General features: G+C 61.5%; 48 protein-coding genes and 1 tRNA gene (2 of these 49 cut by a window edge). 31 read left to right on the top strand and 18 right to left on the bottom strand.

The window, feature by feature from the left end; genetic code table 11:
- Positions 1-10778: the 5' portion of a tetratricopeptide repeat protein gene (locus ACZ5WW_RS10050; RefSeq protein WP_377164596.1), read on the bottom strand. Its footprint begins 841 nt before the window's first position; the window shows 10778 of its 11619 coding nt (coding positions 1-10778); its start codon is at positions 10776-10778; its stop codon lies beyond the left edge, outside the window.
- A gap of 59 nt (positions 10779-10837) precedes the next feature.
- The gene (locus ACZ5WW_RS10045) at positions 10838-19036 is read right to left on the bottom strand and encodes a tetratricopeptide repeat protein (protein ID WP_377164598.1); all 8199 of its coding nucleotides are present in this window, start codon (positions 19034-19036) and stop codon (positions 10838-10840) included.
- Between the two features lie 81 nt (positions 19037-19117).
- On the opposite strand from ACZ5WW_RS10045, the gene ACZ5WW_RS10040 reads away from it, so the two are divergent.
- A complete protein-coding gene (locus tag ACZ5WW_RS10040; protein WP_377164600.1) occupies positions 19118-19654 on the top strand; it encodes a YkgJ family cysteine cluster protein in 537 nt (178 codons plus the stop codon).
- 19 nt (positions 19655-19673) lie between these two features.
- Positions 19674-21932: a ribonuclease R gene (gene rnr, locus ACZ5WW_RS10035; protein ID WP_464694252.1), complete on the top strand. Its 2259-nt coding sequence runs from the start codon at positions 19674-19676 to the stop codon at positions 21930-21932.
- Here the strand turns inward: rnr and trpS are convergent, their stop codons facing one another.
- The 4 genes from trpS to ACZ5WW_RS10015 are packed head-to-tail and all read right to left on the bottom strand — an operon-like array spanning position 21933 to position 25545.
- The gene (gene trpS, locus ACZ5WW_RS10030; protein ID WP_377164604.1) at positions 21933-22898 is read right to left on the bottom strand and encodes a tryptophan--tRNA ligase; all 966 of its coding nucleotides are present in this window, start codon (positions 22896-22898) and stop codon (positions 21933-21935) included.
- 35 nt (positions 22899-22933) lie between these two features.
- Positions 22934-23368 carry a universal stress protein gene (locus ACZ5WW_RS10025; protein WP_377164606.1) on the bottom strand — a complete coding sequence of 145 codons (435 nt, stop codon included), beginning with the start codon at positions 23366-23368 and terminating at the stop codon, positions 22934-22936.
- 5 nt (positions 23369-23373) lie between these two features.
- The gene (locus tag ACZ5WW_RS10020) at positions 23374-24729 is read right to left on the bottom strand and encodes an Nramp family divalent metal transporter (RefSeq protein ID WP_377164608.1); all 1356 of its coding nucleotides are present in this window, start codon (positions 24727-24729) and stop codon (positions 23374-23376) included.
- A 15-nt stretch (positions 24730-24744) separates the two neighbouring features.
- On the bottom strand, positions 24745-25545 hold the full coding sequence (locus ACZ5WW_RS10015; RefSeq protein WP_377164610.1) for a transporter: 801 nt from the start codon (positions 25543-25545) through the stop codon (positions 24745-24747).
- Positions 25546-25670: 125 nt separating this feature from the next.
- On the opposite strand from ACZ5WW_RS10015, the gene mntR reads away from it, so the two are divergent.
- From mntR to ACZ5WW_RS09970, 9 genes are all read left to right on the top strand, one after another.
- Positions 25671-26120 carry a transcriptional regulator MntR gene (gene mntR, locus ACZ5WW_RS10010; RefSeq protein ID WP_377164612.1) on the top strand — a complete coding sequence of 150 codons (450 nt, stop codon included), beginning with the start codon at positions 25671-25673 and terminating at the stop codon, positions 26118-26120.
- A 90-nt stretch (positions 26121-26210) separates the two neighbouring features.
- Entirely contained in the window at positions 26211-26531 is a 321-nt protein-coding gene (locus tag ACZ5WW_RS10005; RefSeq protein WP_377164614.1) for a hypothetical protein, read from the top strand.
- Positions 26532-26726: 195 nt separating this feature from the next.
- On the top strand, positions 26727-27218 hold the full coding sequence (locus ACZ5WW_RS10000) for a hypothetical protein (protein WP_377164616.1): 492 nt from the start codon (positions 26727-26729) through the stop codon (positions 27216-27218).
- Positions 27219-27415: 197 nt separating this feature from the next.
- Positions 27416-28753 (top strand): TolC family protein, encoded by a 1338-nt coding sequence (locus ACZ5WW_RS09995; RefSeq protein WP_377164618.1) that lies wholly within the window; start codon positions 27416-27418, stop codon positions 28751-28753.
- Between the two features lie 17 nt (positions 28754-28770).
- Positions 28771-29946 (top strand): efflux RND transporter periplasmic adaptor subunit, encoded by a 1176-nt coding sequence (locus tag ACZ5WW_RS09990; protein WP_377164620.1) that lies wholly within the window; start codon positions 28771-28773, stop codon positions 29944-29946.
- Between the two features lie 5 nt (positions 29947-29951).
- Entirely contained in the window at positions 29952-33164 is a 3213-nt protein-coding gene (locus ACZ5WW_RS09985) for an efflux RND transporter permease subunit (protein WP_377164622.1), read from the top strand.
- Between the two features lie 68 nt (positions 33165-33232).
- Entirely contained in the window at positions 33233-33739 is a 507-nt protein-coding gene (locus tag ACZ5WW_RS09980) for a hypothetical protein (RefSeq protein ID WP_377164624.1), read from the top strand.
- A gap of 109 nt (positions 33740-33848) precedes the next feature.
- The gene (locus tag ACZ5WW_RS09975; RefSeq protein ID WP_377164626.1) at positions 33849-35099 is read left to right on the top strand and encodes a TolC family protein; all 1251 of its coding nucleotides are present in this window, start codon (positions 33849-33851) and stop codon (positions 35097-35099) included.
- A gap of 37 nt (positions 35100-35136) precedes the next feature.
- Positions 35137-38289, top strand: a complete 3153-nt coding sequence (locus tag ACZ5WW_RS09970; protein ID WP_377164628.1) for an efflux RND transporter permease subunit — start codon at positions 35137-35139, stop codon at positions 38287-38289.
- Here ACZ5WW_RS09970 and ACZ5WW_RS09965 read toward each other — a convergent pair.
- Positions 38280-38867, bottom strand: coding sequence for a septal ring lytic transglycosylase RlpA family protein (locus ACZ5WW_RS09965; RefSeq protein ID WP_377164630.1), 588 nt, complete (start codon positions 38865-38867; stop codon positions 38280-38282). The genes ACZ5WW_RS09970 and ACZ5WW_RS09965 overlap by 10 nt on opposite strands.
- A gap of 62 nt (positions 38868-38929) precedes the next feature.
- Between ACZ5WW_RS09965 and ACZ5WW_RS09960 the strand changes: the two genes are divergently transcribed.
- Entirely contained in the window at positions 38930-39907 is a 978-nt protein-coding gene (locus ACZ5WW_RS09960) for an alpha/beta hydrolase (RefSeq protein WP_377164632.1), read from the top strand.
- A 6-nt stretch (positions 39908-39913) separates the two neighbouring features.
- On the opposite strand, the gene ACZ5WW_RS09955 is transcribed toward ACZ5WW_RS09960, so the two are convergent.
- Together ACZ5WW_RS09955 and ACZ5WW_RS09950 are read right to left on the bottom strand one after the other, a co-directional pair.
- On the bottom strand, positions 39914-40990 hold the full coding sequence (locus tag ACZ5WW_RS09955) for a hypothetical protein (RefSeq protein WP_377164634.1): 1077 nt from the start codon (positions 40988-40990) through the stop codon (positions 39914-39916).
- Between the two features lie 3 nt (positions 40991-40993).
- Positions 40994-41908: a DUF2167 domain-containing protein gene (locus ACZ5WW_RS09950; RefSeq protein WP_377164636.1), complete on the bottom strand. Its 915-nt coding sequence runs from the start codon at positions 41906-41908 to the stop codon at positions 40994-40996.
- Between the two features lie 121 nt (positions 41909-42029).
- On the opposite strand from ACZ5WW_RS09950, the gene ACZ5WW_RS09945 reads away from it, so the two are divergent.
- Positions 42030-42806 (top strand): hypothetical protein, encoded by a 777-nt coding sequence (locus tag ACZ5WW_RS09945; protein WP_377164638.1) that lies wholly within the window; start codon positions 42030-42032, stop codon positions 42804-42806.
- Between the two features lie 8 nt (positions 42807-42814).
- On the opposite strand, the gene ACZ5WW_RS09940 is transcribed toward ACZ5WW_RS09945, so the two are convergent.
- On the bottom strand, positions 42815-43240 hold the full coding sequence (locus tag ACZ5WW_RS09940; protein ID WP_377164640.1) for a type II secretion system protein: 426 nt from the start codon (positions 43238-43240) through the stop codon (positions 42815-42817).
- 91 nt (positions 43241-43331) lie between these two features.
- Here ACZ5WW_RS09940 and ACZ5WW_RS09935 point away from each other — a divergent pair, with 91 nt between their 5' ends.
- From ACZ5WW_RS09935 to ACZ5WW_RS09920, 4 genes are all read left to right on the top strand, one after another.
- On the top strand, positions 43332-43979 hold the full coding sequence (locus ACZ5WW_RS09935; protein WP_377164642.1) for a hypothetical protein: 648 nt from the start codon (positions 43332-43334) through the stop codon (positions 43977-43979).
- A 44-nt stretch (positions 43980-44023) separates the two neighbouring features.
- A complete protein-coding gene (gene clpX / locus ACZ5WW_RS09930) occupies positions 44024-45316 on the top strand; it encodes an ATP-dependent Clp protease ATP-binding subunit ClpX (protein ID WP_377164644.1) in 1293 nt (430 codons plus the stop codon).
- A 78-nt stretch (positions 45317-45394) separates the two neighbouring features.
- Positions 45395-46348 carry a sugar phosphate isomerase/epimerase family protein gene (locus tag ACZ5WW_RS09925; RefSeq protein ID WP_377164646.1) on the top strand — a complete coding sequence of 318 codons (954 nt, stop codon included), beginning with the start codon at positions 45395-45397 and terminating at the stop codon, positions 46346-46348.
- Positions 46349-46388: 40 nt separating this feature from the next.
- On the top strand, positions 46389-46943 hold the full coding sequence (locus tag ACZ5WW_RS09920) for a PH domain-containing protein (RefSeq protein ID WP_377164648.1): 555 nt from the start codon (positions 46389-46391) through the stop codon (positions 46941-46943).
- Positions 46944-46962: 19 nt separating this feature from the next.
- Here ACZ5WW_RS09920 and ACZ5WW_RS09915 read toward each other — a convergent pair whose 3' ends face one another.
- On the bottom strand, positions 46963-47457 hold the full coding sequence (locus ACZ5WW_RS09915) for a hypothetical protein (protein ID WP_377164650.1): 495 nt from the start codon (positions 47455-47457) through the stop codon (positions 46963-46965).
- Positions 47458-47523: 66 nt separating this feature from the next.
- Between ACZ5WW_RS09915 and hflX the strand changes: the two genes are divergently transcribed.
- From hflX to ACZ5WW_RS09890, 5 genes are all read left to right on the top strand, one after another.
- Complete coding sequence (gene hflX, locus ACZ5WW_RS09910; protein WP_377164652.1) at positions 47524-48855, top strand: GTPase HflX; 1332 nt, start codon at positions 47524-47526, stop codon at positions 48853-48855.
- A gap of 263 nt (positions 48856-49118) precedes the next feature.
- On the top strand, positions 49119-49892 hold the full coding sequence (locus ACZ5WW_RS09905; RefSeq protein ID WP_377164654.1) for an SDR family NAD(P)-dependent oxidoreductase: 774 nt from the start codon (positions 49119-49121) through the stop codon (positions 49890-49892).
- Positions 49893-50115: 223 nt separating this feature from the next.
- Positions 50116-53787: a class I SAM-dependent DNA methyltransferase gene (locus ACZ5WW_RS09900; RefSeq protein WP_377164656.1), complete on the top strand. Its 3672-nt coding sequence runs from the start codon at positions 50116-50118 to the stop codon at positions 53785-53787.
- An 11-nt stretch (positions 53788-53798) separates the two neighbouring features.
- The gene (locus ACZ5WW_RS09895) at positions 53799-54728 is read left to right on the top strand and encodes a restriction endonuclease (protein ID WP_377164657.1); all 930 of its coding nucleotides are present in this window, start codon (positions 53799-53801) and stop codon (positions 54726-54728) included.
- A gap of 9 nt (positions 54729-54737) precedes the next feature.
- Complete coding sequence (locus ACZ5WW_RS09890; protein WP_377164658.1) at positions 54738-55742, top strand: hypothetical protein; 1005 nt, start codon at positions 54738-54740, stop codon at positions 55740-55742.
- Positions 55743-56293: 551 nt separating this feature from the next.
- Here ACZ5WW_RS09890 and ACZ5WW_RS09885 read toward each other — a convergent pair.
- The gene (locus ACZ5WW_RS09885; RefSeq protein WP_377164660.1) at positions 56294-57739 is read right to left on the bottom strand and encodes a Gfo/Idh/MocA family protein; all 1446 of its coding nucleotides are present in this window, start codon (positions 57737-57739) and stop codon (positions 56294-56296) included.
- Positions 57740-57981: 242 nt separating this feature from the next.
- On the opposite strand from ACZ5WW_RS09885, the gene ACZ5WW_RS09880 reads away from it, so the two are divergent.
- Both ACZ5WW_RS09880 and ACZ5WW_RS09875 read left to right on the top strand, forming a co-directional pair.
- Positions 57982-58053: transfer RNA gene (locus tag ACZ5WW_RS09880), tRNA-Arg, on the top strand.
- Between the two features lie 441 nt (positions 58054-58494).
- On the top strand, positions 58495-101370 hold the full coding sequence (locus ACZ5WW_RS09875; RefSeq protein ID WP_377164662.1) for an autotransporter-associated beta strand repeat-containing protein: 42876 nt from the start codon (positions 58495-58497) through the stop codon (positions 101368-101370).
- A 75-nt stretch (positions 101371-101445) separates the two neighbouring features.
- Here the strand turns inward: ACZ5WW_RS09875 and ACZ5WW_RS09870 are convergent, their stop codons facing one another.
- Positions 101446-101883 carry a GAF domain-containing protein gene (locus ACZ5WW_RS09870; RefSeq protein WP_377164664.1) on the bottom strand — a complete coding sequence of 146 codons (438 nt, stop codon included), beginning with the start codon at positions 101881-101883 and terminating at the stop codon, positions 101446-101448.
- An 85-nt stretch (positions 101884-101968) separates the two neighbouring features.
- Between ACZ5WW_RS09870 and ACZ5WW_RS09865 the strand changes: the two genes are divergently transcribed.
- Both ACZ5WW_RS09865 and ACZ5WW_RS09860 read left to right on the top strand, forming a co-directional pair.
- Entirely contained in the window at positions 101969-102544 is a 576-nt protein-coding gene (locus ACZ5WW_RS09865; protein ID WP_377164666.1) for a hypothetical protein, read from the top strand.
- A 5-nt stretch (positions 102545-102549) separates the two neighbouring features.
- Entirely contained in the window at positions 102550-105285 is a 2736-nt protein-coding gene (locus tag ACZ5WW_RS09860) for a helicase-related protein (protein WP_377164668.1), read from the top strand.
- Between the two features lie 725 nt (positions 105286-106010).
- Here the strand turns inward: ACZ5WW_RS09860 and ftsH are convergent.
- Together ftsH and ACZ5WW_RS09850 are read right to left on the bottom strand one after the other, a co-directional pair.
- On the bottom strand, positions 106011-108086 hold the full coding sequence (gene ftsH / locus ACZ5WW_RS09855; protein WP_464694251.1) for an ATP-dependent zinc metalloprotease FtsH: 2076 nt from the start codon (positions 108084-108086) through the stop codon (positions 106011-106013).
- 193 nt (positions 108087-108279) lie between these two features.
- Positions 108280-109143: a phosphoenolpyruvate hydrolase family protein gene (locus ACZ5WW_RS09850; protein ID WP_377164672.1), complete on the bottom strand. Its 864-nt coding sequence runs from the start codon at positions 109141-109143 to the stop codon at positions 108280-108282.
- A 113-nt stretch (positions 109144-109256) separates the two neighbouring features.
- Here ACZ5WW_RS09850 and ACZ5WW_RS09845 point away from each other — a divergent pair, with 113 nt between their 5' ends.
- Positions 109257-110144 (top strand): helix-turn-helix transcriptional regulator, encoded by an 888-nt coding sequence (locus tag ACZ5WW_RS09845; RefSeq protein WP_377164674.1) that lies wholly within the window; start codon positions 109257-109259, stop codon positions 110142-110144.
- 81 nt (positions 110145-110225) lie between these two features.
- Positions 110226-110462, top strand: coding sequence for a hypothetical protein (locus tag ACZ5WW_RS09840; RefSeq protein WP_377164676.1), 237 nt, complete (start codon positions 110226-110228; stop codon positions 110460-110462).
- Positions 110463-110499: 37 nt separating this feature from the next.
- On the opposite strand, the gene ACZ5WW_RS09835 is transcribed toward ACZ5WW_RS09840, so the two are convergent.
- The 3 genes from ACZ5WW_RS09835 to ACZ5WW_RS09825 all read right to left on the bottom strand — a co-directional run bounded on the left by ACZ5WW_RS09835 (position 110500) and on the right by ACZ5WW_RS09825 (position 114054).
- Complete coding sequence (locus ACZ5WW_RS09835; RefSeq protein WP_377164678.1) at positions 110500-111078, bottom strand: SixA phosphatase family protein; 579 nt, start codon at positions 111076-111078, stop codon at positions 110500-110502.
- Between the two features lie 163 nt (positions 111079-111241).
- Positions 111242-112345: an NHL repeat-containing protein gene (locus tag ACZ5WW_RS09830; protein WP_377164680.1), complete on the bottom strand. Its 1104-nt coding sequence runs from the start codon at positions 112343-112345 to the stop codon at positions 111242-111244.
- A gap of 41 nt (positions 112346-112386) precedes the next feature.
- Positions 112387-114054 (bottom strand): hybrid sensor histidine kinase/response regulator, encoded by a 1668-nt coding sequence (locus ACZ5WW_RS09825; RefSeq protein ID WP_377164682.1) that lies wholly within the window; start codon positions 114052-114054, stop codon positions 112387-112389.
- A 187-nt stretch (positions 114055-114241) separates the two neighbouring features.
- Between ACZ5WW_RS09825 and rpmI the strand changes: the two genes are divergently transcribed.
- The 3 genes from rpmI to pheS form a co-directional block, all read left to right on the top strand.
- Positions 114242-114457, top strand: a complete 216-nt coding sequence (gene rpmI, locus ACZ5WW_RS09820; RefSeq protein WP_377164684.1) for a 50S ribosomal protein L35 — start codon at positions 114242-114244, stop codon at positions 114455-114457.
- A gap of 123 nt (positions 114458-114580) precedes the next feature.
- On the top strand, positions 114581-114964 hold the full coding sequence (gene rplT / locus ACZ5WW_RS09815) for a 50S ribosomal protein L20 (protein WP_377164686.1): 384 nt from the start codon (positions 114581-114583) through the stop codon (positions 114962-114964).
- A gap of 92 nt (positions 114965-115056) precedes the next feature.
- A protein-coding gene (pheS, locus tag ACZ5WW_RS09810; protein WP_377164688.1) for a phenylalanine--tRNA ligase subunit alpha crosses the window boundary here: on the top strand, positions 115057-115343 show its start. It continues 739 nt past the right edge of the window; the window shows 287 of its 1026 coding nt (coding positions 1-287); the start codon lies at positions 115057-115059; its stop codon lies beyond the right edge, outside the window.

Genomic DNA, 115343 nt, shown 5'->3' with positions numbered 1-115343 from the left:
CCCTTGGCAGTCTTGAGTGCGGCGTGCACGGCCAGAAAATCCCGCCAGCAATTTTCACTGAAGGAGTCATCACCCAGGGAGCTGGAGGTGAAGACTTTGCCGAGAGCCTCGAACTGCGGGAGCAGGAGCAATGCGGATTCAGGCTGTTCCCTGCCCAGGAGGACAAGGGTCTGAGCACGCTGCACCGGCTGCTGAGGCAGAGGCAAAGAGGCCACTTTTTTGGCAAAGGCCGCGAGGCGTTCAGTGCGTGACGGGATGCGGGAATCCGGATAGAGGATGTGGGTGGCGGTGTCGTCTGCGGTGAGTGCGACGATCTCCGCCAGCAGACCGTCTTCCAGGTTCCCGGCCTGGAGTTCACGGATGGTGGCATCCGTGGGAGGGAGCCACCAGCGCCTCTTCATGCCGGAGGTGAGCGAGATCTGCACCGACCGCAGCTTCAAGCTGCCGACACGCTGCCACTGATTGTTTTCAAGCAGCAGGCCGGTGGACTCGACGACATCGTTTTTGCCATAGAGGTTCAGGATCGGGTTCAGGGCGGAGGTATTCTCTGCCCCCGCCGCCAGGCGAAAAATGGCGGAATTCAAAACGGAATCACGATAGCGAGTGCGGTTGCTGTTCATGATGGCCTCGAGCTGGTCCCAGCGTTCAAGCGCGAGTCCGCTGATTTGCTGCCAGGTCTCAGTGTGGGGAAGCACGGCGGCGGAGTTGAGCAGGAAGCCGAGCTCAAAACGGGTGATGGGCACATTCTCATGCCAGGCGGTGGCGGCGGCGAGGCCCCACGACTGCCGCTCTTCTTGGTCCAGAAGGCCCGGATGAGTGGCGGTGAGCCAGGCGGCCAGGGCGAGGCGGACGTGAGGCCTGACCTGCTCATCTTTCAGCAGCGCTCTCACCTGAGTGGTGGCTGCTGAGAAAGTCTTCACTGCGGCTGGTGATGAGGAAAGCGGCTTGTAGGGCCCGTCCGGCCAGCCGGGCATGAGTTCAGTGCTCTCGAGGAGATCGAGTGCGAGACGGCATTCATGGCGGATGGTTTGGAGGGCGGGTTCTTCTTTTTCAGCCGCCCAATCCGCCACTGCGCGGCGCTCCGTCCTGCCCATCTGGCTGAGGGCGCTGTGCAGCACGGGAAGCCACAGGCCGCGGGTACCTGTGCTGGCATGCGGCGCCACCTGCTGCATAAAGTCTGCCCATACAGCCCGGGGGGCTGCCCATCCGCCACGCTGCTCCCAAATCTGGAACAACAGGCCGGCGCCAGCGACTGCGTTTTGAGTGTAGAGAGTGTCAGCCATGATGCGAACCTCCGGGAGGCTGGACGCAGCCAGCATCTGGCAGGCGAGCAAAACCGGGGTGTCATCTGCATTGATGCGGAGCTGGCTTTGGAGGAAGTAGCTGACTGCGCCGCCCACACGGAAATAAGGCGCCTTGCCGAAGCTGCTGGAGGTGTCTTCGGGCTCCAGGCTGCGTGACAGGGCGCTGATGAGTTTCAATGCGTCTTCCTTTCTGGAGGCCGCCATCAGCCGCACCAGTTCATTCCGAACCACCATGGTGTAGCCGCGGAATGGCGTGGCTGCATTGCGCTGGCCTGCCAGAAGGGCATTGAGATAGCTGCGTTCCTCGGCGGAGCGAAGCTGCAGCAACGGGGCGAAGTGCCGCAGGCCGTCTCCCGCCTGCTCCGTTGTGGCCAGTTCAGGAAACTGCTTTTCAAAGACGTCCAGCACGGCGCCTGCGGTCTCCAGGTTCAGCTTGGTGAAATGCGCGGCACAAAGCTCCAGGCGCCGGTTTCTCTCAGGGGAGTCTTTGGCCGTGAGACAGGCGGCGATTAAATAGTGACCGAATTTTGCCCCCTTTTGGCTGATGAGAAATTGCGCTGTTTTTTCAAGCTGATCCGGACTCAAAGAAGACAGGTGGTTCAGTGTCAGTGCGAGAACGCTGCGCATCCTGAACCCGGGCAGTGGAAACGCGTCGTAGGTGGCGGCATTCGCAAGCAGACCCATCTCTTCGAGTGAAGGGACAAGCTTTTCTGCGCTGGCTACAATCTCTTTGGGCAACGCAACGGAGATCAGCTGGTGCTCATTTAAAGGCATATTGCCTCTGCTGGTGGCCCAAACACCATTTTGACCTCCGAGGTTTTGCGCTCCGAATTGCAGCGCCTTGGGTGCAAGCCGGGGAGAACTGCACAATTTAAGCACGAATTCGTTAAGCGGTGGCATGCGATAGGGGGTGGGACTCTGACTGAATTCGGTGCGATATAGGCTGCCGATGAGCTGCAGCGACTGTGCGACCCTGTTAGCGTCCGTCTTGCCCATCTGCTGCAGCTGGTCTGCGAAGTATCCCAAATAACCAAGCCCTCCAGTGCTGTAGTATTGCATCCCGCCAGGCATGCGGAGATCGTAGCGAGACTGCACAGCTGGGGGGAGAGACTTAATGTAGATCGCTTCGAGTTCCCGCCAAGTTTTGATCTTGAGCAGGTCGTCGATGAAGGTCTGCAATCTGTCCTGCTGCTCTTTGACGAGCGGGGCGAATTCCTCCTGAAGCGCGGGCACGTTTGCCGCAAACGCCTCCGCCCATTTCCGCCGCTGAAAGTAGCCGGCGAGAAGCTTTTTCTGCTCGGTGGAACAGGTCGCGATTTCATCGGCGTGAGCCTGGGCGAAGGCGGCGATTTCGTCCTGCGCATTGTACCGTTTGCTGCAGAGAAGGGTGATCAAATCCGCTCCGAAAGTGCGGGGCTGACGTTTGGCGAGCTCCTCCACAAGGCCGGGCTGGGAACTGCCGCCGGTGAACTCACTGCTCATGAACTCCAGCAGGGTCACCTGCTGCGAGTTTTTGGGAAGAGGCCGGGGATTGAACGTGGCGGCAGGGTCAAGCATGCCCGTGGCTTCCAGCAGAGCGATGACGCGCCGGGGGCTGCCGCGGTGCTTGTAGAGATTGCCTGCGTTGCGAAGGGTGGTTTCAAGCCATGAAGGATCTGTGGCTGCTCCGCTTTGCTCCGCACGCTCCATGACTGCACCAAAGAGCTCCGGGATGGCGGCGGCGTTTTGCAGCCACTGGGCGACTTGGGTCTGATGAGGCTGGCGTTGTCTGCTGCCACGATTGTACAGTGCATCCTGCTGCGCCACCAGCTTGCTGATCTGATCAAGAAGGGCGACGGCCCTTGGCGTTTCAGACTGAGCCAGGCGGTCAAGCAGGCTGACTCCTGTTTTGATGACTCCGTAGATGTCGTTTGCGGAATTTCCCAGGCGGGTCATCTGCATCCAGCTTGAGACAGCATTTTCAAACTCAGCCTTATCCGCGATCACCAGCGGCTGAAGGGCCTGTTTGAGCGCGCTGTCCTGATCCGTTTTCTGATCCAGGTCCGGCATGCGGGCCCTGAGCATGGCCAGGAGACTGGCCGCTGATTCGGGCTGCAGGCTGGCAAAATCTGCCTGACGCTTTTTGATGAAAGCCAGAATGGGGGAGGGGTCCGGGCGATTGCTGTAGTAAAAGCTGCGGGCGTTCGGGTTGTCTGCAGTCGAGCGTTGCAAAAACGCCAGCAGCAGTTCGGTGCCAAAGGTGGCGGGTTGTTTCTTCAGTATGTCCGGGACCAAGGTGCTCAGGCCCGTGTCATTTTCGATGCGGTTGACAAGGCAGGCCAGCAGGGTGGGCGTCTCATCATTTCCGCCTGCCGGATCCATGTATCCCGAGGCCTCGGCCACCCAGGGCGTGCCAGAAAACACAAGCCCGACATTTTTTGGCTGATGCAGCAACTGCTCCATCTGGCTGCGGAGATTGGAGGTCCAGCCAGGCACATGTGAGATGCCCTCCTCCTTTGCAATGGCGGACGTGACATGCAGGAGCTGAGGCACCTCAGCGAGAGAGGTCAGCAAACGATACACCAAGTTTTCGCTGCCATTCCGCACCACCGCCACTTTCTGCTCCGGACTGTCGTGCAGGAGTTTGACGGCATGCCGGACTGCGGCTGCAGCCTTGCCGGCATCCACGGAGGCAAAGTCGCGGAGCAGCGCCGGGAACTGCTGTGTAAACTGCTGCTCCTGCTGCCTGAGATCGCTCCAAGATTTCGCGGCCAGCACCTGGTCGATCTTACGTGTCAGTTCCTGGCTTTCGATTTTGAGAAGCGGGGCCAGGACGCGGGTGAGCTCCTCACCCATGAGCTCGGGATGGGGATAGCCGCTCAATTCGCGGCGCAGGAGGGTGGCGAGCTCGGCCTGGCCAGTTTGGGGCATGGCGGCGATGTCTTTGGGATGACGCAGGAGAACGATGCGCAAAGCCGCGCTGCAGTAGGCGTCGCTGTCATCACCGACAAACTGAGAACTGCTGAATTGCGCGACTTCAAGCGGTGCGGGCCTGCCATCCAGCAGCATGGGAGTGCGGCTGTTTTTCACCAGCAAAGCCTGGGCGAGCTCGTTGCCCAGCGTGGGTTTGCGCTGGCCCAGCCGGGCGAGGGCCTGGTTGACCTTCTCATCATTCCAGCGGTCTCGGTAATGATGCGCCAGAGAGCCAAACCAGGTCGAGTGGTTTTCCCCGTCGTTAAGAGCATAAGTCCGGAAAGATGCCGGCTCTCCCAGAAAGCCGAGGGTGTCGGCCGTCTGCAAGAAGTCATCAATGGTCTGGAATCGGTCGCTCGTGTACCTTCTGGCGATCTGGGCCAGCCAGTTGTCCGAGCTGATGAGATTATCTTCCAGGGCCAGATCGAGCAAAGGGAGAGCGCGCGGGTCCTCCAGCAGGTTCTGCAGCCACTGGATGTAATTCTGAACGGACTGCAGGGCCGGGGAGAATGAAGAGTAAAATCTTCTGCTGTTGCTCTGCTGCTGTTTTTGGTATTCGCGCCAGGCGGTGATGTTTTGAGTGCGGAGCTCCGGAGTGCCGCCAATCCACCGGTCACGAAGGCTGCGTATGAAGCTGCGCAACGCCTCCGGGTTTCTCTCGCCGAGGGCAAAGGCGTAGGAATTGAGCGGCTGCGGCACGCTGTAGGCCTGCGGTGAGGTCTGGGAGAGGAAGAGCTCATTCAGCGGCTCCTTGATCTGCCGTTTCTGCCACAGCCGCACGATCTCCTCCAGCGGCCCGCCCTGCTGCTGGCTGCGGTGGGCATAAATGCCTTTGCCTGCTGGGTTGAGCCAGGCTGATGCCGCAGAGACGAAATGGGCATCATCCGCCATGATCAGGGCGGCATACGCGCGGCAGTACTCCTCGGTGTTCTTTCCCTCAGCTTTGAGGATGGCGGGAAAGATGACCTCATCAAGCAGTCGCTGATCTCCGCGCAGGGCGGCGCTGTAGGTGGCGAAGACGGCCGGCACAGGCATGGCGATCTGTCTTTGGGTGGCAAACATTCCGCCATAGGGGGAGACGGGGTCCGTGCCGCCATAGCCCTGGGAGTAGTTCCACTGTGACATGAGCCGCCGCCTTACCTTGGGCATGGTGCGCAGGCTGAGCAGTTCGAGCGCCATTTTTTCTGTGTCGGCGAGACTTCCGCTTTCGGCCATGGCAAGACCGCCGAGCGGAGCAAAGCCCATGAGGGCAAGTTCGGGGACTCCAGTCATCGCTTTGCAGAGCTGGTCGTGGGCCGCCCTGCGCTCATCCCGTGCCTTCTGGCTCTCCGGGCTGAGCTTGATGGAGCCGTCTTCATTAAGGCTCCACCTGCGGTCATTCTGGGGGCTGCCGCCACCGGGAGGCTGCCACAGCGCCGGGAAGGCCACATTCTCGCTGGAAACGCCGTTCTGAAGGTTGCTCAAAGCCTGGCTAAAGTTCTGGGTGATGCCGGCGGACAGGGGACGTTTGGCTGGCAGGGAGCGCAGCCAGACAGAGAGCAGCCCGGAGAGCGCGGCGGGCCTGGGGGTGGAGATCGAGCTGCTTTCGTTGAACTCGTGGATGAGCGCGGGCAGGTGCGCAGCCTGGGTGACTTCCGGCATCTGCTGCCAATGCTGGAGCGCGGTCTGGAAATCCCCTTCCAGCGCAAACAGTGTGGCCAGCCGCGCATGTGAAGCAAAGGCGCGTGGATTGGCGGCGACCACTGCGCGGTGCGCCTCAATGGCGGGCTTGGTTTCGAGGCCGGTGTGCTCGAGCAGCACGGCATATTCCTGCCGGGGCTTCCAGCCTGCGCTGGCGGCCGTCTCCATGGTCTTCATCACCTGGTCCGTCAGTTTGTACTGACCGAAGCGATTGATGACATCGTGAATCTGATGATGGGCGCTGGAGCTGTTCTGCGGGCTCAGGCAGCCCTGGATGGCCAGACGCAGCTGTCTCACGAGCTCCTTCACGGCGGCCGCCTCGTCTCCTGTTCTCACCATTTCGTCGAGGGACACCTGCTTTTTCTGCTGCCGCTGGCGGTAGGAATAGCTGCGCGAGTAGGGGTTGGCGACCACCGGTGTGTTTTGCGGGCGCGAGGCAGGCTGGCTGCCCTGCGCCGCCTGAGCCAGATTTTCCGCCTCCTCCTCCATGCCCAGTGCATTGAGTGCCTCCGCAAGCATGTACCTTTCATTTTGATTGCTGGCAGTCTGGGTGAGGTGCTCGATCACGGGCTTGATCGTGGCCATGAGTTCTCCGGTCCCGTTGTTGCCGGGCTTCTGGAGCATGCGCTGTGCATGGTGGAGAATGGCAAACTCGAGCTGCAAGATCTGGGCTGAGTCGGTGGCCAGCGCCCTGGCCTGCTGGAAATAGGCCAGCGCCTTTTCAGAGCGGTTCATCTGCTGTGAGAGCCAGCCTGCGAGCAGCAGGTCGTCCAGACTGGGGTTTGCCGTGAGACGGGGGGCCATTTCATCCAGCAGCGCCTGCTGCTGGCCCGTCATGAGACGGAGGGTGAGTTTCAGCTTCGGGTTCTGAGCCTTTTCAACGAAGGGAGTCAGGCCGGCATGAAACTCCTTGATCCATTTTTGCTGGGCCTCGTTGACCGGGGCCTGGTCATAATCCTGCTGCGCACCGGAGCTGGCGATCAGATTCAAAACTACCGTGGGCAGCGAGACCGAGATGGCCGGCATCGGCAGAGCAGCGGGCCGAAAATTACGATAGTACCCCTGCGGGGTTCTGCCGCTGATCGAGAGGCTGCCAGCAGCCTGGGCCTTGTTCTGCGGCTTTTCAGGCTGGTCCAGCTGCTGCTGGATGATTTCCACCATGCCTGCCCAGTCACGCACCGCGCCAAGGGAGTACACGACGTCGGCGACATAGTATGACGGCTGGCTGTCAGCAGAGCTTACCCAGCGTTTCAAAAGGGTGGTGATAGCGCGGATATCCTCCGGCGAGATTTTGGCCGTGTCGGCGTTTTGGGGTTCCTGGGGAAACAGATCCGACTGGCTCCGCAGCAGGCTGGACAGCGAGCGGATCATGTCAGGTGTCACCTTGGACATGGCTGCGTGGAGGTCGAGAATGCGCCGCACCCAGACTGGGGACTGAGCGCCTGCGGCATGCCAGGCCATGGTGGCGGTGCGCATGGCCAGTGATGGGTAGTTGGACTGAAAGAGCTTGTACGCGCGCTCGTAAACCGGCAGGAATTCCTCCGGTGAGTCATTGCGGGCCTGCATGAGCCAAGCGGCATGCAGGGCGACATTCTGCGGCTGTTCAGCCAGCATTTCCGAAGTGATGACAAGCTGCGGCGAGCTCTCCGCCGCTGCGAGCAGCAGGGGGGCATCGCTGACGCCGGCCTGCCTGAGGCTGCGCAGGGTGGGCTCGCGCTCAGCCACATCCCACAGGGACACTATCTGCAGCACATGGGCCAGAGCCAGAACGGGAGACTCGGTGACGCCGGGAGCCTGCTGGACGTAGCCGTTTGAGGGCAGCCCGTTGGAAAAGTTTGAGCCAAAAGTATTGTAGCTGCCGAAGCTGGCGCGCCCTCCCTGCTTCTGACGGTGCACATAGGCCGCCTGCACCATGGCCGGAAGAACCAGCCAGTCCTCCGTGCCCGGAGGCAGGGAAAGCGTGGAATACTGCGCGCGCAGCCCGATGCTGCGCCCTGCCGTGGTCACACCGGGCAGCTCTTCGTGCATGCCCATGATTTCGATGAACGCGCGCACAGCCTCCTTTTCACGCCCGGCCTCCTCCAGTGCCACGGCATTGAGATAGTGCAGCCGGTAGTCTTGCGGGTGCTTTGCCAGCAAAGGGTCGAGGAATGTAATGACGCGGTCCCATTCGCCTTTCTCCGCAATGGTGTCCGCCATCTGCTCGATGGAGCGCGCATCCATCTGGCTGCCGCCGGCGATCTCAAAGAGCATGCGGTAGCCGAGGTCGGGATCGCCGCTTTCGATTTGCAGGCGTGCGATGCTTTCACGGGCCTTGGTGGTTTTGTCGAGCTTGGCGGCGCTTTCGAGGGTGCGCAGAGCCTCGGCCGTGAGTCCGATCTCCTCTTCGCTGCGCGCGATGTCGAGGAGCAGCGCCAGATCCTGCGGCCGCAGGCGTGAGGCCTCATAGAGGCAGCGGCGGCGCTCCTCGTCATTGTTGACGGCACGGTAAATCTCCGCCAGCGCCAGCCAGGGCTGGGCGCTGGCGCGGTTTTGCTTCTGCCGCTGCTGGAAGTTTTCAATAAGACGCGGGACATTGTTGTGCTGCTGGGCTGCGAGCGTCAGCGGGCTGATCAGGCGCAGGCGTGCTGCGGCATCTGCGGTTTTTTCATACAGCGCCAGATAGGTGCGCTCCGCTTCGTCCGGCTGATTGTTTTCAAGGCAGAGGGTGGCATAGCTGGACGCCATCTCGATGGAGTCAGGAAACTTCCGCATGGCATCGCGCAGGAGGCCCAGGGCGTCCTTGGTCCGGTTCAGCCCTAGCAGCAGGCGGGATTCATCCAGCCATGGCTGCACGGCGCTGGGGGAGAGCTTTTTCCATTCGGCGACCCATGTGAGGGCCTGCTCCGGCTTTTCCGCGCGGCGGTAAAAGTCCACCATGCGCTGCACTCGGGCCGTGGTGCGTGCTCCGGGAAGTGCGATCACCTGCTGCAAGGTCTGCGCCGCCTTCTCCCACTCCTGCCGGGTCTGCAGCAGGGTGGCCAGCTGGCTCAGCGCGGTCAGTTGGTCCTCTGCGGGAGCGGAGGTCAGGGCCTTTTCTGCCTCTGCGTGTTTGCCTGCGTTTTCGAGCAGAGCCGCCAGCAGGCAGCGGTTTTGGATGGTGGCTGCAGCCTGGACCTGGAGCTCCTGCAGAACGGGTGGCGTGAGTTTGCCTGACTCGTCGCTGCGCAGCACGAGGAGGAGGTCCTTCACGGCCGTTTCGATGCTCTCGGCATCCTGAGCGAGGCCCAGGCGCGTGCGCGCCCAGGGCAGCGCACGCTCGATTTCCTTGTTGGCAATGCCCAGCTGCACCAGCAGGGCATAAAGGCGTGGCTCACGGGCAAAGTCCTGCTGGCGTGGCGCGAGGAGATCCAGCGCCGTGCGGGACTCCTGCCGCGCCTGCAGCGCCTGCACGATGCGCAGCAGATCTTCCAGCGTGGCGGATTTGGCCAGCCGCGTCCAGATGGCGAGCGCGGCATCACGCTGGCCTGCGCGGTGCAGGTAGTGCGCCTGCGCCTCCTGCGCGGAAAGGCTCTCCGGGAAGCGCTCCACGAGCTGCGCATACGCCTGCGCCGCAGGGCTGCCGGGCTTCACGGGCGGCTCCTCCCAGTTTTCCAGCAGGCGCGCGGCGCGCAGATAGTCCGCTTCTGCGGCTCCCGGCAGCTTGAGAAAGCGCTCCAGCGTGGCCCGCGCGGCGGCATCATCTTTCGCGCGATGCTGCAGGCCTGCCAGCCGCACGAGCATTTCTTTGTCCGCGGCATTCTGCTGCGCCAGAGTCTTCGCCTGCTCGATCGCTTCATGGGTCAAATCGAGCGATTCGAGAAGATCGAGAAATCCTTCCTGAAGATCGCGCCTGCCAGGATTCGACTGCAGCAGCGCGCGTGCCTCCTTCAGTGAGGCGTCTTTCTGCCCGGTCTCACCGAGCAGCAGCGTGTGCTGCCACGCCAGAGCCACGCGCTGCGGGTGCTCTTTCACGAGGCCTGCCATGAATTTTTCGAAGCCCTCCAGGTCGTCGCTCATGCGAAACACACGGCTGATGCGGCCCAGCACATCCCCTTCGATCCAGGAGTCGGAGCCGGTTGACGCCAGGGTCTCCCTGAGGGTTTTCAGGGCGTCATCCCGCCTCTCCGCCAGCAGCAGCACATCCGTGAGGCGGAGCTGGCGCAGCGTCCGCGCCACTGGATCGCGGGAGCGTTTGATCAGAGCCTGCGCTGTTTCCAGCGCCGCTTCATACTGGCCTTCATCCGTCAGCAGGTCGATGAGCTCTTCGGAGAGGTCTTCATCCTCGGCATGGGCTGCAGCCAGTTCCTTCCAGGTGCGCAGAGCCTCTTCATTTTTGCCGAGGCGCAGCAGCGCACGGCCGCGCAGCTTGCTGATCTCCATGGCTGCGGCGGCATCCGGATGCGCCTTGGCGCCTTCATCGAGCGAATGCAGGGCTGAGGCAAAATCTAGCGCTCGCGCCTCCAGCCGGGAGCGTTCAATCCAGGCCGAGGTGTTGGCAGGATCCAGCTTGAGCGCCGTTTCATACGCCTTCAGCGCGGATGGGTCATCGCCACGGTGGGAGTGAAAGACGGCCAGCAGCAGATGATCTGCCGCAGTGGCAGATGGCGCTTTGGCCCGGGCGTCTAAAAAAGCCCCGAGGTCCGCGGTCGTGCCCTCCTCCAGCCACGCGGCATGGAAGCGCTCAAAAAGGGTGCCCGGCTGCGGGCGCTTGAGCAGGATGTCCAGATAGCGCCGGGCCGGTGCCGGAACTTCGGGTGGCGCTGTTTGCGCGAGGGCGCTGGCGCCGAGCAAAAAGAGGCAGAGGGCGGTGCGTGAATGCATGGCAGTTTTTTAGCGGGAAGGAGCAAGTGTTTGCAAGCTCTGAGGTCGAATTCGTAATCTTATCGCTCATCCTGAGGTGGGGGGAGCTTGTCCAGCCCCAGGCGCCGCAGCAGTTCAGAAATGAGCTTTTGCTGTGCCGGGGGGAGGGCGGCGATCTCCGCCTCATGCTTCACGGCAAAGGCCGCAGTTTCTTGGTCTCTGGGCCCAGGAATAAGCAGGAGCCGCAGAAGGTCGGCTCCGAAGCTGTCCGGACGGACCTTGGCGAGAAGCGGCGGCAGATCCGGCCACTGAAGCATGGCGGGCAGCCAGTTTTCCAGCAGCGTGGGCCGCTCTTTCTCCATGGGCATGGGCTGGGGATTGAAGGTGGCTGCCGGGTCCAGCATGTGCGCGGCCTCCAACAGTGACACAAAACGCTGCGGGCTGCCCTGCAGGTGCTGCAAGTCCATCAGGTGTGTCAGCGCACCCTGCATCCAGACGGGATTGCCGGTGGCACCACATTCGTTGGCGCGCTGCATGATCTCCTCAAAGAGCTCAGGCGTGGCCGCCGCACGCTGCAGCCATTGGGCGATGCGCGTCTGGTGCGCAGGGGCCAGCCGGCCCTTGCTGCGGGCGATGATCTCCTCCGTGGCCATCAGCTTGCTCACGTGATCTAGCAATTCGACAGCCCGCGCTTTGTCCATGGGGGCGAGGCGGTCGAGGAAGCGCAGGCCGCGCTGGGTGGCCTCATACTCGCCAAAGCCTGCCTGCTGCAGGCTGGTCAGCTGGAGGAACTGCTGCAGGTCCGACTCAAACTGACGCGCATCTGCATCGATGAGAGGCTGGAGCGAGGCTTTGAGCCGGGGATCGGCCGCACTGCGAGAGCGCAGGTCGGGAATGCGCGCCTGAAACAAGGCAAGGACGGCGGTGGAAGTCTCGGGCGTGAGCCGGGTGAAGTCGTCGCGATGCTGGCGGATGAAGGTGATGATCCTGGAATCATCCGGGCGGTGGGGCTCGTTGTAGAAGCTTCGCCGGGCCTTTGCATCCTTGGGGTCACGGTGCAGCAACGCCAGCAGCAGCTGGGTGCCAAAAGTGGAGGGCTGCCCGGCAAGCCATTGGCGGATTCTTGCACAAGTTTCCTGCTCCTGCTCCAGGCTGTCGATGATGCGAGCCAGCATCGTGGGTTCATAGGCATCATCCACCCGCATGTCCCGAAAGTCCGGGGCGGCGGCGGTGAACGGCGTATTCTGAAACACCCAGCGGGCGCTGTTCGGCTTCTTGAGAGCCTCTTCAAAACGGAAGCATTCGTTGCCGCACCAGCTCAGCGACTGATGCAGCCCATGCTTCTCCGCCAGTGCGAGTGATGTGCCAAGAAGCTGAGGCACATGGGCGAGTGACATGATGTAGCGGCTCGCCGGTGTGTCTGGCAGTCCCTCGCCCATGGTGGAACGCTGTTCCTTGCAGCCGCCCAGCAGTTTCAGCCCATGCTCTGCCACGGCCCTGGCGCGCCCCGGGTCGTCTGCTGCGACAGTCTGCAGAAAGCCGGTCAGATCTTCCGGGGAGCTGCCTGCCGGATTGAATTCCTCCCAGGTCTTGCATGCCAGCCTGGCGTCGGCCTGGTGGCGCAGCTCCTCGGATTTGGCCTTCAGGATGGGGGCCACGGCGTGCTTGAAAGCCGCATCTGCGATGTCGAGATGCGGGAAGTCCGGCAGCTGGACCTTGAGAAAGGCTTCCAGATTCAGACGCTCATCCGTCGGCATGGCGGCGATCTCTGCGGCATGGCGGACCAGCAGGAGGCGGAAGGCAGCGTGGCAAAGGCCTTTTTCGCTGCCGGGATCTGCCGCCTGAAGCTTTACCGGTTTGCCATCCAGCCACAAAGTTGTGATGCCTGCGCGCACCAGCATGGCCTGAAGCCAGTGAGTGGTCAGGCTGGGTGGATGGTCTTTGCCGAGGCGCTCGATGATGGCGTTGATGACGCTGTCCTTCTGTATGTCGCGGCATTGCCAGGCCAGCTTGACCATCAGGTCCTTCTGCTGCTGCCTGGCGCTGGCAAAGGGGTGGGACTTTGCCGCAGGATCAAGAAAACCCAGGGCACGTGTGAGGCGGATGAACTCTTCAGGCGTCTGCACACGGGCGCTCAATCCAGCGGCATCCATTTGCGACAGCCAGAAGCTGGGCTCGGTGGAGTCTTCTTCCAGGGCGGTTGCCACGATGGACAGAGAGCCCTCGCTTTCGTTAATGAAGTGCTGCAGCCAGTCGCGGTACTTCAGGGCGGCGCGTTCCAGCGGTGTGTAGTCAGGCTGGCTGCCATTTTTTTCGGTCTCCCGGATTTTTTCAAAGGCCTTCTGTCGGAGGGCTGCCTCCGGGCTGACCCAAACGGATCGCAAACGGCGGATAAAGCGTGGCAAAGCCTCGGGCTCACGGCTGGTGAGCACTTGGACATAAAAGTCCAGCACAGACGCTTCCGGCCTTGCAGCAAATGGATCCGCCGGCTCGGGGGAGGGCAGGGTGAAATCGCGATGTTCGATGATGAAGTCATCCAGTGGAGTGGTGAACTTGCGAGCCCGCCAGAGGCGCACGATTTCACCGGCCATGCAGCCAAGGGTGGAACGCCCCGTGCTGTGCGAAAAGGGGCGGAGCCATTCCGCCGCAGCTTTTGGGAAGTCCTGATCGCCAGCCATCAGCAGGCCGGCATAGCCACGGCAGAAGTCGAGCATGGGCTGGCCTTCGGTCTTGAGGATGATGGGAAAAAGGGTGCCTTCGAGCATCTGCACATCTCCGCGCGCTGCCGCGCTCCATGTGGCAAAGACAGCCGGAGAAGGCATGGCGATGCGGTTGCGGGTCTGAAAGCAGTTTTCGCTGATGATGGCGGAGGCTGAGCCGTTTCGGCGTCGTCGGCTTGGATCAGAGCGGCCCCGGCGGTCTGCCGGCCTGGAAAGAATCTGCAGGGCCAGCTTTTCAGTTTCCTCGATATTGCGCCCCTCGTGCATGGCCAGGCCCGCCAGCGGGGCAAAGCCTGCTTCCGCCAGCTCTGGCAGCGCAATCATCGCGTGGCACAGGGCATCATGGGCGATGCGGCGTTCATTGCGTGCCCGACGGGCATCTTCGCCGAGCTGTGGCTGGCCGGGGGCATCCGCTCTCAATCCCTGCTGGGAAGGCGCCGGGTGCCAGTCATTGTCGGCTATTTCCCACCAGGAGGGGAAGCTGCTGCCGCCCCGCTGGACTCTGTCGAGAACCTCCCCGATCAGGGCGATGCATCTGGCTGGCAGCCGGTCGGTAGGAGGGCGGTTCTTGATCCACTGCGTGACAAGCCGAGCTGCGGCGAGGCTGCGAGCGTTATCCTGGTCGCTGCCGGAGATCTGCCGTGTGAGCGGCAAAAGCAAAGGGTGCTGCTGGGTGGCGGGAAGCAGGAGCCAGTGCTTCAGGGCCGTGCCGGCATCTGAGGCGGCATGCAGCATGACGAGCCGCTGGCGGGCTGCATGGGCGTGCGGATTGGCCTCCAGAACGGTGATGTATCCCGCGACTGCATGCTCAAACAGCGCCTCGGAGGAAAGGGTCTGGTCTCCATCATTGTTTTGAAAGGGGCGGCCATGCGCGTGCTGCATGTCGAGCAAGGCGGCATGCTCCAGGCGCGGCTTCCAGCCATTGGCGGCAGCGTTCTTGATGCCGAGGAGCAGGGTCTGGCGGAGCTGCTGAACTTCGAGCTTCAGCAGCAGCTGGGTCAGCTTTTCGGCTGTCTCCGCCGACTGACGGGCGGGGTCGAGCCATTCCGCCGTCAGCGCTCGCACCACGCGCCGTGCCTCATTGAGCGCGCCGGAGATGTTGTTTTGTGAGAGGTGGCGGTCGAGCGCTTCACGCCCGTCCACCGTTCCACGCTGGAGCAGGGCCTGGGAGTAGGGATTGAGTATGGCGGTTGTGGACTGGGAGGCTGCCACAGCGTGCAGCGCGGGGAGTGAGCTCCGCAGTTTTTCCGCCTCGGCGTCCATGCCATATTCTTCCATGACGCCGGCGAGGCTTTCCTTTGTCTCCCGGGTGCTGGCATGCTGCAGCGCCAGACGCATCATTTCCTGCACGGCAGCCACGGCCGTCTCTTCTTTGCCAGTCCCGCCAAGCTGCTTCGCATGGTAAAGAACTGCGTTGGCGGCCTGCTGGCGTGCGTCAGGGGTGATGGCGGTTTTATACGCCTTCAGGAAGTGGCCGAGCGCGGCCTCATGCTGCTGCATCTCCTGGCAGATCCAGCCGGCGGTGAAGAAATCTTCCGCAGTGGCTTCAGGGCTGCTGAGGCGGGGTTGCAGCTCCGTCAGCAGTGTCTCCCCTTTTCCGCACAGCATGCTGAGAATGAACTTGAGGCGGGGCTCGGAGATGGCGGCCAGCCGTGTCTTCATGGCCTCAACGAATTCCGCAACCACAGTGTTTCCGCCCTCGCGGCGGTCGGCCTGCTGCCGGGTGAACTCGAGTGCGTTCATCAGCATGCCTGTGACGAAAGGCGGCAGGTGACAGCTGGTGGCCTCAAGACCCAGTGGGCTGACTTCGAATGAACTGGATCGACGGACCGACTGACGAGGCGGTGCATTGGGCAAACCGGGCTCTTCGGCGAGCTGGATCATGCGCTGGAGACATTGGATGACGTCATCCCAGGCCTTCAGCTCAAAGAAGCCATCCAGCAGTGACTCCATGCGATCCAGGTGGCGGTTGTCCATGCCCTGCATCCAGCGCCGCAGCGTGGCGGCGATGGTCTGGGACTGGGCTGGGCTGATGAGCACGAGCGGGGCCTGTTTGGACTCATGGGCATCTCTGCTCTGGCTGGTCAGCAGATTTTGCAGCACGAGGTGTTCGTTGCTCTGCGGCTGAGGCACTGCGGCGCACAGATCAATGACAAGCTGAAGCCATGTGGCGGCGTCTGCCGGCGTTTCAGCGGTGTCATAGGCGGTATCGGCAGCGCAGAGCGCCAGGTAGCCGTGCCTGCCCTTGAACATGTCAAAGCAGCGCTGGCAGGCGGCCAGCTTGTCAGCCGGGTCGTCTTCGCTGGCGGGATCCAGCAGCCAGGCTGCGTGCAGCGCTGCATCCTGAGGATGGGCGGAGAGTATTTCCAAGCACACATGAAAATCCGAGGACTCGCGGGCAAGCTCGAGCAGCAGCTCGGCGTGGGCCACACCTTCCCGCTTTAGCTGCTTTGTCAGCCGCGGCTGGGCATCCTCCTGCCAGACGCTGCTGATCTGGAGGAGATGGACGAGGGCAAAGGTCGGGGACTCCGTGACGTCTGCGGGCAGCGCTATGAGTGAGAACGTGCCATGGCCGCTGCCGGGCGGCAGCAGGGCTGCGTGCCTTCGTTCCTCGCGGTAGGAGTAGGCTGTGCGCGCGATGTTCGGCAGCGCAAGCCAGTCGGCCGTACCTGAGGGCAGATCTTGAGGCAGCGCGTGGAGCTGAAGCTGCTGCGGCTGGGCCTGCCGCGATGAGGGCAGTTCTTCATGCATGGCCAGCACTCGCAGGAATGCCTGCACGGCCTCAGGCTCATGGCCGGCTTCTTCCAAGGCCACGGCTTGGAGGTAGTGCAGCCGGTAGTCGTCCGGGTGCTTTTCGAGCAGCGGGGCCAGAAAGGAGCTGACGTGCTCCCAGTCGCCCTTCATGCCAATGACAAGCGCCATCTGCTCCACGGCGCGCGCATCCATCTTGCTGTCCGCCAGATCAAACAGCATGCGGTAGCCGATGTCGGGATCTCCGTCTTCAATCTGCAGCCGGGCGATGTGTTCTCTCGTCTGCGTGGTTTTGTCGAGCTTTGCGGCTGCTTCGAGCGTGCGCAGGGCTTCGGGAGTGAGTCCCTCCTCTTCTTCGCTCCGGGCTATCTCCAGCAGCAGCGTGAGATCATGCGGGCGCAGGCGGGAGGCTTCATAGAGGCAGCGGCGGCGTTCTTCGTCATTGTCAGTGGCACGGTGGATTTCCGCCAGCGCGAGCCAGGGATAGGCGGAGACGCGGTTCTGCTTCTGCCGCTGAACGAAGTTTTGCAGCAGCTTCGGCAGTCCGTCATGACTTTGGGCGGCCTTTGCCAGGGGGGCAAGCATGCGCAGGCGTGAAGCCGGGTCCGTGGTCTTCTCATACATGGCCAGGTAGATCCTTTCGGCCTCCTCGGCCTGCCCCGCATTGAGGCAGGCGGTCGCACACGCTGCGGCGACATCCGCAGCATCGGGAAATTTGCGCAAGGCCAGGCGCAGAGCTTTCAGGGCCGCTTCCGGATGCAACAGATCTTCATGCACCCGCGCCTCCGTGATCCAGGGAGCGACCGCCCCAGGTGAAACCGTTTTCCATTCGGCGATGTAGGTCAGCGCCTGCTCCGGCTGGAGGGCGCGGCGGGAGAGCTCGACCATGCGCTGAAGATTGCCGCTGCTGCGCCCGCCGGGCAGTTCAAGAACGCGCCGCAGAGTCTCCGCCGCTTTGGCCCAGTCCTGATGAGACTGGAAGACATGGGAGAGCTGGCTGAGCGCGATCAGAGCATCCTGGGCAGGGGCGGCATTCAGCAACGCCTGCGCCTCGGAGGTTTTGCCAGAATGATCAAGCAGTGCGGCGAGCAGGCAGCGATCCTGCAAAGTCAGTGCGGACATCGCTTTCAGTTCATCGATCAGTGGCTGGGCCGGGCTCATTTCCTGGCTGCGGACGATGGCGATGATGTCTCTCAAGGAGCTGTCGATGCCATCGGCGTCCTGCATCAGCCGCAGGTGTGCACATGCGCATGGCAGCGCGCGGCCAAACTCCTTGTTGGCCATGAGCAGGTGCACCATCAGCGCCAGAAAGCGCGGCTGTGCGGAGAAGTCCTTTTCACGCTCCAGCAGGACATCCAAAGCGGGGCGCGACTCGAGCCGTGCCTGCAATGCCTGGGCGATGCGGAGCAGGTCTTCGAGCACGGCGCTTCCGGCCATGCGCCGCCAGATGGCGATGGCCTCTTCGCGGTGGCCGGTGCGGTGCAGGTAGTGCGCATGCGCCTCCTGGGCGCTGAGACTTTGCGGGAAGGTGGCGACGAGCCTGAGGTAGGCCTTCGCCGCCGGGGAGTCCGCCTTCGCGGGCGGTTCCTCCCAGCTTTCCAGCAGGCGGGCGATGCGAAGGTGGGCGGACTCATCGGCAGCTGCGCTGGAGAGAAAGGACTCCAGCGTCAGGCGTGCCGCAGAATCATCGCCCGCACGATGCTGCAGGGTGGCAAGACGAACGAGCAGCTCCTTGTCTCCGGGGTTTTGGGCAACGACGAGCCGTGCCTGCTCAACGGCCTCGCCGGGGAGACCGAGCGAGTCCAGCAGATCGAGAAAGCCATCGCGCAGATCACGGCGGCCAGGGTTGGACTGCAGCAGAGAGCGGGCGCTTTTCAGCGCGGCATCATTCTGGCCTGTGGCCGCGAGCAGCAGCGTGTGCTGCCAGGCCAGAGTGACGCGCTGCGGGTGCGCTTTTGACATGGCGGCCAGATGCTTCTGCAGACCGCTGACATCATCGCCCATGCGGAAAAGGCGGTCGATCCGCGCGAGGATGTCTCCCTCGATCCATGAGTCTGCCCCCGTGGCGGCGAAGGCGGAATCAAGCATGGCCAGGGCTTCGTCTCGCCGTTCTGTCAGCAGCAAAACATCGGCGAGACGAAGCTGACGCATGATCTTGGCTGCCGGATCCCGGCTGCGCTGCACCAGGGCGCGTGCGGATTCCAGAGCCGCCTCAAACTGGCCTTCATCGACAAACAGATCGATGATCTCCTCCTGCAAATCCTCGTCATCCGAATGGACGGAGGCCAGAGCTTTCCAGACGGCCAGCGCCTCGTCACTTTTCCCGAGGCGCAGCAGCGCACGGCCGCGCAGCTTGCCGATCTCCGCCTTCTGCTGGTCCTGTGGTTTTGCCCCTTCCGCCTGGTCGAGCGACTGCAATGCGGCGGCGAAATCAAGCATGCGTGCCTCGATGCGTGAGCATTCGATCCAGGCACCGGCATTTTGAGGGCTGAGCCTGAGGGCTGTCTGGTAGCAGAGCAAAGCCTCCGGGTCATTGCCGCGATGAGCATGAAAAATGGCGAGGATGAGGTGAGCTGTGGCAGGGGCGCCTGTCGCGGCAGCCTGCGCCTCAAGGAAGCGCTGCATTTCCGCCACCGTGCCCTCCTCCAGCCATGCGGCATAGAAGCGCTCAAAGAGAGTCCCCGGCTGCGGGCGCTTGGAGAGAATGTCCAGGTAACGCTGTGCCGGGGCCGGCACTGCCGGAGGCTTGTCCTGTGCCGGGAGAGGAGCGCAAAGCAGCAGCAGGCAGAATGCGGCACGGAAAATCATCCATGGCTTTTAGCGGATCGGCGGTTGATTTGGCAAGAGCAGAGGTTGATTTGGCGGGAGAAAAGCCTTTAAGAATTCAACATGTCCCCCGAAGAGTTTTCCTTGGCCGCTCCCCGCCTGTGCACGGCGTGCGGAATGTGCTGTGACGGGACGATGTTTCAGATCGTGCGCATGCAGCCAGGAGAAGTGCCGGCAGAGCTCGGGAGAATGGGGCTCAAGATCCGCAGTCGTGGCGGCGAGTATTACATGGAGCAGCCCTGCTCGGCATTGAAGGACAACAGGTGCACCGTGTATGAGCGGCGGCCGGTGCGCTGCCGTTTGTTCAACTGCCAGCAGCTCGGGCGTTTGCAAACGGGTGAAACCACGGAGGCTGAGGCGATGGAGCTGATCGTCGAAACGCGCGCACTCGTGGAGCAGGTGAAAAGTCTGATCACGCAATGCGGACTGCGCGAAGATGGCCAGGCGCTCATGGAGCGCTATGAGCGCGTGATGTTCACGCCGGTGGACAAAGCTCTGGAGCCGGAGCTCGCTCGCACGCGTGACGAACTGGATGAAACGATGCGCAAACTGAAGCTGCGACTGAACCGTGAGTTCCGCCTGCCTCCGAATTCTCATTGACGGAATCAATCGACGTGCGATGTACCTCGATCAGATAGGTAAGAATAAGATGGAAAAGAAATTATTGGGGCTGCTTGGCAGTGAGGATTACATACCCTCGAATGTGCCGGAGCTGCTCTCACAACTGGGCATGAAGCCCAATCAACAGCAGGTGCTTCAAAGCCTGCTCAAAAGCCTGGAGAAGCAGGGCAAAATCGTACGCACGAAAGGCAACCGCTACATTGTGGCGAAAGAGGCCGACCTGGTCCCCGGGGTGATCCAGATCACACGTGGCGGCCGCGGCTTTGTGCAGCCGGATGAGGCAGGCCTCGGCGAAATCAGCATTCCGGACAGCAAGACGGAAACGGCCATGCACGGAGACCGCGTGCTCGTGCGCCTGGATGTGAAGCCCGGGCAGCAGGAAAAAAGCGGCAGCGTGGTGAAGGTGCTGGAGCGACGGCGCTCGCAGTTTGTGGGCACTTTGCAGCGCTCCAGGCAGTTCCTGCACGTGACACCGGACGATCCGCGTCTTCCTGGCGCGATCTACGTGCCCGAGCCCCGCGATGTGGGCCGCAAGCCGAACGTGGGGGACAAGGTGGTGGTGGAGATCACGCACTGGGATTCCCGCAAGACCGCGCCCGAGGGGGAGATCATCGAGGTGCTGGGTTCGCCTGATGAGGAGGGCGTGGACATGCTCTCCGTGCTCCGCCACTACGAGCTGCCGCTGCACTTTCCGAAAAATGTGCTCCATGAGGCGAACACGATTGCCAAATCGCGCCCGGACAATCAGCCCAGCGCGCAGGAGTGCGCAGGCCGTGTGGACTGCCGTCCGCACAATGTCATCACCATCGACCCGGATGATGCGAAGGACTTTGACGACGCCATCTGCATTCAGCGTCACGGAGATCAGTGGAAGCTGTGGGTGCACATCGCGGATGTGTCCCACTACGTGCTGCCGGGCAGCGCGCTGGATGTGGAGGCAAAGAAGCGCGGCAATTCTACTTACCTGGTGGACCGTGTGATCCCGATGCTGCCGGAGGCGCTGAGCAATGAGCTCTGCTCGCTCAAGCCGAACGTGGACCGTCTGACAAAGTGCGTGGAGTTTGTGCTGTCCAAGGACGGGCATGTGGTCAGCTCAAAGTTTTATGCCGCTGTGATCCGCTCCAAGCGCCGCTTCACTTACAAGGAGGCTTATGGAATCATCCAGGTGCCACCCACGAATGAGACGGAGCAGATGCTGCACGATGCGCACGCGATGGCGCAGAAGATACGTCAGCAGCGCTTCAAAGACGGCTCGCTGGACATGGACTTCCCCGAGAACAAGATCCGCCTCGATGAGCATGGCAAGGTGCTGCGCATTGAGCGCATCGAGAACGATGAATCCCATCAGCTCATCGAGGAATACATGCTGCTGGCCAACGAGGCTGTGGCCGGCCGCCTGATGGGGCTGAACCGCCCCTCAGTGTATCGTGTGCATGAGTCGCCCAAGGAAAAGAAGCTCAGCGACTTCCGCGAAGAGGTGCTGAGCCACCGCGTGCAGTGTGGCAATCTCACGCATCGGCCCGAAGTGCAGAAGCTGCTGCATCGCCTCAGCACGCTGCCGATTGGGCCTGCTTTGAAGATCGGCTTCCTGCGTTCGATGATGCGGGCGCGCTACGCGGTCGAGCCTCTGGGCCACTACGGCCTGGCAAAGCCGAAGTACACGCACTTCACCTCCCCGATCCGCCGCTATGCTGACCTGGTGGTGCATCGCTCCTTGTTCGACAAGGTCGAGCTCAATGCCGGTGTGGCAAAGCAGATCGCTGAGCATATCAGCGCCACGGAGAAAAACTCGGCGGATGCCGAGCGCGACAGCAAAGAGGTGAAGCTCTATGCCTACCTCAAGGCGCAGATCGCTTCGAAGAAGCCGCAGCCCTATGCCGCGCTCGTCACCGATGTCCGGAACTTCGGCTTCTTTGTGGATGTGCCCGATCTGGGCCTCAGCGGCGTGGTGCCCCTTTCGGCCATCCGGGATGACTTCTACGTCTTTGATCAGGCCAGCCGCCAGATCACCGGCCGCCACACACGGCGTGTCATCCGCCTGGGAGACAATGTGGTGGTGCAGATCTACAAGCTCGACAGCCTGAAGAAGCAGGTGGACTTCCAGCTTGTGGTGCCCAAGGAGGAGTTTCCACGCTCGCGCAAGTCAGAGCGGCCTGAGCGCCGTGAAAGGGACCGCAGCGAAATCAAGAGCGCACCGCCTCGCAAGCCTGGGCATGGCCACAAGCGTGCGCAGCAGGGCAAGAAGCGGAAACGCTGATCAGCCCAGTCCCACGGCATCACGCACGCGGCCAAGGGTCTTGCGGGCGACGGCGCGGGCTTTTTCCGCGCCTTCGGCCAGCACCTTGTCCACATAGCCCTTGTCTGCCACGATCTCGTCGCGGCGTGCACGGAAGGGGGCGAAGTAGTCGGTCACGCCTTGCAGGAGGCGCTTTTTAAAGTCGCCGTAGCCCACGCCGCCGTTCAGGTGGTCGGCCACCATGGCATCGTAGTCGGACTGTGAGGCCACCAGCTTGTACAAGGCCAGGATGCTGCTGCCTTCGACGGCCTTGGGCGCTTCCACGGGGGTGGAGTCGGTCTTGATGCCCATGATCTTCTTCTTGAGCGGGCCGGGCTCTTCAAAGAGTGGGATGGTGTTGTCGTAGCTCTTGCTCATCTTCTGACCATCGAGGCCGGGCACGACGGCGGTGGCCTCCTGGATGCGCGGCTGGGGAAGCTTGAAGAGTCCTTCGCCAAAGGTTTCGTTCATCTTGATGGCGATGTCGCGGGTGACTTCGACGTGCTGCTTCTGGTCCTTGCCCACCGGGACGACATCGCTGTCATAGATGAGGATGTCCGCCGCCATGAGGACGGGGTAGGCAAAGAGGCCGTGGGAGGGTTTGATGCCGTTGGCAATCTTATCCTTGTAGCTGTGGCAGCGCTCCAGCAGGCCCATGGGGGTGATGGTGCTCAAAATCCAGGAAAGCTCGCAGTGCTCGGGCACATCGCTCTGGCGGAAGAAGACACACTTCTCAGGATCGAGGCCGCAGGCGAGGAAGTCGATGGCGAGCTCACGCACGTAGCTGCGGAGGGCCTTGCCGTCGTGGACGGAGGTGAGTGAGTGGTAGTCGGCGATGAAGTAGTAGGCGTCGCCTTCGTGCTGCAGCTTGAGAGCCGGCTCCATCATGCCAAAGAAATTGCCGATGTGGAGTCTGCCGCTGGGTTGAAGGCCTGAAAGGATGCGCATAGGAGCCCCTGATATGGCGGGAGGGGGCGCGTTCGTCAAGGTGCGCGCTTGGGCGGCACCACAAAGAGGGGCACGGTGGCCTTGTGCCGGACGGCGTCGATGGTGCTGCCGTGGATGATGTCGCCGATGAGGCGGTGGCCGTGGGAGGCGAGGGCGATGAGGTCGATGTTTTCCTCAGCGGCCACTTTGAGCAGCTGGTCCGGCGGCTCGCCCAGCACGAGGCGGACGCTGACGGTGAGGCTGGTGTCCGTGCGCAGCCTGGCGGCGGTGGTTTCCAGGTAGTCCAGGTCCTGCTTCATCTCTTCAGACTCGGCGAGCTTGAGCTGGTCGAAATTTCGGGCCGCCCAGCCGTCAGCCACATGCACGAGCAGCAGCTCGCTCCGCATCAGGGTGGCGAGGGCGGTGATGGCGGGGAGCAGCTCCTGATCGGAAGAGCCGGTGTCGAGGGCGACGAGGATTTTGCGATACATGGCGTTTAGATTCCGAGGGCGTTGATCCAGGACTGCGGGGCGAAGAAATCGAAGAGAAGCTTGAAATTGAGGATGATGATGACCACCGCGCTCGCCCAGGCGAGGCCTTTGATCCAGGCGGGGTTGGCAAAGCGGCCCATCTTGGCCTTTTCATCCGTGAATCTCAGCAGCGGCACCACGGCAAAGCTCAGCTGCATGGAAAGGATGACCTGGCTCCAGATCAGGAGATTGGTGGTTTCACCTTCACCGTAATAGCCGATCACGCAGACGGCGGGCACCACGGCGATGAGGCGGGTGAGGAGGCGGCGCAGCCACGGCTTCAGGCGGATGTTGAGGAAGCCCTCCATGACGATCTGCCCGGCGAGCGTGCCTGTGAGCGTGGAATTCTGCCCGCTGGCCAGCAGCGCCACCGCGAACAGTGTGCTGGCCACGCCGACGCCGAGCACCGGGCTCAGGAGCTCGTAGGCCTCCTGGATTTCCGCGACTTCCTTGTGCCCGCTGGTGTGGAAGGCCGCCGCCGCGACGATGAGGATGCCGCCATTGATGAACAGCGCAAACATCAGCGCAAAGGTGGAGTCGATGGTGGCAAACTTGATGGCCTCGGCCTTGCCCGCATCATCACGGGCAAAGTTGCGCGTCTGCACGATGGAGCTGTGCAGGTACAGATTGTGAGGCATCACTGTGGCGCCCAGGATGCCGATGGCGACAAAGAGCATCTCGCGGTTTTTCAAAATCTCCATCGAAGGCACAAAGCCGCTGGCGATGCCGGCCAGATCCGGGCGGGCAAACACCATCTCGGCGGCGAAGCACCCGCCGATGGTTAGGATGAGGGTGATGACGAGAGCCTCCACGTAGCGGAAGCCGCGGTTTTGCAGCAGCAGCACGATCATGACATCGAGCGTGGTGATGACGCAGCCCCAGACAAGCGGGATGCCAAAGAGCAGCTGCAGCCCGATGGCCGAGCCGACCACTTCCGCCAGGTCGCACGCGGCGATGGCGGCCTCGCACAGAAACCAAAGGAACCACACGACCGGCTTGGGGTAGTGGTCGCGGCAGGCCTGCGCCAGGTCCCGGCCCGTCACGACACCGAGCTTCACGCACAGGTGCTGGAGAAGGATGGCGATGACGTTTGAAATCAGGATGACTGAGAGCAGGGTGTAACCGTAGCGGGCTCCCCCTGCGAGGTCCGTGGCCCAGTTGCCGGGGTCCATGTAGCCGACGGAGACCAGGAAGCCCGGGCCGGCGTAGGCGAGCATCTTGCGCCAGAACGAGCCGCCTTTGGGCACGGGCACGGAGCGGAAGACTTCGGGCAGAGAATCGCCTCCGCGTGAGCGCCAGCCTGTTTCAGGAGTGTTTTCCATGGTATGGGGATTGAATTAAAAGCGGAAAGAGACGCCGACAAAGGGATTGATGGCCTCCTGGGCGTTGTAGTACCAGTTTACGCCGGCGTCGAACTTCAGGTTGGATGTGACGAGATAGCTGAGGCCGCCGTCCAGCGAGGACTGCCAGTAGCGCCCTTCATCCGTGAGGTAGCCCTGGTACGTCTCCACATAGAAGCCGATTTTTTCAGTCAGGTCGCGCCCGATGGCGATGGTGAAGGCGGGCTCAAAATAGCGCGTCTGGTGGTCTGTGACGGCCATGGAGAGGAAGATGCTGGAGCCGAGTTCCCAGCCGCCACCGATGTCGAGCTCCTGATTGATTGTGAGGCCGTACTCCCAGCAGTCATTTCCCAGCCCCTTGGTGGCGGTGGGGGCTTTCGCCCATGGCAGCAGAGCCAGGGCGTAGGGGCCTTCGTCGTTCCCCACCAGACCGGTTTTCATCCGCAGGTACAAGTCCCCGCTGCCGTTGTTTTTGCCGATCAGCACGCTGTCCGCGTCTTCACTGCGGTGCAGCAGCCGTGGCGCCCAGCCGATCTGCAGGTCCGTGTTGTGGGTGATCCCGTATTTGAAAATAAAGTCGCAGAAGGAGGTGTCATCAGACCTCTCCCCCGCCTGCCGGGTGCGGCTGAAGGAGATGAGGTTGCTTTCCACCTGAAACCAGCCCTTCGGCACGGTGTGGGCGGACTCCGTTTGGTCCGGGCGGTCGGTGCTCAGTTCGCGCACGGGGGGCTGCTCTTCGGCGCCGAAGACGGCGCTGGCGACAAAGAGTGAGGTGAGAAAAGTGATGTTTGCGCGCATTATAAAAATTAGTCTGGGCTAAAAACATCAGGCCGGGAAAATGGCAAGCGGAATTTTAGCCCAGGCTAACTTTGGGCGCGGAATGATTCGCTTTCCCTGCACCGGGGCGTGGGCTAAAAGTCTGCATGCCCGCCAAGCGTCAAGAAACCACCGCGCATGTCCATTCGCCCGCCATCGAGGATTATCTGGAGCAGATCCATAATCTCATCGAAGGGAAGGGGTATGCCCGTGTCGTGGACATCGCCAAAAACCTGGGCATTTCCCAGGCCAGCGTGACCAACATGATCCAGAAGCTGGATGCGGAAGGCTTTGTGGTGTATGAACGGTACCGTGGCGTGGTCCTGACGGATGAAGGGCGCAAGGTCGGTGCTGAGATCGCACGTCGGCATGAGGTTTTGACACGTCTGCTGGCGGGGTTTGGGCTCGATCCCCAAACCGTGCATGAAGATGTGGAGGGCATGGAGCACCACATCAGCCGCCAGACCCTGGATGTTTTGACCCTTCTGATGGAAGAGCTGGAGGGGAACGCCGTTCTGATGCGCAAGCTGAGACGAAAGCTCGCTGGCCTGGGGTGAATATAGGGCTTTTTTTTCTTGGCAAAATAATTAAAAGCCTGTGATAGCCACCATGACATCCGATCGTTAAATCCGCCTACCGACTCTTTCATGCGCTGGTACTTGTACATCTCATCAATTCTGATCCTGCTGACATTCGGCTCGGAGTTGTGTGCCCTGGCCTCAGGCTCGGCGGCACTGAAGGTGACTTCCCACCTGGTGCTGGCCCTGGATGAAGACGATGTGGAAATGAAGATCAGCGGTCTGCGTGATCACGCAGACCCGGAATGGGATCCGTTCATGCTGAGCAGAATGGATCTGATGGCGCACTGCGTCAGGACAGAGCTGGTGTTGTCGCTTGAAAAAGCGGCCATCTCCAAGGCCTGCCCCGGCGTGCGCCGCCATCGCCTGTTGTGCAGGGAGTGCTGTTGAGGCTGAAGGCCAAATGCCGGCAACGCCTCGGCATTGCCTAAAATAGGCATAGGGATTGCTGTGCACCGGCTTCTAAGCGGGTGGTTTGCATCAGCTTCCATGACTTTCATCATCGTGCATGGGCCGGTCCGGTCTCACTCTGTCCATGCCGTAGCTTTCTCCAGCTTGAGACCCTCACTCTTCCTTTTTTCTTCCATGAAAACCATCCTTTCCATTTTCCTCGGCCTGCTGCTGACCGGCGTTGCGTCTGCCGGCTCTGTCATGCTCAACGTCAAGGCGGCCAGTGAAAACAAGACCGCCGACAAAAAACAGGCCGAAGTCACCCGCGCCTACTGGCTCAATGTGCGGGTCACCAACCCCTCTGGCGCCAAGCTGGAAGGCGTGACCTTGAGGTGGACGCTGTTCGCCGCCAACCTGCGCCGTGGTTCAGACACCATCGTGGTGGAAAAGTCCGGAGACATGAAGATCTCCGTGGACGCCAACGGCAGGTATGCGGATGTGGCCACGCCCAAGGTGGCGTTTGTTTTCACCCCCATGCACACGGAGAGAAGCGGCAGAAGGTCCGTCAAGACCGTCGAGGAGTCCGGGCACCGCTATCATGGCTTTCACGTGCAGGTGCTGAATGGAGATGCCGTGCTCGCAGACTTCTGGAGCAACGAGGCGCTGCGGAAAAACCAGCTCAAGTAACCCCTCCGGGCACGGGTTTCCTAGAACGAGCGATAAAATAAACACCCTCCCATTTGAACTCTTTCTGTCGGGCTGCCAGCTGCTGGCATTCCGCGGGAGAGCTGCTCTGCCTGCCTGCCTGAAATACAACAATGATTGCGCTGTATCGAATGACTCATAACTTACCTAGCTCAAGGTCATTGATGCCGCCACGACACATGAAAACCTGTCTTCATCTCCTTCTGTTGATGCTGTTCTTGAAACTTCGGGCGACCGCCGCAGAAGCACCTGTGGCACCGGAGGGCCCCTCTGCGGAGCGTCTGGCTGAACTGACCAAACTCACTTCCCGAAAAACATCGATCAAGCTGGAGGATTACCTAAACAAGGTGGCGGCATCGAACCTTGGGTATGCTGCGCAACGTTACAATGTCACGATTGCTGAGACAGCGATTGCCGCCGCCAAGGTGTTTCAAAATCCGGTCTTGCAGTTTAACAATGGGAAAGACCTGACACACACCGGGGCACAATCTCTGCCAGGCTACTACCAGACAAGCATTTCCCAAACTTTTGAAACAGGCGGCAAGAGAGCGAAGCGCTGGCTTGTAGCCCGAAAAAATTATGCTGCGACCTCCGCTTCGCTGCAAAGCTTTCTGCAGAACCTTCGCCTGGACGCCTCTGCTGCGTATGCGGATGCAATCTTCATGGGTCAGGTGGCAGCCCAGTTCCAGCGCACCGCCACGCTGCTGAGGGAACTGTTGCAGGCCCAGCAGGAAAGACAAAAGGCCGGAGACATCAGCGATGTGGATCTGCTGCAAACAAGGGTGGAAGTCCGCCAGTTTGAGGCGGAGCTGCTGGATGCGCAGGCCCAGGCCAAAAATGCGGAACTGGGGCTCAACGCATTTTTGGGGCCGCAGTTTGCCAGCACTCACTGGCAGCCGGTGGGAGCTCTGGATGTGGCGCCGCAAAATACGGATCTCTTCAAACTGCTTTCCAGCGCCATCAAAAACCGGCCGGACCTGATAGCAATGCGTTATCTTCGTGATGCGGCGCAGGCCGGCATCAATTTGGAGAAGGCCAAGCGTATTCCAGATGTCACCATCGGAGCTATCTGGCAGCAGAGCACTCCCTCGTACAACGACGTTTCTCCGCAGCCGATTTATAACATGGGCGGGGTGATGTTCTCCATCCCGCTGCCAGTCTGGAACCGGAACAAAAGCGGGATAGCCGCTTCCCAAGCCATGGCACAGCAGGCGCAGCTCAACCTTGAAAATGCCGAAGTTCAGGCAGGAGTGGATGTGCGGCAGGCGCTTTCCCTCTACGGCATCGCTCGTGAAAGAGTGGAGCTCTACAAGGCCGGGGTGCTGAAGGACGTGGACTCCGCGCTGGAGAAGCGTGTGGTCAGCTACAAACGAGGCGGCTCATCGCTCCTCGAACTGCTCGATGCCCAGCGCAAGGCCAACGAGGTCTGGCAGAGCTTCTACACCGCCCAAAGCGACCACGCCCGTGCGGTCATCGAGCTGCATCGCGCCGCAGGCATCTGGATCATCCACTTTTGACCCCAACCCTATTTCTCATGCAAATCGTCAGACACTCATGGCTTTTGGTGCTGCTCATCGCATCATGCAAACCGGCCGCAGTTGTGGAGCCAGATCCTTACCCGCTGAAAGTGGAGCGCAATCACCTTCTTTTTACTGCAGGGGATCCGCAGCTCAAGGCCATCGGTGTCCAGCCGGCCCGGGAAAAAGACGAAGTGGTGCTGCACCTGACCGGCAAGCTGGTCTGGAACGAGGACGTCACGACCAATGTCTTTTCCCCCCTCGCCGGGCGCGTGGCCAGCATCAAAGGCGCACGCGGGCAGAAGGTGGCGGTGGGAGATGAGCTGGCGCGCATCACCTCTCCGGATTTCGGCCAGGCCCAGGCAGATGCCGTCAAGTCTGAGACGGATCTGGCGCTGGCCAAACGCGTGCTGGAGCGCACCCAGGACTTGTTCAAGCAGGGTGTGCTCCCTCAGAAGGAGCTCGACTCGGCGGACACAGCCTTCCGTGACGCCCAGTCCGAGCGCGATCGTGCGGTCGAGCGGCTGGCCGTGTGGGGCGGGCGTGGCGGCGATGTGAACGGTTCCTTTGCGCTGAAAGCCCCCATGGGAGGCGTCATTGTTGACCGCAACGTGCAGCCGGGCCAGGAAGTGAGGTCTGACCAGATGCTCGCCGGCATGGCCGTGGTGGCGGCCCCGCTTTTCATCATCTCGGATCCCGAATCCCTGTGGGTCCACCTGGATGTGAGCGAGCAGGATCTGTCAAACCTGCAGGTCGGGCAGAAGCTGGAGATTCGCTCACGTGCCTATGGGGACCAGGTTTTCCCCGGAGTGCTCACGGTGATCGGCCAGTCGCTGAACCCTGAAACGCGCACCGTGGTGGCCAAAGGCACGGTGGCCAATCCGAAGAAGCTGCTGAAGGCGCAGATGTATGTGGACGTCAACGTAATCACCCACGTGCCCAAAATGCCGCAGGTGCCCATCAAGGCGGTGTTCCTGAGGGAGGGAAAGGCCTGCGTCTTTGTGCGCAAATCTGAAAGCGACTTTGAAATGCGGCAGATCACCACGGCTGCGGAAGACGCCGGGCATGTCTTTGTCAGCAAGGGGCTCGCTGCGGGCGAGGAGGTCGTCTCCGAAGGTGCGCTGGTTCTGGAGAGCCTGCTGGACGCCAATACCAGCACCGCCAACGCCGGCGCCGAGAAGGCCGAACATTGATCGCCATGGGCACGCTCACCAAATACGTTCTTAAACACCGGCCCATCGCCTTCGCGCTGATGGTGCTGTTTGTGCTCGCCGGGGCGCTGGCCTTCAACCGCCTGCCGGTGGAGGCCTATCCGGACGTCACCAACGTCTCCGTGCAGATCATCACGCTGCTCCCCGGGCGCGCCGCAGAGGAGGTGGAGCGCCTGGTGACGGTGCCCATCGAGAATGCCATGAACAGCATTCCCAAGCGCTCGTCGATCCGCTCCGTCTCCCTCTTTGGTCTTTCTCAGGTCACCATCGTTTTTGATGACGACGCGGACCGCGCCTACTGCCGGAACATGGCTTTCCAGCTGCTCTCCAGCGTCAGCCTGCCGCCGGATGCGGACACGCGGCTCTCGCCGGACACCACCCCTGTGGGCGAGATCTACCGCTACACGCTCGATGCGCCGCGGAGCATGCTCTCCACAGAGCTGCGTGCCGTGCAGGACTGGATCGTCGAGCGCCAGCTGCGCACGGTTTCAGGCGTGGTCGATGTCATCGGCTTTGGCGGCGCCACCAAGCAGTACCAGGTGCTGATCGACCCGATGAAGCTGCTCTCATACGACATCTCGCTGCGCCAGGTGCTGGATGCCCTCTCTGCGGGCAATAAAAATGCCGGAGGTGCCTACATTGAGCACGGGCCGGAGATGTTCATCGTCCGCGGTCTCGGCTTTGTGCAGTCGCTGGAGGACATCGGCCAGATCGCGGTGGAGACGCGCGGAGGCACGCCCATTCGCGTGCGGGACCTGGGGCGCGTTTTGATCGGCGAGCAACTGCGGCTCGGCAGGGTGGGCCGCAACATCCCGGCTGAGAACTACGACCTCGATGACGCCATCGAGGGGATTGTGATGCTCCGCAAAGGCGAGAACGCCATGGAAGTCCTCGAGCGTGTGCGTGACAAGATCGACATCATCAACACCAAGTTTCTGCCGGCCGGGGTGCACATCCACATGCACTATGACCGCACCAATCTGATCAACCGCACACTGCACACGGTGCATAAAAACATGGCGGACGGCATCGGGCTTGTGCTGCTCGTTCTCATTCTTTTCCTCGGGCTGGGAAACATCCGCTCCGCGCTTGTGGTTGCTGCCGTCGTGCCTCTCTCGCTTCTGGGCGCCTTCTCCATGCTCGACTTGCGCGGCATCCCCGCAAACCTCATCTCCATGGGGGCCATCGACTTCGGCATCATTGTGGACTCCGCCGTGGTGGTGATCGAGGACCTGCTGCGCATGATGCATGAGCGGCGGGACAAGAAGGAGTCCCTCTTCAAGCTGCTGCCCAAGGCGGTGGGGCAGATGGGGCGGCCCATCCTCTTTTCCAAGGCCATTCTCCTCACGGCCTTCCTTCCGCTTTACACGATGCAGCGTGTGGAGGGCAAAATCTTCAAGCCCATGGCGCTGACCCTGACGTTTGCGCTGGTTGCAGGCACCATTCTTGCCCTCACGATTGTGCCGCTGCTGGCCAGCTACGCGCTCAAGAAGGGGCCGGGGGAGCATGAATCCTGGCTCGTGCGCATTCTCGTGCGCATGTACCGCCCCTCGCTCGACTGGGCGCTCAAGCATGGCCGGACGATCGTTTTCAGCGGCGTCATCATGCTGGCGGTCGCCGGAGTCGTCTCCTCGCATACGGGCACGGAATTCCTCCCCAAGCTCGATGAGGGCTCCCTCTACATCCGTTCCTTCCTGCCGCAGACCATTGCGCCTTCGGAGTCCGCAAAGATCATGCGCCGCATGCGTGCCGTGCTGGCCTCTTTTCCGGAGTCCAGGTCCATCATCACCCAAAACGGCAGGCCCGACGACGGCACGGACGTCAACGGTTTTGATGTGAGCGAAACTTCAGTGGATCTTTACCCGCGTGAGGAGTGGAAGACCGCCAAGGACCGGGACGGCCTCGTCAAAGCCATGAAGGCCAGGCTCAATGTCGAAGTGCCCGGAGTTCAGTTCCAGTTCAGCCAGATCATCGAGGACAATGTCAACGAGGCCATCTCAGGTGTGAAGTCGGAGCTGAGTGTGAAAATCTTTGGTGACGAGCCTGAGAAGCTCCAGCAGCTCGCGGATCAGATCGTGGACATCCTCAATACTGTCCCCGGTGCCGCAGATGTGGGCACCGACCGTCTTATGGGGCAGCCGCAGGTCCAGATTGCGGTGGATCGCACCGCCATCTCGCGTGCAGGATTGTCGATGACGGATGTGCAGTCGGTCATTGAGACTTCCATGGGCGGTTCCGTTGCCACCAAAGTGCTGGAAGGCGAGCGCACCTTTGATCTCGTCGTCAAAATGATCCCGCGTTCGGTTGCCAGCATTGATGGCATTCGCCGCATCCCTGTGTCGGGCTCCGACGGTGAGCGCCTGACGCTGGGGGCCGTGGCCTCTGTGGAGGTGAAGCCCGGGTTCGCCCGCATCTATCGCGAAGAAAACGCCCGTCTCACGGCGGTGAAGCTCGCCGTGCGTGGCCGCGATCTGGGAACGCTGGTGGCCGAGGCACAGCAGAAAGTGAACGCCCAGGTCGTGCTCCCCAAGGGATTTCGGCTGGAGTGGACGGGGGCCTTTGAAAACCAGCAGCGCGCCGTGAAACGCCTGATCTTGGTCGTGCCCATCACGCTCATCGCCATTTTCTTCCTGCTCTTCACCGCGTTTGATTCCGCGAAGCTCGCCACGCTCATCCTGCTGAACGTGCCTTTCGCTGCCGTGGGTGGCATCCTGGTTCTGCCGCTCGCGGGGCTGGCCATGTCTGTCTCGGCCCTGGTGGGCTTCATCGCCCTTTTTGGCGTCTCGGTGCAGAACGGGGTGCTCCTCGTCGAGCGCATCCGCGAATTGCGCAAGGAAGGCATGCGCATGGCGGAGGCTGTCCGGGAGGGGGCCATCAGCCGTGTCCGGCCGGTGGTGATGACGGCCGCCATGGCTGCTCTGGGCCTGCTGCCTGCGGCCTTGTCCCATGCCGTCGGTGCGGAAACCGCCCGCCCCTTCGCCTGTGTCATTATCGGGGGGCTGGTGACCGCCACCCTGCTCACGCTTTTCATCCTGCCGGTGCTCTACCCGCATTTTGATGCCGGAGAAGAAGGCCTGCACAGTCAGTACGTCCTTATCGAAGGCCCCGATCACCAGCCATTTTTGTCGTGGGGTAAAAAGAAAGGTTCGGAAAAGAGAAGCTCGGAAAAGCCGGAGGACCGTCCACCCGCGGACGGCTGATACCCGCCTCTCTTTTTGTGCTAGATTGCCCTTGTAGGATATGTTATACAATTATCCTCCAATCTGACATGCGCGCACACCGCCATCACTCCAGGCCTCTCACCAGGCTGGTGCATCTGCTGCTGCTGGCAGGCTGGCTGCTTTCCTCTCAGGGAATAGCGCCGGCCATCTGCATGGCGGCGGCTTTGATCGATGGTGACCATGCCGTCAAGGTGGGCGTCTCGAATGAGGAGGGGCTGACCGTCGTCCTCTCCCATGCGGGTAAATCCACGGCCGAGCTCTCCCGCCACCAGCATGATGCCCTGTGCAGGTTTTTGATGGCCTTTGCGGTGACGCCTGAATCTTCCGCCTCGGACCACATCCTGGCCTTCAAGTCTGTCGATGAGGCTTCACGGGCCCAGCAGCAGCAGCAGTCGCCCACGCAAGGCATCGCCCAGACCGTCATTCCGGTGACGGTTCTTGACTGCCGCTTTGCCAGACCTTCGCCAGATCAGGCCGTGGCAGCGCGGCTTCTGAGAGGCTCTTGGTCGCACGGCCTTGCGCTCAGATCAGGCCGGACAGTCATGCGCTGTTGAGAAAATGGCTTTGAAATCCTGCATCCGCACCTGCGGGCAGTGTTGGCATGTGTCGCGGATGACTCCGCATACTCAGTCTGTTTTCGAATCCATTTTCCTTTTTACGCGCATGAAATTTCCCTCCCTCGTTTCCTTTTTCTTTGTTTTGCTTTTGGCCTCCCGCTCTGGCGGCGCGGAGCCTGTCTCAGTCAATTCACTCGTCCTCAAGGCTCTCGCCACGCACCCTGAGCTGCGTTATTACGAGGCTCAGATCGACGTTGCCCGTGGTGGCAAAACCAAGGCGGGGGAGATCAAAAACCCCGACATGATGGTCGGCGTCGGCAACTGGCATTTGCGGGACCTCGCCACCACCCAGGTCAGCGATGGCCCCACCTGGGCGGTGCAGCTCACGCAGACTTTTGACTGGCCGGGACGCCTCTCCCTGCGCAAGGCCATCGCACAAAAAGACATCGAGCTGGCCCAGCTCGGCTTTGCCCAGTTCCGTGCGGCTCTGGCCGGGCGGGTGCGCACCATCGCCTGGAAGCTGCTGGCCGCCCAGGAGCAGACCCGTGCCGCCGAAGAGGTGGCAAAGCGCTTCCAATCCCTCGCCTCCGTGCTGCTCCAGCGCGACCCCGCCGGCGCTGCTCCGCGACTTGAGGCACGCATCATCCAGGCCAGTGCTCTCACGCTCGGCGCTGAAGCCACACTGGCCCGCAATGAACTCGCCGCCGCACGCTTTGAGCTGAACCAGCTCCTGGGCGAAAAAGCCGAGCACCCGCTTGAGCTCCGCATGGAAGATCTGGTGCTCAACCCGCCGCCCGCGCTCGAGTTTCTGCTGGCTGAGGCACGTCGCAAAAACTTCGCACTGCGTGCCCGTTTCATTGATGTGGAGCAGCAGGGCTACCATGTGGAGCTCGCGAAAAACGAGCGCTGGCCTTCCATCACCGTGCAGCCCTACATGCAGAAGCAGACGACCCTCACCCGCGAAACGCAGGTGGGCATCGGCGTTTCCATTCCGCTGCCTTTGTGGAACCGCAACAAGGGCGCGATCGACGCCGCAAAAGCCAGGGAAGTGCAGGCGGAGGTCATGCTCACCGCGCAAATGCGCCAGCTCGAGCGTGATGTCGCCGCCCAGGCAAGCCATTACCGCATCCACACGGAGGAGCTCGCCAAATGGCCCGCAGACACCCTCGAGAGCTTTCGCAAGGCTGCCGCTGAAGCCGATGAGCATTATCGCCTGGGGGCGCTGCCGCTGGCGACTTACACCGAGCTGCAACGCCAGTACATCGCCTCCGTCAAGGCGGTGCTCACCTCGCAGCTTGGCGCTGTGGACGCACGTCTGCAGCTTGAGCAGCTCACGGGCGGCTCCCTCGCGGAGTAGGCTGGTCGCATTATTTTGAAACACTCTTTCTGCGGCCATGCTCAATTTCATTCTCGACTTCTCCGTCCGCCAGCGTGCCCTCGTGCTGCTGGGGGCTTTTGGCCTGCTCGGTGCGGGCTTGTATTCTCTCATGCACCTGCCCATCGACGCCGTGCCGGATCTCACCGGCCCGCAGGTGCAGGTAAACGTCGCTGTGCCTGCCCTCGCACCCGAGGAATCCGAACGCGCCGTCACCCGCCCCATCGAAATGGCGCTTTCCGGCATGCCCGGGGTGCTGGATTCGCGCTCTCTCACCAAGTTTGGCCTCAGCCAGGTCACGATCCAATTTGAAGACGACGCGGACATATTTCGTGCACGCCAGCTCGTCACCGAACGGCTGACCGCCGTGATGCGCGATCTGCCACCGGGCAGTTCGCTCAGCCTCGCCCCCATCAGCACGGGGCTCGGTGAAATATTCTACTACACCCTTCACTGGAAAAAGGGGGCCAAGGAGAAGCCAGCCGATGAACGCGAAGGCCTCATGCGCCTCTGGGAAACGCACGAATACGTGGTAAAACCCCACCTGCGCGTCGTGCAAGGGGTGGCGGAAATCAACAGCAACGGCGGGCATCAGCGACAGGTCACGGTCGAGCCCATCCTCGATAAATTAAAGTCGGCGAACATGACCGTGGGCGAACTCGCCGCCATCATTCGTGGCAATGTCGAAAACGCCGGCGGTGGTGTCATCAATCGTGGAGACGAACAGCTCACCATTCGCAGTGTCGGCCGCGTCAGCACGGCGGAGGAAATCGCCCAGCTGCCAATCAAGTTTGGTGCCGCCATCGAGCCGCTGCGGGTGAAGGACGTGGCCAAGGTCCAGTGGGGCGCCGGCTTCCGCGGCGGTGCGGCCACCATGGACGGGGAGGAGGTCGTGCTCGGCACCGTGATGATGCTTATGGGACAGAACGCACGTGTCGTCTGTCATCGCGTGGCACCACGGCTTGAGGAGTTGAAGGAAAAGCTGCCTGCAGGCATGGATGTAACCGTCGTGTACGAGCGGTCTGATCTCGTCGAGGCCACCGTTGGCACCGTGGAAAAAAATCTCCTCGAAGGCGCCGTGCTCGTCATTGTCGTCCTGCTCCTCCTTCTCGGAAACTGGCGCGCGGCTTTGATCGTGGCGCTGGCCATTCCGCTCTCGTTCCTCTTCGCCATCTGTGGCATGGTGCAGGGTGGCTGGTCTGGCAATCTGATGAGTCTTGGCGCGGTCGATTTTGGTCTGATCATCGACGGTGCTGTGGTCATGGTGGAAAACATCATTCGCAGGATCGGCGTCAAGCAGCATCACCTCGGACGTATTCTCACCAAAGAAGAGCGTTCACGCGAAGTGCTCGCCGGCAGCAAGCAGATGGCCAGCCCGATGTTTTTCGGCGTGCTCATCATCACCATCGTTTATCTGCCGATCCTGACGCTCACGGGCACCGAAGGAAAAATGTTCCGCCCCATGGCGGTGACGGTGATTTTTGCGCTCGCCGGAGCCCTGCTGCTGGCGCTGACGCTCATGCCCGCGATGTGCTCGTTCTTCCTCGGCGGGAATGTCGCGGAAAAAGACAACTGGATCATCTCAGCTCTCAATCGCGTGTTCCAGCCCATGCTGCGTGCCGCCATCAAAATGCGTGGGGCGGTGGTGCTTCTGGCCGTCGCCTTCTTTGCTTTCTGCGGCTGGCGGTTCAGCACACTGGGGGCCGAGTTCGTTCCCAAGCTGGATGAAGGCTCCATCGCCGGGATGATCTACCGCAAAGTCGGCATGAGCCTCAAGGAGTCTCTGCATGAGGACCTCGTGCTCGGCAGGATGGTGCGCGAAAAGTTTCCACAGGTCACCTGCTTTTTCTCCCGCAGTGGCACCAGCGAAGTCGCCACCGATCCGATGCCGCCCAATGAAACGGATTTCTACATCTTCTACACACCCGTGTCCGAGTGGCCCAAAGGGCCCGGCCTTCCCACTAACAAGGCCGAGCTTTGTGCAGCCATCGAGAAGGAGGCGCTCAGTGAGCACGAAGACCAGACCATCGAATTCGGCCAGCCGATCGAGACACGCTTCAATGAAATGATGGAAGGTTCCAAGGCCGAGCTCACCGTGCGCATCTATGGCATCGAATTCGACATGCTCGAAAAGCTTGCCAGCCAGATTCGTGACATCATCAACAACACTCCGGGCGGATCCGCCGAGCTTGAAACAGACGGTCGCACCAGCACCGTCGTCATGCAGGTGAAGCGCGACATCCTCACCAAGTACAACGTTCCTCTGGCCGAGCTCAATCATGCCGTCTCAGCCGGCCTCGGCGGGGAGGTGTCCGGCCAGGTCGTCGAAGGCAATCGCAAGCGCGACATCGTCGTGCGCCTTCCGGAGGAGGAGCGCGCCAAGGAGGAGATCATGAAGAGCCTGCCGCTGCGTGTTGGCGACTTCGGCATGCTCTCGCTGGGAGATGCGGTGGACATTCACACCGAGAAAACCGTGGAACCCATCCGTCACAGCCGCACGCAGCGCCGTGCCGCGTTGCTCGTCGGTGTGAAGGGGCGAGACATGGAAGGCTTCGTTAATGAAGCGAGCGCGCGCATTAAAAAAGAAGTGACCTTCCCCGAGGGCTACAGCTTCGAGTTCGGCGGCACTTTTAAAAACCTCCAGGAAGCTCGTGCTCGTCTCCTCATCGTGGTGCCCACCGCCTTGGCGCTCATTCTGATGCTCATCTTCTTCGCCTTCGGCAGCATCCGCCAGACACTCCTCGTCGCCACGGGTATCCCGCTCGCGCTGACTGGCGGCATCATTGCCTTGGAGCTGCGCGGCATGCCCTTCAGCATCACCGCCGCCGTCGGTTTCATTGCGCTGAGCGGCGTCGCCGTCCTCAACGGACTCGTGCTGGTGAACTACTTCAACGAGCTGCGGGAGGAGGGCATGAGCGTCCGTGATGCCGTCCTCACAGGCGTCGCCACCCGCTTGCGACCCGTCATGATGACCGCCCTCGTTGCCGCTCTGGGCTTCGTCCCCATGGCGCTCGCCCACGGTGCCGGTGCAGAGGTTCAGCGCCCTCTGGCCACCGTCGTCATTGGTGGCATCATCAGCTCCACATTGCTCACGTTGCTGCTGCTCCCCATGCTCTATGACTGGATCGAGCGCAAAGCGAAGACCCCGGAGCCGTCAGCCGGTCAACGATAGCCGGGCGGCGGTGGTGGAATGCCCGCAGGCGGCGCGCTGGTGCCGTAGCCTGCGGGTGGGACTGTGCCAGCCTTGTTTGGATAAGACGGGGTTTTGGGCGCGGGAGGGGCTCCGTAGTAGCTGCCAGAAGCAGGGTAGCCCGCAGGCGGGGCCGAGGTGTAGGTGCTTGCAGGCGCGGTGTTGTAACTGCCCGCGGTGGCAGGACCGCCCGCCACCGTCTTGGCGGTCACCGTCACATCCCCCAGCTGCTGGTAGGGAATCTGAAGTTCCTGGGCTGCGGCACGGGAGAGATTGATGACCCGGTTCGGGTAAGACGGGAAGCGGTCGTTCACCGTCACATTGACCGTGCGGCCGTTGTAGTTGTTCTTCACCTTGACCACCGTGCCAAATGGCAGCGTGTTGTGCGCAGCCGTCCAGCCCATGGGCTGATAAATGGCCCCTGAGCTCGTGTAGCGGCCTGCATACTGCTCCGCGATGTAGGAGGCGTAGCCACGCACCTGATAGGCGGGCTTGGCGCAGCTGGCCAGCAGAGCGGGCAGCACGATGGCAAAGACTCGAAGAGGCACTGAATATTTCATGATCTGCTGTTTTGCAGCATAACAAGATTGGCACCCGGCACAATCTTGCTCATCATCGCCTGGTGAAAAGAAAACGAATCGTGCTCGGCGGTGTGTTCCTGCTGGTGCCATTTCTGGCGGGCTGGCTGGCCGCAGACCAGATGGCGCATCCCCCTCGCAGGCCGTTGCAGGATTATCATCGGGAGTTCCTCGCGGACCCCGCCGCCCATGGGGTCCTGCTGAGGCCTCTGACCTGTGCTGACGGCACTCCCTGCCTCGTATGCGAGCCAGCTCCGCATGGAGCCCTGGGGAAGCGTGGGCTGGTGATCCGGGAACAGCTGCTCCAGAAAGGGCTCACCCTCGTGGCTCCGGGCAGTGTGGTGGGCACTCTGGTGCTTGTGCATGGCCGCCGGGGCCGGAAGGAGGACTACCTCCTGGTTGCAGAGCGTTTCTGTGCAGCAGGCTTCCGCTGCATTCTGCCAGACCTTCCCGCGCATGGGGAGCATCAGGGAGAGACAGCCTGCTTTGGTGTCAGGGAGGGGCACTTGCCGGCAATGGTTTTGCAGGAGGCGGCGGCGAAGTTTGGATTCAACCCTCAGCCTGCTGGCATCATGGGCATGTCGATGGGTGGGGCCGTCAGTGTGCGTGCACTCTCGCAGGAGGGCGCACCGTGGCGTGCCGCCGTGCTGGTTTCGACTTTTGATTCGCTGGACCACGTCGTCCGTCATCAGACGGCAGGCTGGGCCGGCGAGGCGCTCGGCTCGGTATGGAGCCGCATCACCGGCTGGTTTTACCAATGCCAGACGGATGTGGCCATCAGCGCAGCGAACTCTGCGGCTCTGGCTCCCCGCTTAAAATGCCCGGTGCTGGTCGCCCATGGCACTTCAGACCGTGTGATACCCGTCGAGTGTGGAAGGCATCTCTACGAGGCTTTGCCCCAGGGGCTGGAAAAGCGCTGGGTGGAGATCCCCGGCGCCGACCACGACAATGTGCTGATCACAGATTTTCCCATCTACGCAGAGATGGCGGAGTGGATGCTGCGCCACGTTCCCAATCCGTGATGCGGCTTATGTCGCTGGCTGCCTCAGCTCCACCCCGCCGCAATCGGCGCAGGAGGTGACACCGCTCTGGTATTCCGCCCTGCATCGCGGGCAGGTGGGCAGCTTCGTCTCAGCAGGCGGATCGTAATCAGTCTCCGCAACACCTTCACTCTGGAAAAATGACCGCAGCGCTTCGGCCTCAGGCGTGAGAGGGGCGTTTTCAGACCAGCCGGGCGTGTAACGGCTTTCACGCCAAAACTGCCGTGCATGTTCGAGCCATGGCTTCTCATCCAGCAGGCTGCGCCAGGCGAGCGGGTGCGGAGGTTCGGCATCCGTGCTCAGATTCACGCTGTCAAAGGCCCTCATCGTCAGCTGCGGCAGGAAGACGATGCCCAGCGCACGCCAGCGGCGGTGGGGAATCAGGGCGGCGTTTTTCCGGGTGTTCCGCAGAAACAGCCATGACTGGATGAACTGTAGCAGCAGCAGCACGCCTGCGGCGGCGAGCACGGGCAGACTGTCTCCAAAGCGGTGGTAAAGGACGCTGAGGACGCCGAAACACCACATGAAATGGGTCGTTGCCAGCAGGCGCAGCGCGCGGCTCTGACCCGCCGAAGCCGCAGCACTCTGGCTGGCAGACTTGACGTCGAGGCTCGCTCGCGCGTGCTTGAGAAAGGCCTTCCTCCGCTGTTCGGGTTTCAGGCCTTGCCATTCAGCAAGCCGCTGCCGCCAGACCTCGGCCAGTGCGGCTGAGGGCAGGCGCACGCGGCAGCCTGTGCCAAGATGCAGCAGGTTTTCCTCCACACGCAGGGCCAGTTGCTCCCACGGCACATAGGTGCTCACGCTGTCGGTCAGTCTCACACGCAGTGAGTCATGATCAGGTGCAAATATCCAGGGCAGCGCCAGGGCATGCGCCCTCATCGGTGGCAGCGGGGAGAGCAGCAGCGGAGAGCCGCCGCCGAGTTGCAGCTTCATCCATGGCCGCAGGGTGCTCCAGCCTTTGTTTCCTGTGCCCGCAGCCATCCATGCAGTGGCAGGCACCAGGCGCAGGCACTCCATGAGGTAGAGCAGCACAAAGACTGCGAGAAGCGTCTGGCCGTCGGTCATGCCCTATTCGCTGGGTGGCTGTTCGCGCGCGCCGAAGAGTTTGCCGAGCAGCTTTTTCAAACCCGCCAGCACACCAACCACCAGCAGGATGGCAGCCTTGCCCAGCTTGGCGAAGAAGATCCCGATTTTGCCAAACAAACCCATTTTGGCCGCAGCAAACGCACCCGTGCCGGCGACGAGTGCCGTCAGGCCGTATTCGGCCACCTTGTCCCCTTTGCGGAACTCGGCGTAGCGCTGGCCTTCGACATAGGAGAAGCCTTGCATGACACGCTGAAATTCAGCCAGCAGAGGCTGGAATTCCTCAGGCCCGCACACGAGCTGCACCTGCATCGAGCCCGTGCGGCCCAGCAGCCGCGTCTCGTAGTTCACCGACTCGCCGCCTTTGCCGTCCAGGCTTTGGATCCTCACCGCCCACTCGAGTGTCTTGGTCGTGTCGTTAAACCGCGGTGGCATGGCCCAGCCCAAGATGGCGAGCTGAGGGATGCCCCGCTCCTTGCGCACTTCATTGGACTCCGCCAGCCGCTCACGGCGGAGTTTGAGCAGCTCGTCTGCATTGATGTCATTTTTCTCGTCATCCTTCACATGGCCGGAGTCATCATAGCTGAAGATGATCCATGGGCCGAACCCTTCGGTGGTGAGCATGCCGGAGGCGGAGGACTGGGGCAGATTGCCAAACAGCTCCAGCACACGGCTGGTGCCGCTGCCGTGGGTGAAGCGGTAGCCTTTCGGAATGGCGATCTTCGCGACGCCTCCCAGATCTCCCGCGCCTTCACGCACCCACCCCACCTTCTCCATGGCATCCAGCAGCTTTTTTTCTTCCTCATTGGCATTTTGATCGCCCGGTTGCTGTGCCTGGATTGAGGGTAGGACTGCCAGCAAAATCAGCAGCACGGCGCGAGGGAAGAATGAAGACTTCATGCAGGCGCAGTTTCGCAGGGGCTGAGGGAGATCGTCAAGGCGAGGTTTTTACCAGATTCGTAATTGGCAGAGGATGCCTTAGGCGGCATGTTCACCACCAGCTATCCCTTTTTTTCATCCCATGGCTGAATCCGATCTCACACCTGAATCCGCGCCACGTCGCGGGCCGGGATGCTTCACCATCCTCGCCTTGGCGTTTCTGCTGGCAGTGATCCTCGGGGCCGCCGTGGCTTGGAAGATGGTGGACGCGGGCTTCGGCATGAAGTGGCTCGCTGAGCATTTCCAAAAACAGACCATCACCGAGAGCTTTCGCGAAAACGTGAAGCGCATCGCCTCGACTCATGGCGACGTTCTGGAACTGGCCACCCTGGACACAGAGGAGACGGTCACCAAATATGACACCAAGACATGGCTCAATGACGCCATCTACCTCGGCACCACAGTCGCGGAGATTCGCGCGATGGTCGTCTATCGCTACCATTTGAAGTTGTCTGACGAATGGAAGCTGACGGTTGAAAACGGACGCTGCGTGGTGGTCGCGCCAGCCATCCGGCCCTCGCTGCCACCTGCGATTCGCACGGAAACGATGGAAAAAAAATCCGAAGCAGGCTGGCTGAGGTTCAACGCAGCGGAGAACATGGCCGAACTCGAAAAAGGGCTGACATCCATTCTCGAAAGCCGTGCCGCAGTCCCGGGCAAGATCCGGCATGTGCGCGAGGCCAGCCGTCTGTCTGTCGCCAAGTTCGTCCAGCACTGGGTGCTCAAGGAGCACAAAGAGCGCGCGCCGCAGGACATCCGCGAAATTGTGGTGATCTTCCCTGATGAACCTGCGGCAGCCAATCCCCTGGAGGCCGCGAAGCTGCCTGCCACCGCAACCTTGGAATCAAGAGCCGACTAGGTCCGGCCTCACGGCTGCTGCCCGGCAGGGGCATAGAGCAGCAGGCCAGATTCAAATTTCACAAAAGTCAGCGCGCCGGGCAGGTCGGCAGGTTTCAGGTTGTTGAGGCGGAAAAGTTTGTCCTTCCACATTCCCTCCCGGCCGGTCACTCCGACAATCAGGTTGGCGGCCGTCGCCATTTTGTTGCCGGGCACGACAAAGTCCGCCCCTCCCATGGTGGCGCAGACTCCCAGTGAAACGATCTCCTGCGCGTTCCGCTGGTGAATCACACGCTCGATGCTGCTCTTGTTGTTTCCCCCGAACCAGCCGAGCGCGATGCTGCTGAGAATGCCGATCAGGCAGATCACCGCGAGCACTTCCACCAATGAAAAACCCGCCGCCTGGTTACGGGGCTGGCTGTGCAGGCGCAGAGCAGGAAGGGAAGGGGATGACACGAGGTTTATAATTATCATAAACATCCATTCGTCGCAATCTCTCGTTTTGACGGGTGACTCTCTCTGCACTTTAGACAGAGCAGCAGCACCCATGAAACCCGATCTGACGGCACAACTTTCCCGGAAACAGCGTGAAGCCGTTGAGTCAGCCGGTTATCGCATCCTGCGCTGGGCCGCAGCCCGCAAGATCCTGCAGGCCCGCGTCAGCAAAGCCCGCATCGGGGAACCCTTGGGCAGTTTCCTGGCGCACTGGATGGCGCTTGCCCCGGGGAGTGAGGTCGGTGCAGAGCTCTGGCTTTCATTTGATTACGTGCAGGATCAGGATGGCATCACTTTGACGGCAGGCAGTGCCTCGCTGGCCAGCGCACCTCTGGAGCAGGCTCTCCTCCACTTGCCGGCTTTGCGCTCTTTTTGGAGCCAGGAATTGCGGCGGCAGCATTTTGAAGCCCTGCAAAGCCTGGTGCCCAAGGCTTGGTTTCTGGACGGTGCCGAGATCCCTCCCGGGGCGGTAATCCAGGGCCTCGAAGCGGTGTCCTGGCTGGACCCTCAATTGCGGGTAGGGCAGGGGTGGAAACTTCAGGACCCGCGAGGGCTCATCCGGCAGGACTGGCAGGCTGCTCTGGCTTCTCGGGACTGCGTTTTGTCCTTGCAGGCATCTGCAGGCACAAAACTCAACGTATTGTACGGCAGGGATGACAAAGAGCAGGTTGTTGTGCGTTCTCTTGAAGCGTCACCTTGACGTACAACCTGCTCACGTGCGACATTCTGACATCATCACAAATCATGGCTCGCGGCTCCAACGTTACACTCTGCTCCTTCTGCGGCAAAAGCCATGCAGAGGTAAAAAAGCTTATCGCGGGGCCTGGGGTCTACATCTGTGACAACTGCATCCACGTCTGCAAAAACATCCTCGACAAAGAGACGACCGTTGACTCCGAGGGCGGCCCTTCACTTCTGGTGCCACGCCCCGCAGACATCGCTGCATTGCTCGACCAGCATGTGATCGGCCAGGCACAGGCGAAAAAAGTGCTCAGCGTTGCAGTGCACAACCACTACAAGCGCATCCTCCACACACAGCAGCAGGCCACCCGTGCCGGCAGCGGAACGTCCCGCAAGGTGACGACAGCCCTGCCTGACCCGAACGATGTGGAAATTGAAAAGAGCAATGTGCTTCTCATGGGCCCCACCGGCTGTGGCAAGACGCTGCTCGCCAAGACTCTGGCGCGCATTCTCAATGTGCCCTTCAGCATCGCAGATGCCACGACTCTCACCGAAGCCGGATACGTCGGAGAAGATGTGGAAAACATCGTCCTGCGCCTCCTCCAGGCGGCGGATTACGATGTCTCACGTGCCGAGATGGGCATCGTTTACATCGACGAGATCGACAAAATCGGCCGCAAGACGGAAAACGTGAGCATCACCCGCGACGTGTCCGGAGAGGGCGTGCAGCAGGCCCTGCTCAAAATCATCGAAGGCACCGTCTGCAATGTGCCGCCTCAGGGCGGGCGCAAACACCCGCAGCAGGAGTACATCCAGGTGAACACCGAAAACATTCTGTTCATCTGCGGCGGCGCCTTTGTCGGGCTGGACAAGCTGATGGAACGCCGCCGTGGCGGCAAAACCATGGGTTTTGTCAATTCTCATGCACCCAAGCCCGAAGCCGGCAAATCCCGGATGGAAGTGGAGCCCGAGGACCTTCTGTCATTTGGCCTGATACCTGAGTTCATCGGCCGTCTGCCGGTCGTGTGCTCGCTGGAGCCGCTCACCGAGCAGGAGCTCGTCCGGGTACTCACCGAGCCCAAGAATGCGCTGATCAAGCAGTACGCCAAGCTCATGAACATGGACGGTGTGGAGCTCTCCATCACCCGCGACGCCATGCTGGCCATGTCCAGGGAGGCCGTCGCCAGAGGCACCGGCGCACGCGGGCTGCGCAGCATTTTCGAGCGCATCATGCTCGACGTCATGTATGACGTCCCCAGCCGCATGGACGTGCGCGGCGTCACCATCAACGAAGGTGTCGTCAAAGGAGAGCGTGCCGCCATGCTGCGCAAGCGGGTGGAGCGCAAGGCTGCCTAGCCGTTTGTTACAATCCCCGGGCAAAAATTCTTCTGGAGGTTTGGCGGCACTGCACGTCATATTGCGGCCATCGCATCCATGACTTCCCGCCGCCACTTCCTCCAGCTCGTCTCCACCGCCATTGCAGCCGCCGGTTCCCGCCCCCTCATCGCCGCCGACAAGGAGCCGCCGTTCAAAATCTCGCTCGCCGAGTGGTCTCTGAACAAAGGCATCTTTGGCAAAGGCAGCGCCGAGCGCCACGAGCATCTCGACTTCTGTAAAATCGCCCGCAGCCTCGGCATCGACGGCGTCGAGTACGTGAACCAGATGTTCTTCGACAAAGCCGCCGACGCCGCCTACCTCGGCGAAATGAAAAAGCGCCAGGAAGGTGAAGGCGTCCAAGGCCTGCTCATCATGTGTGATCGCGAAGGCAATCTCGGCGACCCCGATGAAGCCAAGCGCGCCAAGACCGTCGAAAATCACCTCAAGTGGCTCGACGCCGCCGCCACCCTCGGCTGCCACAGCATCCGCGTGAATGCCGCCAGCGACCCCAAGCTCAGCCCGGACGAGCAGATGAAACTCGCCGCAGACGGCCTGCATCGTCTCTGTGTCGAAGGCGACAAGCGCGGCCTCTACGTCGTCGTCGAAAATCACGGCGGCCTCTCCAGCAACGGCCTCTGGCTCACCGGAGTCATGAAAGCCGCAGACCACGCCCGCGTCGGCATCCTTCCGGACTTTGGCAATTTCTACACCGACCGCGTCAAAGGCGAGCTCTACAACCCCTACAAAGGCCTCCGTGAGTTCATGCCCTGGGTCAAGAAAGGCATGAGCGCCAAGGCTTATGACTGGGACACCGGCGCCGGCAAGTTCTACACCGAAGACCGCCGCGAAGGCCGCGAGATCACCCTCGACTTCGAGCGCCTGATCAACATCGTCGTCAAGGCCGGTTACAACGGTTACATCGGCATCGAATACGAAGGCGACAAGCACACCGAGATCGAAGGCATCAAGCGCACCAAGCAGGCGCTGGATGAGATCAAGGCGCTGCTCTGATTTTCCAACCGCCTCCTAACCTCACACACCCTCCCACATCATGCCCACCGACGACGCCTCCCCTCCTTCCCCAGCAGCGGAATCCACCCTCTGGTCCGGCCATACCTCACAGTGGGTTCATTTCTGGTACTACTTCTTCTGCATCCTCCTCGCCGCAGGCATTTCCGTGGCAGCCACCGTTTTTGGCCTCGCCACCGCCGGCGTGGGAATGCTGGGCTATCTCGCGCTCATCATCCCCTTGCTCATGTGGCTCACCCGCTGGTGGGTGACCAAATGCACCACCTATGAGCTCACCACCCAGCGCCTCCGCATCCGCGCCGGCATCCTCAACAAAAAAGTCGATGAACTCGAGCTCTTCCGCGTGCGCGACTACACCATGGAGCAGCCGTTTTTGCTGCGCCTCGTCGGGCTCGGCAATCTCACCATGATCACCACTGACGCCACCACTCCCACCGTGGCGATGCGCGCCATCCCCAATGTGGAGGCTGTCAGGGAAAAACTTCGCAATGCAGTGCAAAATGAGCGCGATCGTAAACGCGTTCGGCAGATGGACGTGGACAGCGTGGATGACGGCAGCAGCGGCCCCCTGCACTGAGGGGCCTGGGGCGGGTGGGTCAGGATCCTCCGACTTTTTCTGAGCTGATCACGCTCGTCTTGCCATCCTTCACCTCCAGGCGCAGCTTGATGCGCCCAAATTCCTTCTTGTAGCTCCAGCCGGCCTCGGCCTCCCAGGTGGTGGCGCTGGTGGGCTTGAGATTCCGGAGCTGCAGGATGAATGCGGCAAGCCGTGTGTCGGGATCCGCAATCGTGTGGTCCGGCTCGATGTCCTTGAGGTTTTGGGCGTTGATGAACTTGAGCTTCAAGTCGGCAAAACGTTTGGTGAAGGCGTCAGTCGCAGGCGTCATGCCGTCACGGTTGATCTCGCCGAGGACGATGGAGTAGCTCTTGGCCACGCCGGGATTGAGGTCGGGCAGGCTGGAGATGAGGTGGCGCACTGCGGCCTCGCCGGCATCGCACTCATAGAGGTTCAGCGGCAGGGGGGCGGTGTCTGAGGAGTCGCAGGCGGCGAGACCGAGGCAGAGGCTCAGCAGGAGGTGGCGGCGTGTCATGTGGGTGTTCATGGCATGGAATACGCAGCTTGGCAATGAGCCGCAGCGCTTCATACTGACGCCCCCATGTTTGACATCCGAGAAAAACCCAATGCCGTTGAGAATGCGTTTCTGATCGCGGCGTACTTCGACCGCAGGCAGAAGCAGGAGGCTTTAGACTTGCTGGAGGAGCTCGCGGAGCTGGTCGGGACGCTGGGCATCCAGATCATTGGGAAGGAGCTGGTGTTTGCGCGTGAGCACACGGCGCGGCACCTCATTGGCAGCGGGAAGTCGGCGGAGCTCATGAAGCAGGCGAAGGATCTGGGGGCGGACGTGATCGTATGGGACAATGAGCTCAGCCCCGGGCAGCAGCGCGCCTGGGAGAGCGAGGGGGACATCTGTGTTATTGACCGGCATGAGGTGATCCTGGACATTTTCAACATGCGTGCCAAGACGCGCGAGGCGCGGCTGCAGGTGGAGCTGGCGCGGATGGAGTATTCCATCCCACGGCTGACGCGCATGTGGGCTCACCTTGACCGTCAGGGCGGTGGTGCGGGGGGGGGCGTCGGCGGTGCGGGTGCGGCGCGCGGTGAGGGTGAGACGCAGCTGGAAGTGGACCGCCGGCTCGCGAGCAAGCGGCTGGACAAGCTGAAGGCGGACCTGGAAGAAGTGAAGAAGCAGCGCGAGACGATGCGCAAGGAGCGCAGCCGCGTGCCGGTGCCGCATGCGGCCATCGTGGGCTACACGAACGCGGGCAAGTCGTCGCTGCTGAACAAGCTGACGGCCTCTGATTCGTATGTGGAGGACAAGCTCTTTGCCACGCTGGACACCACCACGCGGCGCATGGAGCTGCCGGATGGTCAGCCGCTGCTCGTGACGGACACCGTCGGGTTCATCCGCAATCTGCCGCATGATCTGGTGCAGTCCTTCCGCGCCACGCTGGAGGAGGCCATTCAGGCGGATTTCCTCATTCATGTCATTGATGCCAGCTCGCCGCAGGCGGTGGAGTTTTACCAGACCACGTCCAAGGTGCTGGCGGAGCTGGGCGCGGGGGAGAAGAAGGTGCTGCTGGTGCTGAACAAGGTGGACCTGATCGACGATGCGCGGCTGATGGAGCTGAAGCGGGAGTTTTCCGACGCGGTGTTCATTTCCGTGAGGTCCGGCCAGGGCATGGACGACCTGCTGCACCGCCTGCATGATTTCATGATCGACCGCGTCGTGCGGCTGACGCTGAGCCTGCCGCTGGACCGCATGGATCTGGTGGCGCTGGCGCATCAGGAGGGCAAGGTGCTCAGCGAGGATTACGAGACGGGGCGGGCGGAGATCCAGTGCGTGATCCCGAAGCGCCTGGAGAGCCGGTTTGCGGCGTTTCTGCCGGTGGACCCCGAAGCGGCTGGGAAGAAGAAGGGGAAGAAGTAGAGGTGCCGGAATGGTTGGCCGCAAAGGGGCGCAAAAAAGGATGCAAAAAAGGATGCAAAAAAGGGAGGGGACTGCCGGTTGTTGAGCCGGTGCTTCCAACGCGAATGACGCTAGGTCGGCTCGGCTTCGCGGTCATTCGCGGCTGTTCGCGGCCATTCGCGTTTCAAATTCCGGCCCGCACCTCGGCCAGCCGTTCAGAATTGACTGGCTCAAAGACAGGAAAGCCGTAAAAAACCATCACCAATCTCTGTTTACATTCACTCATGTTTTCACTCGCAAATAAAACCGTCATCATCACCGGAGCCGGCTCAGGCATCGGCCAGGCCATTGCTGTTCTTTTCGCCAAACAGGGGGCGCACGTGGAAGTGCTGGACCTCAAGCAGGAGGCCGCGCAGAGCACGGTGGACCAGATCAAGGCCGCAGGCGGCAGCGGCTGCGGCCGTGCCTGCGACGTGGGGAACTATGCGGAGGTGAAAGCCCTGTTTGACGAGGTGGCAAAGACCCACGGCAAGATCGACATCCTGGTGAACAACGCCGGCATCGCGCACATCGGCAATGCGTTGAACACGGCAGAGGAGGACATGGACCGCCTGCACCGGGTGAACATTAAGGGCGTCCACGCCTGCGCCCAGGCCGCGCTGGCTCACATGACCGCGGTGAACAAGGGCGTCATCCTGAACATGTGCTCCATCGCCGCGCAGATGGGGCTGGCGGACCGGTTTGCTTATTCGATGACGAAGGGCGCCGTCCTCATGATGACGTATTCGATCGCGAAGGATTTCATCAAGCAGGGGATCCGCTGCAACTGCATCGCTCCAGCGCGGGTGCACACGCCGTTTGTGGACGGGTATCTGGCCAAAACGTATCCGGGGCAGGAAGCGGAGATGTTCCAGAAGCTGAGCGAGGCGCAGCCGATTGGGCGCATGGCGAAGCCGGAGGAGATTGCGGCGCTGGCGCTGTATCTGTGCAGCGATGAGGCGTCGTTTGTGACGGGGAGCAGCTACCCGATCGATGGTGGCGCGGTTAATCTGCGGTGAGAGTTTACGGTTGTTGACCGTTGTTGACAGTGGTTTGCCCTGAGTTCCTGTGAGGAGACTCGGGGCTTTTTGCTCGGGCGGTGGAGAAGGGGTGGTTGGGTTGGGAGTGGGGTGGGTGGTTTTAGCTTATGAAATTAGCCGAGGGTTGACCTGGTGGCATAAGGAATTGGGCTGCTCACAAATCCTTGCCATTCCGGCATGCCTCCGCTTTCATCCGCCACCCATGTCGCAGCCCGCCCTCACTCCCGCCTCCTTCATCGACCACTGGTCCCGGGCCGAGGCCAATGAGCGCGCCAATTCCCAGAGCTTTCTCATCGGCCTCACCCAGCTCCTCGGCCTCCCAGCCCCTTCGCACAACCACGCCGACGGCTACAGCTTCGAATACCCCGTTAAAGTCCCCGGCGGCACCAGCACCAATTTCCTCGACCTCTACCGCCGCGGTCACTTCGTCCTCGAGTCCAAGCAGTTCACCACCCAAAAGCTCGAACAGTCCGCCCTGGAACTCGCCGCCATCGATGCCGGCGCACTCGCCCAGCAGAAAAAATCCGGCCCCGTCCGTGGCACCGGCTCCTGGGACGACGCCATGATCCGCGCCAAAGGCCAGGCCGAGCGCTACGTCCGCTCCCTCCCCGCCGACGATCCCAATCCCCCCTTCATCCTCGTCTGCGATGTCGGCCACAGCATCGAGGTTTACGCCGACTTCACCCAGGCCGGAAAGGCCTACCTCCCTTTCCCAGATCCGCGCACCTTCCGCATCCTGCTCAAAGACCTCGAGCGCGAAGACATCCGCGAGCGCCTCCGCCTCATCTGGACCAATCCCACCGCGCTCGATCCCGCCAAAGTCAGCGCCGAGGTCACCCGCGAGATCGCAGGCTACCTCGCAGAGCTCGCCAAATCCCTGGAGCAGGAAAAGCACGACCCCGAAGTCGTCGCCCAGTTCCTCACCCGCTGCCTCTTCTGCATGTTCGCAGAGGACGTCGGCCTCCTCCCCGACCACGCCTTCACCGAGCTGCTGCATTCCGTCCCCGCAGACGGCACCGGCTTCCCCGAGCTGCTCAGCACCCTCTTCCGGGAGATGAACACCGGCACCGGAAAGAGCATCTCCGTCGTCCTGCGCAAAAAGCTCCTCAAGTTCAATGGCGGCCTCTTTGCAGACGACACCGTCCTACCCGTCAATGGCCTCCAGCTCGGCCTCCTCAAGCAGGCCGCCAAAATGAACTGGCGCAATGTCGAGCCCGCCATCTTCGGCACCTTGCTCGAGCGCGCTCTTGTGCCCTCAGAGCGCCATGCCCTCGGCGCTCACTTCACCCCACGCGCCTACGTCGAGCGCCTCGTCCTCCCCACCGTCATCGAGCCCCTGCGCGAGGAGTTTGAAAACGTCTATGCCGCCGCCGTCACCCTCGCCAGCAAGGGCGACCTCAAAAAGGCCCGGCAGGAGATGAACACCTTCCACGACAAGCTCTGCCACATCCGCGTCCTCGACCCCGCCTGCGGCAGCGGCAATTTCCTCTACGTCGCCCTCCAGCATCTCAAAATCCTCGAAGGCGAGCTCCTCGAGCGCGCCGCCCAGTTCGGCGAGGACATGAAGCTCGAACTCGAAACCCACACCATCGATCCTCACCAGTTCCTCGGCATCGAGCTCAATCCCCGCGCCGCCTCCATCGCCGAGCTCGTCCTCTGGATCGGCTACCTCCAGTGGCATTTCAAAATCCACGGCCAGCGCACCCCGCCAGAGCCGATTTTGCGCGCCTTTAAAAACATCCAGTGCCGCGATGCCGTCCTCGCCTACGACGGCGAGCCCCAGCCTGTCACTTGGATGATGGCGTTCAGTAATCGGCAACTGCCAGGCGTTGCCAGCGCAATTGCAGCGAATCCCGACACCGTCCGGCCTGGTTGCCCGGCCCCCAGCGCTATCCTCACCGTCTGGGACCGTCGCAGCTTCAAGACCGACCCCGTGACCAACCGCGACGTGCCTGATGAGTCCAAACGCGTTCCGTTGCTGGCATATGCAAACCCGCGGCCAGCCGAATGGCCGGAGGCAGATTTCATCGTGGGCAATCCGCCGTTCATAGGCACCGCTCGCATGCGCGAAGATCTAGGAGACGGCTACGCCGAAACCTTGCGCAAAACATATCCAGACGTCCCCGAGTCTGCAGACTTCGTCCTCTACTGGTGGCACAAGGCCGCGCTGCTCGTTCGGGCGGGGCAGGCACAGCGCTTTGGCCTCATCACCACCAACAGCCTCCGCCAGACCTTTGCCCGTCGAGTGGTGCAGCACCATCTCAACGCCAATCCATCGCTCTCCCTCGCATTCGCCATCCCCGATCACCCATGGGTGGACACCGCCGAAGGTGCCGCCGTTCGCATCGCCATGACCGTTGGTGTCGCAGGAGCCAGCGAAGGAGACTTGTTCGAAGTCATCGACGAGGAAGAACATGAGGACGGCTCTGCAAACGTGACGTTGCTAACGAAGCGCGGTAAAATCGCAGGAGATTTGACAGTAGGTGCCGATGTAACGGGGACGGTGAGCTTGCGCGCAAATGAACGTATCGCTTATCGTGGCATGCAACTCATTGGCTCCGGGTTCATTTTAACCCCTGATGAAGCAAAAGCGATGGGCGTGGGTAACGTTGCTGGATTGGAGAACCATATCCGCCCCTATCGTAATGGCCGTGATCTCACTGACTCTCCACGCGGGGTATTTGTGATTGATCTTTTTGGTCTCAAAGAGGCAGAGGTGCGTGAGCGCTATCCCTCTGTGTATCAGCATGTGCTCACCACCGTCAAACCTGAGCGTGACGCTAACAACCGTGACAGCTATCGGCGCAATTGGTGGATCCATGGCGAACCGCGCAGAGACCTGCGTCCCGCATTGGGTGGACTTCAGAATTACATCGCAACAGTCGAGACTGCAAAGCATCGCGTCTTTCAATTTCTCAATGCAGACACGTTGCCAGATAACAAGCTGGTGGTGATCGCTCTCGATGACACTTTTTATCTTGGTGTACTCAGCAGCCGCGTTCATGTGAACTATTCACTGGCTGCTGGTAGTTGGCTAGGAGTTGGAAACGATTCGGTCTATGCGAAGTCTCGCTGCTTCGATCCCTTCCCATTCCCCCTCTGCGCCGAAGCCGAGAAAGACCGCATCCGCAAAATCGCCGAAGAACTCGACGCCCACCGCAAGCGCGTACAGGCCACCCATCCCAGCCTGACACTGACAGGCATGTACAACGTCCTGGAAAGGCTGCGCGCGGGCAAGGAGCTGAGCGCCAAAGACAAGCTCATTCACGACCAAGGGCTCGTCTCCATCCTCCTCCAGCTCCACGACGACCTCGACGAAGCCGTCTTCGCTGCCTACGGCTGGCAGCATCTCTGGCAGGCACGCAAAGAAACCCGCCAGGGAACCATCCACGACCTCCAGACCGGAAGCATCCGCGTGCTCGATGCTAGCCTCGACATGTTTGACGCCGCAGTGGCCCGATTCGACCAGCAACTCGACGCCGAAATCCTCCAGCGCCTCGTCACCCTCAACGCCCAGCGCTCCGAAGAAGAAGCCCGCGGCATCATCCACTGGCTGCGCCCCGACTACCAGAACCCCGCCGGAAAAGCCTCAGGCATCCAGGACACCCTCGATCTACCCAAGACCAGCGGCACCAAGTCCAAAACCAAAACCTCGGCCACCCAAAAGCCCGGCGCCAAAATCCCCTGGCCCAAACCCCTCGCCGAACGCATCCGCGCCACCGAACAAGCCCTCCACGCCGCCGCCCACCCCGTCACCGCCGAAGAACTCACCACCCACTTCTCCCGCGCCAAAACCCCCGACCTCCAGGAAATCCTCGAAAGCCTCGTTACGCTGGGGAGAGCTCGGAAGGACGGGGAGCGGTTTGGCGTTTAACTTATTCTTTTATGAGTTCACCTATTGATGATCTTTTCTTTGACTTGTATGGTTCCAAACCTTCTAAAGACGGACAAGCATATGAGAGGCTTGTAGCTGCCGTTTTTAAACTTTTAGAACCCGACAAGCAGGTGGAGCATGATCGTCAGATCAGAGGTGAAGTTTCTGGCACTAAGTATCAAGTGGATGTCCTTCAAAAGGACGACGATAAAAAATTGATGGGTGAGGCAAAGGACTACACCGAAAGAAATACCAAAGTTGGTCGTGGAGATGTGCAAAAACTTGCCGGAGCACTTCCAGATTTAAAAATCCAATCAGCAGCACTCGCTTCGGCTACCGGATTCACGAAGCCAGCGGCAAAATATGCCTCAAATGCGAAGAATATAGTCGGGAGTGACATTTCACTTTGGGAAGTCAGGAAGGTTACTGAGGGGGATATGGAAGGCCGTTTGAAAACCATCACGATAAAAATGCATGTGATGTCATATGACTACAGCAAATCCAAAACTGAGCCGGTGTTTACTGATGAGGGGCGGATGCTGCTAAAGAAAATGTATGATGAAGGTATAATAGGTGCGTCAATACAGACGGTGCTTGAATCGATTTTCAATGCGGACGGCTCGGTATTAGTGACCTTAAGAGATCTTACACTAGGCGGATATGGAAGTTCTTGTGACAATATGCATCGCGGTTCGTTTGTCCTCAACGGCGGCCATATTTTAGTTCATGACAAATTGATACCAATCAAAGGTATTACATATGAAGTGCCCAGCGTCGAGGTAGGTGTTCGTGAAATGGTTATTGGCGCAGATGGGGTCGCCACACTCTTAGCTAAGAACCTCGATGGATCGGTAGACAAAGTTATCAGAGATGTGGATCTGAAACGAGTTGCATTTGATAAAGATGGCAAGGTAACGCTCGGGGCGAAGGGCTCTAACTAGGCGGATTTTATGCTTTGGACACCCCAACACCAATACCACCCGTGGCCCTTTGACAAGGAAGCGGAACTTGAAAACACCATCGCCGAGGTGAAAATGGCGCTTTTTGGTGACAGCCGCATCTACCTGGAGCTGAAGAAGCTCATCGGCGAGAAGGGCAAGACGCAGAACATTCCGGACGGCTATCTCATCGACCTCTCCAGCCCGAAGAAGCCGGTGCTCTATCTCGTGGAGGTGGAACTGGCGAAGCATGATCCACTGCGACACATTGCCCAGCAACTCCTGAACTTCTCCCTCTCCTTCAAGAGCACGCCGCAGAAAATGAAAGGCCTCCTGCGCGAGCACCTGCTCAAAAGCCCGGAAACCGTGAAACGCTGCGAGGCCTACGCGCAGCAGAATGGCTTCAGCAATCTCGACTACTTGCTGGAGCAGATGATCTACCCGGAGAACGCCTTCAACTGCCTCGTCATCATCGACGAACTGGAGGATGAACTCGAAAGCATCCTGCGCCGCTCTCTCGCCTTCCCCGTGGAGACATTAACTCTGCAACGCTTCCGTTCCTCCTCCGGCGACAGCGTTTACCAGTTTGAGCCCTTCCTCTACGACCTCAGCACCCAGAGTGCCTCCAGCGCCGCCGACAGCGGCAACACGCCCGCCATCGACCCGGCGGAGATCGACACCGTGGTTGTGGCCGCACGCGAGGACGGCTTCAAAGAAACCTTCCTCGGCGAGAATCGCTGGTATGCCATCCGCATTCACTCCAGCATGCGCGACAAAATCAAATACCTGGCCACCTATCAAGTGGCTCCCGACTCCGCCATAACTCACGTGGCCGAAGTAGCCAGCATCGAGCCGTGGAAGGACACCGGCAAATACGTGCTCAACTTCAAAGAGCCCGCCAAGAAGATCCGCCCCATACCTTTTGTACCCGGTGGCAGAGTCATGGCCCCACAGTCCCCCCGCTACACTTCATACGCCCGCCTGCAAAACGCCAGGAATCTGGACGCGGTGTTTTGAACAACTGCGGCCATGTTCAACACTATTGCCGCAGTGGTGAGAAAAACTCTTTGCGGGGCTCTTTGCAGAAACTGCTGGTCGACGCGGAGAGTGGCGCTGTGCTGGATTTGCTTTCCGGATGGCGGGTTGCCATGACTCGACGCACTGCAATGGGCTGCGATACGTCGCGCTGTTGGCGCTGTGGAGATGAAAAGGCGGCAGGGGGGCGCTGTCTGAGATGGAAACCACTGCGAGCTTTCTAAGCTCCTCCTCGTTCCCTGCCTGTCCCAACCCCAAAATGTCAGACCACACCGCTGACCAACCCAAAACAAGCGCCGTATTCGCCTCTTTGTTTGCACCAGGCACCCCAAAATTCACAAAAACGGCTCTCAAATGCTCTCCAAAATCGTCCCTCGATCCTCTTTTTTGCTGAATCCGACACATTAAAAACCATAAACGCCCTCCAATTTCATCCTCCATTTCCCTAAAGATTTCCGTTCGCACCCAAAAAATAAGCGGCAACAGGTCGCCCTGCTGCCGCTGAAATCTAAATAGGGGCTAAAGAATAGGATTTATGCTTTCCAACCATCCCTGTAAGAGGGACGTGTGATGTATTTATTGGGGGCTTCGACGTTGGTGACTTTCATGGCACTCTTGTCCCACTGGACGGTCTGCTGGGCGCGGATGGCGAGATTTCCCAGGAGGACGAATTCGGTGAGGGGGGCGGAGTAGTCGAAGTTTGAGGAGGGGAGGCCGCCATGGACGATGTGGTGAGCCCATTCGCCCTGGGGGTTGTCCGGCATGACGGAGCGGGTTTCGGTCTGCTTGATCTTGCCGGACTTCATGTCTTCGCGGACGGCCTTGTATTTATCGAGAGGGTAGATGATGGGGCTCTTGCAGTAGGCGTCGCCTTCGAAGATGACGCCGTCGGTGCCGATGAACATCATGCCACTGGTGGCTTTTTTGAAGGTTTCTTCGGGGATGTCGGGGTGGCGTTCGGGCTTGTTGGGGACGCCGTCTTTTTCGCCGTCATGCCAGGAGACGGTGAGGGCGGGGTGTTTGCCGGCGGGCATGTGGTAGATGAGCTTGGACCACATGGGGGCGTTGAGATCGGTGATGGGGCCGGATTCGGCTTCGATCTTTTCAGGGATGAGCTGGCCGAGGATGGAGAAGCTAGAATCCATGATGTGGCAGCCCATGTCGCCGAGGGCGCCGGAGCCGAACTGCCACCAGCCGCGCCAGTTGAAGGGGGCGGGGCCGGGGGAGCGCTGCTTCTTTTTGGCCATTTCGGGGTCGAGATCGAACTCGAAGTAGGGCTCGGAGGGTTCGCAGGAGAGCCAGAGGTCCCAGTCGAGATTGGCGGGGCATTCGACGAGCTTCTTCTTAATAGGACCCTGGGGCCAGATGGGGCGGTTGGTCCAGAGGCGGATTTCTTTGAGGGTGCCGATGGCACCCTGCTCGATCCATTCTTTGGCCATGCGCTGGCCGTCCATGGTGCGGCCCTGATTGCCCATCTGGGTGACGATTTTAGCGTCTTTGGCGGCGCGGTGGAGGTCTCTCACTTCTGAGATGTAGTTGCAGAGGGGTTTCTGGACGCAGACGTGCTTGCCGTGCTTGATGGCGTGCATGGCGGCGATGTAGTGGGTGTGGTCCGGGGTGGAGACGATGACGCCGTCGATCTGGTTGCTCATTTCATCGAACATCTTGCGGAAGTCCTGGTAGAGCTTGGGGGCGGGGGGAGCGGGCTGGGAGGAGTCGAGGTGGTGCTTCTCACGCTTTTTGGCGGCTTCCTCGAGGCGCTTGGTGTCGACATCGACCATGGCGACGATGTTGTGATTGAGGGTGACCATGCCGGTGTCTGCGAGGCCTTTGCCGTTGGCACCGATCTGGACGAGGTTGAGGCGCTTGGCGGAGGCGTCCTGGCCGCGGAGGAGGAGATTGGGGCCGGTGAAGGCGCTGGCTGCGAGGCCGGCGGTGGTGGTGAGGAAGTGGCGGCGGGAGTGGGTGCGGTGATTCATGGGCTGGTGTGTCTTTCTATATAAGGGATGCGGGAAACGTGTGGAGGGAGGGGATGTTGCGGGGAAAGAGGGGAGGGGATTTATGATTTACGATTTATGACTTATGATTTGGACCGCCGTGGGGTGGATGCGAGTGGCGGGCCTGGGTGGGGGGGGAGGAAAGAGGTGGTTGGAGTTGGTTGCAACTTGCATTCGGGAGTTGAATCCTGGCGTGAACCGGTGAAGACATGGCGGTCTCCGTTGTCCCCGTAGTTCAATGGATAGAACGAGGGTTTCCTAAACTCTAGATACAGGTTCGATTCCTGTCGGGGATACGAGGTGGTTAAATGATGAGGCAGATGGGGCTCGAAATGAGCTGTTAATTTACCATAACTGCTGCGCTTTCTGGATTTTGCGCAAGAGAATGTTTCTCATTTAAGGTCAATACCTTAAGATTTGAGACTGATCTTTTGTCTGTGGAACTCTAAAACTTAGATTGTTGAAAATCAGCGGTTTAAGTTTTTTGCGAAAGAATAAAAATAAATTGGCTGGTAAGGGAACATTGTGTTTTGATACAAAGAATACCTTTAGATGCCACCAACCACGGACTGCCGCCAAAATAAAGAATGTATTAGCCGCGCCTCTTGCGAAGAGGCTGCGGGCTGATGCATCGACGCATTTGTGAACGCAGACACGGGAGCACAACCTTTTCCTTATCGCTTATGAAGACATTACGCCACCACCGCCAATTCCTGGGATGGTTCATGATTTGCCTGATGGCAACCTGGCTGCCTGGACCTCTTGCTGTGAATGCGGCAACTCTTTACTGGGACAGTGATGCCACGGCCATCAACAATGTCGTCACAGGCGGTGGCCTCGGTGGTGTGGGCACCTGGAGCAATGGCAGCGGTGCGAACTGGTGGAATGGCAACGGACTGCTGCAGACGTCGCTCTCGACATGGAACAACACGAACAATGACCTTGCTGTGTTTACGGGCACTGCGGGTTCTGTTTACCTGGGGTCTGGGATCACGGTGGGCGGGCTGCAGTTTAACACGACGAACTACGCGCTGGGTGCTGCTGGAAACACGAGCGTGCTGACCTTTGGTGCGACGAACAACAACATCATCCTGAACAACGTCGCGGCGGCGACAATCAACGGTTCGCTGGCGGGCAATAATGTGACGCTGTCTGGCGGAGTGTTTGGCGGTGCGACGGCGGGTGTGCTGACGCTTTCGGGGACGGCGGCGAGCCTGACGGGATGGAGCGGGACGACGACGATCAACAACGGGATGACGATGTCGCTGACGCAGAACAGCCGTGCGCTGCTGAGCACCTCGGCGATCACGCTGAACGGGGGCACGATTTTGCTGACGAACACGACGAACACGGAGGCTGGCCTGGACCGTGTGAGAAACGGAGCGGCGATCACTTCCAACGGCGGGACGATTCAGGTGACGGACACTGCGGCGGCGGTGACGGCGGGTTCGGAGACGTTTGGTGCGGTCACGCTGAACTCGGGCCGTCTGAACATCTTTGGCACGAATGCGGTGTCGAGCGGTACGCAGGCGATCATCCTGAGCGGACTGACGCAGACAGGGACTGCCACGGTGACGATCTCGGCTGGTGGCAACCCGAACACGACGACGAACCGGATCAACAACAGCGCGTTTGGTGCGGCGACGACGGCGGGGCAGATCATCGGGCCATGGCTGACGACGGGGTCGGGGCTGGCCACGAACAATGACTACGGGGTGTATGATGCCTCGGGGAACATTTTGCAGGCGAACATTGCCGCCTCGGCTGAGACGACGTGGACGAATGCTGCGAACAGCTACACTTTGAACGCGGCGACGACGCTGACTGGGACACGCAACATGACGGGCCTGCGCTACACGGGTGCCGCGGCGACGCTGACTCTGGCGACTGGTGCGAACCTGGGCACGAACGGAATTCTCAACGGCGGCACGGGTGTGCTGACGATTGCGGGCGGTACGGGCGGTGTGGTGACGCTGCCGAGCGCGGTTTCGGGGAACCTGTACGTTTCTGCGAGCAACGGGCAGGGGATCACGATCAATGCCGCCATCACTGACAACGACGTGGGTGTGCTGACCTTTGTGAACTCCGGCACGAACACGACGACGCTGGGTGGCACGAACACGTACACGGGCGGCACGGTGATCAACGCGGGCACCCTGAGCATCGCAACCACGGCGAACCTGGGGGATCTGAACGGGGACATCTATTTCAACAATGCGGGGAACACGGGCGGGGTGCTGAGCATCACGGGGGCCTCGCAGCTTCTGGACACGGGACGCGACATCTTCTTTAACAACGGGTCCCTGGGAACGATCAACACGACGAATGCCTCGGTGACGACGATCAACGGGATTCTTTCGGGTACGGGCGGGCTGATCGCGACGCCGGTGGCTGGCGGTGTGCTGCTGCTGAACGGCCAGAACACCTACACGGGGCCGACGCTGGTGAACACGGGAACGCTGCGTGCGGGGCTGGCTTCGGATGTGGGATATGGTGCGTTTGGCAACAACTCGGCGGTGACGCTGGCGAACACGTCATCTGTCTTCCTGGATCTGAACGGGTTTAACAACAGCATCGGGTCGCTCTCCGGTGGTGGCACGGGCGGTGGTGCGGTGCTGCTGGGGACGAATGCGCTGACGGTGGGCAGCAACAATGAGAACACGACTTTTGCCGGTACGCTGGTGGGTGTGGGCGGCGGCATCGTGAACAAGGTGGGGACCGGCATTCTGACGCTGACCTCCTCCCGTGCGGTGACGACCACTGCGGCGTCGACGGCCTCCACGACACTGACGGTGCCAACGGCTGGCCTGCAGGTGGGGATGGTGGTCGCAGGGGCCAACATTCCGGAAGGGACGGTGATTTCCGGCATCACCAACGGCACCACGCTGGTGCTTTCGAATGCGGTGACCGTGGCCAATGGTGCGCCGATCACCTTTGGGGGCAATCCTTTCTCTGACAGCCTGAATCTGAACGGAGGGCTGGTGAATTTCACCAACGCGGTGATGCTCGGGACTGGAGCGATCAATTTCAATGGAGGCGGGCTGCAGTGGAACCCGAACACGACGCTGTTTGGAAGCATCGACCCCTCCACGCAGCAGATGACATTCAACAGCACTGCAGTGTTTGACACGAACAACAACCAGGTGGTGCTGGCAAACTCTGTGGGCAATTCCGGTGCGGGCGGGCTGAGCAAGGCCGGCAACGGCACGCTCTTCCTGCAAGGTGCCAACACCTACCAGGGCAACACGATGATCCAGGCGGGCTCGATCAGCGCGCAGAACGACCAGGCTCTGGGCGGCGGGCTGCTGACAACGATCACGGTGCAGACAGGTGCTGCGCTGCTGCTCAACGGGCAGCTTACCGGTGCGGTCAGCACGGGCGGTGTGGGACTGGGCGGCTCGCTGGTGCTGAATGGCAACGGTGCAGCGGCCGGTCAAAACGGCGCGCTGGTGAACAGCTATGGCAACAACACCTTTGGCGGGGCGATCATCCTGGGGAGCTCGGCAACCATCGCGATCGATGCAGGCTCTCTGGCGATCGGCAGCGGCACTGCAGTGTCGGGAACGGGCACACTGACTCTGGCGGGTGTTGGCAATGGCACCCTGGATGATGATCTCCAACACAATGGCGGACTGAACATCACCGGCAGAGGTACCTGGAGGCTCTCGGGTGCCGGTGGATCCTACACGGGTGCCACCAGCATCACTGGCAGCACGGTGAACATCGTCGGAGGCGCACTGGGTGCAACGTCCGGGACCACCCTGAGCGGAGCAACGCTGAACCTGATGTATGGTACGCAGAACCTGGGCACTCTGAGCATCGCTGCCAACACGAACAATTCTTTGATTGCCAGCTCTGGCACGCTGACCGTGGGCAGCACGATCAACCGTGGTGCGGGCGGCACAGTGGCGTTTGACACCTCAGGCGGCGGTGTGGTCGCGACGACGGCGACGAGCGGGCTTCTGGGCTACGCGACGATCAACGACGGCACGGCGACCGGGGTGGCGATGACGAGTGGCACGCAGATTGTGCGCTACACGGGGGCCGGGGCGACTGTGCTGGCCAACAACAGCAACAATGCCAGCGTTGATTACACGACCAACGGCATGGCCAGCAATCCGCTGCTGTGGAGCAACGGCATCACGGCACGTTCTGTCAATTCTCTGACGATGGACACTTCCGGCGGTGCGCAGACGGTGGACATGGGGGCTGCCGGCAATGTGCTGACAGTCTCCAGCGGAGTGGTGCAGTTCACGGGCTCCAGCAACGGAACGCTGACCGGCGGCCAGGTGGGGGCAAACAACTCGGAAGTTTTTGTGCACCAGTACGGCACCGGAGTTTTCAGCATCAACAGCACGATCAGCGGCGGCACGGGCAGCCTGATCAAATTTGGTGACGGCACGCTGCAGGTGTCCGGCGGGGTTTCCACAGCTCCGGCGATCATGAACGGCACGACGACGGTCAAGGTGGCGAACACGACGGGACTGGCCGTGGGCCAGGCGGTTACGGGCTATGGCATTCCTGCTGGCACGACGATCGCCAGCATTGGTGCAGGCAGTGTGACGCTGTCCCAGGCCGCGACGCAGACGACCTCCATTTTCCTGGCGATTGGCAGCGGCGCAACCGCAGTCAACACCACGGGCACCCTGAGCGACACTGCCACGGTCAATGTCAGCAGCACGGCCGGGCTTAGTGTCGGGCAGGCCGTGACGGGATACGGAGTCGCACCAGGGACCACGATTGCGAGCATCGGATCTGGCACGATCACGCTTTCGCAGGCGGTGACCCTGCCGACATCCTCCACCCTTACGTTTGGCACGGGCAGCACCTACACGGGCGTGACTCTGATCAACGGGGGCACCCTGCAGGCTGGAGCATCCAGCCAGTTCGCCGTTGGCTCTGTGACCAACGGAATGGCGGCTGCGCAGACAACGCTGGGCGGCCCGCTGGGAATCGGATCGGCGGTGACGCTGGCCAATGTGGCCGGAGCAGCGCTGGATGTGAACGGCTACACGGTGGCGATCGGTTCGCTGTCAGGCGGCGGTGCGCTGGGCGGAAATGTGCTGCTCAGCAACGGCGGGACGCTGCAGATCGGTGGCATCAACTACCTCAACAACACTTCGGCGATTGGAACGCGCACGAGCTTTGGCGGCCAGATTTCCGGCTCTGGCAACCTGACGCTGGTGGGTGGCGGAGTGCTCAGCCTGACCAACAGCGGCAACAATTTCACCGGGCAGGTGAACATCAACATCGGAACTTTGATCGTCACGGACCAAGGGCAGCTTGGGGCTGGGACGTCTCCGATTTTCGTGAACGGCGTCAACAGTTCTGTGGGCCTGCCGAGCGGCACGCTTGTGATCCAGGGTGGCGGCGGTGCCACGGGGATGACCTTCAGCCGCGATCTGGTTCTTTCCGGCCGTGGCAACAACAACTTTAACAGCGTGGCGCTGCTGAACATCGGCAACAACACGTACACAGGTGTCATCGGCACCTCGTCGAACACGGAAAACCGAGTGGGTGCCGCTTTTGGCACCATGAGGCTGTCGAGCTCTGCCGTGCTGGCAGTGGGTACCGGCAACCAAGGCTTTTACTTCACCGGCGGCCCAGGCAACATCATCATCGACGGGCTTGTCATTGGCGGTGCCAGCGGAGCCTCCGGCATCAACAAATCATCAATCAGCGGCTTCAACAACACGCTGGTGCTGACCAACGTCAACAACAGCTACATCGGGGATTTCCGAGCTGACTCGGGCTCCATCCGTATCAGTGATCCGCGGCAGCTGGGTCTTGGCACGTCAGCCAGTGTCATCCGTGGCACCACCGGCATCTGGGAGTTCCGCACGGACAGCCCAGCTGGCTTTGCCTCGAAAAATGTGAGCTTGTCGGACAATACCAGCGGCAACCTGACTTTGTTCCTTGACCGTTCGATCGGGGGAACGGGACTGAACCAGATGGTGGCCTTCGGCACTTTGTCGGGCGTTCCCGGGGCTGCTGCGAATGAGGGCCTGGTGATCACCGGACGCGATGGCTATTCGGCAAGCTTCAGCAATTACAATCCTCTTGGCAACAGCGCCCAGATCGCGAGCCTCAGCCTTACCAACAACGGCAGCGGTTCCGTGACCTTCAATGGCGACATGTGGAAGACGACTGAAAACGCCGGGTTGCGCACCCTGACGCTGGCGGCCAGCGGTGAGATGGTGATCACAGGAAGCATCATCAATGCGGCAAGCCGCGGCCACCTTGTGGTGAAGTCTGGCAGTGGTACGGCCAGCGTGCTGGGCTCGGCGTCGACCTACGGTGGCACGACCAGTGTCAACGGCGGTACTTTGATCATCAACAGCGTCGGCGGTCTGAACAACAACGTGAGCGGTGCGGGCGCCTTTGCAGGCATGGTCAGCCTTGGCTCGACCACGACTGCCGGCACCCTGAACTACACGGGGGCGGGAGAGACTGCGGGCAAGGTCTTCAACCTTGCCGGAACGACGGGCGTCAATGCGGTGCTGCTGTCGAACGCGACGGGAGCGACGGGACTGGTGCTGAGCAGCAACATTGCGACGACCGGAGCGGGAGCCAAGACGTTTGCCCTGGGCGGAGACAGCCTGTCCACGACCATCAACGAAATCCGTGGTGTCATCCAGGACAACGGTGGTGCGACCTCGCTGCTGAAGATTGGCACGGGCACCTGGAGATATGATCCTACTGTGGGCAACTATGCGGCTGCCTCCAGCGGCATCACCGTCACCACGGGAGCAGCGAACCTGAACCAGCTGGTGCTGAGCTCTGTCGCGGGTCTGGTTCTGGGACAAGCCATCACGGCGACGCCCACCAACGGTCCTGCTGTGGGCTCAGTGATCACCGCGATCGATCCGACCACCAACACGGTGACGATGAGCGCTAACACGGGTGGCACCGCGATTACCGGCGGATCTGCGATCACCTTTGGTGCGATCGGCACAGGATTCACGGGAGGCGTCACCGTCGCAGGTGGCAAGATTCAGTTCAGCCCGACGGTGGCCACGGGAACGGGCTCGGACCTGCTGAACAACAGCACGGGCTCGGTGACGTTCAATGTGGACTCCGTGCGTGGCAACGGGTATGCGGGCGGTACTTTTGAATACCGAGGCTTCACCACTGGCAGCTCAGAGTCTGCAGGAAGCCTTATCGCGACAGCGGGTGCGGGTACGGTGCTGGTCACTGCGGGTTCCTCGGGTGCGACGGCGCTCACTTTCTCCAGCCTGGGAACGGTGGCTGCGGGGACGGGCCTCAACTTCCTCACGGACACCACTGCAGGTGGTACGGCCTCGATCACGCTCACTGGTGCTGCCAATGTGAACGGCATCCTGAATGCGCACCTTTATTTCAGAGGAGCGGACTTTGCCGCAGGCAGCACGGTGGGTGCGGCCACCTACACCACATTTGCCGGTGGCACTGCGCTGACTGGCGGCAATACGACACCCTACCTGCTCACAGGAAATGTGACGGGTCAGACCACGGCGAGTATCAACGGCGGCATCAAGGTGGCGAGCGGGCCTCGCCTGCTGACCCTTGCGTCCGGCCAGACACTCACGCTGCAGAACGGGGCTGGTGTCGCGGGTGGCATTCTTGTCACGGGGGGGAATTCCCTCACGATCTCCGGTGGCACGGGGATCACCTCAGGCGGTGCGGCGGATCTGGTCTTCCGCACTGATACAGCGAGCGACACCATCACGCTTTCCACGGCGATGCTGGTGGGAACCACCGGCGGCTTCACCAAGAATGGTGCGGGTACCCTGATCCTGAATGCTGTGAACGCAGAGGCGGCAGCCACCATTTTCCTCAACGAAGGCACGCTGAAGCTGCAGGGTGCCACCACGACGCTGGGTGCGAACAACATGAACCTGACCATGCGCCAGGGCACCACGTTTGATGTGAATGGTGTCAACGTCAGCTCGACGGCATTCAGCGGCACCAACACGCAGAACCTGAACGCGCTGAGCGGAACGGGGGTCATCACCAACACCGCTGCCAACACCACTTCCACCCTCACGATTGGGAACGGAAACACTGCGAGTGTGTTTACGGGGATCATTCAGGATGACACCGCCACGCCTCTGCCTGGACAAACGGCGGGCCAGATCTCCATCCTCAAGACGGGAACGGCGGCGCTGTCGCTCTCCGGCCTGAACACCTTCTCGGGCAAGGTGCAGATCAACTCCGGAACGCTGGTGGTGAACAGCCTTGCGAACATTGGCTCTGCGAGCAGCATCGGTGTGGGCAACTCCAGCGGAGCCGACCAGGCGCAGAAGGATGCGAACAATGCCGCGAGCCTGGTGTTTAACGGCGGCACCCTGCAGTACACCGGCTCGACCGCGAACGGCATTTTCCAGACTACGGCAACACCGTCTGTTTCCATCAACCGGCTCTTCACTCTGGCAGGCAACGGCACGATTGATTCCTCCGGAAGCTTTGGCAACAACATCGTCACTGCAGCCGGCGGGGGCAACAGCGCAGCTCTTATTTTCAACAACACCGCCGACCTGGTGTTCAGCGGCTCTGGCGCGCGGCTACTGACGCTGACAGGGAACTCGATCGGTGACAACGAGATCGACCTGCACCTGATTGACAATCCGAATGGCGGAGCGCTTTCGATCACCAAGGCCGGAGCGAGCCTGTGGATTTTGGGCAACAGCAACAACACCTACACAGGACCGACCACCATCACCGGTGGTCAGCTGCGCGCGCAGGACGGCGCCGGCCTGTCTGCAGGTTCCAACCTGCGTCTTGCCGGTGGTGTGCTGGAAAGCTCAGGCACGTTTACGCGCAGCATCGGAACCGGTGCAGGGCAGGTGGCCTGGACGGATGCTGCCGGTACGGCCATCAGCCAGAACGGTGGTTTTGCGGCCAGCACAGGCAAGCTGACGGTGAACTTTGGCGGGAGCAATGCGATGCAGACCTGGGGGCTTGGCGGCATCGGCAATGGCACGGGAACCCTGATCCTGAGCTCCACGACGGCGCTGTATGACACGGAGGTGACCAATGCGATCAATCTCAATGGAGCGGTGCGGACTGTGCAGGTGGATGACAACACGAGCACGTTCATGGATTACGCCACCCTTTCGGGTGTTTTGAGCGGTGTTGCGGGAAGCGGCCTTATCAAAACAGGGGCAGGGCTGCTCTACCTGACCGGAGCGAACACGTACAGCGGCAACACCACCCTGTCTGCGGGCGGTCTGGCTGTGACTTCGATTGGCGGCGGGTCTGTGAACACGAGCGCCTTTGGTGATGGCTCGGGGCAGCTGAACCTGAACGGCGGGACGCTGCTGTATGCCGGCGCCGGAGAAACTGCGCAGCGCCAGATCAACCTGAATGCCTCGACCACGATCAGCTCCAGCGGCAGCGGGGCGCTGATTCTGACCAATGTGATCAATGCTGCGGCTGGAAACAAGACCCTGAACCTGATCGGCTACAGCAACGATGCGAACACCATCACCTCCGTGCTCGCCGACAACGGTGGCGCGCTGCGCATTCTGAAAAATGAGGGCGGCACTTGGGAACTGACTGGCAGCAACACCTTCACCGGTGGTGTGCGTGTGGACGCCGGCTACCTTGGGATTGGAAGCAACAACAGCATCGGTGCCACAGGGACCACCAATCTGGTGGCCAATGCGGTTTCCAACACAGCAACGATCACACTTTCTTCCGGCACGACGGCCGGGCTGGTGGTGGGCATGAACATCAACGGCAACGGGATCTCCTACGGTGACACGATTGCCAGCATTGTGGACTCCACGACGTTCACGATCTCCGCAGCGCGCACCGTGGTGGCTGGCAGCCCGCTGATCATCGGCGGCCTGCTGATTTCCAACGCAGGCATCTACGCCACGGATCCGGCCGGATTGACACTTACGCAGCCCGTTGTCATGAACCCGAACACGACGGCGCAGTTCATGGGCAATGCCCCGATCACGCTGAATGGCGGGATCTACATGGTGTCTGGCAATCCATGGAACATCAGCAATGCGGTTGCCGGTGGCCTGACCATCAACGGGAACATCACCAGCCTTGAAAGCGGTACTGCACGTGCGCTGAGTTTTGTCGGCACGGGCAATACGAACCTGAATGCTGTGATCGGCTCTGTGGGCAATGCGTCTGCAGCGGTCAGCGTGGTGTATAACACCATGGGAACAGTGACGATCGGCGGTGCGAGCGCAGCGGGGGCTGGCTACGTGGGAGGAACCACGATCAACCAAGGAACGATCATCGTGAACAAAGCGGGCAACCTCAATCCGTTTGGCACGGCCAACGTCCTCGCGTTTGCGGGCGGCACCCTGCAGTCCAACGTGGCTCTGACAGGAGCCAATGCGCTGGTGACGCCGCTGCAGGTGACGAATGCCTACGGGGTGATTTCCGGAACGAACTCGATCGAATTTGCAGGCAATGCCACGCAGGGCTACTCCCTGCAGAACAACGGTGGCAACCGCCTGATCACGAACAATCTCAGCGGTGGTGCGGTGCTGACCTTCAGCACGCAGCCGGTGAACCTGACCAATGACACCACCGGCCGCACGCTGACCATCGCCGGCTCTGGGAACACGAACATCTCCAGTGTCATCCAAAACGGTGGCACAGGGGCGAGCGGCTTTACGTATGCAGGCACGGGGACGGTGAATCTGACCGCTGTGAACACAGCGACTGCGGCACTGACGGTGAGCAGTGGTGTGGTAAGCCTGAACGGTGCCAACGGTGCGTGGTCAGCGGGTACGGTGGCCATCAATCCGACAGGCATTCTGCGCCTGGATAACAGCACCAACAACAACGGCAACCGTTTGTTTGACACCGGTGCGATCACCATCGCCGGCGGCAGGCTGGACTTCATCGGCAACAGTGCGGGCTCCACGGAAACCCTGGGTGCGCTGACCCTCAACACGGTGGACTCCGTGATCACGATGTCCGGCAGCGGCTCGAACACGCTGACCTTTGCGTCTGTGAACTTTGCGAACACCGGATCCTCGCTGGACCTGACCGGAATCACAGGGCTGGGCAGCACGAACAAGATCCTCTTTACGACAGCTCCGACGCCGGTGCCCGCAACTACGGGCATCCTGCAGCGTGTGTACCTGAACGGGGGCAATGATTTTGCCACCTACAACAACGACGGTGTGACTGCGAACAGCAACGGCATCCAGGCCATGAGTGCAGCCGGGTATGTGACCACGAACGACCTGAACGGTGCTGCGGCCACGGCCACGATGAACCTGACGGCGAATCCAGCGGCGCTGACGGCCGCCAAGACGCTCAATGCGCTGAAGATCAACGGCAACAATCTGACGGTGGGCTCCAACAATGGATTCGTCATGACGCTGACAGCGGCGGCCATTCTGAACACGGGGGGCAACAACACCCTGGCCCAGACCAACACGGCCTTCGCGGGGAACACCGCCTACTTCCTGGTCAACACAGGAACGACGCTGAATGTGACTGGCGCGATCACCGGCACGAACGGCATGGCTCTGGTGGCGGGGGGGACGCTGAGGCTTTCGACACCGACCTTCATCACCAGCACGACTAACATTTTGAACGGCACCATGGTGATGGCGGGCGGACTGAACTCGCTGTATCCGAACCAGCTTCTGAACCTGGATGTGGGCGGGGTGCTGGACCTCAACGGGAACACGCAGTATGTGGGGCAGTTCCAGTCGGCAGGTGTGGTGCCCAACAGCGGCGGCATCGTGACCTCCAGCAATGGAACAGGCACGTTCATCACGAACATGAATGCCGGCGGCACCACGTTTGCAGGGCAGATCACGGGCGCGGTGAACTTTGTTCGTCTGGGCGGCAACACGCTGACGCTGGAAAGTGCGCAGACCTACACCGGGGTGACCAACCTGATGGGCGGCACTTTGCTGCTGCAGGACGGTGCAACGATCCTCAACACATCGGCGATCAATCTCAATTACGCCACGCTGACGATGGACAACAATACGAGCTTCGCGACGGACAACACGAACCGGCTGAGCGACACAGCGCCGATCACGATGCGTGGCGGTGTGCTGAACTATAACGGACGCGCGAACTCCTTCAGCAGTGAAACCGTGGGTGATGTGACTGCGGCGCAGGGGGCGAACCAGATCACGGCAAGCGTGCAAACTGTCGGCAGTTACGCCAATTCTCAGCTGACACTCTCCAGCCTGACGCGCAACACGGGCACCACCGTGAACTTCACCAGCAACAACGGCACGCTGGGCTCCGAGGGAACGAACCCACGGATCGTGGTGACAGGCGGAATGACGAATGGCAGCAACGGGGCGCTGGGTGCCTGGGCAATCGCGAACAGCACGGATTATGCGGCCTACAATGCGGCGCAAGGTGTGGGTGCCCTGGGCACGGCGGGCTATGCGGGGTATGATGCCGCGTTTGCTTCCGGCAACATCACACTGCTGCAGGGGCCTGGCAACACGCTGACGAGCTCCGGGTCTTACAACACGACGCTCTCCGCCCCGATCACCTACACCTCCATGCTGCGTTTTGGCGGCACCTCCGACGCGAACGTGCTCTTCAGCGCGGATGGCAATGTGCTGAATCTTGAGGCAGGCGGCCTTCTGCGCAGCAACCAGACCGCAGGCTCCACCATCGGCAGCGCTGCCTTCCGCGGCGTGCTGACTGCCGGCGGCACAGCGACCAGCGGCACCAACGAGCTGGTGATTTACAACGCCTCCACCGGCACCACGGCCGCAACAGGCGCCGCGACTGCGGCAACCGTGGCCGGTTCCAATGTGGTCAGCATGGTTTCCACCGCGAACCTCTCTGCCGGGATGCTGCTGACGGGCCCTGGCATACCTGTGGGCACCGTGATCGCCTCTGTGGACAGCGGCACGCAGATCACGCTGAGCAACAACGCGACCGCCACCAACAACGGCGGCACCTACACGGGAACTGCCAACTTGATGATCAATTCGGTGATCGCCAACAGCGGCTTTGGCTCCTCGAAAGTGGCGCTGGTGAAATCGGGCGGCGGCCTTCTGACTCTGACGGGTGCCAACACCTACACTGGCGGAACGACGGTGAACCAGGGAACTCTGGCGCTGAACGGTGCGGCATCTACGGTGGTCATTCCTGCGGGCGGGCTGACCCTCAACGGCGGTGTCGTCAACCTGCTGATCAACGGCGGTCAGATCGATGCCTCGAATGTGGTGACGCTGAATGGCAGCTCAACGCTGAACCTGGTGGGCGCGAACACGCTGGACAGCCTGGTCTTCAACAACAACGGCGGCACGACGAACCCCACGGTGAACACGCTGGGCGAACTGAGGCTGACGGGTGCGAACGCCATCAGCGTCACGTCGAGCAATGCGCTGACGATTGCGACGATCGCCGGCGGCAGCCTGAACCTGGGAAGCGGAACAACGACGATCAGCGTCGGCGCACCCACGGCCGTCGGGCAGGTGTACACGACGATCAATCCTGCGCTCATCATCGCCTCTGTGATGACCGGGACCGGCACGATCAACAAGACGGGAGCAGGGCTGCTGCAACTGAGCGGGCTGAGCTCCATCAGCGGCGGCTTGAACGTGAACGAGGGCGGGCTGTTTGTGGGGATCGCCAACGGCGGTGTGCTGAACTCGACGGTGAATCTGGCCGGAGGCACGATCATTGACCTCAACGGCCTGAGCGGAATCGTGGGCGGGCTTTCGGGATCCGGCACTATCACGAACAGTTCGGTGGCCGGCACCGCGGGCACGCTGGTCGTGGGATACAACAATGCGAACACGGTCTTCTCCGGCAGCTTCAGCCGGCCACGCCTGGACTTCCCGGCGATGGTGAACCTGACCAAAATGGGCACTGGCGTGCTTAATCTGACGGGGGTGTCGACCTCCCAGGGCGCGATGATCATCAACAATGGCACCGTGCTTTACAGCGGGAATGCGGCGAGCGATTTTGCCACACAGACGGTGAACAACACGGGTGTGCTGACCCTGGACAACAGCGGCACGAACGTGAACAACCGCCTTGGCGGTGTGACGTCTCCGGCGAATGCGACGCTGACCCTCGGTGGCGGTTCCTTTAACGTGACCGGCAACTCCGGAGCTGCGACGACGGAGTCGATGGGAACGTTCAGCCTTGCGGTGGGGGGCAGCAAGATCACGCTGACGCCGAATGCGGCACAGAGCCTGACGATCAATGTCGGGGCCTTCAGTCCGCTGACGGTCACGGCGGGTGCATCGCTGCTGCTGCGTGGCACCAACCTCGGCGGGACCGTGGGCACGGCGAATACGGCCAACTTTGTGGCGGTGACGACTGTCCCCACACAGATTGGCGGAGCCGGGGCCGTCGGAACCACGACGATGTCCATCCGGCCAGACATTCTGGTGGACACCTCAGCCACAGGGAATGGGACATCATTTGCGACCTACGTGGGAGCGGCAGGTGCGGCCAACGTGGCCGGTGGCAACGGGTTCCGTGCGCTGGCTGCGGCTGAATACGCGCCATTCCTGAGCTCCAGCGCGACAGGCAACGACCTGCTGGCGATCGGCACCTTCGGCGGTGTGTTTGCCACGGGCACAACGATCAACAGCCTGACGATGACCGCCAATGCGGGCACGCGTGCGGCGGGGCCGCTGCCTCTGGTGAACACGCTGACCATCACCAGCGGCGGTATTCTGGTGCAGTCTGGCAGCAGCGTGATGAGCGGTGGGTTGATCGCCGCGCCCTCGACATCGCTGTTTCTCTGGACCCCGGGAGCGAGCACCTCGCTGACGCTTAACGCTGCGATCACCGGCTCAGGTGGCATCACCAAGGACGGTGCAGGTACGGTGACTTTTGGCACACGCCAGCTGTTCACAGGAACGACGAACATCAACGGTGGCACGGCAGTGCTGAGCGGTGGCGCCAACACGCTCTTTGTCACCGGCCTCGGTGTCGGCAACGCCCTGAACGTGAACAACGGTACGCTGGACCTGAACGGCAACAATCAGCTGGTGGCTGCGCTGGCAAGCTCCAACACGACGCTGGCGAACACGGGAGGAACGATCACCAACCTTTCCGCAACGACAGCGACACTGACCGCGACTGGCACGGGCACGTTTGCGGGAGTGATCGCAGGCAACCTGAATTTCACGCGTTCGAGCAACACAACGACGACCCTGCTGAGCAATAACACCTACACGGGCGCGACGATCATCCGCGGTGGTGTTTTGAATCTGCAGCAGTATGGCCAGCTCTCGGGCACGAGCTCTGTGTCCAACTACTTCGGCACGCTGAACCTTGACAGCACCAACGCTCCGGCGGTGGACATCAACCGCCTGAATGCGGCGACTCCGATCACGCTGCAGGGTGGTACGCTTGCTTTCCTCGGCTTCAACGGCGGCACTTCGACGCAGAATGTGGGTGCTGTGACGATTCTTTCCGGCGCGTCGGTCATCAACGCCTCCCGCAGCTCGGTGAACACCAGCTCCAACGCGGTGCTCACCCTGGCAAGCCTGACGGTGAGCGATCTGACCGCCACGACGGTGAACTTCACAAGCGCCGGCACGCTGGGACAGACAGCGGTGGGCAACAGCCAGATCATCATCACCAACGCGCCTACCCTGAGCAACAACCTCATCGGCGGCTGGGCGATCGTGAATGGAACCGACTTTGCGAGCTACCTGGCACCCGGCAGCGCCCAGGGCGGTGTGGGTGCGCTCGGCAGCACAGGCTATGCAGCTTACTCCTCTGCCGCACTGACCGCAGGTGGTGCGACTGACAACATCACCGTGGGTGCCAGCGTGGCAGGCGTGACCGCACGCATGATCAACTCGCTGCGTGTGAGCGCTGCCTCGACCATCCAGATGAGCACGCTTTCGGACACGCTGACGATCGCCTCCGGCGGCCTGCTCCTCAACGGTGCTGCCAGCGTGCTGGCTGGCGGCCGTCTCACCGCCGGTGCGGCGCCTAACACTCCTGCCACGCTGTATGCCTACACGAACAACACGGCAACGATCTTCACCCCGATCACCGACAACGGCACGGGTTCGGTTTCCCTGGTGAAGTCCGGCGGCAACACGCTGACGCTGACGCCAGCCAACTCCATGGCCGCGACCACTGCAGCTGGCAGCAACGTGGTGACCGTGACCAGCACGGCAGGTCTCGTGGTCGGTCAGGCGATCACTGGCAATGCCAGCATCCCGACCGGAGCGACGATCACCAGCATCACCGGTCCGACCACCTTCACCATTTCGACATCCACAGGAGTGACTGCGGGAAGCAATCTGCGCACCGACTTCAATCCTGTGCCGATCGCGGCGACGAGCACCGTTTACGGCTCTCCGGTCATCACCGTGGCGAGCACGAACGGGCTTGCCGTGGGCATGGCAGTCAGCGGCGTGGGCGCACCGGTCGCTCTGGCGGGTGTCGCAACGACCAGCGGCAGCAACAGTGTGACCATCACTGCGAACACTGCTCTGTATGTGGGCATGGCTGTGACCGGGCCTGGCATCCCGCTGGGAGCCACGGTGACGGGCATCACAAGCAGCACGCAATTTACGATCAGCGCCAATGCGACCCAGACCATCTCGGGCGGCACCTTGACGGCGAATTCGGTCATCCCAGCGGGGGCGGTGATCACGGCCATCAACGGCAACAACGTGACCTTGTCTCTCAGCGCGACGGCCAGCGGGACCTCGGTGCCGCTGACGTTTGGTGCTCCGGTGCTTGCCGCGACTGCGAACGGCAGCAACGTTGTCTCCGTGGCAAACAACGCGAACCTGGTGGTCGGACAGACCGTCACGGGTACGGGGGTGCCTGCCGGAACGACTGTTACCGGCATCTCGGGTAACAACATCACCCTTTCCAACAATGTGGCGGCCGGTTCCGTGGCCCTTACCTTCTCGACCGTTCAGTCCAACACCTACACGGGTCCGACCGTTGTGAACCAGTCCACGCTGACGCTTGCCGGCCAGGCTGGCTCGATCGTCATTCCTGGCGACCTGACGCTGAACAACGCCAACGTGACGATGACGCTGAATGCAGGGCAGATCGCAGCGGCGTCAAACATCGCCATCAACAGCGGCAGCACGCTGACCTACATTGGCAACAACGCGCTCAACGGCACGCTGTCCTTCAACAATCCAGGCGGCACCGCCGCTCCGACGCTCGCCGTTGGGTTTGGTGTGCTCACGCTGGGCAACAACATCACGGCCAGCAATGACAGCTTCACTCTTCCAGCCGTCCTTTCCGCGACTGGTGCGGCAGGTACGGCTGCAGCGCCGACCACGGGTGTCGTCAATCTGGGCGGTTCGGCACGAACCATCACGACCACGGGGCTGGCGCTTGTCAGCCTCGACATCACGGCCGCGCTGCAAGGCAGCGGATCCAGTGGCGTCACCAAGGCTGGCAATGGCGGGCTGCGACTGTCGTCTGCCGGCAACAGCTACGCAGGTGCGACGACGCTGAACGCGGGAACGCTGTTCCTGGGAGCCTCGAACGTTCTTCCAGACTTCTCCACCTTCAGCATGGTGGCGGGCTCCACCCTGGACCTGAACGGATTCAGCGACGCGATCAGCCAGCTCAGCGGAGCCGGCATCATCACGAACAACAGCGGCACCAGCGGCACGCTCACGGTCGGCCTGAACAACTCCGACACGACCTTTGCGGGCCAGTTCCTTGCCTACAATGCGGCGACACTCGCCGCGCTCAACGTGACGAAGGTGGGAAGCGGCAACCTGACGCTCACCGGTGCAGGCAGCACGGCGACCGGAACGCTGACGGTGAATGGCGGAACGGTGACCCTGTCAGGCAACGGACAGACCGCCTTTGGAACTTATGCGGTGAACAACACGGGGCTGCTGGTCCTGGACAACTCGACCACCGCTGTGAACAACCGCCTTGGCGGGCCGAATGCCACCGCTGCCGGCAACAGCCGCAACCTGACTGTGGCAGGTGGTGAAGTGAAGATCATTGGCGCGGCTTCCGGCTCTTACGAGTCGGTGGGCACGCTCAACAACGGGGCTGGAGCCAATACTCTGACGCTGGTGGCTGGCAGTGGCTCCACGGTGCTGAACCTGGCCTCCACGCCTGCGCTGGGCGGTGGAACGAGCTGGCTGATCCGTGGCGACAATCTCGGCTCTGCACCTGGTGCCGGAGTGGCCAATGTCTTCAGCTCAAGCGTCGCCATGAGCGGCGGTGGTGCGGTGATGGGGCTGGCGAATGTCAGCGTGCGCATTGACACGATCGGTGACAACTCCTCCGCCGGCAGCGGGCAGGGGTTTGTGACCTACACGCCTGGCGTCGGCTACCGTCTGCTCAATGCGAGCGAGATGATCGGATCGATCGCAGGAATCAACGCTACGAACGCCAACCTCACACTGAGCGGCGGCCAGACCTTCACGACCAACACGGTGAACGTGGCCTCGCTGCTGAGCGGCGGCGGGCTGACAGGATTCAACACGGGAAGCATCCTGAACCTGGGCGGCATCGCCCTGCTGGCCAAGACAGGCAACACCGGCCTCAATGGCGGTCAGATCTCCAGCGGTGGCTCCACATTCTGGCTGCACGCTCTGGGAGACATCGCGGTGAACAGCTACATCCTCAACACGGCGGCCAATGGTTTCACCAAGGACGGCCTGGGCAACGCCACCTTCTCCAAGGGGCTTTTCACCACCGGCACCGTCACGGTCAACGCCGGCACGCTGACTTTGAACGCGGCTGCGGACAACACCATCGCGGTCAATGCAACAGCCACGGCTGTCGGTACGCAGTCGCTCACGCTGAACAGCGCCACGGTGAATCTCAATGGCCGTAATCAGGCGGTGGGAGCACTCGGCAGCACCAACATCCTGCCTGGCACCGGTGGAACCATCACCAGTGCAACGGCGGCAGTGCTGACCTCGACCGGTGGAGGCAACTTTGGCGGAGTCATCGACGGTTCACTGGCCTTCACGCGTTCTGGCAACAACACCACCCTGCTGACCGCTGCGCAGACCTACACTGGTGAGACGATCATCCGTGGCGGCACCTTGCAGCTGAGAGACAACGCCAGCCTGAGCAGCACAGCAGGGCTGAAGATCTACTACGGTGCGCTGAACATGGACAACAGCAACCTCACCATTTACGCCAACTCGAACCGGGTGGCTGACAGCAATGCCGTCACTCTGCGCGGTGCCACACTGACACTGACCGGTGCACCGGGGCTGGCTACGACTGAGACGCTGGGAACGGTCACGCTTGAGAGCGGAGCAGCAGCAGGCGGTGCGAATATCATCACCTCCACTGCCGGAAACGCAGGCACAGCCGTTCTTACGATCGGCAACCTTCTCCGCAGTGGCGTTGGTGCCACGGTGAACTTCACCGGTACCAACCTTGGGCAGGCTGGAAGCGGCAATTCCCAGATTCTGCTGACTCAGATCAACGGCAGCGCTCCAACGCTCACCAATGACATCATCGGTGGCTGGGCCACGGTGAACGGCACCGACTTTGCCACCTACATGACCAACACCAGCACGCAGGGTGGTGTTGGAGCCCTGGGCAGCCTGAACTACGGGTTCTATTCGGGCGCAGCCCTGACAGCGGGACTGGCCACGGACAACATCACCGTTGGAGCGAACGTTTCTGGCGTTACGGCAAGGACCATCAACTCACTCCGTGTGAGTGCGGCTGCGACGATTACGCTGACTGGTGCGCTGAATGTAGCAACGGGCGGCATCATCCTGAACGGCGCGGCCAGTGTGATTACGGGCAGCACGCTCACCTCCGGCGTTTCTGAGCTCTATGTGCACACGAACAACACGGCCACCATTTCCAGCCAGATCATTGGAACGGGAATGGCGCTGGTGAAATCCGGTACGAGCACCCTCACGCTCGCAAGCACGGTGGCCAACACCTACACCGGTGGCACCATCGTGAACCAGGGCACGCTGACCCTGGGTGGTGCTGCTGCGCTTGCCCAGATCCCTGGCAACCTGACGATCAACAATGCGACGGTGACGATGGCCACGAATGCAGGCCAGATCGCCAGCGCCGGCAACATCGTCATCAACGGCGGCGGTATTCTCAACTACATCGGAAACAACACGCTGACCGGCACCATCACCTTCAACAACAGCGGCGGTACGGTGGCTCCGGCCATCAATGCCACGGGCAACGCCGTCAGCTCCACAACGGTGCTGGGCAGCAACACGGTCACAGTGGCACCGGCAGGCCTTGCAGTCGGCATGCTGGTCACGGGTCTGGGGATCCCTGCTGGCACCACGATCACCGCCGTGGGCGGTTCCACAGTGACACTGTCCAACAATGCGACGGTTTCCGGCACCAACACGCTCAACTACGGCGGCCTGACCCTGGGAGCTGGCAGCAGCATCACCTCGGTGAATGACAGCCTCAGCTTCACGCCGACGATCTCGGGCGGCATCGACCTCGCCGGTGGCTCACGCACGATCACGACCTCCGGTCTGTCTCCAAATGACCTTGTCATTTCCGGCATTGTTCAGAACGGCTCTTTGGTGAAGGCTGGCAGCGGCTCCCTGTCCTTCAGCGGTGCGCTCAGCACCTTCACCGGCGGCATCACGCTGGGTGCGGGCTCACTGATCGCCGGCGCCTCTGACACAGTTTCATCAGGCATTGTGATGGGCGGTGCGTTTGGCCTCGGCACCATCAGCCTGACGGCGGATGGCGTGAAACTTATCGGCACCGGTACGACGATTTACAACGCCATCACGGTTTCCAACAGCAGCAACACGCTGATCTTTGGCGGTGTCGTTTCGAACAATCTTGCCTTGAACGGGCTGGTCACCTTTGGCGGAGGCACCCGGACGATCACGGTGGAAAGTCCGGTGGTGGTCGGCACTCTGGGGGCGGCTTACACCGGTTCATTCGCCTTCACCAAAAACGGAGCTGGCATTCTCTCCCTGTCCAACATTGCGAACAACTACACGGGCATCACGACCATCAGCGATGGCACCCTGCGTGCAGGTGCGACGAACGGCCTGTCCCGCAATTCGCAGATCAGCCTCGCGACGGCAGGCACGCTGGACATCAACGGTGTGAACGTTGTCACGGGTTCGATCACGGGCACGGGGCTGGTGACCAACAACGCTGGCGCATCGACCCTGAGCACAGGCTTTGACAATTCGAACTTCACCTTCTCGGGCATCTTTGGCTCCGCCACCCAGGTGAGCACGGCGTTCAATCTGAACAAGATCGGCACCGGCAACATGACGATCGACAGCGCGGCCGGAAACTACTCGATCACGACCGGAACTCTGACAGTCTCCCAGGGTGCGGTGAACCTGAGCGGCGCTGCGGGCAGCACGAAGTTTGGCACTTACACCCTGCTGACCGGGGGCACACTGACGCTGGACAACAGCGGAGCCAACCTGAGCAACCGTCTGGGCGGCACTGACTTTGGAGTCGGCGTGCTCAGCCGGACCGTCAATGTCAGCGGCGGGCGCCTGAACATCATTGGCAGCTCGAGCTCCAGCAGCTCTGAAAGCATCAACGTCGGCACGGTGGGAACGCTGCAGGCGGCGAACGGATACAGCATCATCACCCTGACCGCCGGCGCGGGCCAGTCGCTCTCCTTCACGGCAGGCACCTTTGGCAGCATCACGGGTGGTGCCACGATGCTGATCCGCGGGACGGGCTTGGGCACTGCTCAACCAGCCAACGTGGCGAACCTTTTTGTCAGAACCTTTGGCAATACTTTCGGCGGTGGCACAGGAGATGGGTCCAACACGATCAGCATCCGTCCGGATGTGCTGGTCGACTCGAGCGTCAGCGGTCTGGGCCAGGGCTTTGCCACCTACTCCGCGGCAGGAGGCTTCCGTGCGCTAACGGCAGCGGAACTTGCGCCAGGACTGTTCCGTGCGGTGAGCACGAACTCCAACGTGGCGATGACTTCTTCGCAGAAATTTGGAACGCTGACAGTGAACAGCCTGACGCTGAACACCGGAGCAGCGCTGAGCGGGATCAACAATGCTGCGGTGCTGACGGTAGGCAGCGGTGGCGTGCTGGTCTTTGATGCCAGCGGCGGTTTCAGCAACGGCATCGTGCAGGCTGGTGGCAACCAGTTCATCGTGCACCAGATGGACACGGTGAACACGCTGAATTTCAACAGCTACATGCAGGGCAGCAACGGCTTCATCAAGAGCGGAGCCGGGACGATGAGCATCAACAAGCAGCAGTACTGGACAGGTGGCAGCCAGACGACGATCAACGATGGCACTCTGATCCTGAACAGCGGTGCGGACAACACCCTCACGGTGCTGCCGACGGCGACGACGCCAACGCTCCTCTCTGTGCGCGTGAACGGCGGCAAGCTGGACATCAACGGCAAAAACCAGGCGGTGGGCAGGATCGACAGCGTCTCTTCGCTGGCGGACACTGCAGGTGAGGTGACGAACAGCAGCCTGACCGTGGCGACCCTCACGGCCACCTATGACGCCAACGCCACCTTTGCGGGCAAGATCACTGGCAACCTGAACTTCACCCGTGCTGGCAACAATACGACCACGCTCACCAGCACGAGCACCTACACGGGCGCGACAGTGGTGCGCAACGGCACGCTGCTGCTGCGTGACAAAGGCCGCCTGTCCGGCACCACCGGTGTCACGGTGAACTTTGGCGGACTGACCCTGGATGACACGGGGCTTTACACGACGGCAGACCTTCCGGGCCAGCGCGTAACGGCAGCCATCTCCCTGCAGGGCTCGACGCTGACCTATCTTGGCGCCCAGAGCAGCGCGACCGTGGGAGCGGTGACGATCCAGTCCGGCGCAAGCACGGTGACCGTGACGCCTGCGTCCAACTCCGTGGCGGCGTCCACGCTGACGCTGGCAAGCCTCACCCGCAATGCTGGCGGCACCCTCAACTTTACGGGCACCAATCCGGGATTGGGCGGCACGAACAACAGCCAGATCATCATCACTGCAGCACCGACTCTTGCGAATGGCATCATCGGTGGCTGGGCCGTGGTGAACGGCACAGACTTTGCCGGATACATCACACCAAGCGGAACAGCAGGCGGTGTGGGCGCGCTGGGGACCCTTGGCTATCCGCTCTACTCCACCAATGCACTGACCGCCGGCACGAGCACGGACAACATCACTGTCTCCGCAAACGTTTCGGGCGTGACCACACGTACGATCAACTCACTCCGCGTGAGCGCAGCGGCCACGATCACTGAAACTGCGGCCAACGTGCTGACGATCGCCACGGGTGGTGTGATTCTGAACGGTAACGCCAGCGTGATCACCGGAGGCGACATCACCTCTGGCGTCTCGGAACTGTTTGTCTATACCAACAACACGGCGACGATCAGCAGCCGCATCACGGGAACGGGCGTGTCTCTGGTGAAATCCGGAACCAGCACTCTGACGCTGGCAGGAACAGTCGCCAACACCTACACGGGTACGACCATCGTGAACCAGGGGTTCTTGAGCCTGGGCGGTGCGGCAAGCATTGCACAGGTGCCGGGCGACCTGGTGATCAACAACGCCACGGTGACCATGGTGACGAACCAAGGGCAGATTGCAGCAACGTCCAACGTCACGATGAACGGCGGCGGAACGCTGACCATGGTCGGGACGAACACGCTGGCCAGCCTCACCTTTAACAACACTGGCGGCCAGGCCACGCCGACGGTTGCCGCCGCGACCTCACTGACGCTGTCTGCGGCGAATGCGATCACCGTGGTGAATGACACCTATGCCTTCACGCCAACCATCTCCGGCACGGCGCTGGCCTTCAGCAATGCGGCACCTGTGATCAATGTTTCCGGTCAGTCTGCGGACGGCCTGATCATCACCGCGCCGATCACGAGCGCGGGCGGAGCCATCACGAAGTCTGGCAGCGGCGCGCTGGTGCTGAATGCGGCCAACACCTTCACCAATGGCATCAATCTGACGGCTGGTTCAATCGTCATCGGCAACGCAGCGGGCCTCGGCACAGGAACGCTGACCATCACCGACGGTGCCAAAATCCTTGCAGGTGGCGGTGCCATCACCATCACCAATGCCATCACGGCGAACACGAAGCTGATCTTTGGCGTCACTGCGCAGAACCTGACCCTGAACGGTGCTGTGACCTTCGGCACGGCGACGCCTACGATCACTGTGGAAAACCCCTTCCAGGGCAACACAGCCGTGGCCTCCACGATCAGCCAGGCCTTTGGCGGCACCACGATCACGGGCTTTGTGAAAGACGGGGCAGGAGTGCTGGTCATGAATGCAGCCTCGAACGCACGCCTGACTGGCAGCATCACCGTCAATGACGGTGCGCTGAACGTGGGTGCGCAGTATGCGCTGGGCGGCTCGCTCTACACTGCGGGAGCCACGGTGACCCTGAATGGCGGCACCTATAACAATGCGATCACGAATGTCTTTGTGCAGAACGCCGTCAATCTGAGCGGCAGCGGCATCCTTGGAGCGACAGCGAGCGGAACCGCGATCGGTGCGGTGACCATGGGCAGCGGGGCCAACACGCTGGGTGTGCAGGGCGGACAGACCTCCACGGTGTTTGGGGCGCTGGCGGCGAATGCGTCTACGGCCACGACGATCTTCACGGCAAATCAGCTGAATGTCCTCGGGGCGTTCAGCGGCACGACATCATCGATCACCAAGACCGGCACCGCGACCCTGCTGCTGGGAGGCTCGTCCTCCTACACCGGCGGCATCACGATCGACCAGGGCACGCTGGAAGCGCGCATCGGCGCTCAGGCGCTGACCACCGGCAGCGTGGTCGTGAATCCTGGAGCAGTGCTTCGCGTGACCAACGCAGCCAATCTGGGGACCGCCTCCTCGGTGACGGTGAACACAGACGTCAACGGACTGGGCATTTTGGCCGTGGCCTACAACGGTGCGGTGCCGACGGCGAGCTTTGTCTCCTCCTATGCAAACGCAGATGGCACGGTGGCGATTGACGTGGGCGGTTACAGCACCGTTCTGAGCCAGGCCGGCACGAAGCTGTTCCTGGGATCCAGCCTGACCGGCACCTACACAGCGAGCACGCTGACAGCAGGCAGCGGCAACATTTACCGCCTGGGCACGGGCGGCGGCACCCTGAACATCAACAGCGCTGTGCTGACCGGCGCGAACGCAGTGGTGGTCGGGGTGGTCACGGGCACACCCGGAGCCAACCTGATCGGCAACTCCGGCACAGTAGTGATCAACAGCGCGAACGACTACACCGGTGGCACAACCATCAACGGCAACGCTGTGGTGCAGATCGGTGATGTGAATGCGCTGGGGACTGGCACGATCACCTTCAACGCCGGCACGCTGCAGACGAATCAGACAGGTCTGGGCACGGGCTCGAACTCCATCCTGCTGACGCCATTCACGCTGGCCAACAACATCAACTTTACTGCAGGCAGTGTGCTGACAGCGCTGGCGGGACCGGGCAACACGGCCGGAGCATTTGCCGCGGACGCCTTCATCGGTGCAGGACCGCTGGGCCAGACGGATCTGACTCTGAGCGGAACGATGGACCTGAGCGGGGCCGCCTACCGCGCCCTGAGCATTGCAGGAACGGACCGCATTGTGACCGTGAGCGGCCAGATCACGGGTGCTGCGATGCTGGTGAAGACCGGTGCGGGCATTCTGAAACTGACCAACGCGGGCAACAGCTACAGCGGTGGCACCGCCGTCAGCCAGGGAACGCTGGCGCTGAGCAGCAGTGTGGGAGGCGGCCTTGCAGCCGGTCTCATCAGCATGAACAGCGGCACGCTGGCAAGCTGGGACAAGAGCCAGACGCTGAGCAACAACATCCAGTTCATCCAGAACAGCACGATCGACGTGGGCGCCGGGGTGGTGCTGACCGCATCGGGCATCCTGAGCGGAGACTTCACCTACGTCGGCGCGCAGACGGGCTTTACGAAGTCTGGTGTGGGCACCCTGGTGCTGACTGGCAACAACACCTATCTGGGAACCACAACACTCTCCGGAGGCATTCTCAGCATCAGCAGTGATGCCAATCTCGGCTCTGCCGGCAGCTCCACGGTGCTGCCAGGCGGCATCACCTTCAACGGTGGCTTCCTGCGCGTCACAGACGACATGACGACCAACCGGGTGATCACCATGACTGCAGCAGGCAGCATCAGCGTGAAGGCTGGCAAGACCCTGACGATCAACGCACTCACGGCCAACAGCACCGGGCTGCTGACCTTCAACGGTGCGGGCACGGTGATTCTCAACGGCAACATCAGCGGTGCCAACGCCCATGACAACACGGCCATCAGCAATGGAGCGACGGTGATGACCCAGGCGACGGGTGGCACCCCATTTGGTGACACCGCAGTGACGATCAATGGTGGTACTCTGCAGGTGAACACCAACGGACCGGGGGCGACCTTCACGATTCCGACGCTCAACTTCAACGGTGCGGCCTACGTGCGCCTCGACGCGCAGATGGGCAACGACATCCAGCTGACTGCGACCACCCTGGCGCGCCAGAATGCGGGCACACTGATCCTGATGCCGGGCAATGGAGCCGTGCTGGGCAACACCAGCGGCTCAGACGCCCGCATCCTGAGCGGCACGGTACTTGGACAGTCCACCTCGACCGTTGCCGGCCTGCAGGCGCTCAACAACTACGGTGCCGGATCGAATGCCGGCATCGTGGCGGCGAGCATCCTGGCGGTGGCATCGCCCACGGACCGGACGGCGGACTTTGTGAATTATGACCCGACAGTGGGCTTCATCAACGCGACTCCGAGCTCCTTGCTGACCAACACGTTTGCCGGGGCGACCTCAGCCAGCGTCGTCAGCATCACGACAGCGACTGCGCTTTCCGGCATTGTGGATGTCTTTGCGCTGAAGACCACCGCGGATCTGAGCGGCGGCACGCTGCGCATCCGCTCCGTCAGCACCACAGACATGGGCGGCCTGCTCATCAATGGTGTTGGCAGCCTTGCTCCGACGATCAGCTCCAACCTGTTCTTCAATCCGTTTGGCACCACGGGTGGTGCGACTGCCGGTGAAGGCCTGATCTATGTGAGCGGCGGCTATTCCAATGGAAACACGGCCACCATCAACGGCAACATCACCGCCAAGAGCCTCACCATCTACGGTGCGGGAGATCTTGTCCTCGGAGGTGTCAACAACATCCTCGGCAACATCACGGTCAACGAAGGGCTGCTGAGCATCAGCAACGTAAGCGCGCTGCCGAGACTGACAGGCGGCCTGGTGCTCAACGACATCGGCAATCTTGATGTTGACGGCATCCGCGTGACAACGGCCAGCCTGGCGGGATCGGGCGGCGTGGTCGGCAACACATCCTCCACTGCCAACGGCGTGCTGCAGATCATCGGCATCACGAGCACGACCTATTCCGGCCAGATCACCGACTCACTGGCAGGCGGCACGAAGAAGACGGCTCTGGTCAAAGACGGCACCAGCACGCTGACTCTGGGCAACATCACCGCGAACAACACCTACTCCGGCCAGAACAGCTTCACAGGTGGCGTGATCATCAACCGCGGCCAGCTGACCGTGCAGGATCCATTTGGCCTGGGCGGTGCTGACACCGTCAACGGAGGCACCAACTACACCACGCCGGGAGTGGTGACAGTGAATGGCGGCACGCTTGCGCTCAACAGCAACGGCGGCGGCCCGAACGGCACCATCATCTTTGGCAATCCGAACACGCTCGGGCTCGATGTGGCGGTCACAGGCTATGGCACGATCAACGTGGACCGCGTCAGCGCGAATACGGGCAACCAGATCCAGATCGGCACGCTGTCAGTGGCCAACAACTCGCTGACGCTGACCGGTGGCAACAGCTACTCGCTGAAGGTGGCAGGAACAACGACGCTCGGCGGTGCCTATGCGAACTTCAACACGAGCACAGGCACCACGCAGTTCCTTGAACTTGCGGGCCTGATCACCGGCACGGGTGCGCTGAACAAGTTTGGCGGTGGCGGAACGACCTATGGCACCCTGCGCATCTCCGGCAATGCCAACAATTACACGGGCGGCACCAACATCCAGGTGGGTGCGCTTCAGGTGACGAGCACGACGGGCACGCCTTTCGGCAACGGCCCGGTGAGCGTTCTCCCAGGCGCCGCGCTGCGCATCGCTGGCAATGGCAGCCTTGGCGGTGCAACGGCGCTGTACCTGAACAGCAACATCAACAGCCTGTCCGCCCTCGTGCTGGACAACGACTACAATCCTGGCACCGGGCTGAATTCTCTGATCAGCCTGAACGGTGGCTATGGTGCTGTGCTGCAGCTGGCCGTGCCGACCTTTACCACTGCGCTCAACATGGCGCAGATCGGGGACGGCAACTTCTTCCTTGGCGGGTACCTGAACAACACCGTGGTGGAATACATGGCGGCCACCCTTGGAGTGGGTGCCGGCAACACCTATCGCCTGGGCGCGAACAATGGCGGCACGCTGGCATTCTCCGGTGCAGACAATGTGCTTACTGGAAGCGCACGGGTGATCATCGGCTCTCAGCTGAGCAACCTGCAGGGCAGCGGCATCACCAACGGTGCGGGAACCGTCTCCATCCGCAACTCGAACGACTACACCGGCGGCACCACGATCAGCAAAGGATCGACGCTCTCGCTCGAAGTGGGAACTCTGGGCAAGACGCCGCTGGGCACCGGCACGGTGGAAGTCTATGGAACGATCCAGGTGGTGGCGCCGACCAACGGCATCAGCAGCTCGTCGTCCTTCTACAACCCTGTCAGCAACGCGAACAACAACCTCATCGTTCTTCGCCCCGGTGGCACGATCATCATCAATGACCAGCTGGGCCAGGAAGCCGGCGGTCAGGGGCGCTGGAAAGACACGACCGGCCAGGATTTGAACGGTGGTACGTTCCGCTTCAACGGGGTGGCGAACGCCCAGTCCTATGAGAAGATGGGAACGCTGACGGTGAGCAAGGGCTCGACGATCCAGGTGGTCCGTGCAACGGGCGCAGGTTCTGCGACCTTGGAAGCGGCGGACATCACACGTGGCACGAACGGCACCCTGAGCATCCTGCACACCGCTTCGACGCTCGGGATTCCTACCGGAACCGCAACCTCCTATGAGCGTTTTGTCCTGACCAACGGCCTCACCTCCATCGGGGCGCTGGGTGGCACCACGAGCAATGGCTCCGGGGTGATCAATGGCGGCATGCTGGCTCCATGGATCGTGGATGCGACGGAAAACAGCTTCGTGGGCTACAACCCAATGGGAATCGGCTCAGGCTTCCAGGCGCTGCTGAGCACCGGCACACCGGCCGCAGGCCAGATCGAGTACAACAAGCGCATGACGACTGCCGGCACATTTACGACCGGTCTTGCCACGACCGACATCGTGGATGTGAGCGGTGGAGCGCAAACGCTGGGAGACAATGCGAGCGTCTATGCGCTGCGCACGAACCAGAACATCACGGGAACAGCCACTTTCAACGCGCTGACGATCAACAGCGGCGGCCTGCTCTTCAACAACACCTCCGGCACAGTGATTATCAACCCGCTGCAGGCGCAGTCGGCGACACTGACCGGGGTCAGCCTGGCCATGACCCTGAACTTCCCTGCGCAGGCTGTCATCTTCACCGCCAGCGGCGGCACAGCGCAGATCAACGCCCAGATCAACAGCACGGGGCTGATCAAGTTTGGAACCGGCACCCTTACGCTGACTGGCAGCAACAACATCACCGGCGCGATCACCCTGAACCAGGGAACGCTCAACCTCTTCAATCCGGTCTCCAACGCCGGTGGCAGCGCAATCAAGACTGTGACCAACGGCCAGAGCATTGTCATCAATGGCGGCACGCTGGTGATTGACAGCCTGATCTCGAACAATGACGGCCGCGACTCGCAGATCCTGAGTGGCTCCCGCTTCACCGGGAACATCGGCAGTGACATCACGGTCAATGCTGACACGACGATCACGAACAACAACACGGGCATCATGCAGCGCATCGGAGCCCTGACGATTGCTGATCTGGGAGCCAACTCTCCGATTTACCTCAACTTCTCGCAGAACGGCATCACCGTCACCGGCACCACCACCCTCGGAGCCAACAGCAATGCAATCGGCGCGTCCTTCGGCTCGGCGAACCAGACGATTCTGGAAGGTCAGGTCGTGGGTGGTGCGAATGGCAAGCTCATCAAGTATGGCAACGGCGGCCTGATGTTTGCCAACGGGACCAACACCTTCGGCACAGCAGGGCAGATCGGGCTGGAAGTCTGGGCTTCCACACAGAACACCGCGACCAGCCTTGTGGGCAGCACGACGCTGACTGGGACGCCATTCGGCAAAGGTGACATCAACCTTCTGCCTGGAACCATCATCCGCCTGGCCGATGCGAGCAACATTGCCCTGCAGAAGGTGACGGCGACGAGCGATGCCATGGGCTTCTCCGGTGTGTCGTTCGGATACAACAACAACGGTACGCCGCTGACGCAGGCGGGCATCCTGAGCATCCTCACGACCTCCGGGGCAACGAATGGCAAGGTGCAGCTGAACAGCACGGGGCCAGCTCTTGGCGTGATCTCCCTCGACAACGGTGTGCAGTATGGCGCACTGGACATGGGAGCGATGGAAACAGCGCTGCGTGGTGCCAGCGGCAGCTACCTCTGGCTTGGCTCCATGACCAGCGGTGCCATCAACCAGATCTACTTTGCCTCGACGCTGGGCGCTTCGACTGACGGTGTTTACCGCTTTGGCGCCGGTGGCAACCAAGGCACGATGCAGATCGGTGCCGGGGCGTTTGAAAACGTTCTGACCGGCAACACTTCCGTCCAGGTGGGCGCCATGGTGGGCGGCAATGGGTACAACAACCTGGCTGTCATCAACGGCAACTTCAACCTGACGCTGAACACACGGAACAACTACACTGGGAACACCTATGCGAACCGCGGCTCGACGCTCAACATCGGCAACAACTTTGCCCTTGGATCCGGCAAGCTGATCGTCAGCGAGACCAGCAACACAGGCACCAACGTTGGCCAGGGCCAGGAAGGCGCTGTCAGCGCAGGCGGCATCAGCCTGCTGAACACGGTGGATCTGGTGGGTGACTTCCGCACGGCTGGCACAAACTTCGTGCTGCGCGGCACGGTCAATCTGGCACCGAACGGTGTCGGTGGCACGCGCACCATCGAGAACACGGGTGAAATGAGCATCATCGGTGTGATCACCGGAGCCGGGTCCAACCTGATCAAGACCGGAGCCAGCAACCTTTACCTGAACGGCATGAACACCTACACGGGCACCACCACGGTCAATGGCACCGGCGGTCTGTTCGTAGGCACGGACGTGCTTGCAGACACGGACGGTGCGCTGGGCAACAGCAGCAGTGCGCTGCTGATTTCCACGGGGTCCACGCTGGGGCTCAGCGGGCAGGTGGTATTTGGCCGAGACATTCTGATTTCGGCGGCTTCGACTATCCTGGGCAACTCCGTCTACACCGCCCGGATCACCGGCGGCATCGGTGCGACGGCCGCTGTGACGCTGCAATCCCTGAGCACGGGACGTCTTGAGGTTCTGGGGCCGATCGCCGGCACCAGCAGCGTCACCATTGGCAGCACGGCGACCGCCGCTCCGCTAAACGCTGGCGTGGTTTACATCGGCGCGGGCCCGAATGGCTACTCACAGAACACCTACACGGGTGGCACGACGCTGAACAACGCCCACATCATCATCGGGGCAAACGCGCTTTATTCTGGTCCGGCCAATGCGCTGTCCATCATCAGCAGCCCATTCGGTACTGGGGCGCTGACCTTTGGTGCGGGTGCATCGAATGGCGGGACATTCCTCGGCTCAGACGGTGCTGACCGCATCATCGCGAACTCGCTGGCCTCACTGAGCACAGACGCCAATCTGCCGCTGACGTTTGAAGGACGCGGAAGCCTGACCTTCATCAACACCAACAATGCGGGCACGGGCGGAGCCTGGGACCTGCATTCGGGTGGCACGCTGCGCAATCGCACCATGCAGGTGATAACGACGCAGGGGATCGTTCAGATCGATGGCAATCTGATCGCCAGTGGCGCGCAGGGGGCCAACCTGCTCAAGACGGGATCCGGCATCCTGCTGCTCACAGGAAACAACGCTGCCTACAACAAGCTCACGACCGACGTTAACTATGGCGTGTCGCTGTTCATTGACGCCGGTGTCCTGCGCGTCAACACGGACAACAGCCTCGGTGATCTGACTCCGCTGGCCGTCGGCACGGGCAACCACACGGTGGCCGGACTGGCGACCGATGTGCGCCTGAGAGGCGGCATGCTTTCCGTTGGCGGCACCTTCACCTCCGCCCACCAGTTCCTGCTGACGACTGCGGCCAGCACGATCGAGGTTTCCGGCAGCAATGTCTTCAGCATCGTGCTGCCAGTGAGCGGTGCGCAGGGCCTGACCAAGATTGGCTCCGGAACCATGGTGCTCAACTCCACGGCAAACACCAACAGCAGCCTGACGATCGGCGGTTACAACGGCAGCAGCGGTCTCGTCATGACCCAGATGACCAGCGGCACTCCTTTCGGAGCGGGTGCGGTCACGCTGAACGGCGGCGGCATCCAACTGCAGGCCATCAATGGCGCTGCGCCAGTGGGAGTGACGGCGGGAGCCACGCAGGCGGCGGTGGGCTACACGATTACGGTCAGCAGCAGCGCGGGCATTCTTCCCGGCATGGCGGTCAGCGGCACGGGCATCACAGCCGGCTCAGTGGTCACCAATGTGAGCGGCAATGTCGTCACCCTCAGTGCGGTCACGAGTTCTGCCGTGACTTCCGGAACAGGGCTGACCTTTACTACGCCAAATCAGGCTCTTTCGGTGGCTTCCATGACCTACAGCGGCGCGGCTGGCGTGCAGCTGCTGAAGGGTGCTGCGACCACTTCGACACTGACACTGACCGGCACGCTCACCCGCAGCACGGCCGGCATGCTGACGATCACTTCTTCGAACCTGACCTCCGACCTGGGCAACACTGAGAAGTTCATTGTCACCACCACCGCTCCTGGCAATACCAGCGGCATGCTGAGCACTCCGAGCATCGTGGGGCTGGGTCTGAACGACGGGAACCTGAACTTCCTGCGCTACGTGGATGCGACGACCGGCTTTGCCCTGCACAATGCCACCACGGTGGGAGTGCTGAGCAGCTCCGCAGCCACCTCGCTGGCAGACATCACCGGCGGTGACCAGGCCGTGGCCAACAGCACCGTCAGTGTGCTTGCGCTGCGCACAGACAGCAACATCACCGCAGGCGGCGCCAGCTCGCTGCTGCGCATCATCAACGGCGGTCTGATCATCAACGGAACCACCAGCGCGCCGAACCTCAGCGTGAACCTTGAGTTCGACAACGGTGTGGCGGGCACGCCGGGTGAAGCCTTCGTGTTTGTGCGAGGCGGCCAGACTGGCTCTTCCGCACTCTCCGGCAGCTACACCGCCACGGACTTCACCAAGGCCGGTCTGGGCACACTCCTGCTCTCCGGCACTGGCAATGTGATGGCACCTACCACCACACAGCTGCGCACCCTTACCATTCAGGAAGGCACGCTGATGTTCTCCTCCCAGAGCGCCGTGGCTTCCGGCGGATTGATCAACCTTGCGGTCAACAACGCAGGCGTCTTTGATCTCAACAACCAGAACATCACCGTCGCCGGACTCACGGGCACGGGAACAGTCAGAGGCAACTCGGGCTCACTGACGGTGAACACCGGCCTCGGACAGGCCACCACCTACACGGGCGTGATCACCGGCAATGTGAGCCTTGTGAAGACCGGCAACGGCACGCTGACCCTGAACCAGCCCATCAACAAGGATGGCACGCCGCTGGCGAGCACCTACACAGGCGGCACGACCGTGGGCGTGGGGCGCATCATCACAGCCTCGCTGGCGAATCCGGCGCTGCCAAGCGCCACTGCCAGCTCGCTGGCAGTGCGCAACACCCTGGCGCTGGGCACCGGTGGTGTGACGTTGCAGGGCGGTTTCCTGGACCTGGCAGCAGTGGCTCCTTATGCCATTGGCGAGTTCATCGACAATATCAGCGTGATGCAGTTTGGAGCCGGCAGCGGCCTCAACATCACGGTGGATGCCCTGAACAGCTGGGGACAGGCCAACACGACCTCCGCGCTGGCCACCAGCACGGCACCGATAGCCTGGAGCATGGTCAACAATGTAACCTTGAACGCCCCAGCGCTGACCTGGACCGGCGGCCAGAACACCAACGTTTTGATCGCCGGCACGCTGGACATGACCGCGAATGCTTCGAGCAATGTGGTGCTTAACACCGTCAACAGCGGTGTGATATCCGGGCAGATTCTGGCCGGCAACCGCACGATCACCAAGATTGGCGGGCAGACGCTCTTCCTTACCAACGGCCGCACCAGCATGCTGCCCGATGGGTCGGCAGATCCGCTTGGACAGGGAGCCAACCAGGTGGGAGCCTGGCAGGTCCTGGCAGGAACCATGGAAATCCGCCTCTCTGGGAATGCCCTTGACATTCTGGGCGGCACCAACGCGGCCCGGAACAACGCCTCAGTCACACTCAACGGCGGCACGCTCTTTGTGAGGCACGAAGGTGACAACAGCGCCAACATGCAGGTGCTCAACACCTTCGCCAACAATGACCTGATCATTGGCTCGACCGCAGGCATCAGCAGCGGATCCTACATCGGCAGCACCAATGCCGCGCTGACTCTCGACCGCTTCGGAAGCGGTGCCAACAAGACGCTGCAATTTGACACGCTGTCCTTTGGCGGACCGCTGGGAGCAGCCTTCCTCACCGTGGCGAACAACCAGGACAACCAACAGCTCTCGGTCAGCTTTAGCGGGCTGACGATGGTACGTAATGCCTACCTGGCGCTCAACAGCCGCACCGGCAACAACGGCAACGTGACCATCTATGGCGGCATCACGGGCAACGGCACGCTCTTCAAGCAGGGCGGCGGCAACCTGTTCGTCAACAGCGACAACACCTCCAATTACAAAGGCGGAACCGTTCTCAGCGGCGGCACGGCCTTCTTTGGCACGTATGAGGGCAATGTGACGACCCTGAGCAGCACCGCCAACCTTGGCTCTGGCAACATTCTCATCAACCCAGGTGCGGCGATCCAGTTCAACGGCACGGGCAACCTGGTGTCAGGGTGGACAGGCACGACAGACCTGCGGAGCAACGCGCTGGCCAACTACGGCATCATCCGCCTTGCCTCCAATGACACGCTTTCGGCCTTCAACGTGGTCATCGGCAGCCTGGGTGGTCCGCAGACGACCTCCTACTTCAACCTTGCCGGTGGCAGCGGGCTGAACGGAACTGGCAAAGCTGGTGGCGGCATCATCGTGGCGCTGAACACGGTCTATACTCAGACCATCAACCTGGCCCGCATCGGCGACGGTACTTCGTTCCTTGGTTCCTCGAGCAATGCCGTCGGCCAGAACGGAAGCTACAATGCGGCCACGCTGGGAGTTGGAGCAGGCAACACTTACCGCCTGGGCACGGGTGGCGCGACACTCTATGTGTCCAGCGACATGGCGAACAGCAATGTGCTGACCGACGCCTCCAGCACTGCAGCGAGCCAGCTCATCGTCGGTCTGCCGTTCAGCGTGCTGAACAACGACAACATCAACGGCGGCAACGGCCGCGGCACGGTGGTTCTCATGACCGCCAACAATTACACCGGCAGCACGGTGGTGAACCGCGGCAGTGTTCTTGAATTCCGCGGCAGCCTGACGACCAGCTCCTTCGACACCTGGGGCACGCTCACCGCTGGCGGCCTTGGTGGCACGTTCCTGAACGCTGCTGGCACGGCCAATCTGGGGACGGTCACGCTGCGCAGCACTTCCGAGCTCCGCTTTGACTACTCCACCGGACTTCTGGCGACCAACAAGCTGGAAGGCTATGGCGGCCAGGGCCGCTGGGATGACGATACGGCCATCGCACTGAACAACTCCACGATCCGCCTCATCGGCAACCGTGACATCGAAATCACGGAAACGGTGGGCAATGTGACGCTCAACAAGTTCAGCCAGATCGCGGTGCAGCGTGACCTGCTCGACCGCACGGTGACCCTCGTCCTGGGTGGTGGTGCAGGCAACGACATCACCCGCCTGATCAACCAGGTCGTCAGCGGTGTCACCATCTCTGGCAACAGCGCCACGCTGCAACTCAACCCTGCGAACGCCAACTTCCTTGGCAGCGATGAGCGCATCAAGCTGTTCGGCGGCACGGGAGCCACCGGTATCGCCGCTCTTGGCGGGATCACCAACGGCATGCTCGCACCTTGGATGGTCAATGCCACCGATCTGCAGTTCCTTTCCTACACTGCGGACAATGGCTTCGTGAATGCAGGCTTTGACGGCAGCCGCTCCGGAGCACTTGGCAACACCAGTGTGGTGACTGAGCGCACCTTCATCAGTGGAGCAGCGTCGATGGTGGGTGGCGGTGGCCTCGCACTCGACACCTACGCCCTGAGGATTGATGCTGACATCACGTTTGCCTCAGGCACTGCGGCAGCTACGGACCGCATCCAGATTCGCAGCGGTGGCCTGATGAGCAACGGGGCAGCCCGCACTGTGACTCCTGGCATCTCCTTTGGGGTCACTGCGCAGGAAGCAAACATCTACAACGCCAGCACCCTTACGCTGGGTATTCTTGCGAATCCGACCACCACGGGTCAGATCACGAATGCCACGAATGTGATCAAGCAGGGTGCAGGCACACTGGTCGTTGAAGCCGCACAGGCCAGCTTCAACGGCAACTGGATCGTCAATCAAGGCAGCATTCAATTCCGCTCTGCCACAGTGCAGGCCAACCTCGGTGGCACAGCCACTCTGTCGCAGATGATCGCCGGCACCAACGGTCTGGTGGTTCTCAACGGCTTTGGCAGCCAGCTGCAGCTGCGTGCAGACACAGCGAACACAGTGTTCAACCTCGGGCTGGTCATCGGGGAGAGCAATCCCTACGCGGTCCTTAACAACGACCGTGCCGCAGGCACCACCAATGCGCTGAGCATTATGACAGGCGGCATCCTGTTTGGCGGATCCCCAGGGGAGCAGGGGCAGACACTGTTCTACAACAATGCGGGCAACAACATTGCATTGCAGGTCAACGGTCCGCTGACACTCAGCGCGGCCACCATGGAAAGCGCGCCTTCCTACAACTTCATCCGCAACGACCCCAACCTGACGATTTACGGTCAGGTCACCGGTGGTGCGACCTTGGTCCACGCTGGTGGTGGCACGCTTGAGCTGGGCAATGGTTTCACCGGCTTCAGCAACGGCATCAACACCTTCTCCGGCGGCGTGATCAACGTTCAGGGCGGCCTGACCATCCGTGCCCTTACGACGGGAACACCGGTGAACTTTGCCACCATCTTCAGCGGTGTTACCACCGGCGGCATCGGCTCCGGGGACGTCACCATGTATGGCGGCACCCTCAATCTCCGACTGGATGGCACGGGGACTACCACCCGCGAGCGCTACGTCATCGGCACCAATGCGACTGGCAACAACCTCATCATCAATGGCGCCTCAGTCATTGATGTGAACCGCAACGTCTCCACGGTTGCCACGAGCAAGCACATCGTGTTCAACAACCTGACGATTGGCTCCAACTCGCTCGGTGTCACGGGAGCCAATTCCTACGTGCTGGAAATCAACGGCGGCACAAGCCTTGTGGGCACGCCGATCCTGAACGCAAGCACCGCCGAACTGCTGCTCAATGGCGCCATCACTGATGGCGGCAGCAACTCCGCGATCATCAAGAACGGCGGAAGCAGCCTCTGGCTGAACAGTGCCGCCAGCACCTTTGGCGGAATGTATGCCGGCTTCCTGAGCGCCAAGGGCCTCGGCATCGTCGTGAACGCTGGCCTGCTGCGTTTTGGCGACGTCAACTCGGGCGACACCAACCTCAGCAACGTGATGGATCTTTCCGCCATGCTCAGGGGCAGCACGATCCGGGTGAACCCCGGTGCGCAGATCCTGGTGGGCAGCAGCGCGATCAGCTTTGGCGCAGGCCAGATCGAGATGATCAGCTCCGGCTCGTCGCTGTCCATGTTCCGTGTGCGCAGCACCTCGCTCACACAGGGCAAGCTGGCCGCCTGGCTCTCCAGCAACTCCAGCGGTGTCATCGCTCTTGATGTGGCACCCGCAACGGCTTTGAACCTTGGAGCCATCGGCAACGGCACCGCATTCCTGGGTGCGGCGACCAACACGACCTACGCATTTGAAACGCTGGGCATTGGATCCGGCAACATCTACCGCATTGGCGGTGGCAGCACGACGCTGACACTCAATTCCAGCGCCGCAGGGCTTGCCGGGGTGCTGGCGGAAGCGGCGACGGGAACGCGGGTGCTGATCGGCACACAAGCCGGCAATGGCGGTGGCGGCGTTGATTCCTTTGACATCAACACCTACACTGGAGGCACCATCATCAGCCGCAGCTCGTCCCTGGTCATTCGTGAAACTTCCACGGCTACAGCCGGCCCGCTGGGCAACGGCGGCACGGTGGACATCTTTGGCACGCTGCAGGTCTATGGCAACGCCACGCTGCTGAACGCCGCTGGAACGGCCAATGCCTACAATGTCGTCATCCACCCAGGTGCCGTGCTCTGGCTGGACAACGATGCCGTGGACCTGGCGAACCGCTGGGATGACTCCACCGGCATCAGCCTGAACGGCGGGCAGCTGTATTTCCGCTCCCGCAACGTGGCGACCACGACCAGCACGGAAACCGTGGGTGCTGTGACCTTCTCGCGCGGCTCCTCCATCCGCCTGGACAAGCGGCTCGCAGCTGGCGCCGCACAACTCACTGTGGCCAACCTGGTGCGCACTGGCACGGGCAGCACGCTCGCGATCACGCCAAGCACAGCCGGCAACCTGGGTGTGGCTGGCAACGATGATGCGGAGCGCCTGATCGTCTCCGCCTGGAACACCGCTCTTCCGACCCTCTCCGGGGTCGTGAACTCGGGTGTGGGTGGACCGACGGGAATTCTGCCCGGCTACTACATCGACACCTCAAGCGGTTCATTCGTGAGCTACAACGCCACGACAGGCTTCCAGCCGCTGCTGAGCACGCTGACACCAACGGCCGGGCAGGTGGCCTACAGCAACATCATCTCCGGTGCGACCGTGAACGCCGGCATCAATGCTGGAACGGCCACGGTGGACCTGACGGGAGGCGGTACCTTCACGCTGCAGGACAATCCGTATCTCTATGCGCTGCGCATGAACGCCGCCAACATCAACAGCTCGTTTGGCCAGTTCAACACCATCACCTTCGGCGGCAGCGGAGCCAATGTGGGCGGTCTGATCGCCATCACGACCAACGTTGCCATCAATGCCAACCTGAAGTTTGGCAGCACGGGCGCCAATGAAGGGGTGATCTACAACACCTCCACCATCACGATGAACGGCGACATCAGCGCCGGAAGCATCACGAAGTTTGGCTCCGGCAACCTGACGATTGCCAAGGACCAGACGGCTGCTGCCCGTGGTGACGGCGGCTTCTCCGGCAACTGGGTGGTCAACGGCGGCACGCTGCAGTTCAACACATTTGGTGGTGCGGGCGACGGCGGCACGATCACGCTCAACAGCAGCAGCACAAGCACCGCCGCTGGCTCCACACTGACGCTGAACATCAATCCTGGCAGCCCAGTGCTGGCGCAATACAGCATGGGCCGGATCATCACTGTGGACAATGCCGTCATCAATGTGGACACGCAGACCTCGGACCGCACTGTGGGCATCAGTGACCTTGAAGTCTTCTCGACGGACACGACAGGGCTGTCTCCTGCTCGCATGCGCATGGTCATCGGGCGTGACCGCACGATGGTGAACGCAGGAACATTGTTCCTCACCGGCACCGGCAGCTCGATCATTGACATCGCTCAGACAAACACGACGAACAACCAGATCACCTCTGGCAATTCGACCGGGCTGAACATCGCCGGCCTGAGCGGCAGCAAAGACCTCATCAAGTGGGGCAACGGCTACCTCTACGTCGGAGGTGACAACAGCAGCACCTTCAGCGGCAACCTCATCATTGAGGCGGGTGCTGTGGCGCTGACCAACGTGAATGCGTTTGGCAATGCCGCGACGAACATCACGGTGCGCCGCTACGGCGTGCTGGATCTGATGGTCACCGGCTTCAACAAGGCAGTCACCTATGAGGCGGCGTCGATCGAGCGCTGGAGCGTGGACAATGCGCGCAGCGGCGCCATCAATCTGCAGGGCGCGACCCTTCAGGTGAATGCGGATCAGTTCAACACGGTTGCCACCATCACCCTCAACGGCGGTGCGATCGAAGGCTTCCTCCGCAATGATGACCTGGTGAGCGGCAACTCGGGAGCGGTGTTCCGCACGCTGGGCGCCGGAGTGAGCGTCATCCTGGCGAGCAACTCCTATGTGGGGCAGAATGCGCTGACAGACGGTGCGAACGGCACAGACAACGGCCGCTCTGCTGACAACAACCCCGGCTCAGGCCTGCCTGACGGCAACAACAACAGCGCGCTGACGGACACGGGCCGAGGCGTCATCCTTGAAATCAAGGGTAACATCTCGGGTGCAGGCGGCCTTACCAAGCAGAGCGCCGACACGGTGATCCTCTCCGGGACCAACACCTACGCGGGCAGCACCAACGTGACCAACGGCTACCTCCGCCTTGGCTCCGCCACGGCTCTGCCGAACGGCACCAACGTCACCACCTCCGGCCGCGGTGTGCTCGATCTGGGAGGCTACAATGTCTCCATCGGCAACCTCAACAGCTCGGTGATCACGGGAGCCGCCTTCAGCAACTCTGCCGGCTTCATCACCAACAGCGCGACTGTGCTGAAGACACTCACCGTGACTCCAAGCACGGACAGCACCTACGGCGGCGTGATTCAGAACAACGTCAGCGTCGTCAAGAGCGGCAGCAAGAAGCTCGTCTTCACCAACGTGAACACCTACAATGGTGACACCACGGTGAGCGGTGGAGTGCTGGAAGTCAGCCACGTCACTGCCGGTGCCATCGACGGCATTTCAGGCACCTCCTCTCTGACGGTCGCCAACGGCGCCACCTTCAACCTGCTGACCGGCACCACAGGCGGTGTGCTGACTCTGGCACCTTACACGGGCACGATCCTCACGCTTGCCGGTGGCAGCCGTCTGGGTGTCGAAGTGGGAACCACTGGCAGCAGCATCCTGCTGAACACTGGCGCCAAGGCACTGGTGACGGGCAACGTCACTGTGGATGCCTACTTCCTCAGCGGACAGACGCCGGGGGCCACCTCCACCATCCTCGCGGCAGCATCTGGCGGCCTGGTGAACACCAACGGCAGCTCGGGCACCTACACCGTCGGAAACCTCTACAACGTGACCAACTTCAAGGTGACCAGCATCACAGCCACGGACACTCTGGTGTACTTCAACACAGCCTCCACGGCAGCTCTCACGGCAGCCTATTGGAAGGGCGGCTACAGCGGCGCGGCCAATGTCTGGGCGGTCTCCAACGGCTCCACCTCCAGCAACTGGGCGACGGATCTGGCCGGCACGGCCACAGGACTGGTGCCTAGCGCCAGCACGGATGTGTTCCTCTCCGCCACCAGCAACACGAACCAGAACAACATGGTGCTGGGTGCCAACATGAGCATCAAGAGCCTGACGGTGAATGCACAGAGCGCCGGCAGCAACGTGGTGCTGAACAGCGATGGCGGCTACACGCTCACCATTGCGACGAACATCACCACTGACGCGGGCTCCAGCGCGGCCACCATCAACAGCAACGTGGCTCTCAGCGCGGCCACGGCCACCATCACGGTCAACTCGGCCAATGCTCTCACTCTCAACGGTGCTGTGAGCGGCGCAGCCATCACGAAGGCAGGGGCTGGCACCTTGGTTCTCGGCGGAGCCAACACCTACACTGGAGCCACCACGGTGAGCGCAGGCGTGCTCAGCCTGGCCAACAGCCTGGCTCTGGGAACGATTGCCGGAGCCACCACGGTCTCCAGCGGTGCATCTCTGGAACTGCAGGGCGGCATCAACGTTGCCAACGAGGCTGTGACCATCAATGGCGCAGGCGCCTCGGGTGCCGGTGCACTCCGCAACCTCAGCGGCGACAACATCTACAACGGTGCTCTCACCCTTGGCAGCAACTCCACCATCCAGTCTGACGCTGGCAGCCTGTCCATCCTCGGACCTGTGGGTGGCACCGGGCTTGCGCTTACTGTCCAGGGAGCTGGCAACACGATCATCAGCGGTGTCATCGGCACGGGTGCCTCCGGCACTGTGATCAAGAACGGCACCGGCACCCTGACGCTGGCCAATGCCAACACCTACACGGGTGCCACGACGATCAATGCTGGCACTGTCAGCGTCTCCAACGCCACGGGCCTTGGAACCACGGCAGGAGCTACGACGGTGAATGCAGGCGGTGCGCTCAACGTCAATGGCGTCACGGTTGCAGAAAACCTGACGATCAACGGCTCTGGTGTCTCATCCACGGGTGCTCTCACCGGAACTGGCATTGCCACCGTCAGCGGCACCGTGGCGATGGGCAGCAGCAGCTCGGTCGGAGCGGCTAACGCTACGGACGTCCTCACCATCAGCGGTGTGATTTCTGGCAGTGCCTTTGACCTGACGAAGGTGGGAGCCGGCACCGTGGCCCTGACTGCGACGAACACCTACACGGGCAACACCACCGTCTCGGGAGGCACCCTGTCCATCGGCAACGGAGGCACGACCGGTGCGATCTCCACCACGAGCACGGTCAGTGTTGGCACGGGCGGTGTGTTTGCGGTGAACCGGAGCGACGCTGTCACTCAGGGGACTCAGTTCACAGCCACCGCCATCACTGGCACGGGTGGATTTGCCCAGACCGGAACGGGTGTGACGACCCTGTCCACGGCCGGCAACAGCTACTCGGGCGGCACCACGGTCAGCAATGGCGAACTGCGCGTGACTGGCAGCCTGACCGGTGCTGGTGCGGTGACAGTGGCCGAAGCAGGTGGCTCGCTCACCAATGCGGCTGTCCTTGCGGCTGCTGGCGACGGCACCACGACCGGCGTCATCGCCGGTGCGGTCAATGTGGGTGGCGTCAACAGCGTCGGCATCCTGACACCGGGCGTCACTTCTGCCAATGCAGACAAGGGCACGCTGACGATCACCGCTGACAACACGGCTCTGACGGTGGCCACCGGCTCGCAGATTCAGCTGGGCATTACCAACCCAACGTCTGCCGCAGTGGTGGACTACTCCGGCACCTACAACATCGGATCCAACACCTATACCAATGCCAAGGACTACTTTGCCGCACTGGGTGCAGGTGCCGATGTTTACACCAAAGGAGCGCCGACAGCCTCCACGGACATGGACTTCATCAATCTGAGCGGCAGCAACAGCACCCTGTCTGTGGGCAACCGTGCGGGTGCCGCATGGGGTCAGGGATCCATCGTGGTGAACTCGGCCGGAACCGTCAACGTGCAGAAGGGCCAGGTCTTCAATCTCATCGACTGGAGCGGTGCCAGCATGAGCGGCGGCTTCAATGTGGGCGCCTTCAACACCTACGATGCAAGCACCAGTGTGATTGCTGGCGATCTGGACCTTGCCGCGCTCGGCGCAGGCCTGTCCTGGGATGTCAGTGCCTTCACCACCTATGGTGTCCTGGTTGTGGTTCCAGAACCTTCCCGCATGCTGCTGCTGATGTTTGGCCTGCTGGGCCTGTTCTTCCGCCGCCGCCGCCGCAACGGCGCGGTGTAACCTGCGGAGGGGCAAAAAAAGCCCGGTCAGCCGATGGCGGCTTGACCGGGCTTTTTGCATTTCAACATTCCGACATCAGGCAGGCAGCAGAGCGGGGGCAATTTCTCTGGCGGCCCGGATGAGCCGGTCTTTCTCCTCGGCAGTGAAATCATAAGGCACGAGCTTGCCGATGCCCAGCGTGCCGCAGAGGCGGTCGCCATCCAGCACCGGGACGGCCAGGGTGCCTTGCACCTGGGTCTGCTTTGCTCCAGGCTTGGCCACACCGGAGGTGTCCGTCTGCAGGTTGCACATTTCCACCGGTTCCTTGCGCTCTGCCGCTACGCCGGCAATGCCTTTGCCGACGGGGATGGACTGGATGATGGGCATCAGGGCTTCCGGGATGCCCTGGTGTGCCACCAGCTTGAGGTGGCGGTCAGCCGGGTCCAGCCGGTGAAGCGTGCCCGTGGTGCAGCCGAAATCCGCGATGGTTTGAGAGAGAAATGCAGCCCAGGTGGGATCGGTGGAAGAAATCATGACGCAGGGAGGGAGGGTAAAGTCGGGAATTGTCGTTGTCGCAGTGAGATGGGGGCGTTATTCTGGAGGCATCTTCGTTTCTGTCATGAAAACCTGCTCTGCTTTTTTTGTCCTTCTTTGGGTGACAGCTGCCGCCGCGCAGCCAGCTGCGCCAGCGAACACGCCGATCGTGGCGAAGAGTACATACCATCCTGACAATTCTCATTCTGAGACGATTGTGGACAAGACCACCAACGAGCTCATCGAGTCCACCTACAACTCCGGGGGGGCGCTTGTGGCCAAAAAGCACTACCTGCTCAATGAGCGCGGGCTGCCCACGCAGGGCCACATTTACGACGGGCGTGGCAACCTTGTGGCCCGGTCCCAGGTCTATTTTGATGCGTACGGGCGTGCCACGGAGATGCGCTCCTTCAACCTGAACGGCCAGTGCTATCAGCAGGTGGTCTATGAGTATGATGCTCAGGGGGCAGCCAAGAAGCCCAAGGTGGTCAATGTTGACCCGCGAGCAGCCCCTTCGATCAAGCCTGGTGTGATTGATTTCACTCAAAACCCGGCAGCTCCGGGAATGGTGGTGCCGCAGCAGCAGGCGGTGCCTGCGCAGCCGAAGCCCGCGGCCGAGCCGCAGAAAAAGTCCTTCTTCAAACGTTTGTTTGGCAAATAGCACTGATGGAAGCTCCTGCACCCGGCCAGCGCTGGATCAGTCAAAGCGAGCCCGAACTCGGGCTCGGAATCGTCAGCGGTCTTGAAGGCAGCTTTGTGGACGTGAGGTTCCCGGCTGCCGGAGAAAAGCGCCGGTACGCACGCAATGGTGCCCCGCTGCGCCGTGCCAGCTTCCATGCGGGCGATCAGATCTCCCTGCGCGATGGCACCGCGCTGCAAATCGATTCAGTCAGTTCCATCGATGGTGCTTTGATCTATCACTGCGGCAGGCGCAGTGTCCCTGAGTGTGACCTGGCTGACACGCTCAGCCTTGGCGGCCCGCAGGAGCGGCTGCTGGCTGCAAGCACGGACGATCTGCAGACCTTTGCCCTCCGTGCGGAAGCCGTCGAATGGCGCTGCCGGATGCAGGCTTCGCCGGTGAGGGGATTCATCGGGGGGCGGGTCGATCCCATTCCGCATCAGATGTCGATTGCGGCAGACGTCACCGGGCGGCTGCTGCCGCGAGTGCTGCTGGCGGATGAGGTGGGGCTGGGGAAGACGATTGAGGCGGGACTGATCCTCCACCGGCTGAACCTCACGGGGCGTGCCTCACGCATTCTGGTGCTGGTGCCTGATGCGCTGCCACATCAGTGGTTTGTCGAGCTTCTGCGCCGGTTTAATCTGATGTTCAGCCTGTTTGATGAAGAGCGCTGTGCGGCCATCGAAGCCGGAGATCCGGAGGGGAACCCCTTTCTGGACAGCCAGCTGGTGCTGTGCCCGCTGTCTCTGCTGAGTGAGTCGCCCAAGCGAGCCCAGCAGGCGGCAGACGCGGCCTGGGACCTGCTCATTGTGGATGAAGCACACCATCTGGAGTGGGCTGTCGGAGCGCCGGGTGTCGCTTATCAGGTGGTCGAAGCCATCGCGCAGCGGGTGCCTGGCGTGCTGCTGCTGACCGCCACGCCGCAGCAGCTTGGTGCTGAAGGTCACTTTGCCCGTCTGCGACTGCTGGACCCGGACCGCTACGGCGATCTGGACGCTTTTCTGGAGGAGTCCGGCCGCTATGAGCAGGTGGCGCAGGTCGTGGACCGGATTCTGCAAGGCGGGGGCATGAGCCCGGAGGACCGGGAGCTCTTTGCCAGCCATTCTCCACGTGTGCAGAACCATGCTGCCGAACTCGCCGGAGGCGATGAAACCGCCAGGCAGCGCCTCGTGGCCGACCTTCTTGATGAATTCGGCACCGGCCGTGTGATGTTCCGGAACACGCGAGCTGTCATCCAGGGGTTTCCGCCTCGGAAGTGCCATCTGCGTGAGCTTGTGCTTGAGGCTGGGACGACACCTGCAGAGGCGCTTGCCCGCTGGCTGGCGGCGACGCTGCGCGAACTCGGTGACGCCAAAGTCCTGCTCATCTGCCGCACGCGAAAACTCGCCGAAGACACGCACGAGCGTCTGCTGCGTGAGATCAATGTACATGCGGTGCTGTTTCATGAAGGGCTCACCCTGATGCAGCGTGACAGGCATGCGGCGGCGTTTGCCGATCCCGAAGGGGCGCGCATTCTGATCTGCTCTGAAATCGGCAGCGAAGGGCGCAATTTCCAGTTTGCGCAGCACCTTGTGTTGTACGACCTGCCGCGAGATCCTGAACTGCTGGAGCAGCGGATTGGCCGCCTGGACCGCATCGGTCAAAAAGGCACGATCAACATTCATGTGCCATTCATCGCGGGCAGTGAAGGGGAGGTGCTGGCGCGCTGGTATCATGACGGTCTCGACGCCTTTGAGCACAGCCTGCAGGGAGCGACGCAGCTTTTGCACAGCTTTGCCGCGGAGATCGAAGAGCTCTGCTCCTGCTTCAATGCCAAGAAGCTCGCCGGCTGCATCCGCCGCAGCCAGGCGCTGAGTCGGGAAGTGCGCCAGAAGCTCGAGCGTGGTCACAACCGCCTGCTGGAGCTGAACTCGTGCAAGCCGCGCCTTGCGGCGCGCATGATCGAGAGGATTCGAGATGTGGATGCGGAGCTGGATTTCGAGCGCTTCTTCATCCGCCTGCTGGACCACTTCGGCATGCATGTGGAGGAGATGACGCACCGGACGTGGTACATCCGCCCTGACAATTTGATCACGGACGCGCTGCCCTCATTGCCGGAGGAAGGGCTTACCTTTTCCTTTGATCGGGAGCGTGCGCTTTCGCGTGATCATGAGGCGTTTCTGACGTGGGATCATCCGCTGGTTTGCGCGGCCCTGGACGTGCTGCTGGGCTCTCCGGCGGGCAATGCCGGATTTGCGTTTTGGAAGGCGTCAGGCGGCGAGGGGCTGGTGCTGCAAGCGTGCTTCATTGCGGAGTGCATCGCGCCACCCTCTTTGCATGCGACGCGCTTCATGCCGGCCATGCCTTTGCGGGTGGCGGTGGATCATCAGGGCCGGGACCTGAGCGCCGATGCTGCCTTTACCCGGGCCAAGCTCACGCCGGGTGATCCGACACGCACGGTGGAGAACGAAACGGTGCGGCACAAGCTGCTGCCAACGATGCTGGGCAAGGCGCAGCAGCTTGCCGAGGCGCAGCTCAAGAGCCTGCAGCAGCGCGCCACGGCGGCGATGCGCAAGCAGATGGATGAGGAGATCTCCCGGCTCGAGGATCTGCAGGCGCGCAATCCGCATGTGCGCCCGGAGGAAATCAGCGCCTTGCGGGACCAGCGTGATGCGCTTGCGGCGGCCATTGGTGCGACCACGGTAAGGCTGGATGCGGTGCGGCTGGTGCTGAGGCTGAGGTGAAGAAGGAGAGTGGGCGAGGATAAGGGCGTTGTCTGAGCGCGGTGCCAGCTTGTGGCGGAGCTTTTTACAGGCGCTACTGGTGGACGCGGGGTGCGATGGGGTGCTGGGTTTGCTTCCCGGTCGTGTTGTGTTTTACCCGGGGACGCCTCGCTCAGGCTCGGCAAACGCTGGGCTCAACTACGCAGCCCTTTCAGGGCTGGTGTGTGGTGAAGGCGCTGGTTTGTTTTTTCAATCAGATTGTGCCCTGTACCAAGATAACCTCGCTAAAGCTCGGCAACCCGTTGGGACTGGTGTCAAGCGGAGTGGGATGACGAAAGAAGGCGACAACCGGCATAGATTGGGGGTGGCGACAACCCACGCGTCCATCAGCGTACGGCAAGCAGCGTGGCGTACGAACGTCCTGGTGGTCGGGCGGTTTGGCGGAGAGCGATGTGGCGCAAGACAAACGCTCGACGTCAAACACACCCAACCTACGGGCCCTGGGCGCCGCGCTGTTCACCTGTTCGATTACAGGCTCTTCTTCGACAGGAATACAGACCTGTTTTCAATGGCGTTTGTTATTACGCAGCCTGGCTGGGGCTGAATATCAAGATTGGCGAAAACTTGGGGGCGATTTCAGTGGTGCTGGCGACGTTTGAGCCTCGCAAAAGAAGAAGGGGGATCATTGCTGATCCCCCCTTTGATGAGTGTTGAAATGAAGGGATCAGGATGATCCCGGTGCTTGGTTAAGCGGGCACGCCGGTCAGGCCTGGGGCCATGCCGCCGTCGTCTTCGTCTTCACGCTTCACGGGGCGTGAGTCGGTGACTTTGGGAAGAGGGGGCGGAGGCGGGGGCTTGCTCTTGTTTTCGGGCGGATTGATGAGATGGCCGTGCTCCATGATTTCCTTGATGTGGGTGCCATCGAGGGTTTCGTATTCGAGCAGCGCGTGGGCGATGGCGTCGAGCTTGTCCTTGTGTTTGATGAGGATCTCGGTGGCCTTGGCGTAGGCTTCGTCGATGAGGCGCTTCACCTCTTCGTCGATCTTCTGGGCGGTGTCTTCGCTGTAGTTGCTGCTGCCACGGCCCATGAAGGCGTTGCTTTCGTTTTCACCGTACTCGATCATGCCGAGCTTGGTGCTCATGCCCCAGGAGCAGACCATGCTGCGTGCCACACGGGAGGCCATGCGGATGTCGCCGCTGGCGCCGCTGGTGACATCGCCAAACTGGATTTCTTCGGCCACACGGCCGCCCATGGTGACGATGAGGTCGTCGAGCAGTTCGCTTTTGCGGTGGGTGAACTTGTCCTCTTCAGGAAGCATCATGGTGACGCCGAGGGATGGGCCGCGGGGGATGATGGTGACTTTGTGCAGAGGGGCGGTGTGCTCCAGCACTTCATTGAGGATGGCGTGGCCAGCCTCATGGTAGGCGGTGTTTTCCTTCTCCTTCTCGGTGAGGGCCATGCTGCGGCGTTCGCGGCCCCAGCGCACCTTGTCACGGGCTTCTTCGAGCTCGGGATTGGTGATGGACTTCATGTTCTTGCGCGAGGCGAGGAGGGCAGCCTCGTTGAGCAGGTTTGCGAGCTCGGCACCCGAGAACCCGGGGGTACCACGGGCGATCTTGGAAAGGTCGGCGCTGTCTGCGAGCTTCACCTTCTTGGCGTGAACGCGGAGGATTTCCTCGCGGCCTTTCACATCCGGAAGATTGACGGTGACCTGACGGTCAAAGCGGCCCGGACGCAGGAGTGCGGGGTCAAGCACGTCGGCGCGATTGGTGGCGGCGATGATGATGATACCTTCCTGGGTGTCGAAGCCGTCCATTTCGACGAGCAGGGCATTGAGGGTCTGCTCACGTTCGTCATGGCCACCGCCCATGCCGTGACCGCGATGACGGCCGACGGCGTCGATTTCGTCGATGAAGATGAGGCAAGGGGCGTTCTTTTTGCCCTGCTCAAACATGTCACGCACGCGGCTGGCACCGACACCGACGAACATTTCGACGAAGTCCGAGCCGCTGATGCTGAAGAATGGAACGTCGGCCTCGCCGGCGATGGCCTTGGCGAGGAGGGTTTTGCCGGTGCCGGGAGGGCCGGTCATGAGGACGCCTTTGGGGATCTTGCCGCCGAGGCGCTGGAACTTCTTGGGGTCCTTGAGGAACTCGACGATTTCCTGCACTTCTTCCTTGGCTTCCTCAACTCCGGCCACGTCCTTGAAGGTGACCTTGTTGCGGTCCTGGGCGAGCATCTTGGCCTTGCTCTTTCCAAAGCTCATGGCACCGCGGCCGGCGCTGCGGAGCTGCTGGCGCACGAGGAAGTAGAAGAAGGCGAGGATGACGAGCAGGGGAAGCAGGAAGCCGATGAGGGAGGACCACATCTCGTTGTCATAGGTGGGGATGAGGACGAGCTTGTGGGCGTCGAGCAGCTTGTGGAGCTCCTCTTTCTGGAACTCGATGTTCACCTGGACGCTGAAATCCTTGGACTCCGTCTTGGGGGCTTCGGCAGCCGGCTTTTCAGTGACAGTCACCTCCTTGGCGGGAGCCTCAAGGGTGGGGTTGCCCAGGCTGGGGGCAGGCTCCGTGCCAGATTCAACGGGTTTGGCCACCGGGGCTGGTGTGATGCTGGGGGGCAAAGGGAAATAGCCGCCTTCAATGACCTGCTTGGAGGTGGCGTCTGAGTTGATGAGGACCAGCTTCTTGTTGGGGTCGATGCGGCCGGCCTCAACGTGTTTTTTGAATTCGGCGTAGTCGAAGACCTTGCGGCTTCCAGCCAGCCCCTTGTTCATCATGAAGCCCGAGATCAGCAGGGTGATCGCGAGCGCGAAGAGCATGAACCCGCGCCAGTTGAACTGCGGATCTTGGTTGCGACGGTTGGGACCGTCGGGGCGGTTGTTGAAGGGGTCGTCGGACATGAGCGGGGGTGTTACAACTAAGTAACGCGAGTCCGAGCATACACGCCGGTAATTTTTTTGCAAAATGCGATTCGCCGGGACTGGAGCCCCCCTTTATGGGGGGAGCAGCAGGCTAACGCTCGATGGGAACGCGTTTGAACTCGCGTGTCAGGCTGGTCAGGGAGTCTTCAACGCCCATGCGTTCCAGGCTGCTGGCGCCGACGAAGCCATCCGCCGAGGTTTTGCTGAGGATGAATTCCACATCCTTGGGGGTGTTGATCGGGCCGCCGTGGGTGAGGGTGAAAACGTTTGGATTCACGCTCTTTGCGGCATCAATGATCTCCTGGGTGATCTTGACGGTGTGGTCCCAGCTCACCACGGCATTGGTCACGCCGATGCTGCCGCCGACGGTCGTGCCGACATGGGCGATGATGGCGTCGGCTCCGTTTTGGGCCATCTTTACGGCCTCCTCCGGCGTGGCGACATAGACGATGCTGAACATGTCCATGCGGGTGGCGAGGCCGACCATTTCGAACTCTTTTTCCACGCTCATTCCTGTTTCCTCCAGGACGCCGCGGAAATGACCGTCCACAATGGTGTGGGTGGGGAAGTTGTTCACACCGGAGAATCCCATCTCTTTCACACGGCCGAGCCAGTGCCACATGCGGCGGCGTGGGTCCGTGGCATGCACGCCGCAGACGACGGGGATTTCTTTGACGACGGGCAGGACTTCGTATTCGCCGATCTCCATGGCGATGGCATTGGCATCTCCATAGGCCATGAGGCCGCAAGTGCTGCCGTGGCCCATCATGCGGAAGCGGCCGCTGTTGTAGATGATGATGAGGTCTGCGCCGCCTTTTTCGATGAACTTGGCGCTGATGCCGGTGCCTGCGCCCGCGGCGATGATCGGCTCGCCCTTGGCACGGGTGGCTTTGAGGCGGTCCACGACTTCTTGCTTCGTGTAGGGATTTCCGATTCCGGTCCAGGGATTGGGCATAAGGGTGAAGTTTGCGGTTGTTTGCGATGGCTGGCGCTGCGCGCGTTTGCAGTTGTTTGGGAAACCATTGCAAACCACAGTCGACAACGGCAAACAATCGCAAACTTAAGCTTATGCACGCCCGCGCCGCCATCCAAGAGCTATCCGAAACGCACACCCACGGGCCTGATACGGAGTACCGCATGGTGCGTGGGTCGGAGAGGGATACGCGGGCCTGGCTGCGCAGTGCGCCGCTGTGCACCACGCTGGCGACGCACCGGATCGCGCATGCGGGGGTGATGACGGCGCGTGCGCCGTACCGTATCGTGCGGATGCACCAGGGCGGCCTGTATTTCCTGGCATGTCTTGAAGGGGAGGGACGGGTGCTGGTGGATGGTGTGTGGAAGAAATGCACGGCAGGCATGGCCGTGGCGCTGCCGCCTTTCATGGTGAACGCCTTTCATGCGGTGCCGGGCAAGATCTGGCGCTGCTGCTGGGTGCGCTATGAGCAGCAGCCGGAACAGACGCCGATCCTGAGCAGCAGCTCGCCGCTGATGGCTCCTTTTGCCGGTGCGGCGCTGTGGAATGCCATCGAGGGACTCATTGAGGAAGCTGGAAACGCAGCGCAGCCCGCCGCCATGTTTCACTGGGTGGAGCTGGTGCAGCATTACATCGAGCGCTTTGCGCAGCCGTGGCAGGTGGATGACCGGCTGCACCGGATCTGGGAAAAGGTATCCGCGAATGTGGGCTATGACTGGACGCTGGATGAACTGGCGCATCAGGCGCATGTGAGTGCCGAGCACCTGCGCCGGCTGTGCCGGAAGGCGCTGGGGCGCACGCCGATGCACCACGTGACGTGGCTGCGGATGCGCAAGGCGGCGGAACTGCTGAGCACGACGAATTTGAAGATCGAGACGATCTCCCACGAGGTGGGGTATCAGAACCCGTTTGTGTTCAGCAACACGTTCAAGAAGTGGATCGGGTGGCGGCCGAGCGAGCACCGGAGCCGGATGGGTGGCTAGACGGAGTGACCGGTTGGGAGGAAAAGCCTAGCCTGCCTGGGCCGCACTCCTGGAACGGTGAGAGCACTCATGGGCAATGTAATGCTGCAAGCGCTCTATTTCATCCTGCTGGCGCTTGAGCAGAGGCACAAGGGCGCGGAAGAGCTGGTTGAGGTTGTCCGCAGTGCTTTGGGGCAGTTCGTTTCCGCATGCGATGCGAATGGCCGCGAGTTCAATGGCTTCCAGTTTTTGTTTCATGCGCGTACCCACAGGCTACGCAAAAGGGATTCATTTGTCGCAACATATGGATATTTTCCGTTATCAAAATATCAAAAATGACGCGAAAAATACCAGGGTGGCGGAGTCAGCGGGGGGATTAATCGTCGCCATCGACGCGTGAGATGCCGGCGTAGAGCTCGGGGAAGCGGCGTTCGAGGGACTTTGGGGTGATGTAGCCGATAAGCTGGGCCTCGTTCCAGTCTGCCAGGCCCCAGAACTCATGAGGGAAAGCCATGATGATGGCCGTGCAGGTGGGCACTTTGGGGATGTGTGCCCGGGCGAGGATGTGCTCGGCGAAATCGTGGAGGCCCGGATTGTGGCCGAAGATCATGGCGTGGTTCCAGCTTTCTTCAAAACCGCGCATGACATCGAGAATCAGTTCGGAGTCCGCCAGGTAGAGGCGGGATTCCAGGAGCAGTTTTTCAACCGGCATGGCAAAGGTCTCGCGCATGATCTGAGCGGTGCTCAGGGCGCGAAGCGCGGTGCTGGTCACGAGCCGGTCCGGCAATGGCAGCAGGGGGGGGGAGTCTGCGCCGCCGAAGTAGGTGCGGTGCAGGAATGTGGCGACCGCCGGTGCGGCGCGCTGCCCGCGCTCATTGAGCGGGCGATCATGATCCGCGAGCCCAGGCTGCCCCCAGCTGGATTTGGCGTGTCGCACGATCGTGAGGTATTTCATGATTCAAGAGGCAGGGGCGAGGCAGGGAGCGAAGGAACTGGAATGAGGAATGAGTGACGGAGCCCGGCACTGACGCAGGGTGATTGCGGCATTTCAGGCGTTTGTCATTCGGATTTTTTCCGTCATTTGACTGCGCCACAAAGATGAGCAGGCCTCAGGAGCGTCAGGCGGCCACTTTTTCGAGCCTGATGGGGTAGGTCTGGAAGGCATTCCACTGGCAGACAATGAGGTCGCCGTTTTCGAGGACGCAGACGTCGTGACCGTGGTCGAAGACACGCTCGGCCTGGGTCAGGGGCTTGAGCTTGCCGTCTTCGTAGACGGGCTCGCTGCCGCCAGGGGCGCTGATGACTTTGCCAGCGGCATCCAGCACGACGGTGAAACCGCTGGGGTTTTGCGGCAGCTTGTTGATTTCCGGGGTTTTGGACCAGCAGACTCCAGCGTAAAGCTCCTGGCCGGAGATGACGGGGCGGCAGACCATGGCGCCGGGTACGGGCAGGGTTTCGAGGTATTTGCCGTCGAGAGTGAAACGGCGGAAGCAGTTGTCTGCGCGGGAGGTGACGATGACGGTGGCTTTGTCTGCGCCCTGGCGGGTGTCGATGGCGATGCCATGGGCGTTGTTGAGGCGCTGCTCTTCGGGCACGCCCTCCTTGCCGCCGAAGCGCTGGATGAATTTGCCGCGGGAGTCGTAGCGGAGGACATGCTGCGAGCCGTAGCCGTCCACGACGTAGATGTCCCCATTGGGGGCGATGGCGGTTTCGGTGGGATTGAAGACCATGCCCGGCTCATAAGCGCCGACGCTCATGGGGTGGCTGATGGAGAAAATTTCTTTGCCGGTGAGATCGGTCTTTGTGACGCGACCGGTCTGGCGGTAGCCGCCGCTGCCGGACTTCCAGAGGCCGCTGTCGGTGACGAAGAGGAACTCTTCGCCGTTTTCATCGGAGAGCGTGAGGCCATGGCCTCCGGGCCAGACGCTGCCCCAGGAGTCGAGGATGGTGCCGTCGGGTTTGAAGACGAGCATCTGGTTGTCCCAGTGGTCTCCGATCATGAAAAGGCGGCCGTCTTTGACCTGGACCATCTCGTGGCAGTTGAGGATGGGGTGGTGACGGCCCTGGCCGGCAGGCACCCACTCCTTGTTGACCCTGTAGCGGTGGGTGCCGTGGCCGATGACGACGTCTTTTTTCGGATCGGGGGCGCTGCGCAGCGTTGCTGTGAAGCTGGAAGCGGCAGCGGTGGCCAGGCCTGAGAGGAAGAAGCGGCGTGTTTTCATGCGGAGCGGAAACGGCCACTCAAGCACGCAAGTGACCCGGCTCAATGGCGTTTCATCATGGTGGCCACATTGTGGACCATCTGCGTGAGCTCGCCTGCTTCATAGGGCTTTGGCAGAACGCCGACAAAACCGCGCTCGAGGAAGACCATCTGAACCTCCTCGGTCACGCTGCCGCTGGTGCAGACGATGCGTGCATCGGGATCGAGGTGCAGGATCTCTGCGGCGGTCTCAGTGCCGTTCATGCCGCCACGCAGGGTGAGATCCATGAGGACAACATCGGGCGGGGTGCCGGTGCGGAAGAGGCTGTGGTAGATGCGGACGGCATCCTGGCCATTGTCACACTGCACGACCTCGTAGCCGCAGCGGGTGAGGATCATGTGGGCGACTTTGCGCAGATCGTCCTCGTCATCGACGATGAGCACCTTGCCTTTGCCGTGCTTGAGAGGGACCGGTACGGTGTCTGCCGGGGCGAGGGGTCTGGTGCCGCCGGTGCCTGCGGCCGCCGGCAGATAGACGCTGAACTCGGTGCCGACGTTGGGTGTGGAGGTCACGCGGATGTCGCCACCCATTTCATCAATGAAGCGTTTGCAGGTGGTCAGGCCGATGCCGTTGCCGTCGGGCTTGGTGGTGAAGGATTCGCGGAACAGGCGGTCGATATTTTCCCTTGCGATGCCGCAGCCGCGATCGCGCACGATGATGTGAACATGCTTGCCGGGCCTGAGCTTGCCGTCTCCCGCAGGGCCGACCACGAGATTGAAAGCCTGGACGTCCATGTAGCCGCCGTGAGGCATGGCCTGGATGCCGTTCATGACGAGGTTTTGCAGTACCTGGCTGAGCTTGACGGGGTCTGCCACGGCCTGGCGCAGGTTATCGTCACTGCGCACGCACACATGCACATTGGAGCCTGCGCCGGCAAACTCGACGGTGTCACGAATGAGGGAGACGATGTCTGTGGGCTCCAGTTTCCGAGGGGAGGACTTGGAAGCGGTGACGACCTGGGAGGTGAACTGCTTTGCGCGCTTCAGGCCTGCAAACACGAGCTGCAGCTCCTGCGCCAGCACGGGGTGGTCCTGCACCTGCTGGATCAATGCCGAGAGACGCACCGTGACGGGGCCGAGCAGATTGTTCACATCATGTGCGATGCCTTGGGCGAGCGCTGCGAGATTTTCCTTCCTCAGCAGGGCGGACTGAGCGTCCAGGTCGTCCGGTGCAGGCTTGGGCTCCGGCCTGACGGCGACCGCAGGGGTAGCTGGCTGGACCGGGGTGATGAGAATGGTGAAGTTCAGCAGCTTGCGCATGCTGTTGAAGACCGCCCGGACACGCCACCTGCTGGGGACAGGAGCCTGCATGCGCAGGCTTTGCAGCTGGCATTCGCATTCATGGCAGCCGCCATGGTCCACGGCCATCCGGAGGCTTTGCTGGAGGGTCGCAGCATCACGGGCATCAGCGACGAGGTCGTTCAGCCCCAGGCCACGCAGACCTGATTCGGGGTCGGTGCCAGCCAGCATTGCTGCGGCGGCATTGCTGAAAAGGACCTTCTGACCGCTTTTAGGATCGCTGGCTTCGCTTTCCACAATCACCACACCATCGGCCACCTGGTCGAGCGCGACGCGGAGGTAATAATTTGCCACTTTGAGGTGCTCCAGCCCCTGCTCCAGCTCAGCGATCGCTGCTGGAGATGCGGAGGAAGTGGAGAGGGAGGGTGGCATGAATTTTCCGCGTGAATCCAGTTCATTTAGCAATCTCCAATAATTAAGACAACTTTAATTTTTGATACTTCGGATATTTCTGACTCCAATATTTGAGAGGGGAGCGGGTGAGAAATTTGCCGAGACTGCAGGTACAGGTGAAAAACACCTTGCCGAAACGGGCTTCTCCACTACCATCGCCGCCCCTATGTCCAAAAATGCCGGTATCGCCAAGACGAGGAAAGCTTACGCCAAGCGGTTCAAAATAACTGCCACGGGTAAGGTGCTGCGCCGTAAACAAGGCAAGCGCCACATCCTGCAGAACAAGAGCCGCAAGCGGAAGCGCAACCTCGGTAAAGTCGCCCTCGTGGCGGAAGTGGATGTCAAAGCAATCAAGGCGAACATGCCGTTCTCCCATCGCTAAGACGCCCACGGTCTCTCTCATTTGAGACCACGATGAAATTGCCTGGCTTCACCCGTGAAGCCTTCGACCAGGTGAGGCAAGCCATCGCTACCCAAACAACAGCCTGATCATAGACCCAGATACATGTCAAGAGCCACCAACTCCCCCGCCAGCCGGAAGCGCCGTAAGCGCGTGCTGGCCAAAGCCAAAGGCTACCGCGGCTTCCGTTCCACGCATTTCCGTTATGCGAAGGACGCCGTGCGCAAGGCCGAAACCTACGCAACCCGCGACCGCAAGGCCAAGAAGCGCAGCTTCCGCAACCTGTGGGTGCAGCGCATCAACGCAGCCACACGCCCCCTCGGCCTGAGCTATTCCCGATTTATGGAAGGCCTGAAGTTTGCCGGCATCGAGCTGGACCGCAAGGTCCTGGCCGATCTCGCCGTCAAGGACATCGCCGCCATTGAGGCCCTTGTTCAGCAGGCCAAGGCCGCGCTGGAAAAGAAAGCCGCCGCAGCTCCCGCCGCGTAAATCACAGGTTCAACCAACCTTTCACCACAGCCGGGATGCAATGCGTCCCGGCTGTTTGCTTTTTCCGACTCCACCCCTTTTTCTGACAAGCCATGCTCTCCCAACTCGACTCCCTGAAAACTGAAGCCCTAGCCGCGCTGGATGCAGCGCAGGATGAACCCGCGCTGGAAGCGGTGCGTGTGAACTTTCTGGGCAAGAAGGGCAGCGTGACGGCCCTGAGCCAGGGCATGAAGGACGTGCCGGTGGAGCAGAAGAAAGAAGTGGGCGCGAAGCTGAACGAAGTGCGCACGGCGATCACCGAAGGCATCGACGCGAAGAAGCTGGCGCTGCAGGCTGCGCAGGATGCGAAGGCGGTGGAGGGGATCGACATCACGCTGCC

This window comes from Prosthecobacter fluviatilis, from assembly GCF_055388355.1.
The sequence above is the reverse complement of the archived record's forward strand: the minus strand, read 5'-3'. Positions and strand labels throughout refer to the sequence as shown.

Bases quoted from the DNA above. Each gene is read 5' to 3' on its own strand.
- ACZ5WW_RS10045 (WP_377164598.1), bottom strand. From the start codon at position 19,036: ATGATTTTCCGTGCCGCATTCTGCCTGCTGCTGCTTTGCGCTCCTCTC.
- ACZ5WW_RS10040 (WP_377164600.1), top strand. From the start codon at position 19,118: ATGTCCCCCGAAGAGTTTTCCTTGGCCGCTCCCCGCCTGTGCACGGCG.
- rnr (WP_464694252.1), top strand. From the start codon at position 19,674: ATGTACCTCGATCAGATAGGTAAGAATAAGATGGAAAAGAAATTATTG.
- trpS (WP_377164604.1), bottom strand. From the start codon at position 22,898: ATGCGCATCCTTTCAGGCCTTCAACCCAGCGGCAGACTCCACATCGGC.
- ACZ5WW_RS10025 (WP_377164606.1), bottom strand. From the start codon at position 23,368: ATGTATCGCAAAATCCTCGTCGCCCTCGACACCGGCTCTTCCGATCAG.
- ACZ5WW_RS10020 (WP_377164608.1), bottom strand. From the start codon at position 24,729: ATGGAAAACACTCCTGAAACAGGCTGGCGCTCACGCGGAGGCGATTCT.
- ACZ5WW_RS10015 (WP_377164610.1), bottom strand. From the start codon at position 25,545: ATGCGCGCAAACATCACTTTTCTCACCTCACTCTTTGTCGCCAGCGCC.
- mntR (WP_377164612.1), top strand. From the start codon at position 25,671: ATGCCCGCCAAGCGTCAAGAAACCACCGCGCATGTCCATTCGCCCGCC.
- ACZ5WW_RS10005 (WP_377164614.1), top strand. From the start codon at position 26,211: ATGCGCTGGTACTTGTACATCTCATCAATTCTGATCCTGCTGACATTC.
- ACZ5WW_RS10000 (WP_377164616.1), top strand. From the start codon at position 26,727: ATGAAAACCATCCTTTCCATTTTCCTCGGCCTGCTGCTGACCGGCGTT.
- ACZ5WW_RS09995 (WP_377164618.1), top strand. From the start codon at position 27,416: ATGAAAACCTGTCTTCATCTCCTTCTGTTGATGCTGTTCTTGAAACTT.
- ACZ5WW_RS09990 (WP_377164620.1), top strand. From the start codon at position 28,771: ATGCAAATCGTCAGACACTCATGGCTTTTGGTGCTGCTCATCGCATCA.
- ACZ5WW_RS09985 (WP_377164622.1), top strand. From the start codon at position 29,952: ATGGGCACGCTCACCAAATACGTTCTTAAACACCGGCCCATCGCCTTC.
- ACZ5WW_RS09980 (WP_377164624.1), top strand. From the start codon at position 33,233: ATGCGCGCACACCGCCATCACTCCAGGCCTCTCACCAGGCTGGTGCAT.
- ACZ5WW_RS09975 (WP_377164626.1), top strand. From the start codon at position 33,849: ATGAAATTTCCCTCCCTCGTTTCCTTTTTCTTTGTTTTGCTTTTGGCC.
- ACZ5WW_RS09970 (WP_377164628.1), top strand. From the start codon at position 35,137: ATGCTCAATTTCATTCTCGACTTCTCCGTCCGCCAGCGTGCCCTCGTG.
- ACZ5WW_RS09965 (WP_377164630.1), bottom strand. From the start codon at position 38,867: ATGAAATATTCAGTGCCTCTTCGAGTCTTTGCCATCGTGCTGCCCGCT.
- ACZ5WW_RS09955 (WP_377164634.1), bottom strand. From the start codon at position 40,990: ATGACCGACGGCCAGACGCTTCTCGCAGTCTTTGTGCTGCTCTACCTC.
- ACZ5WW_RS09950 (WP_377164636.1), bottom strand. From the start codon at position 41,908: ATGAAGTCTTCATTCTTCCCTCGCGCCGTGCTGCTGATTTTGCTGGCA.
- ACZ5WW_RS09945 (WP_377164638.1), top strand. From the start codon at position 42,030: ATGGCTGAATCCGATCTCACACCTGAATCCGCGCCACGTCGCGGGCCG.
- ACZ5WW_RS09935 (WP_377164642.1), top strand. From the start codon at position 43,332: ATGAAACCCGATCTGACGGCACAACTTTCCCGGAAACAGCGTGAAGCC.
- clpX (WP_377164644.1), top strand. From the start codon at position 44,024: ATGGCTCGCGGCTCCAACGTTACACTCTGCTCCTTCTGCGGCAAAAGC.
- ACZ5WW_RS09925 (WP_377164646.1), top strand. From the start codon at position 45,395: ATGACTTCCCGCCGCCACTTCCTCCAGCTCGTCTCCACCGCCATTGCA.
- ACZ5WW_RS09920 (WP_377164648.1), top strand. From the start codon at position 46,389: ATGCCCACCGACGACGCCTCCCCTCCTTCCCCAGCAGCGGAATCCACC.
- ACZ5WW_RS09915 (WP_377164650.1), bottom strand. From the start codon at position 47,457: ATGACACGCCGCCACCTCCTGCTGAGCCTCTGCCTCGGTCTCGCCGCC.
- hflX (WP_377164652.1), top strand. From the start codon at position 47,524: ATGTTTGACATCCGAGAAAAACCCAATGCCGTTGAGAATGCGTTTCTG.
- ACZ5WW_RS09905 (WP_377164654.1), top strand. From the start codon at position 49,119: ATGTTTTCACTCGCAAATAAAACCGTCATCATCACCGGAGCCGGCTCA.
- ACZ5WW_RS09900 (WP_377164656.1), top strand. From the start codon at position 50,116: ATGTCGCAGCCCGCCCTCACTCCCGCCTCCTTCATCGACCACTGGTCC.
- ACZ5WW_RS09895 (WP_377164657.1), top strand. From the start codon at position 53,799: ATGAGTTCACCTATTGATGATCTTTTCTTTGACTTGTATGGTTCCAAA.
- ACZ5WW_RS09890 (WP_377164658.1), top strand. From the start codon at position 54,738: ATGCTTTGGACACCCCAACACCAATACCACCCGTGGCCCTTTGACAAG.
- ACZ5WW_RS09885 (WP_377164660.1), bottom strand. From the start codon at position 57,739: ATGAATCACCGCACCCACTCCCGCCGCCACTTCCTCACCACCACCGCC.
- ACZ5WW_RS09875 (WP_377164662.1), top strand. From the start codon at position 58,495: ATGGCAACCTGGCTGCCTGGACCTCTTGCTGTGAATGCGGCAACTCTT.
- ACZ5WW_RS09870 (WP_377164664.1), bottom strand. From the start codon at position 101,883: ATGATTTCTTCCACCGATCCCACCTGGGCTGCATTTCTCTCTCAAACC.
- ACZ5WW_RS09865 (WP_377164666.1), top strand. From the start codon at position 101,969: ATGAAAACCTGCTCTGCTTTTTTTGTCCTTCTTTGGGTGACAGCTGCC.
- ACZ5WW_RS09860 (WP_377164668.1), top strand. From the start codon at position 102,550: ATGGAAGCTCCTGCACCCGGCCAGCGCTGGATCAGTCAAAGCGAGCCC.
- ftsH (WP_464694251.1), bottom strand. From the start codon at position 108,086: ATGCTCTTCGCGCTCGCGATCACCCTGCTGATCTCGGGCTTCATGATG.
- ACZ5WW_RS09850 (WP_377164672.1), bottom strand. From the start codon at position 109,143: ATGCCCAATCCCTGGACCGGAATCGGAAATCCCTACACGAAGCAAGAA.
- ACZ5WW_RS09845 (WP_377164674.1), top strand. From the start codon at position 109,257: ATGCACGCCCGCGCCGCCATCCAAGAGCTATCCGAAACGCACACCCAC.
- ACZ5WW_RS09840 (WP_377164676.1), top strand. From the start codon at position 110,226: ATGCTGCAAGCGCTCTATTTCATCCTGCTGGCGCTTGAGCAGAGGCAC.
- ACZ5WW_RS09835 (WP_377164678.1), bottom strand. From the start codon at position 111,078: ATGAAATACCTCACGATCGTGCGACACGCCAAATCCAGCTGGGGGCAG.
- ACZ5WW_RS09830 (WP_377164680.1), bottom strand. From the start codon at position 112,345: ATGAAAACACGCCGCTTCTTCCTCTCAGGCCTGGCCACCGCTGCCGCT.
- ACZ5WW_RS09825 (WP_377164682.1), bottom strand. From the start codon at position 114,054: ATGCCACCCTCCCTCTCCACTTCCTCCGCATCTCCAGCAGCGATCGCT.
- rpmI (WP_377164684.1), top strand. From the start codon at position 114,242: ATGTCCAAAAATGCCGGTATCGCCAAGACGAGGAAAGCTTACGCCAAG.
- rplT (WP_377164686.1), top strand. From the start codon at position 114,581: ATGTCAAGAGCCACCAACTCCCCCGCCAGCCGGAAGCGCCGTAAGCGC.